The sequence below is a fragment of the Streptococcus infantis SPAR10 genome (assembly GCF_000279535.1).
Taxonomy (GTDB): domain Bacteria; phylum Bacillota; class Bacilli; order Lactobacillales; family Streptococcaceae; genus Streptococcus; species Streptococcus infantis_I.
This window is the reverse complement of record NZ_ALCH01000004.1, coordinates 7,501-121,411: the sequence shown is the minus strand read 5'-3', so window position 1 is coordinate 121,411 and position 113,911 is coordinate 7,501. Positions and strand designations below refer to the sequence as shown.

Genomic DNA, 113,911 nt, shown 5'->3' with positions numbered 1-113,911 from the left:
CTTGCCATCCTGCTCTACTAGATTTGCTAATTCTTCTAAACTATTAGGAGAAATCATAAGACTTCCTCCTCGTAGATGAGATCTTCATCTTCATAGACAAAGGTATAGTGACGACCATCTTCAAAAATGACACCACCAACAAGACGTTCTAGGCTACTTTCGTATACTTGGACATAGAGAGTCCCAATCTCACCCATTTCTGAGAAATAGTCACGCACAATATCCGTTAACTCTTCCTGTGTCTTCATGAGTTTATGATCATCAGCTACTTTCTTAGCACCAAAGGCAAGTGCTCCAAGCCCTGCCACGACTAAACCTGTTTTAATAATATTTTTCGTTTTCATGCTAACATTGTAACACAAAAAGGCTCAAGGAACAATGAAAAAGAGAGTGGGACAGAAATCGGTAATTCGATAGAATTCGATTTCGTTGTCCCACCTCCGCACAGTTGAGTAGGGCTGTAAAAGCTGATGAAATCAGCGTAGTAGAGCCCACTCAACCACTGCGTCTTGCTCGACAATCCAAAGACAATTGAGAGGCTAGGACTTTTGTCCCAGCCTCCTTTCTAATTTCTAAAAATTAATAATTTCTCTCACCAAACAAACCTTCTGGTAAATCATGGAATCCCTTGCCTGCCTTGAAGTTTTCAAATTTACCTAGTAAGAACTGGTAGGCATCCAAGCGACTCTCGTAGCGAATCATGGCATCTTTAGCGCGCTCATCTTGATCTTCTTCATAAACCTTTTGACTTTCCTTAAGAGCCATATCATTGATCATAATCTGGGTATTAACCCAGGCTTCAAATTCCTTCATAAATTCTTGCTCGTAACTCATTTTTTCTCCTTATTCTAATCCACGGAAAAAGTCTGTATCAATCTCACGGTAGGGTTGGATGTCCTGAACATACTCCAACACACCTTGAAATTCCCCGTTTTCATCATGTACTGCAGCGTAGGTGACATGGACAAACTTTCCACGTGATTCTGACTTGAACCACATCTCGTACTTGTCTTTTTTCCCTTCACGAAGACCTTGCATAATGGCTTTGACCTTCTCCAAATATTTTGGTGGATGACATAGTTCGACATTACGTCCAACTTGAGACGGTGTCCGCTTGAAAATCATTTCATCCGCTGGAGTATTGTCATTATAATACTGGAAAATATCATCCTTATTAACAAAGGTAATCTCCATCGGCAAATGATTAAGGATAAGATTCGCCTGTTCAACTGAGAGATAGCCATTGCCAAAAGCCTGCTGGCTATTGCGATCTAGCACCGTTTCCTTTTCCTTTGGTGTAAAGGTGATAGTAAACTGACCTTCTGGTGTATCGATCACTTGCTGAACTTGTCCATCTACAGTTTCTGGCTGAGTTGGTTCTTCTACACTTTTTTCCTCAACAAAACTTTGACGTTCAGGAACCCATTTCTCAGACGGACGGATAATAGCATATCCATAGGCATCACTTTCCTCAGCAATCTGAATCCAGTCATCCTGGGTAAAGGATTCAAGCAGAATCATGAGAAGGATTGATTCCTCCTTAAAAATCATACTTTCAAACTCTGTCGCAAAAGCTTCAAAAACTTCCTTTACAGCGGAAATTGTCACTTCTGGGAGCGACTTAGTTGCTACTAAGGCTGTTTGAAAGAGATCCCTAATCTGATCATCCACTCCCCACATGACTTTGGGAGGTGAATCATGGCCATAACGTTCCATGATAGGAAAGAAGAGCTCTTCCTTGCGCTGGTAGTGGATATCAAATTGACCAACAAGCCCCATCTGACGTACCAAGCCTTTGCGCATTTCTACCAGCATCTCCTCATCGTCCACAGATTCATAAGTCGAGAGCAATCTACGGACCCGAATCAAAGCAGCTCGGAGGGCTAAATTTTCATCCTTAAAGACACGCACAGGGTGACCAGGATGCTCGGTATCCTCAACTTCTACGCCTTTAACAGCATTTTTAAAGAGATTAGCATGCACATCACATAGCTCCATGACATCTTCAAAGGTAACGCCTGAGTCAGAGTTCATCAACTCATGCTCCATAAGAGAAATCTCGATAGCTGATACACCAGTAAAGGTCGTATCAAAGCGTTCCTGAACGGACTCTGGAGAGGCTCCATTATGCAATTCTAATAAAATATCCCGCAGGATATGAATACGTTCATCTGTCATTAGTCTAACCCGATCACTTCGTAACCATTTGCTTCAAGCGTACGCACAATCTTATCCATAGGAGTCCCTTCAAGCTTGGAACCTTGTTTGAGCGAAACTTTTCGCCCTACAGTATTACGCATCAAGGGATTTGCAAGAGGTTTAAAACCAAGCTCAACCAAAATATCTAAAACTTCTGGATGTTTATCCACCACTTCCGCAACAGGAATAGATACGTCAATAATATTATCCATCACAACCTCCATTTTTTCTCACTGGATTTTCTTTTTTTATTATACCACAAGGGCTAGGATAAAAAAACTAGCAGTACAAGCCTACTAGTTTCTTCCTATTACTCTGCTTCTATGATTTCTGCTTCTTTTTGGATTGTTTCCACATCTCTTTGATACTGAGCTTCACTATAATTGACTAGTTTGGATAATTCTCTTTGCAAACTTTTACCCATAGGTTTCATAGTCGTATAGGTTAAACCACCTGAAACGACACCTCCTAGGATTGGGATAAATTTGCCCATTCCTTTTGCAAAGCCTCCCTTTGTCAGATTCACCCCAAAAATTTTCAAAACTTTTTCTAAAATGGGATACCACAAAGTCTTAGCCAAAGCCTTCTGGGGAACTGTCTTCATGACATGTTTAGCAACTGATACTCCCCCAGCTCGAAGGAGGGCTCCAGCACTATTGACCCCAAGCATGACCCCGAGATAGAGCAAGAGCGTATTTTTGGCTTCTTCACTCAATTCATTTCGTGAAGCCCAAAGATCATCATAGCCATAAATATATCCCAATTCTTGCGCTAGTTTTAAGGAGAAAGCATAAAACTGAGCAACATCAGTTGGAATGGTGATTGCAAGGGCTAGACCACCAGGAATACCTGCAAGAACAGAAGTTCCACTCGCCAATAGAACATTATCCTTAATACAAGAATCGGCAACTTTATCTAAAATATCCTGGGATAACAAGGCTGTTGGTCCCTCTTCTAGTAATCGAGGAATATCTTTTGGGTCTAATAGTTTGGAAAATTTATCTACTAAAAATTTTGAACGATCAACTTTAACAACAGGGAGTTTCACGACTTGTTGCAATACTTGCATAGCTAAATCTTGTTTAGACATCTAGTTTCTTCTCTTTTTCTTTCAATTTGAACTATATCATATCATATTTGCTCCATAAAAGAAATTTTAAGAACTTATTTTTTCTTTCTGATTAGCCTTTAAGTCTAGAATACCCTCCTTCTTCTAAACAAAAAAGAGGGTTACCCCTCTTTCTTATTTTTTATCCAGATTGCGTAACATTTCGTCAATCTTGTTTCCATACTCGATGGATTCGTCTTTGACGAAGGTCAAGTCTGGAATTTTATACAATTTCAAATTGTGACCAAGCTCACGTTTGATAGTTCCGGTTGCTTTTTCAAGGCCAATTTGGGCCTTTTGATTATCTGAAGCAAGATTACTCAAAATGGTGTAGTAAACCTTAGCTACAGACAAGTCACCTAGCATCTGAACATCTGTGATGGTCACTCCTTGGACACGAGGATCACGGACTTTCTTTTGCAAAATCTCATTGACTTCGCGTTTGATTTCCATGCCTACACGATCCGTACGGAAATGATTTCCCATGCTATTCCTTCCTCTCTATTGAATCAAAAGCTAGGCCAGCAGACCTAGCTATTTTTAAACTTATTGATTTTCAATTCAAATTGAAACGAAGTTCAATTTGAAATCATCTGCTTCTTTCGCCGTGGTGAAAGTGATTGGGCTGATCATTTAGTTCAATCACTGGGGATTTTTGAGACTCTAGGCTCAAAAATAAGCAATGAAACCATCGGTTTGCTTGCGTCCCACATCACCTAAGGAAGGAGCAAGAATCTTAGCGTTTGATTTCTTCCATGACATATGCTTCAATCACATCATCCATCTTGATATCATTGTAGCCATCAATCATGAGACCACCTTCACGGCTGTTTGTAACTTCTTTGACGTCATCTTTATAGTGTTTCAAGCTTGCAAGTTCACCATCGTAAATAACGACACCGTCACGAATAACGCGGACTTTAGAGTCACGGGTAACTTTACCGCTAGTAACCATAAATCCACCGATTGTTCCGACTTTAGACACTTTGAAGGTTTCACGGATAATTGCTTCACCGATAACTTTTTCTTCAAATTCTGGATCAAGCATACCTTTCATGGCTTCTTCCATCTCTTCGATAACCTTGTAGATAATGCTGTGGAGACGGATTTCTACATCATCTGCTTCTGCTTGTTGGCGGGCTTGTGGTGTAGGACGTACGTTGAAACCAACGATAAAGGCATTTGAAGCTTCAGCAAGAGTCACGTCAGATTCGTTGATAGCACCAACTGCTGAGTGGACGATGGTAACTTTTACACCTTCCACGTCAATCTTTTGTAGTGAGGCAGAAAGGGCTTCAACTGAACCTTGTACGTCGGCTTTGATGATGACGTTAACAGACTTAAGTTCACCAGCTTTAAGAGTGTCAAAGAGGTTTTCTAGGCTGACACGTTGAGTTGCTTGACGTTGTTTCATTAGAGCACGTTTGGCACGTTCTTCACCAGCTGCACGAGCAGATTTTTCATCTTCGTAAACAGCAAAGTGGTCACCTGCCATCGGTGCTTCGTTTAGACCTGTAATGGATACTGGTGTTGATGGTCCTGCAACCTTAACACGACGTCCAAGGTCATTGGTCATGGCACGGACACGTCCGAAAGTATTACCAACAACGATTGGGTCTTGAACGTTCAAGGTACCTTGTTGAACAAGGAGAGTTGCAACCGCACCTTTACCCTTATCCAAACGAGCTTCGATAACAGTACCGATGGCACGAACGGTTGGGTCTGCTTTGAGCTCTTGAATTTCAGCTACAAGAAGAACCGTTTCCAAGAGTTCATCGATATTCTGGTTGAACTTAGCTGAGATTTCTACAAACTCAGAATCTCCACCCCAAGCTGTTGACATAACACCGTGTTCAGCCAATTCGCCGATAACGCGTTCTGGGTTTGCACCTGGCTTATCAATCTTGTTAATAGCAACGATGATTGGAACATTAGCTGCTTTTGAGTGGTTGATGGCTTCGATAGTTTGAGGCATAACCCCGTCATCTGCCGCTACGACCAAGATCGTAATATCGGTAACAGAGGCACCACGTGCACGCATAGAAGTAAAGGCCGCGTGTCCTGGTGTATCAAGGAAGGTAATCTTCTTACCATTTTCCTCAATCTGGTAGGCACCAATATGCTGAGTGATCCCACCTGCTTCTCCTGTAGCGACACGAGAATTACGTAGGGTATCCAAAAGGGTTGTTTTACCATGGTCAACGTGTCCCATGATAGTTACAACTGGTGGACGTTCAACCAACTTGTCTTCATTTAGATATCCATCTTCTACGAAGAAACGTTCGATATCCGCATTGTCCACTTCTACCTTTTGTTTAGCTTCAATTCCATAATCAACCATGAGGAGTTCGATTGTTTCTCCATCCAAAGATTGGTTTTGAGTGGCCATAACGCCCATCATAAATAGTTTCTTAACAATCTCAGCTGGTTCACGTTTGATACGTTTTGCGATTTCCGCAACAGTCATACCATCTGTATATTCAAATTCTGTTGGCAATTCATGGAATTTACGCTCTGTAATAGGTTTTGGAGCCTGATTACGGTTATTTTGTTTATTGCCTTTTTTATTTTTCTTATTGTTATTCCAGTTACTATTTCTTTGATTTCTCACTTGATTCTGACTACTTCGATTCTTTTGTTGTTTTCTAGGACCATCTTCCTCGTGATCGTAATCATCACGATCTTTGTCTGGTCGAGCTTGCTTTTTACGACGTGTATCCACTACAGCCTCTTTGGCTACAGGAGCTACTTCAACTACAGGCTGAGTTTGTTCAGCTAGTTTAGCAGCTTCCTCAAAGATTTCCTCTGGCTCCTTACGTTTATTAGCTTGAGCCAAGGCTTCTTTGGCAACTTGAGACTGCTTGAAGCGTTCCTCGCTTGAGCGTGCGTATTCTGCATTTTGCTCAGCCTTCAGAGCTGCTGCTCGGGCTTTAAAGTCAATACGAGGACCAGCTTGGTTGGGACGATTATCAGCTTGTTGGCGATAATCATTGCCACGATTTCCTTGGCCTTGTGGTTTCTTCCCTTGGTCGTTAAAACGACGATTGTCACGGTTCCCTTGACCAGGTTTCCCACCATTACGGTTATCGTTCTTTTGACGGTTACCGTTTTGTTGTTGATCGCGGTTGTTACCCTTGTTTTGCTTGCGTCTTTCCGCTTGCTCTTTGGCACGCGCTTCACGTTCCGCCTTAAAGTTTCGACTCTGCGGTCTTGCAGCTACAACTTTTTCTTCCTTAGAAGCTGCAGGTGTAGCTGGTTTGCTTTCTTCCTTAGCGACAACTGGTTTAGCTGATGCAGGCTTTTCAACTTTCTTTTCTACACTTGCTTTTGCCTCTGCCTTAGGAGCAGCAGGCTTAAAGCTAGCTATAATTTTTTCAGCAGCATCTGCTTCAACGCTTGACGAGTGGCTCTTTACTTCCAAGCCCAACTCTTTTGCACGCGCGACAACTTCCTTACTTTCTTTTCCAAGTTCTTTTGCGATTTCGTACAATCTTTTCTTAGACAAATCATGTCCTCCTCTTCTATTCCATAAGAGACCTCATTTTCTTTGTAAATCCAGCATCTGTTACAGCCAGAACCTTTCTCGATTTTCCGACTGCTATGCTTAATTCCAGTGTTGAAAACACGGTAATAACTTCTACTTGATAATAGTGGCTTTTATCCTGAATCTTCTTGGTTAGATTTGGGCTAGCATCATGAGCTAGAAATACCAATTTAACTTTCCGGTCTTGAATGGCTTTGACAACCATTTCCTCACCCGAGATGATTTTCCCCGCTCGCTGAGCCAATCCCAAGAGATTACTTACTTTTTGCTTATTCAAGTCCTAACTCTCTTCTTTTTACTTTGTGATCAACATAGGCGATCAACTCGTCATAAAAGCTTTCTTCAACTTCCATATTAAAGCTACGGTTAAAGACTTTTTTCTTTTTAGCCTCTAGGGCTTCTGCATTGTCTAGCTTGATATAAGCGCCCCGGCCATTAGCCTTGCCTGTCGGGTCGATAAAGACCTCACCTTCTTTGTTCTTGACAATACGAAGTAAATCTCGCTTGTCAATCACATCGTTGGAAACAACAGACTTGCGCAAAGGGATTTTTCTTGTTTTCATCTTTCCCTCCTCTAGCAGATCTTATTCTTCAGTCAATTCGTCTGTTTCAGCGTAATCCACTTGACCTGCTTCTTCCATAGCTTCAAATTCACTTGCAGACTTGATATCAATACGGTAACCAGTCAAATGTGCTGCTAAACGAACATTTTGTCCACGACGACCGATTGCAAGAGATAGCTTGTTATCTGGAACAACCACCAAGGCACGTTTGCTATCATTTTCATCAAAGATAACTTGGTCAACTTCGGCAGGAGCAATGGCATTGTAGATAAACTCAGCTGGATCTGCTACCCATTCGATAACGTCGATGTTTTCTTCTACCGGAATCATGCGGTCGCTCTTAGCATCGTAGCGAGCTGGGTGGAATTTGCTAGTGATTTTCTTGATGTTTGCACCACCACGTCCAACGATTGTTCCGATAGCATCCACGTTAGGATTGTGGCTACGAACAGCAACTTTCGTACGATCACCTGCTTCACGGGCTACGCTCATGATTTCAACAGTTCCATCATATACTTCAGGAATCTCTTGTTCCATCAAACGTTTGATCATCTCTGGGTGGCTACGGCTGACAAAAACGTTAACTCCACGAGGGTTGTCTTCCACTTTGTAGACATAAACTTCGATACGATCGTGGGAAGCAAACACTTCTCCAGGAATTTGGTCTTGTTTTGACAATTGGGCTTCAATGCTGCCAAGATTGACATAAATGAAGCGGTTATCAAAACGTTCAACTGTACCTGACATGATTTCTTGTTCATGCTCTTTGTAAGTATTATAGGTAATGGCACGTGTTTGCTTACGCATTTTTTCCATGATTGTTTGTTTAGCAGATTGGGCTGCTACACGACCAAACTCTCCTGGTGCTTCTTCAAATTTGATTTTGTCACCAAGCTCATAGGCTGAATTAATAGCAAGGGCATCTTTTAAACTGATTTCCAAACGGCTATCAAATACTTCATCAACAACTTCACGGACAGTATAGACAGTAAAGTCCCCTGTCTTTTCGTTAAAATCAATAGCTACACTATCAGATTGACCATAGCGTCTACGGTAAGCAGAACGAAGTGATTCTACTACTGCGTCGATGATATCTTCTTTCTTGATTCCCTTGTCTTCTTCCAAAATGCGGAAGGCCTCTAGCATTTCTTTACTCATGTTCTTTTTACTTTTGAATTCTCAAAAGCTATCCTTTCTTTCTATAATTTTACTGCTAAACGTGCTTTTGATACCAAGTTATATGGAATTTGGACTGTTTTCTTGCGAGTTTTATCCATATATTCCATAGTCAACTCATCCTCTTCAAAGGACAACAAGGTTCCTTCAAAAACCTTTTGCTTATCGATGGCTTGATAGAGCCCGACATGGATGTATTTCCCAACCGCTCCAGCGACTGCTTCCTTGGTTTTCAAAGGACGCTCCAATCCTGGACTTGTAATTTCTAGGAAATATTGTTCTGGGAAGGGATCCGGCTTGATAGTATCTAGGACCGGACTGATAATTTCAGTCAAGTCTGCCGTATCATTCAAGGTGATTCCTTCAGGCTTGTCTACAAAAATACTAAGAATCATGTCACTGCCAATCTTTCCGTACTCGATATCTACGAGTTCAAAAGGAGCTTCAATAACAGGTTCTACGACTTCTCTGACTAATTCAACGATAGTTGCGATTGCGTCCACCTCCTCATAAGCAAGAGGCGAAGATATCTCCCCGCCTCTCTTTCTTATATTCTTATTATTAAGTATAGCACTTTTTAGTAATAATGTAAAGCATAAGCACTCAAATAGCCTGACTTCAAGCTTTTTCTTAAAATTCTGCTTCAACTCGGTAGATGACTTGACCCTTGCTTGAGAACTTTTGCTCATACTCAGTCATGACATTTCCCTCAAAGCCACTGGCATGTAAATCTAACCAAACACCATTGAGTTTCATGCCATATTGTGAAAAGCTCACCAAGCTATATTCAAACAAGCCACGATTATCTGTCTTGAAATGAATTTCACCATGTTCAGGCAAGATTCGTTTGAAAGTATCCAAGAAGCTCTTATAAGTCAAACGACGCTTCGCATGGCGTTTTTTAGGCCATGGATCCGAGAAATTCAAATACAAGCGATCAATTTCACCATCTTCAAAATAATTGGTCAATTCTGAACCATCAACCCATAGAAGTTTGATGTTGGGAACTCCAACTTCTAATACCTTGTCCAAAGCATAGCTTAATACAGATTTCTGAATATCAATCCCGATATAGTTGATGCCAGGGTTTTGTTTGGCCATTCCTGTTACGAAAGCACCTTTGCCACTACCAACCTCTACATGGATTGGATTGTCATTGCCAAACAAATCTCGCCACTTACCTTTAGCTTCTGCGGGGTTTAAGACAACATACTGCGGATTAGCCTCTAACAGTTCTGTTGCCCCTTTACGATTTCTAACTCTCATTTTTTCTTTCCATACTTATCTCGGAAGCTACGCAAAGCATAGATTTCCCGATTTACATTATCCAAATCTTGATTTTCATAGTATTTGGTAATGAGGCTCAAAAATGACAGTTGAGCATACCAATATAACTTATTCAAGACAGTTTGATTATACTTATAGCCATAATTAGTTAGCCATTCTTGCCACTGATACTCTGGAATATAGTGACAGAGCAGATAGGCCACATCAAACATACGATCAGTCAAGCGAACAGAATCCCAATCTACTAAATAAATCAAGCCACTCTCTGTCTCAAACCAGTTGCTATGACGAACATCTCCATGGACTATGGTTGCATAGTCTTCCCTAAAGCTAGGAAGATTCTCACGCAAATCACCTAAAACCATACGTAGATACTGGTTGTTTTTTAAAGCATCCGGAGCCTTGTTTACCCATGACTGAAGTAAATCCGAAGGTGTTTCCATTGCATATCCCAATCGTGTCAACTGGGTCATTAAGGGACGTGAACAGTGTAAACGTGTCAAAATATCGATAATTTGTTTACGGTTCATATCGCTTGGCGTCAAAATTTTTCCTGTCAACCATTCCTGAGCGGACATATCACGGCCGTCTGGTAAACGACGACTCCAGAGCAATTGTGGTGCAATTTGCTCTCTAGCTAAACCAGGCAGGATTGGAGAAGTATTCATTTTTATAAAAACACGTTTTCCATCAGGATAACTTCCCATATAAGCTTTTCCGCTCTTCCCAGATATCGGGGTTAGCGTTAGCTCAATATCACCCAAGTCCATTTCTTTCCTCCGAATAAAGTTTCCTTATTATTCTACTAATTTTTATGCTATTCGTCAACCAATCTTCTCAGTTGATACGGCAAATAAAGAAATTGCAAGACAAGACTTGCTCCCACAAGTGCTAGAACAAGAATTTTGTCCTTAAAAACAAGCAATCCTATAAGACTTTCCAAGATTAATACAAAGAACCCAATCGCTCTCAAAATTTCCTTCAAGCCTTTCTCTTTTTGCCCCTTACCTACTGGGAATAATTGCGTCAAATATTGATAGTCGAAGGCATGATAGAGGGCTAGAAGCTGGAATAACAAAAGATAATTGAATAAAATTACAATTGCGACTGCAATCCAAGATTGCTCAATGAAGACGAGAGCGGTCAAAGATAGGATTATGAGTCGCATACTAAGGGCGAATAAATCTCCATTTCTCAGGTAGGAGCGGAGATAAAGATTCTGCCAGATTTTTCCTGGTACTTTCTGAACTCCCTTGAGAATAAAGTCCAGATAAGCTCGGCGCTTAACACTATTTGAAATCCCCTTGACCTGTGTAAAGAGGGCAAAGAATCGAAGCAAGAACTGCTTACGTTTGCTTTCCTGTGCAATGACATAATCCCAGTCTAGTCCATTTCCAAGGAAAAAGTTGCTAGACTTTTGGCGAAAAATCACATATTTTACTATCCCCAAGACAAGGAGATAGACTCCAAAAATCGGCAAACCAAGACCCATGGCTAAGAATAAAGGCGCAAACAGGAGCAAAAAGAGAGTCTGTACACTGACCCAAAAGATGAAAGAAATCATACTTTGCTTCTGTATGTGTTCTCTCACTTCTTCTTCAGCAACTAAAAGAAATAGTTTGTCAGGCGCTTCTAGATAGGTCGCAATACCACCCCAAAGCAAAAGCAAAATAGACATCATCCCAATCAAAATTAGGATTGGGAAATGATTCTCAGGAAAGTGTTGGAGCAACTGGTTGTACTGGTAGGCCAAAAATCCTAACAACACCAACAAAAATAAGACAAAATGATCATTGAGCACATAACGGAGATAGCCCAAGCATTCCTTGCGAAATTCCTGCTTTCGTTTTAAAAACAAGTCCTTCATAGTTCCTCCTCTTTGGTCAGAGCCAAATAGATATCATTGAGGCTTGCTTCTGGCATATCAAAGGCTTCTCGGAGTTGTTGGAGATTTCCTTTGGCTCTTACTTGACCTTTGTGAAGAATGACAAAAGAGTTACACATCTTTTCAGCAGAATCAAGAACGTGGGTACTCATAAGGATAGACTTTCCTTTTTTCTTTTCCGCTTCTAGAAGTTGAATCAAATCTGAAATCGCTAAAGGATCAAGACCAAGGAAAGGTTCATCTACGATAAAGAGACTAGGATCCACGACAAAGGCACAGATAATCATAACCTTTTGCTTCATCCCTTTGGAAAAATGAACTGGAAACCAATCCAATTTTTGATCCAAACGGAACATTTTTAAAAGCGGCTCTACACGTTCAAAAGCTAGATTTTGCTCGATACCATAGGCCATAGCAACTGTCTCAATATGTTCTCTGAGAGTCAATTCCTCGTACAAGCTAGGAGTTTCAGGGATATAACCAATTTTCTTGCGATAGCTCGTAGCATCCTCTCCTAAAGTCAATCCGTCAATCTTGATCTCCCCACTATATGGCGTCAAAAGACCAATAATTTCATTGATAGTCGTTGATTTTCCTGCACCATTCAAACCAATCAAACCAACTAACTGTCCGCTTTCAACTGTAAAGGAAACATCTTTCAAGACAGGGACATGAACATAGCCTCCTGTCAGGTTTTTAATTTCTAACATATTTTCTCCGAATCTGGTATAATGTAGCTATATTATATCAAAATTCAATACACTAGAGGTGGTTTTTATGTCAGATTGTATTTTTTGTAAGATTTTAGCAGGAGAAATCCCTGCAGCCAAGGTTTATGAGGATGAGCAAGTTCTTGCCTTTCTTGATATTTCTCAAGTAACACCTGGTCATACTTTGGTCGTACCAAAAGAACACTATCGCAATCTTTTAGAAATGGATGCTGCGAGCGCTAGCCAACTCTTTGCTAAGGTTCCAGTCATTTCTCAAAAGGTTATGAAAGCTACCCAAGCTGAAGGTATGAATATCATCGCCAACTGCGAAGAGGTAGCTGGACAAACCGTTTTCCATACCCATGTCCACCTCGTTCCTCGTTATGGTGCAGATGATGACCTAAAAATTGACTTTGTTGCCCATGAACCTGACTTTGACAAACTTGCCCAAGTCGCTGAAACGATCAAAAACGCTTAAGGAGTTCCTATGAAACTATCAAATTTACTACTTTTTGCTGGATCAGCAGTCGGATCTTACCTCCTCGTTAAAAATCGTGAAGTTATCACTGAAGAAGTTTTAGATACAACTGATCGCGTTGAAGCAATCAAAGGTGATTTAGATGTTATCCAAAATAGCTTACAAATTATCAATCAACAAAAAGAAGTCATCAAAGAGTATCAAGAAGACCTCACTTACAAATTTAAAGTCTTAGAGAAAGACCTCCAAGCAAGACTTGCTGTCATAAAAGAACTACGAGAAACTGAAGAAAACTAAAAAAGAAAGCATCCAACTTTCCTTAAATCCATTTTGGGTTACTAGATTCGAACAGAAAAGGGAGGGACTAAACATGAAACAGTTTTTAAAAGTCATCTTGATTATTTCCGGTTGCTTCTGTCTTTTTGTAACCCTAGCATTTCTACTAGTGGCCAATCTTTTCAAGGCTTCACCGAGTGACATCCGAGAGGGGAAGGAAGCCTTAAAACAAATCTTTATCTCCATTGACCTCCCTCCTGAAAAAGTAGAATCAAATGGTAGCTATCAATTCGAAGGGGGAGGATTGGATTTTTATGTGACTTTCTCAGATGAGGTCATCAATAGCCACCCTGTCCTTAAAGAAAGTCCAAACCTCACTAAAAATCGACTCAAAGTCTATGTCCTACAGACAGGAGATATTTCTTACTATAAAGTAGGGGATAACTTGTTCAATCACGGTTTATTGCAATTTTTAGAGAAAGAAAGTAGGAATTATTTACAAGAAATCGGAAAGAAACCAAATCCTAATTACTCAATTTTATATTGGAAGGATCAGGAGAGCCTAAAAAAGGGTGTCGCATTCTATGAAAAAGCGTTAATCTTGGTAGATATTCAGGATAATTCGGCGATTAAGCATATTGATACTGTCACCGTGAAACCTGGTAAAGAAGCGGAAATCAAGCAACTCATTCAGGAAATGGATGAAGCCGGCTTGCTCACTCAAAAGTATAAATAGTAGACTAACTGGAAAATGATTTTCTGAAGCTAAATTTTTCAAGACAACACAAAAAGAGCCAATCGGCTCTTTTTGTTTTATTCACCCTCAAAGGCATCTTTTATATGGTCAAAGAAGCCTTTTTTCTTTGGATTGACTTTCAAGTCACCTGCAGCTGCAAATTCTTTCAAGGCTGCTTTTTGGCGATCGTTCAAGCCTGTAGGCGTCACGACATTAACAGTGACATATTGGTCACCAACAGCACCGCCACGTAGACTTGGAGCTCCCTTACCACGTAGACGGAATCGTTTACCGGTTTGAGTTCCCTCTGGAATCACCAATTCAACATCACCGTGAACGGTTGGAATATCGACAGTATCACCAAGAGTTGCTTGGACGATATTGAGGTTTAACTTGTAGAAAATAGTTGTTCCTTCACGTTCAAATTTATCGCTTGCTTCTACAGAAACGACTACATACAAATCTCCATAAGGACCACCGTTAAAGCCTGCCTCCCCTTGACCAGCTAGACGAATTTGTTGACCAGTTTCGACACCTGCTGGAATTTTCACATGGACACTGTGGGCTTGTTTTTCATGACCTGTTCCATGACATGTTGTACATGGATCTTTGATTTCTTTTCCGCGACCATGACAGACATCACAGGTTACTTGGCGACGCATCATACCAAGCGGTGTTTGAGTATCGACGTTGATAACACCAGAACCGTGACAGCGTCCACAAGTAACTGGACTTGTTCCAGGCTTAGCACCTGATCCGTTACAAGTACGACAGCTTGATTCACGATTGTATTTGACTTCTTTTTCAGTACCAAAGATGGCTTCTTCAAAAGTCAAATTGACGCGATACTGGAGGTCATCACCTTGACGAGGAGCGTTTGGATTGCGAGAAGAACCGCCTCCGCCGAAAAAACTTGAGAAGATATCTTCAAATCCACCAAAACCGCCTGCACCATCGAAGCCACCGAAACCGCCTGCACCACCAAAGCCACCGTTGGCTCCAGCCGCACCATATTGGTCATAAGCTGCCCGCTTTTGTTCGTCACTTAAAGTCTCATAGGCTTCTTGAACTTCCTTGTACTTTTCCTCAGCACCAGGTTCTTTGTTGATATCTGGGTGATATTTTTTAGATAATTTCCGATAGGCTTTCTTGATCTCATCTTGAGATGCATTCTTTGAAACGCCCAAACGGTCATAAAATTCAGTATTGTTCATTTAAGATACCAAGACCGAAAAATTCGACTGAAAAATAGGAAATCTGACGCAGGAGCGATGCTCCTAGACAGATTTATCTTTTTTCCGAGAATATCGGTCGGGTTCAGTTCCTTTCTTTCATATTGAGTAAGAAACTTAAGAGTTCGAGTTCAATTTCTCGAACACTCTTTGTTCCTTTCTATTGATATTGTGAATCAAACCACGATTTAGGTCGGGTTCAATTCCTTTCTTTTATATTCCCAAATAAATGAGATTCAGTCCCCTTTTACCGAAAAACAGAGGCTGGGTTGCAACCTCTGGATTTCTTCTTATCATTACGACATTCTAAAGCAAAGTCGATTATACTTTGTTTTTGAACTAGTAAGGCTGAATTGAGTTTCGGCTAAAAACTTCGGAAAAAAGATAAGCCATCTTTTGTGCATCGCACAAGGCGATGGCTTCCTATTTTTCTTTCGTTTTCTTAACGCCTCAACATCTTACTTTTCAGTAAACTCTCCGTCTACGACGTCATCGCCTGCGTTTCCTGTTGCTTGTGCGCCTTCTGCTCCTGCTTGAGCTTGTTGCGCTGCTGCGGCTTGTTCGTAGAGTTTAACAGCAAGTCCTTGAGCTTTTTCGTTCAATGCTTCAAGTTTTGCTTTCATTTCGTCCAAGTTGTTGTCTTCTTGAGCTTTCTTAAGATCATCAAGGGCAGCTTGTGCAGCATCACGTTCTGCATCGAAGCCTTTGCCTTCAGTTTCCTTGATTGTCTTTTCAGTCGCAAAGATAGCTTGGTCTACTTCGTTACGAAGGTCAACTTCTTCTTTACGTTTCTTATCTGCTTCAGCGTTTGCTTCTGCATCTTTCATCATGCGGTCGATTTCTTCGTCTGTCAAACCTGAGTTAGATTGGATAACGATTGTTTGTTCTTTTTGAGTTCCAAGGTCTTTGGCCTTAACAGATACGATACCGTTCTTATCGATGTCAAATGTTACTTCGATTTGAGGGATACCACGAGGTGCAGCTGGGATATCTGTCAATTGGAAACGTCCAAGAGTCTTGTTATCTGCTGCCATTGGGCGTTCCCCTTGAAGAACGTGGATATCAACAGCTGGTTGGTTGTCTGCTGCAGTTGAGAAGACTTGTGATTTAGAAGTTGGAATTGTAGTGTTGCGGTCGATGAGTTTTGTGAAGACTCCACCCATTGTTTCAATACCAAGTGACAATGGCGTTACGTCAAGAAGGACAACGTCTTTCACATCACCAGTGATGACACCACCTTGGATGGCAGCTCCCATAGCAACTACTTCATCAGGGTTCACTGATTTGTTTGGTTCTTTACCAGTTTCAGCTTTAACAGCTTCAACAACGGCAGGAATACGAGTTGAACCACCGACAAGGATGACTTCGTCGATTTCTGACAAGCTCAAACCTGCATCTGAAAGGGCTTGACGAACTGGAACTTTTGTACGTTCTACAAGGTCACGAGTCAAATCGTCGAATTTAGCACGAGTCAAAGTCATTTCCAAGTGAAGAGGTCCAGCCTCACCAGCAGTAATAAATGGCAAGCTGATTTGAGTTGAAGTCACTCCAGAAAGGTCTTTCTTAGCTTTTTCTGCTGCATCTTTCAAACGTTGAAGAGCCATCTTGTCGTTTGACAAGTCGATACCATTTTCTTTCTTGAATTCTGCTACTAAGTAGTCGATGATTTTTTGGTCAAAGTCATCACCACCGAGTTTGTTATCCCCCGCAGTTGCCAATACATCAAAGACACCATCACCGAGTTCGAGGATAGATACGTCAAATGTACCACCACCAAGGTCGAATACCAAGATTTTTTCTTCTTTGTCAGTCTTGTCCAAACCGTAAGCAAGAGCTGCTGCAGTTGGTTCGTTGACGATACGTTCTACTTCAAGGCCAGCGATTTTACCAGCGTCTTTAGTTGCTTGACGTTGAGCATCGTTAAAGTAAGCTGGAACTGTGATAACAGCCTTGGTTACTTTTTCACCAAGGTATTCTTCCGCATAACCTTTCAAATATTGAAGGATCATCGCTGAGATTTCTTGTGGAGTGTATTCTTTGCCGTTAGCAGAAACTTTTTCAGAAGTACCCATCTTAGATTTGATAGAGATAACTGTATCTGGGTTTGTAACTGCTTGACGTTTTGCAGCGTCACCAACGATGATTTCACCGTTTTTGAATGACACTACAGATGGAGTTGTACGGTTTCCTTCTGGGTTTGCGATGATTTTTGATTCAGTTCCTTCAAGAACTGCCACTGCTGAGTTTGTTGTACCTAAGTCAATACCAATAATTTTAGACATATGTTTTTCTCCTTAAATTTTATATTCTATTTTTCTTTTTGATACTCTCCTTAGGTGGCGGCGCCGTCAGAGCTTAACTTCGTTAATCTCTTTGACTAAACTTTGAGCCTAAGGTCTCAAAGTTTGCGCAAATAGCGCCACGGCGAAGAGTACCGCCTTTGGTTCGCTTCGCTCACTATTGGTAAAGCTGAACCATTGTTTATCTTTCTTTCATAGTTTAGTGTCGTTTCGGACAAGTTTTCTATTATGTAAATTGCGACACGAGAAGTCGAAATCGATTTTATTTCGACGACGAGTTAGTAAGGAGGCTAGGCAAACGCCATAGCGATTGCCGTTTTCTGACGAGTTGCTTTAGCTACCGTCAGAATTACCTAGTTATAGACAACTACCATAGCCGGTCTTAGGATGCGGTCATGGAGTTTGTAGCCTTTTTGAAAGACTTGTGCGATGGTGTCAGCTGGATGCTCATCATCAGCTGGGACTGTTTGAATAGCCATATGGTAGTTATGGTCAAACTCTCCATCAGCTGCGATTTCCTCGATTCCTTCTTCTTTCAGAGCATGAATCAAACTTTCTTGGACCATTTCCAAGCCCTTCTTCACATCATCTGTCAAGCCTTCAACGGCAAGAGCGCGTTCAAGGTTATCAAGCGATGGCAAAATTGCTTTTGCCAAATCTTGGCTGCGATAGCGTTGCAAGAGTTGACGCTCTTCATTGGCACGACGCTGAATGTTTTGCATTTCTGCGTGGGCACGAAGATATTTGTTTTCAAACTCCTCGGCACGTTCATTAGCCAAGTCCAATTCCAACTTCTCGGGAGTTGTTTCTTCAGCTGTTTCCACAACTTCCTCTTCTTTTACTTCTTTATTTTTTATATCTTGGGCCATTTTCGCCTCCTTTAATGATTTCAATCTTAATTCACTTCATAGTGATTGCTACTGAGATAGCGGTAAAAATCCGTCAACTTCATGGTCAAAACTCGATTGACAACGTTGAGTTGATTAACCAATTGTTGATAATCCAGATTGACCGGACCTATAATCGCAAGAATTCCAAACCCACGATAGGGAATCAGGAACTTACTGCTAATCACTGCTAAGTCAGCAAGACAAGATTCTTGGCTATCCGCAACTCGGACATTTTGCATCTGGTCGCCAATCAGATTTTCTCGAATTTCCAAAGCAACCTTTTGTGGTTGATCAAAGAATTGATAGGCAGCTAGATTAGCGAAATTCAGAAGATTAACTTTCCCAGAAACCACGATATTTTCATTGAACATTTCTTTGAAGATATGTTCAACGAGGTCCATAACATTGTCCGTTGTTGTGAAGTAACGTTGGATAATCTGCGGAATCTCTGTCCGAATCTTATAGTGAATATCCAAAACAGTCTGATCCAGGAAACGTTCTTGAATCATGGTCTTGAGGCGGTTCAAATCCTCCTGCAAGAAATTTCTCGGAATCAAAAACTGACTGGTAACTGTTCTAGACTCATCAAGCGTAAAAACAGCAAGAGCTATATGTTGCCCGAGGACAACAATATCAAAAGCTGTCAGCTTCTGCCTACTTGGTTCAACATCCAGCGCTACAACCGTACAACCACTCAAGTCTGACAAAATTTTCGTTGCCTCTTGAAGAACATCCTCAAGGTTGAAGAATTCTTGATCAAAGGCTTTTACAATCTCATAAACTTGATTTTCAGCTAAACGGTCAAAGGATAGGGAGTGTTTGACATAGTATTGAAAACCAGCTACACTTGGCATCCGACCACTGGAAGTATGTGCCTTTTCAAGCAAACCTTGCTTTTCTAAAGCTGCCATGTCATTTCGAATGGTAGCACTACTAGAGTTGATAGACTCTTGCAAGGCTTTGGATCCAACAGGTTCGTGCGTTTTGGTAAAGATGTCAATAATCAGATTTAAAATATTCTGCTGACGTTCTGTAACCATCTCGCTACTCCTCTCTGATAGATCTTTTTAGCACTCGACGCACCCAAGTGCTAACTTATGATTCTATTATACACCCTTAGAAAAGAATGTCAAGACAAAAACTCAAAAAATTAGCACTCTTTTACTAAGAGTGCTAAAAATCAGTCTGAGGACCTAGAAAATCATCTTACATTCACAAGATATTTCTTTTTAAGTCTATAAAAACTATAGATTAGATAGGAAATCATGAGGGCATAAAGGGCAAAAATAAGGAAGAAAGACTGAGATAGACTTTCGCGAAACAAGCTCATACAAACAACTAGACCGCCAGAGATAGAAACTGTAGATGTACGAAGTCTAGATTTCACATCAGCCCATCGAAGACGATCGTCCATGAAAGATTGATCATTTGAATCTACATCACAAGTTGCTTTTCTAAAAACAGTATAAGAACAATTTCCCACAAATTCCCATCCTCTATCCTTAATACTTTGTAAACCTACCTCATTTTTTCTAAGGTAGCTAGTATTCCACACACGGTAAATCACATCATCTGGTCGGCATGGTTCAAAATAGAAAAAGCCAAAACGATTCGATTTAAATTTCCAACCTTTCAAATGCATCTCATGCAAATAATCTTCTACCTTATCCAAATCAAAAATGGTAAACATTCGAAATTGTACTTTGCTATTCATTGTCTAACCTCCAAAATGGTTTTATTTATCAGATAATTCTCTCCACTTTTGAAACAATCTCAAAAAAATATAAGAAATCTGAATCGTGAAAACTATCAATAAAGTACAGTCTATGATAACAATCAAAAACATTCCCCAACTGAAAGAACTACCTCCACTGACAAACTTTGAGAAAACCGGTAGTAGCGCTAAAAAGAGAAGCAAAATAGGAAGCATCCGCATTGTTAAAATCTTCTTGACCATTGCTAACTTCCCTGCTGCGTCATTATAAATTTCAAACTCGGCATCCGACTCAACTCCAGAATAAAGCTTTCTAAAGTAGGAAAAACCATTAAAGTCTGTAATATGCTCCCACCCACAATCTTTAAATAGTTGTAAATAGGAAGCTCTCTCTGACCTTTTCATAGGATAAAAGTCCAACTGATAAACCACCTGCTCCGGTTGGCACTTTTCAAAAGTATACTTAACCGCAACTACTAAGATAGAGTAGCTTACTTCCTTAAGTTTCCAGCCCTGAGCATGCATTTCTCCGAGATAGAGAGCCTCTCTATCATAATCCGCAATGGTAGCAATTCTATAAACAACTTTCTTTTCCATCAGAGTTCCTCCCGACTGTTTCTATAAAGCCGTTCAATACGTTTCAACTCAATCTCTAAAACTTTTCGGCCCAAGTCTGTTATCTGGTAGATTTTACGTTTCTCCTCTTCTCGGACAAAGGAAACCAAACCATCCTTTTCCATCTTCGATAGGGTTCCATACATAGTTCCAGGACTAATGGAAACCTGTGAATCTGTCATCTCTTTGACCTTTTGTGTAATACCATAGCCATGATTCTCCTTTTGCAGACAGAATAGAATATAAAAACCCGTTTCAGTCATGGGAAGGTAGACACGCCTAATCTTATCTGTTAATTCCATTTAATCAGACCTCCTATTTAGTTCGATGTATCGCACCTCGTTATATAAAATATATCACACCTCGATATAAAATGCAAGAAAAAAAGATCGTCCTAACGGACAATCTTTCTGATTTATCATTAGTATAGATCTAGGTAGTTATCAATTTCCCATTGTGAAACGAAGGTTGCATAGCTTGCCCACTCAATTCGTTTGGCTTCAAGGAAGCTAGTGTAGATGTGTTCACCTAGAGCTGCTTTAACCACTTCGTCTTCTGTCATAGCCTTCAAAGCGTTGTGAAGAGTTGACGGAAGGTCTGTGATACCAGCCTCTTTACGCTCTTCTGCAGTCATGATATAGATGTTTTCTTCGATTGGCGCTGGTGCTTCGATTTTGTTTTCAATACCGTGCAAACCAACTTCCAAAAGAACAGCCATTGCGATATATGGATTTGCCATTGGGTCTACTGAGCGCAATTCCAAACGTGTTCCCATCCCACGAGTAGCAGGAACGCGCACCAACGGTGAACGGTTACGACCAGCCCAAGCGATGTAAACAGGTGCTTCATACCCTGGAACCAAACGTTTGTATGAGTTAACGGTCGGGTTCATGATAGCTGTGTAGTTGTAGGCATGCTTGATCAAACCACCAAGGAAATGATAGGCTGTTTCTGACAATTGCATTCCTTTTGGATCATTTGGATCAAAGAAAGCGTTGTTCCCTTCATCATCAAACAAGGACATATTGCAGTGCATTCCTGAACCAGCGATACCAAATTTAGGTTTAGCCATAAAGGTTGCATACAAACCATGTTTACGCGCAATTGTCTTTACAACAAGTTTAAAGATTTGAATCTTGTCACAAGCACGAAGAACTTCATCATACTTAAAGTCAATCTCATGTTGACCTACGGCAACTTCGTGGTGACTAGCCTCTACCTCAAATCCCATTTTAGTCAGGACATTTACAATCTCACGACGGGTATTATCGGCAAGGTCTGTAGGCGCCAAATCAAAGTAACCACCCTTGTCATTCACCTCAAGAGTTGGGTCTCCATTTTCATCAAGCTTGAATAGGAAGAATTCTGGTTCCGGACCAAGGTTGAATGATTTGAATCCAACTTTCTCCATGTGATGAAGAGCTCGTTTAAGGTTGCTTCGAGGATCTCCAGCAAATGGCTCTCCTTCTGTTGTATAGACATCACAAATCAATCCTGCGACACTACCGTTCTCATCTCCCCAAGGGAAGACAGTCCATGTGTCCAGGTCAGGGTACAAGTACATATCTGATTCATTGATACGAACAAACCCTTCAATAGAAGATCCATCAAACATAGCCTTGTTTGACAAGACCTTGTCTAGTTGTTCATCTGTAGCAGGAATTTCGACGTTTTTCATGGTTCCCAAAATATCTGAAAACATGAGACGGATAAAGGTTACATTTTTTTCCTTAACTTCACGACGAATATCTGCAGCTGTGATTGGCATGGTTTTTCTCCTTATATATGACGACTAGCGGTTGCCTAACCGCGACCAAAAGGTGATTGTTGAGAAGCGAAGCGACTTTGTTGAAGAACTTCATTCCGAAGGGCACGACGAACCTCAGTTTGACTAACTGGTTTCTTGGCTTTCGCCTCACGTTCGGCATATTTTTTCTTGATAGCAGCAATGTTCAGACCTTCAGAGATATAGTCCTTAATCTCAAGCAACCGATCCATGTCATTTAAAGAATACATCCGGCGATTACCTTCGTTTCGATCAGGTTTTATCAACTCTTGATCTTCGTAATAACGAATTTGACGCGCCGAAAGATCGGTCAGCTTCATAACACTACCAATGGGGAAAACTGCCATATTGCGACGAAATTCTTTTTCCTTCATGTGCACTTCCTCTTCTTTCTGTCTATTATAGTCTAAAAAAAATCAATCGTCAATTGTTAATGTCATATCTTGTGACATTATTTTATTTTTTCTGTATGAGACTCCGCAAGCGATCAATATCATAATTTACTAGAATTGCTACAAAAACTCCCATAAAAGTCTCAAAAACTCGAGCAAACACGTACAAAACAGTCTCTCCGCTCGGAATTGATAGGGTAATAATCAGCATGGCTGCAACTCCGCCTATGACACCTGCCTTATTGTTCATGGCAACATTTGTCATGATGGTTAACATGGTACATATCGGAACCACAAGGAGAGTTACCCAAAAGTCTCCATGAAAAAAGTTGTTCAAGAGAAAGAAAATCAGCGCATAAAAACCACCGATACTATTCCCTAAGATACGAGATGTCCCAAAATGGACACTCTTATCAAAGTCTTCTCTCAAGCTAAAAACGGCTGTAAGAGCTCCAATCTGAAGTCCCTTCCATCCAAAAAAACCAAAAATCATGAGGACCAAAAAAACAGCGATTCCTGTTTTAAAGGTGCGCATCCCCAACTTAAACTTAGATTTATCAAATCTATACTTTTTAAAATAACTCATCATTTCATCTTTCTTTTTTTCCATTTTATCATAATTTTACTTTTTTGAGAAAAGGATTCCTCAACTGAAGAAAATAGGAACTAAAAAGAGAAGGGTATAAATCCTTCTCTTTTATATTCCAATATTCTATTTTAGAATAAATACATGAAAGCCAAGGTGACGAGACTAGCAAGCAAGCCCACTCCCCAGAAGAAGAAATCGACCTTCCACTCACTCCAGGATTGACCTTTACCTGAAAATCCACCCAACTCAAAATGGTGATGAACTGGTGTCATCCGGAAGATACGTTTTCCGCCACTCAACTTAAAGTAGGTAACTTGCATCATGACAGATGTTGTTTCAAAAACATACACTATACCAATCAGGAGTAGCGTCCATTCTTGGTGCAACGCCATAGAAATAGCGGCCAACATCCCTCCAAGAGCAAGACTTCCGACATCTCCCATAAAAACTTTAGCAGGCTTATGGTTAAAGACAAAGAAACCAAGAAGACCACCAATCATGGCAAGAATCACTAGGAGAATATCCAATTGGTTTTGTACATAAGCAATGACTCCATAGGCAGATAGGCTAATCACTACTGAGATACTTGCCAAGCCATCAATTCCGTCAGTCAAGTTAACAGCATTCGAAAAACCAACCAACCAGAAGAGAGCAAAGAAAATGTAAAGAACGCCTAAGTGCAATGGATAACCAAATACATTTAAGACATCCCCTCCTCTTTCATAAAAGAGATAGAAGATAACTCCTCCTACTAATTGAAGCAAGAGCTTTTGTTTAGGATTGAGCCCTTCATTGATTTTACGAAAAACCTTGAGGAAATCATCTAAGAAGCCAACCAAACCATACAAAACGAGAATAAAGAGGATCATTCCGACATTGTTGGTTAGTTGATTAGTCAAAAGTGCAAGAACTAAACTAACTAAAACACTTGTTACGAGGAAGACTATTCCTCCCATTGTTGGCGTCCCAGCTTTTGCTTGGTGCTGTTTAACATCCTCATGCATCTGTTGACCAGTAATTTGTGCTTTACGGTAAAAACGGATAAAAGCTGGAATTCCTACCACTGTAAGAACAAAAGTAAGGATCCCAGGAAAGATAGAAACTAGCATTCTAATCTCCTAATGTTATTTTTATTTTCTGTAAATCTTTTAAAGCTGTATTAGAACGAACACTTTGTTTTTTAACAATTTCTCCTGTACCTTCAAATTCAACTTCAAGATTCAACCATTTGGCAAAGGTTTCAACATTTTTCTTAGACCAGCCATATAAGTCAGGCATCTCTTCTACCTTGTCTGAAAGGAGTAAGATTTGCTCATTAGCGTCTAGATTTGTTCCTTCTGCCACTGAACTGTCCTTGATTTTTGTTCCTGAACCGATAACGATTGGTTGAACAAGATTGCGTCTCAGTTCCTCTGCCATATCTCCCGGACTATAGTCCTTGGTCGCTGGCATTGCATAACTAGTTGTTGTTGTAACTTGATCCAGATTTTTAGCTGTAGACTGAAGATTAAGAGATTCTTTCATGGCAGAAGCTCGTTCAAGAATAGGATTAGCAAACTCTCCAAACCAAGGGTTAGAAAAGTGTTCTGGTTGTTGAACTGTCACGTAAAGAATAAAATCAGGATTTTCAGAAGGATGCATGGTTACTACAGAAAAGATATAATTGGTTTTCCCAACTAAATATCCTCCGTTTTGCTCATCGGCAATTTGAGCTGTTCCAGATTTGACAGAAACATTCTGACCAGGAACAGTAATTACTGGTTTATTATCATTACGATTATACATGGTCCCATAAATAGGGTCTGTACCAACCAAAATCATGTTTTCCCTAGTCAAACTAGCCGCTTCTTTAGAAACAGGATTACCCACAACTTCTTTTTGCGACTTCCGAACTGACTGATCATTTGGATCATAAAGGGCGCTAATAAACTTTGGTTCTAACATAACTCCGTCATTCGCAATGGCTGTAAAAGCACGTAGCATCTGGGTCTGCGTTACAGAAATCCCCTGACCAAAAGCACTCATGGCAATATCGACAATATTATCTGCAGGCAGTTGTCCAGCATACTCATCAGGCATACCAAAACGGGTTGGAACTCCAAACTTGAATCGATTAAGGTATTCTAACCAAGTAGCATCCCCCATCTTTTGTTGGAGCAAGGTCATACCCACATTACTTGAGTGAGCAAACCCTTGTAAGTAAGTCATGATACTTCCAGCTGATAAGCCATCATTAACATCCCAGTCTTTAATAGTGGCGTCCGCAATTTTTAATTCACTACTATTAAAGTATTCTCCTCCAGGGAAGGTATTGTTATCAATGGCTGCCGCCAAAGTCATCACCTTCATGGTCGAACCTGGTTCATAGTTACTTTGGTAAAGGATATCACGCCAGACAAAGTCCTCTGTAATCCCTTCTTTGGTATCAGCATCAAAGGTTGGTCTTTGAGTTGTAGCGAGAATCTCTCCTGTCTTGGCACTAACCAAGGTCGCAGTCATATACTTGCCTTTTAGTTTTTCTTGGAAGGCATCCATTTGACTTTCCATAAAGGACTGCAAAGGACTAGATAGGGTCGTATAGACGTCTTTCCCGTTTACGGTCTGTTGGGTGACTTGTTCTGTACCAGGAACAATATTACCTAGACGGTCTTTTTCATAAGTAATAATACCATCTGTCCCTGCCAATAAACTATTTAAGGAACTCTCGATACCCGATGTCCCAATTAGACTTTTCGTGCCATCTTCATTTTCATGTAACTGTGCTAAACCAATAAAGGATGAGGCAAATTTTCCATTTGGATAACTTCGATTTGGACTAGTCGTAAAATTAATACCCTCAACCTTAGCAGATTCTAAGTCCTGTTTAATGGACATCATATTAGCATAGGTAATCCCATTCCCTTTAGCACCAAAAGAAACCTGTTTGAGATTTGGTTGAGAGAGTTGATTTTTGACGTAAGTCTCCTCCATATCTAAGTATTTATGAAAAATTTCTGCCACTTTGTTGTACTGAGATTCTTCTACATAAAGAACATCACCATTAGCGGACTTATATTCTTTATCTATTACAGCATAAACATTATAAGAGGTCGCATCTTCTGCTATGGGAGTTCCATTACGATCATAAATAGTTCCTCGTTTTGCAGGAACAGTCAGAGTCGTTTGATGAACTTTATTTGCTTCTTTAACCAGATTGACCCCAAATTTTGTGCCTGTACCAATAATCACCGCAAAATTAACCAAAAAAACAGCAAAGAGAAAGACGGCCAAGAGGCTCAGACTCTTCCCCACTCGTCTGCGGTTTTCCATTGGAGATTTACGATTCTTAATGGCAAAGCGTATGATTCTTTCTTTCATAGTTTTCATCTACTACTCCGCCGATCGAATATTTTCATTATTCAATTGCAAGTCTTGTGAATTTGCAATTTCGGTCAAACGTTCTGATCGGATCAATTCATTAACTTCTTGTTTAGCATCATCCAGCTCTGTCTTTTTTTCCTCGATTTGTGCATTGACTCTTGTCAAATCACTCTGAACCTGAAAAAGTTTTGTCTGCATATAGACTACACTGGTCGCTAAGACAAGGGCTGTGATGGCAATTGAAAGGTAAAAGGCCTTTTCAACACGTGAAAATTTTTTTATACGAGCTTGTAGCAATTGGCTCGTTGTTCCTCTGTTTTCTACCATGGTTTCCTCTTACTTGTGAATTTTTCTTGCCACTCGAAGTTTGGCCGAGTGGGAACGATTATTGGCTTCCAATTCTTCTTTGCTTGGTAAAATCGGTTTTCGAGATACTAATTCCATCTTTGGCTTGAGATCGTCTGGGATGAAAGGCAAACCTTTAGGAACTTCAACTGTGGAAGCTTCCTTAAATAACTGTTTGGTCAAACGGTCTTCAAGTGAATGGAAAGTGATAACTGAGATTCTCCCATCCACTGCTAGTAATTCCATAGCTTGTTGGATGGACTCATCTGCAGCACCCAACTCATCATTGACCTCAATACGAATGGCTTGGAAAATTTGTTTGGCTGGGTGACCTTTTTTCTTGAGCTCCTTAGCCGGTTTGGCAGATTTGATAATCTCTGCCAACTCGGTCGTTGTCTCGATTGGTTTAAGCTCACGCGCCTGTTCAATTTTTCGAGCAATCTGTTTGGAAAACTTGTCTTCTCCATATTTGAAAAAGATTCTTACCAAATCATGATAGTCGTAGTGATTAACCACCTCATAAGCAGTCAAGCTAGCTTCTTGATTCATTCGCATATCAAGTGGGGCATCTTTTTTATAAGAAAAACCACGTTCACGTTGATCTAACTGCGGACTTGACACACCTAAGTCATAACAAATTCCATCAATTTCAGTCACACCTAAGTCATGTAAGCGGTCCTTCAAATGACGGAAATTATCCTTGATGAAGGTGACCATGCCCTTTTCGATATAGGGAGCCAAGCGTTTTTGTGCATTATCAATAGCGTTTTGGTCTTGGTCAAAGGCATAGAGATGCCCTTTCTCGCTTAACTTACTTAATAAATACTCGCTGTGCCCTGCTCCTCCCAAGGTCGCATCAACGTAAATACCATCAGGTTTCACATCTAGCATATCAATAGTCTCATGGAGCATGACCGTTACATGATGAAATTCTTTTGTCATATCTTATCTATTTTACCACAAATCTGACTAGCTTGCACCCACTAAAGCTAAAACATTCCTCTGCTGGTTTATTCCTTATATTCAACTGGCTTCTCAGCTACTTGAGCTAACGCTGAGTCTACTTCTGGATTCAGGTGATGATGAACTGCCTCTGCCACTGCTCTTGGGATACCAACTGCGACAATCTCATCTATGCTGGCTTCCTTAATTTTTGCCAGAGATTTGAAATATTTCATCAAATTCTGCTTGCGTTTTGGACCCAAGCCCTCAATCCCATCTAATTGAGAGGAGAAGGAATTTTTAGAACGTAGTTGACGGTGGAAGGTGATTGCAAAGCGGTGGACTTCATCCTGAATGCGTTGCAGGAGGAAAAATTCCTGTGAGGTCCGTGAGAGTTCGATGACTTGGAGAGGATCGCCAAAGAGCAATTCATGGGTTTGGTGCTTGTCATTCTTTTGCAGGCCTGCGATCGGAATATCTAACCCCAACTCTTCTTGAATGACCTGTTTAGCGATATTGACCTGACCCTGACCACCATCGATGACGATTAAATCTGGTGGTGTCAAACCGTCACGCTGGACTCGTCCATAACGTCTACGAATAACCTCTCGCATACTTGCATAGTCATCTGGTCCGACCACAGTCTTGATTTTATACTTACGGTAATCCTTCTTGCTCGGTTTTCCGTTAACAAAAACAACCATGGCAGAGACTGGACTAGTCCCCATAATATTAGAGTTATCAAAAGACTCGATACGGACTGGGGTTGGAATTTGTAGAAGTCGTCCAAGATTTTCAATAGCTCCTTGAGTCTTTTCAACTGATTTCTCTAACAGATTAAACTTCTGCTCTAAACTAACACGAGCGTTTTTGATAGCCAGATTAACCAGTTGCTTCTTCTCCCCTCGTTGGGGCTTGAGAACCTTTGTATCCACCAAAGCCTTGATAGCTTCTTCGTCAATATCTTGAGGGATCAGGATTTCATTGGGTATCAGGTGAGATTTCTCCTGGTAAAACTGCCCTACATAGGTCAGGAAATCCTCGTCTGGATCATTGTAGTAAGGGAAGAGATTGACGTCACGTTCAATCAGTTTACCTTGACGGACAAAGAAAACCTGAACACACATCCAACCCTTATCCACGTAGTAACCAAAGACATCACGGTTTTGGAGGTCTTTAGCCATGACTCGTTGCTTAGTCCGAAGGGTGCCAATAGCCTGAATCAAATCACGGTATTCCGCGGCACGTTCAAACTCCATACTTTGGGCTGCCACAGCCATCTTCTCCTTGAGGTCATCAATGATTTTATCGTCTTGTCCCTTGAGAAAATCAGAGACTTCTTGGGACTTAGCTTTAAAATAAGCTTCATCCTTGCGACAAACCGTATGAGCCATACACTGGCCGATATGGTAATAAAAACAAACCTTTGATGGTGGATTGGTACACTTGCGAAAAGGGAAAATCCGATCCAATAGCCGTTTGATTTCATTGGCTGCACCCACATCCGGATAGGGACCAAAGTAGAGACCTCCGTCTTTTTTAACCTGACGGGTGATAATCAAGCGAGGATAGCGCTCATTTGTGATTTTGATAAAGGGATAAGACTTATCATCCTTGAGCATAATATTGTACTTGGGCTTGTTCTCCTTGATGAGGTTGATTTCAAGAAGCAAGGCTTCAATATTAGACTCCGTAACAATAAACTCAAAATCTACAATCTCAGATACCAGAGCTTCTGTCTTGGTATCATGGCTCCCACGGAAGTAGGAGCGCACCCGATTGCGCAGATTTTTAGCCTTTCCTACATAAATGATAGTGCCGTTTTTATCTTTGTGAATGTAACAACCAGGGCTAGTAGGCAAGAGCTCCAGTTTTGATTTAATCAAGTTATTCATAGTTCCATTATAGCAAAAAGCCCCCTGTATTGCTTAAATCAGAGAGCTCCAGTTTCCTTAGAAAATCACTTATTCCCCAGACTCATATAGTTCTTGAACTTCTTTTACATCTTGAGCTTGGATTCCATAATAAGAGCCTGCTGGTTGCATAACCGAAACTTCATTGGTGTGTTCCAAACCAATCGCATGACCTAGTTCATGCTCTGCTGTATGCATGATACGATCATCGGTATATCCATAGTTTGGATTGGATAGATAATAATGATTCAAGCGAACGGTCACTGAAATGAATTGTTTGGTTAGGATATTTGTCTGACTCTCCGCCTCACCTGCTACAGCTGTCGAACCATCATTCATTTCGGTAGCGAAAATATCGGCCTGATCCGCTTCTGTTACAAGCTCAAAGTTAAATGCCCCTGTCTGGTTCCAGTTAGCAATTGCTTCACGGTAGGCCTTTTGGAAAGTGGCATCCATTTGAGGATCAATATAGATAGTTGCTTGCGCCTTTGACCATTTTGCTCCTGAATCTTGATGATGATCTGTCTGAGACAAACCTTGCAGCTTGCCAGTTTCTTGCCATTGATCCCAACCTGCTTGGCCGACTTGGACCACTTTGCTAACTTGATTTAAAGTAGCAGATAAATTACCTGTCACATACCAGAGAATCCCAAAAGTGATGAGAATGAAGAAGATAAGCGTCCATACAAGGCGCCAAAACATACGCAAAATCCCTAGTAAAAACCGACATAACACACGAATAATCCAGCCCATAATTGCCCACCTTTCTAAAAAATAAGAACCCATCTTTAAGCCATGGATTCCCATTCTAAAGATAGATTCTTAATTCTACTAAAACAAACTGAAAGAAAGCTAAAATTAAGACAAGCGTTCTTCCAACACAAAATCGATTGGCAAGGTAGTTAAAAAACGTTCCAATTGCTTTTCCCAATAATACCACTCATGAGTTCCTGCACTATGGCTATAGGTCACATCGAAACCAAGTTTCTTAAGATTTTTAACTGCTAGATTATTGGCAGAATAGAGATAATCTTGTTCGCCACACCAAACCCAGAGTTTGGTCTCCTTGTCTGACTTTTTGGCAAGGGTCTCAAGCGAGTAAGGGCTATTCACCCAATCATTAACTTTGCCAAAAACACCTCGCCAGTAGGCACGCGTTCCTAAATCTTGACTCTCAGGAGAAAACTCCTCGAAGCTAAGCGCCCCAGAAAAGCTAGCGGCATGGGAGAAACGGTCAGTTGACAGTGCTAACTTAAAGGAACCGTAGCCACCCATTGATAAACCAGCAATGAAGGTTTTATCTCGCTCGTTGGTCATATTGGGGAAGAAGCGTTTGAGCACCTTAGGCAATTCTTCTGCTAGAGCTGTGTAATAGTTATAGCCATATTGAGTATCTGTATACCAGCCATTGTTTGTATTTGGCATGACAACAATCAGATTAGTCCCTCGCAACAAGCGCTCTACATTGGTCCGCTTGAGCCAACTGTTGTGGTTCCCTGACATTCCATGAAGGAGATAGAGAACTGGAATATCTTTACTGTTTGGATCTGTCACCCGAGATGCATCAGGATAGAGAACATTTACTCCCCACTCCATATCTAAAACTTCTGAGTAATACTCAATCTTCATTACTGCCATAACTTGCTCCTTATTCGTTTGAGATAAGAAAAAGCCGAAACTCGACTTTCTCTCTTGCTATTTAATCCTTATTTTGCTTCCATGACTACTGGTAAAATGGCTGGACGACGTTTCGTTTGTTCAAAAAGGAATTTAGCTAAATTGTCACGAACCTTACCTTTTAGATCAGCCCAGTCAAAGTCCTCCCCTTGGAGATAGTCTTCAACTGTTTGGTTCACCAACTCTGTACTTTCGCGCAGAATATCTCGACTCTTCTTGAGGTAGACAAAGCCACGTGTATGCACTCGTGCTTTGGCAATGATTTTCTTCTCGCGACGGTTAACAGTGATAGCCACGATGAAAATACCATCTTCTGACAAGACCTTACGGTCACGAAGAACAACATTTCCAACATCCCCAATAGCATTTCCGTCAATCAAGACATCACCTGCAGCAACTGCACCAGACGGGACAAAGTCCCCATGTTCATAAGACATGGTTGTGCCCTTTTTCGGGATAAAAATGCGTTCTGGCAACAACCCAACAGCCATAGCAGCCTTGGCATGAGCGTCCAACTCACGGTATTCACCCTGGATTGGGAAGAGATACTGAGGTTGCAAGAGATTGATCATCAATTGAAGATCACGCGCATTCCCATGTCCTGATACACGCAAGCTTTGAGTGATCGGTTTAACGACACCACCTGCTTGGTAGACCATATTTTCTACACGTGCCATAACAGCTTCTTTAGCGATTGATGGCGTTGTAACGATATAAACCAAGTCTCCATCCTTGATTTCAACATAGCGGTGACGACCGATTGACATTTTACGGAGTCCATTAATTGGTTCACCCATACGACCGGTTTCAAGGATAATTAACTCGTGGTCTTCAAAACGAGACATATCTTTAGGTTTAATCAAGAGACTTTCGTTAGCCAATGACAATTTTTTCAAGCGAATAGCTGTACGAACGATATTTTCAATATCAAATCCAGTCAAAACAACGCGACGTCCTGTCTCTGCAGCAGCATCAAAGACTTGCTGAATGCGAGAAAGGTTACTTGCAACAGCAGCTACAATGATACGTCCATCCCAGTCAGAAATGGTTTGCGTAATTTCATCACCAACTTCACTTTCGCTGGCTACTTGAATATTACTGTCTGCGTTTGCTGAGTCGCTTAGAAGAGCTAAAACTCCTTCGCGACCAATTTCTGCTAAACGACCAAAGTCAGTCGCATATGATTCGCTAGCCGTTTGGTCAAATTTGAAGTCCCCTGTATAAACGATACTTCCTTCAGATGTTTTCAAAACGACACCCAGACTCTCTGGGATAGAGTGAGTTGTGCGGAAGAAGGAAACCTCCGTACCGCCAAAGTCGATTTCTGTATTTTCATCAATAACATGGAAATCATCGAATTTTTTAGCACTATCATTTCCTTTAACAAAAAGCTTAGCAAGTTCAATTGTCAACTCTGAACCAAAAACAGGAACTTTCACTTCTGACAAAAGATAAGGAAGAGCTCCAATCGCATCCGCATGTCCGTGCGTTAAAAAGACACCTGCAATACGGTCGCTATTTTCAAACAGATATTCCATATTTGGAATAACGACATCGACACCCAACTGCTCATTTTCAGGATATTTCAAGCCTGCGTCTAAAACGAAGATAGAGTCGTTAATTTCTGCGATGTACATGTTCTTCCCGTTTTCACGAACACCGCCCAAAGTTGTTAATTTAATATTGGTCATTTTCCCTCCGAAGCATTACTATAACGTGTTTGTAGAGTCTTCACAACTCTCTTTTTTTAAAAGTTCAATTTACTTTTATCCGAATCTTTTCCTCTCATTATACCATTTTTTTACTAATTTTCAAAATGAAGATAGGATTTTAGCTAGAGTTCATTCACCACTGATAAAGGAAGTTACTCAGAAATAAAAAAAGATTTAGAAATTCTAAATCTTTTTTATTTTTAGTTTGGATAAATGTATCTTACAGTACCTTTTGAAGCTGTTGGATTAAACCATCCACGGTAATTTCCGATTGGTTGAGTACCACTACCATCATAGTTTGCTTCCAATACCTGGATAGAATTTTCACTTTGTACATCTGTCACATAAGCAACGTGTCCATATTCACCACCGTCCCAAACGGCGATTGCGCCTACTACAGGCACAGTTCCTGTCCTAAAACCTTGTGCACTAGCATAGATTGCCCAAGTGTTGGCATTTCCCCACCAGTTGCTAGCCCAAGGAGCCATTTCTTTCACGCCCCATGTACACTGACCAACAGGATATGAGTTTCCGTAGTTTGTAGGAGTATTTACGACAACATCAGCAGTTGCTACCCCATTCACAGTACTAGTTGCTTCATAAGCCGGAGCATTGTATGAATAGCTAGCTTGAGTTAGACCACTCACTTCTAGCACATCACCTGGGTGGATGGTGTCAAAAATGCTTTTTCCATTATTTGCCGCCAACACATAAGGATCCATACCACTTGCAGCAGCAATACCAAAAAATGAATCACCATCTCGAACAACGTAAGAGTCTGCGCTAACAGTCTGAGCACCAACTGTAGCCAAAATAGCTGTAGATGTTAAACCAAGAGTCAGTTTAGCAACTGTTTTTTTCATAACAATTTTCTCCTAAAATTTTATTGATAATTTTTAATTTTTATGTTGATAAGAGAATCATACCTGATTTACATGTCAGTTGTTTTAGATTTATGTTGTAGTCATGTTACAAATCTGTATACTTTTACTACATAAAGTTAAAAATCACTTACAAAAAGAGACTGAAATAGGTTACTTCAGCCTCTTTGTATTTATTTTTTCATCAAGAAATCATATATTTCCTGTACTGTTCCAAGTGCCATCATTTCTTGATCTTTAACAGTTAGTTTGAGATTTTGATAAATCTGACTTTCAGCGATGTCCCGTTTAGCCGCATCTTTATTAACCCTCATCACACCATTTTCAATGGTGACAAAACCAAGTTCTTCAAAAATCTGAATCATTTTGACTAGCAAGATCTGTTCTATCTTCAAATAAGCTGATAAGTCCTTGAGCTTATAACGAATATCAAATTCTGGGAACTGGTAGATTGTCTTGTAAAGCTTAGCGAATTGCTCTCTTGTACCATAACCTGTCAAATAGTATGCTTTAGCGATATCATTTTTAAAGTAAATAGCAGAGAAATCCTGTTCTTGCAACACTTGTTTGAGAAGACTGAGATCCTCGGGAATATTTTTTACAACGATTGCTGGGCTAGAAAGCATTTCTGGTAAATCACTGGTAAAATCTAGGACAGGCACTCCCTCTGGTAGCTCTACACTCTTACTACGGATGTTAAAAAGTTGAACACCGTCCACACGGGCATCTACCATCATCAACTGGAGGGTTGTTTGCCCATTCCATTGGTTAACAGAAAGGGTAACTGCCAATTCCAGTTGTTTTACCTGAGAAAACTCTGTAGCCTTTGATCCTTGACCAAAAGCTACTACCTCAAAGCTCGCGATCCCTTTGGAAATCTTCAATTTCAGATGACTGTCTCCCGCTCCCATAGAACGAGCAATTTCAACTTGAAAATCTCGAATATAAAAAACAGGTTTTTGGTTATCCATTCCAAAAGGAGCTAATCGTTCAAAGCTTTTAACCGTCTCTAAACTTAGGCTTTCCAAATCTAATTCTTCATCTAGATATAATGTATTCTTGCCCTTGGCATCTATCCCTTTGTCTTTTACATAGGTTTCTAAAATTTCCGATAAGGCGTCTAGCTGTTCCGCTTCAAGTGTCATACCTGCAGCGCCTGCATGCCCACCAAAGGCGATAAAAAGTTCCCGATGCGGATTCAAGGCTTCAAAGATATCGACTGCTTCAATACTTCGAGCACTTCCCTTGGCACGGCCATCTTCAATATTCAGAACAATAACTGTCTGCCCTAATTCTTCCAACAAGCGCCCAGCTACAATCCCAAGCACTCCTGGATTCCAACCTTCTTTGGCTAAAACTTGAACACTTTTGTTAGGGTCTACCAAGCTTTTAGCTTCTTCATAAATGGCTTGAACGATTTCCTTACGTTCTTCATTTTTATCTTGAATCATGAGGGCAATCTCACGCACCTCTTCATCATCAAAGCCAGTTAGTAACTCAATAGCTGGATTGGGATCATCCAAGCGTCCTAGCGCATTCAAACGAGGAGCTAGTTGAAAACCAACTGTCTCTTCTGTAAGGTCACTACTAGAAATCCCTGCAATTTCAAATAGTTCTTGAAGCCCTATTCGTTGGGTGTTGCGTAAAACTTCTAGACCATATTGAACCATGATACGATTTTCATCTGTCAAGCTGACCATATCAGCAATTGTCCCAATAGCAACCAAGTCTAGTAATTCAACCTGCACTTCCTCCAAGAGTGCACAAGCTAGTTTAAAAGCGACTCCACAACCCGCCAAATGTTTAAAAGGATAGTCTGATTCAGGATGCTCCGGATGAACGATTGCATGAGCATCTGGTAAGACCTCTGGTAGAGAATGGTGATCCGTTACAATAACATCTACTCCCATAGATTGAGCCAAGTCAATAGCTTCATGCCCTGCAACTCCATTATCTACGGTTACAATCAAGGATATCCCTTGTTGCTCAATGAAGTACTTGTAGACACTGGCATTAGGACCATAACCATCTGTAAAACGATTAGGAAGATAGACTAAACACTCGGCTCCTAATTGTTCTAATGTTTCTTTAAGGATAGAAGCTGATGTCATCCCATCTGCATCGTAGTCTCCATAAACAAGAATAAATTCACCCCGCTCTATAGCACGACGAATACGATTCACTGCCTTGTCCATATCGTGGAGAAGATAGGGATCGTGTAAATCATCTAGACTTGGTGCCAAAAAACGAGACAAACTATCTTCATCCTTAATACCACGGCTAAATAATAGACGAGCAGCTTCAGGCCCTAGCCCAGCTTTCTTGGCGATTTTTGTAAAATCTGCATCCTCAACTTGAGGTGCAAATTGCCAATTATAAGTCGGAATAATCAAAATTCATCCACTCTTTCTTACGATTCTATTCATTTATTATAACACGATTTTTAGTTTTTCTCTTGCTAATCTAACCACATTCCTGGCTAAATTCTCAGGCTACTTCAGCTAACACCCAGCATATTTAATTACGAAAAAAGCACCTAAACAACCAAGCTTTTCAGCTTAGCAATTCAGGTGTACCTTATTTTAAAATTTATTCTTTTATTCTTGCTTCTGCATCCGCCACTACTCGGGCCAGACTAGTTTGGCTTAATTCTTCTTCCATGGCTTCTTGAATTTTATCTAACTTTTCATCTAAAACCCCATGGATATTGGCTCCTACTGGACAGTCAGGATTAGGATTATCATGGAAACTAAAGAGTTGTCCAGTCTTTCCAAGGCATTCCACCGCTTGATAAATATCCAAAAGACTAATATCCTCAAGATTTTTGATAATCTCTGCCCCTCCAGTTCCACGCGCGACGGAAATCAATTCTGCTTTTTTCAGTTGGGACAAGGTTTTACGGATAATAACTGGATTGACTCCAACACTACTAGCTAGAAAATCACTAGTCACCTTGCTCTCCTTCCCTTTTAGGGCAATGATTACCAACATATGTGTCGCAATGGTAAATCGGCTTGAAATTTGCATGCAGTCCTCCTTTGTTATCAACAATGCTCATTCTTCTCTTATATTTATTATATCTCCTAGAGTTGTAATGTCAAAGGTTACTACTAAGCCAGTCATCCAATTCAACATCATGTCCTTGACTCTGAGCGATTTCGTGCAACAAGTCCTGATTATGGGTATGGTGAATTCCATTGACTAAGCTTTCATAGTATACCTCATAGTAGGGCAATTTCAAATCTCTAGCCAATTGTAATTCTGACTCAACATCGTAATCAACACGACGAAAATCTATATCCTTCAAACCTTTGTTATCAAAATCCAAAATCATATATTGCGCCCGCAAATCCTCACGTAGACTTGCAGATAAAAAGAAGGGTTGTCCAATTGAGCCTGGATTTAAAATGAGTTGTCCCTCGCTCCCATAGCGAAGAAATTGCTGGTGAATATGCCCATAAATCGCAATATCACAGTCAGGATTGGTTACCAAACGGTCAAAATCCTCCTGCTTGCCAAGATGGATCAGTTCTCTTCCCCAATTTTTATCCGGCAAATGATGGCTTATCCCTAACTTCAGATTTCCAAACTGGCGGTGTGTGTGCAGGGGAAATGCCTGTAGAGCTTCAATATCATCTAGACTGATTTCTTCCATAATATACTGACATTGGCGCAAGAGGTAACGATGGCTAGGTCTACTTGTATCTAATTTTCGATGAGCAGCTCGCCATAAACTCTCTTCCCAATTTCCCAGAACTCGAACCGTAATCGGCAAGTCCTCTAATCGTCTGAGAATATTTTTTCGTCCTGTCCCAGGCATGAGAATATCTCCCAAAAGCCAATATTCCTCAGCATCTGCCTTCTTTGCATCTGCTAAAACAGCTTCCAGCGCTCTTGTATTTCCATGGATATCTGAAAGTACCGCAATTTTTGTCATATGATCCCCTCTTGTTTCTCACATTTAATTATAACACTCTCAAAACCAAAGTCAAAAAGTCTCTTTTTTTGCTATCATGTTTTACTTTACTTTTTTAGTGAAAAGGATTACAATGAAGGTGATAAGAAATGAGGAGGTTTTTGCTATGACACAACGTTACGAAAACATCATGGTAGCAGTCGACGGTTCTAAAGAAGCTGATTTGGCTTTTGTCAAAGGAGTTCAATCAGCAGTGCGTAACCAGGCTAAATTAACCATTGCGCATGTCATTGACACTCGTGCTCTTCAAAGCATTTCAACTTTCGATGCTGAAGTTTATGAAGAGTTACAAGTTGAAGCCCAAGACTTGATGGCAGAATATGAAAAACGTGCACGAGATGCTGGTCTTACAGATATTCAAGTTGTCATCGAAATGGGAAATCCTAAAACTCTTTTGGCCAAAACAATTCCTGAACAAGAACATGTTGATTTGATTTTGGTTGGTGCAACAGGGCTTAACGCCTTCGAACGTTTGCTTGTCGGATCTTCATCAGAATATATCCTACGCCATACAAGCGTTGACCTTCTCGTCGTTCGAGACAAGGATAAAACTTTATAAACCAAAAATAAAAGGAGCATCTGCTCCTTTTATTTTTGGTTTTCTCTTTCCTTATGACGTTCATAAGCCTTGATTTGGCGCTCTATTTCCTTTTTTATTGCAGGCTCTGGAGCGTACTTTTCTTTCCAGTTATCTGGTTTCAAGATTTTGTGGGTTACTGGATCAAAATGAGCCTTACCATCTGGGAAGATTTTACCCATGTTTGCTTGATGGACAATCTCAAAGATTCTCTCTGGGTCTACCCCCATTAAAACGAAACTTCCATAAGTAAAGTAGAGCGTGTCAATCAAAGCATCCACTTGACCAACGAGGGTTTTCTCAGCTGGTGTTGACTGAGATACTTTTTCGGCAGCTATATCAAGTGCTTGGTGTAAATCATGCACAGCTTGTTGGAATTCCTCTTCAGAAGTGCTTGCAGCACGGACAAATTCAACTAACTCTTCAATCTTAAAGCCAGCACGGTGGGTCGCCCCTTCTAAATCCCAAGCTATAGGTTCTTCTTGAGTTCGCTCATCCATCATACGATGGAAGGTCTTAACCTTGTTGAAATGATAGTCACGACTGACAAAGACTTTTTCAGAAGCCAAGACTCCAAAATATTCCAAAGCCTTGTGAATCCCATCATTTTGGTTGCTGGCAGTAATATGCTTAGCAACTTCTTTTACACTGCTACTACCATTTCCCATGGCAACAGACATACCAACACCAGCCAACATTTCCAAGTCATTATCCGAGTCCCCAAAGGCCATGACTTGATTGAGTTCAAAACCATACTCTTTCCCGACACGACGGATACCCTCTAACTTAGAATTTTCTTGATTGATAATATCGGCCGCAAATGGATTACTTCTGGTAAATTTCAAATGATTTAACGCTTCAGCAGCATGGTTTGTCTCCTCAGGCGTCATCAACATAAGCACCTGATAGATTGGTTGGTTGATTAAGTCCAACAAATCATCTTCCTTCTGAGGAAGGGCCTTACTGACCATACGATTAAAGGAATGACTAACAGTACGAGTCAAAAATTTAGGTACAAATCGACTAACTAGCTGTGAAAGAGGACTGAGCCCAAAAGACATAATCCGAGAACCGACAACGTCTTGTCGCGTTCCCATGGCAATCTCTTTTCGATTTTTCTTAGCATAAGAGATGATTTGTCTGAGGCTTCTCTTATCAATAGGGCTTGCAAAAAGAACACGATCTTTGTTAAAGATATATTGGCCATTGTAGGTCACTGCAAAATCCAGGTCCAAATCATCCATCAAATCCTTAACAAAAAAAGGTCCTCGCCCTGTTGCTACCCCAACAAGCACCCCTTGTTCTTTCACAATCTTGATAGCTTCCTTTGTGGACTTCAAAACACTCTTACTGTCATTTACAAGCGTTCCATCAATATCAAAAAACACAGCTTTGACTTCCATTCTATCTCATTCCTTTCTTTTATGATACAATGATTATACCACATTTCAGAAAAAGTGAGTGAATCATGACTAAGAAAATCCTTGTTTTACATACTGGTGGCACTATCTCCATGCAGGCAGATGAATCTGGAGCTGTAAGGACTAGTGCTGATAACCCTATGAATCATATCTCTAATCCTCTCGAAGGTATCGAAGTCCATTCCTTGGATTTTTTAAATTTGCCCAGCCCATACATCAAGCCTAAGCATATGTTGGCTCTCTACAAAAAGATTAAACAAGAGGCATCGTCCTATGATGGTGTTGTCATTACACATGGGACAGATACACTAGAAGAAACGGCTTATTTCCTCGACACCATGGAAGTACCTCATATACCCATCGTCCTGACAGGTGCCATGAGAAGCTCCAATGAACTGGGAAGCGATGGCGTCTACAACTATCTTAGCGCCTTACGCGTTGCGAGTGATGACAAGGCTGCAGATAAGGGTGTGTTGGTCGTTATGAACGATGAAATTCACGCCGCCAAATATGTCACAAAAACGCATACTACTAACGTTAGTACCTTTCAAACACCAACTCATGGACCACTCGGGCTCATTATGAAGCAGGAAATTCTCTACTTCAAAACGGCAGAACCTCGTGTTCGTTTTGACCTTGAGAGCATTCAAGGGTTGGTCCCTATTATCCCTGTTTATGCGGGCATGACCGATGAACTTCTCGATTTACTTCCTGTTGACCAACTAGATGGATTAATTATTCAGGCTTTTGGCGCTGGAAATGTACCAAAGGAAACAGCTGAAAAATTAAAGTCTCTCAGTCAAGCAGGACTTCCTATTGCACTAGTCTCACGTTGTTTCAATGGGATTGCAGAACCTGTTTACGCCTACGAAGGCGGTGGTGTTTGTCTTCAGAATGATGGTGTATATTTTGTTAAAGAACTAAACGCTCAAAAAGCACGACTGAAGCTTCTTATCGCAATCAATGCTGGACTTAAGGGCGAACAACTCCAAACATATATGGAAGGATAATAAAAAACCAGGAAATCAGCTAGATTCCTGGTTTTTTTATTACTTTTTGCGAGTTGATTTGCGCTCTGTCAAACCATGAGGTAGGAGGACTTCACGTTCTTCTAATTCCTCTTTATGCATAATTTTAGTCAACATACGCATACTAATCGCACCTAAGTCATACAAGGGTTGTGCGATAGTTGTAAGGCTTGGTCGAGTAAAGCGTGCGATTTGAGAATCATCACTCGTAATGATTTCAAAGTCTTCTGGTACTGAAACTCCATGATCAGCCAAGCCGTTCAAGAGACCAGCTGCCAATTCATCACCAGTCACAATCGCTGCAGTTGCTTTTGAAGAAACTAAGCGCTCTGCCAGAGCATAACCATCATCATAGCGATATTTAGATTCAAATACAAGTCCTTCACTATAGTTGACTCCTGCTGCTTTCAAAGCTTCTTTGTAGCCAACCAAGCGAATTTTACCGTTAATATCATCTACCAACGGGCCACTCACAAAGGCAATTTTTTTGTTACGCTTCAACAAATGGCGAACAGCATCCGCAGTAGCATTCTTATAGTCAATATTAACACTTGGAAGCTGGTGTTCTACATCCACTGTTCCTGCAAGAACTACAGGGGTACGTGAACGTGAAAACTCTGAGCGAATTTTCTCTGTTAAGTGATAGCCCATAAAGATAATACCATCAACTTGTTTTGAAAAGAGTGTATTTACAACTGCCACTTCTTTTTCATCATCCTCATCACTATTGGCAAGGACGATGTTATATTTGTACATCTCTGCAATATCATCAATTCCTTTTGCTAGCGCAGCAAAATACGTGTTAGTGATATCTGGGATGACAACCCCAACAGTTGTTGTTCGTTTGCTTGCCAAGCCACGAGCTACTGCATTTGGACGATAGTCTAGGCGATCAATCACCTCTAGAACTTTCTTACGAGTGTTTTCTTTGACATTCTTGTTGCCATTGACTACACGACTGACAGTTGCCATTGAAACTCCTGCTTCTCGGGCAACGTCATAAATTGTTACTGTATCATCTGTGTTCATACCGTTTCCTTTCTAATGTTGAAAATTTTGTTTTCATGTTTACACCACTACTAGTTTACCACTAATTGTAAGCATTTTCAAGGGATATATAAACTTTCTTTGAAAAAAATGTATCAAAAATCATATTTTCTGAAATCAGTTTACTTTTCTTGATTTTTAGGCCAGTTTGCAGTATGATAATAAAAAATTAAGTAGGAGGCATGGATGGCTTTTACGGATTCTCATAGACGTTGTGCCAGCTTTGGTGTGGTAACCAATCTCCCAGACGATGTGATTGACTCAATCTGGTACATTATTGATCATTTCTTAAAGCATGTTTTTGAATTAGAAGATGAGTTGGAATTTCAGCTCTTAAACAGTAACGGTTCCATCACCTTCCGTTTTTCAAGTGAGCACCTACCGACTACGATTGACTTCGATTTTAATCATCCCTTTGACCCCTTGTACCCACCGAAAGTACTTGTTATGGATATGGACGGTAAGGAAACCATCCTCCTACCTGAAGAAAATGACCTATTTTAAAAACTCTAGCCTTCTGACTAGAGTTTTCTTTTTTTAATAAATAGAACGACTGACCACGATACCACTCGGTTTTTTAAATTCTAAATCAAGATAGTCCTGATAAGTCCCAGGGACGATAAAACCTTGGGGACTAAGGATATCAGTTCCAGCCTCTCCAACAATAGAGTCGGCCAATAGAACACAGTTTGTACTGAGAACAAAGTAGGTTTTAAATTTAGATGATGTGAACTTATAGAGGGATGCATCAGCCTCGTGTTTCAGCTGATAAGAGTAGGTATGTTTGACCTCTCCTTCCCTTCTTTTCAACAGTTGTGAACTTGGTTCCCAAGGTATCAAGAGACTTTCTATCTCTCTCAATCGTTCTTCGATGGCCTTTTTCTGTTGTTGAGACAGGCTTAAACCATAGGCGAATAAGGTTTTCTGGCTTTCTCTCTTACAAAGTTCAATATATTTTTCACGATTGGCCTTAAATAAAACCCCGTCGCCAATTGTACCAAACAAGCGTTCTGAATGAGGGTCATAAGAGCCGTAGGAAATAACCTGACCTTGATAGCAGATATCTTCATGACCCATGGCCAAGAAGAAAGATGATTCTGAAGTATGGATGAAAATTTCTAAATCAACAGATTTTTCATTTTTTCTCTCCAAATGCACTTCATTCTCTTCTACTTGATGACTAGATAACCTTTCATTCCATCGTCGTAAGGTGCCGATGGGAATCAAGGCTGTCATGAATATAGGCAGGGTCATTCTCATTCTACGCTTGAGCTTAGGATTGCTTTTCCCTTTTTCAAAAAAGAATCCATCTCTGAGGCTGCTTGCCCCCAACATAATCAAGTAAAAACCAAGTAAGAGTAATTCAAAATTTGTCGCATCATGAAAAGGGGAAATACTATAGAGACCAAATCCCATCATCCATACAGCATCAAATAAGTAATTAATCCTTGGATGAATATGATTTTTTCGGTATAGCAACCAGGTAATCAGACTGATTAGGCCTGTAAAAAGCTGATAACTTCCAATGATAATAACCAAGAGATAGAGAGCGATGTCCTGCAAGATGACTGAATCAAATAGGATGACTGCAAGAAAGAGTTTGGCTAGAGTTACAAATATATTTTCTCTACGGGACTTTTCTTGAAACCATCGCGTCAATAGTTGCCAAACTGCCGACAAGAAAAAGTAGGCCATCAGGAGTTGGTAACCCAGTATCGGAACTACCTGCCCAAAACAAATCAAGAGGAGGCCTAAGACAATAGCTACAAGACCTTCCCCTATACTTTTCCATTTACTATAAGTTTCAGAAACCTTGCCCATTTTCTTTCTCCAATTGACGATATAAGTGACGAATCGGTTGTCCTAGGACTGGATGGATGAAATGAGGCGCAATTTCCTGCAGAGACTCTAAGACAAAGAGTCGCTCAGCAAGATAAGGATGCGGCAAGATGAGGTCATCTGTATAAATAACTTGATCCTCCATAAAAAGCAAGTCCAAATCAATCAAACGAGGTCCCCAATGCACTTCTCTAACCCGACCCATTTCTGCCTCAATGCTTAACAAGGTATCTAACAATATTGGAGCCGGCAGCCAAGTTTCTACTTCAACCACCTGATTGGCGAAACTTTCTTGTTCTACACCACCCCATGGCTCAGTTGTAATCACACTAGATTCTTTAAGAATACGAATCCCTCGAGTACGCATCTTGTCAAGAGCTAGTTCGAGATTAGCCGTCTTATCCCCCATATTGCTACCTAGAGCAATAAAGGCTCTTTGTTTGCGGCGATGGATGGTTACTGAACAGGTGTCCAGTGGTAGATGAATAGGCGCCCATGGTTTTTTGAGTTCCAGTTTAATTTCTTGAACTTTTGGATAGGTTTCAAAAGTGCGCTCTACTAGTTTGTAGGCAACTGTTTCAACCAAGTCTTCAGTGGTTTCCTGAAACCAAGTCGTCCATTGCTGACAGAGCTCGCCATAATGGACAGAAGCTTCTAAATCTAGGTCCGTAGCAGCCTTGGTCATATCATAGGATAAGCTTGCATCAATGATAAATTTTTGGCCCAGTTCCTTCTCACTCGGGAAAAGACCATGATAGGCAAAAATTTCCAAATCCTTAATGCGCAATTGATCCATAACTAGTCCTTTCTAGAAAAATCGTTTGAATCGATTTTTATAATCCCATAAGACGGTATGCTTGATCTCGAAGATCTTTATCCGTTTCAAACACTCCACGAGCTACTGTTGTCAAGGTTGCAGTTCCTGGTTTTCGAACACCACGCATGCTCATACACATATGCTCTGCTTCAATAACAACGAAAGCACCTTTGGCACCTAGATAGTCCATCAAAGCATCTGCCACTTCGATATTCAAGCGTTCTTGAATCTGTGGCTTTTTAGAGTAGACTTCCACCGTACGAGCTAACTTTGATAAGCCTGCTACACGGCCATCTGGAATGTAGGCAATATGAGCTCGACCATAAAATGGTAAAAAGTGGTGTTCACACATGGTATGGAAAAAGATATCCTTTTCCACTACCATATTATCGTCAATAATTTCAAAGGATTTTGACAAATGCTCCTCCGCAGTTTGACCAAGTCCTGAAAAAATCTCCTGGTACATGCGAGCTACACGTGCAGGAGTTTCCTGCAAGCCTTCGCGGTTAACATCTTCACCGACCGCTTCTATAATCATTTTTACAGCCGTCTCAATTTTTTGTGTATCCATTTTCTAGTTTTTCCTCTCCATTAGATAGGCTCTCACCTGGCTCAAGAAATACAAGGAGCCCGTTACTATCCTAACTGTTTTTTTCTCTTCATTTTCTGTCATTTTTTGGTCTAGAAATTCCTGCCAACTTTGATAGTTGAGATTTCTAGAATAAGCTACTTTTTTTAGTACTTTTTCGTCTGTCGCTCGACCATCATCAAAGTGAGTCAATGTCAGCTCAGTATCTGGCAAAGTTCCTAACAAGTCTAACATATCCTCCAAGGCCTTGGTTTTGATACATGTAAAAAGTATTTCCTTGTGATAATCAGCAAATCGTTCTTGCAAGGTTGCTACTAAAGCCTTTATGGCATGAGGATTGTGGGCCCCATCCAAGATCATTAAGGGTTCTCTACAAACAACTTCAAAGCGTCCTGGCCAACTTGTTTCTTCTAAGGCTTGAGCCACTATGTTATTACTAGCTAATTCTCGACCATCTTCTTTACAAAAAGTATCAAGTAAAGCTATGGCCATCCCAGCATTCTCTATCTGGTGCAAACCCAGCAATCCTGTCTGAAAGCGACCTTGTCTAAGCGGGCTTGAATAATCAAAGATTTCACCCGTCTCCACACTCTCATGATGGCTAACTTGATAATCTTCCCCATAAACAAGCCTAGGAGCCTCTTTCGCTTTCGCGATTTGGTTGATAACTGCTAAGCCTTCTGGGACAATATTCCCCGTTACCAGGGGAACTCCTTGTTTGATAATTCCAGCTTTCTGCTCCGCGATAGCTTCCAAGCTATCCCCTAGTAAAGCTACGTGATCCAGGCCAATGGTCGTAATACCTGTTAAGATAGGCTGACAAACATTGGTACTATCCAAAAGTCCACCCATACCTACTTCCATAATGGCCACATCGACTTGCTCAGAAGCAAAATAGTCATAGGCTATAGCAGTGATAATCTCAAACTCTGTCGTCCCCTGCAAATCATGAGCATGCTCCCCTTCAAGTAGTGAGCGATAGTCTACCATCAAGGCCTCTAATCTTGCTTCTGGGATAGATTCCTCATTAATGGCAATCTGATCGGTATAATGAATCAGATAGGGTGAGCTAAAGACTCCAACTCTTAGCCCCATCTTTCCCAATATATTCTTCAAAAAGGCTATAGTAGACCCCTTACCATTGGTTCCTCCGATATGGATAACCTTGAGTTTCAGATGGGGATTGCCACGTAGGGCTAATAGCTCCACCATCCTCTCCAAACCAAAATGCGGTTGGTCTGTCCGATAGTTAGCTATCCACTGATTCGTTTCGTTTTTATTCATCTTATTTATATTGTTTCAAGTTTAAATTTTCCGCATCATCTGCCAGACGAATAGCAGACGCGATCTCGACTGCCATCTTGTGGCTGGCTACATCGTGTACACGCACCACTTCTACACCCTGTCTAGCAGCGATACTGGTCACATGAGCTGAAGCAGTATCACGATTTCGGAAGCCTGCTTCAGTTTCTGGGTTTACTTCAAAACCATTTTCTTCCAGAATATTGATGACAAAGCGCTTGCGAGAGACTCCTAAAAAGATAGGATAGCCCATCTCGTGTAATTTATCAAGGTCACGTAGAAGTATGAGATTTTCCTTTTTGGTCAAGCCAAAGCCAATCCCAGAATCTAGCATGATCTTTTCTTTCGAAATTCCTGCTTTTTCCGCTCTTGCCAGTGCACGATCAAAGAAAACTGTCATCAATTCTTCTACTGATAGTTGTTCAAACTCTTCTAAGTCTTCCTTTGTAAAAGGCTCTCCAAAGCCAAAATGAGGGAAGATAAGTGAACTAGGGTGCTGAGGGCGTGCCATTACTGGATTAAACATGATGACTACCTGAGCTCCAGCTTTGGCAACCACTTCCGCCATCTTCTCATCCCCCATAAGACCTGTAATGTCATTGACTATATGGGCCCCAGCCTTTAGAGCTGCTTCTGCAACTTGACTTTTCCAAGTGTCTACCGAAATCAGAACATCACTTTCTTGACGGATAGCTTTAATCACTGGAACGACACGTTGGATTTCCTCTTCTATCTCAACATAGCCATAGCTACTTCCAGGCCGAGTAGACTCTCCACCGATATCTAAAATAGTGGCACCTTCAGCAATCAATTTTCGAGCTTGTTTTAAGGCTTCTTCAATAGCAAAAAATTGACCCCCGTCAGAGAAAGAATCTGGGGTGACATTGATAATACCGCAAATAGCTGTTTTTGTATGATTGTCTTTTTTTTCCACGATTATCACTCAAATTTCATTTAGATTGGTATTCCTCTATTTTACTATTTTTTTGGATTCTGTCCAATTATCCCTCGCTACTCTCAAACTTTAAAAGAGCGCAAAAAAGAGAGTGGGACAGAAATCGGTAATTCGTTAGAATTCGATTTCATCGTCCCACCTCCGCACAGTTGAGTAGGGTTGTAAAAGCTGATGAAATCAGCGTAGTAGAGCCCACTCAACTACTGCGTCCTGCTCGACAACCCAAAGACAATTGAGAGGCTAGAACTTTTGTCCCAGCCTCTTTTTTATATTCTTATTTTTCAGTCAAAGCTGCAAGACCTGGAAGTTCTTTACCTTCGAGGAGTTCCATTGAAGCACCACCACCAGTAGAGATCCATGAGAATTTGTCTGCACGTCCAAGGTTGATCGCTGCAGCAGCTGAGTCACCACCACCGATGATTGATTTAACGCCTGGTTGTTTCACGATAGCGTCCATCACACCGATTGTACCAGCTTGGAAGTCAGGGTTTTCAAATACACCCATTGGTCCGTTCCATACAACTGTTTTCGCACCAGTCAATTCTTGGTCGAATTTAGCGATTGATTTAGGACCGATATCAAGACCAAGGAATCCTGGGTCTACTGCTTCACCTTCAGTATCTTTCACTTCAGTGTAGTCAGCAAATGCGTTCGCTTCTTTTGAGTCAACTGGCAAGATCAATTTACCATTTGATTTTTCAAGAAGAGATTTAGCAACATCCAATTTGTCTTCTTCTACAAGTGAGTTCCCGATTTCGATACCTTGTGCTTTGTAGAATGTGTAAGTCATCCCACCACCGATAAGAACTTTATCAGCTTTTTCAAGCAAGTTTTCGATAACACCGATCTTGTCAGATACTTTAGATCCACCAAGGATAGCTACGAATGGACGTTCTGGAGCTTCAACTGCTTCTTTGATGTAAGCAATTTCGTTTTCAAGAAGGAAACCAGCAACAGCTTTATCAACGTTTGCTGAGATACCAACGTTCGATGCGTGTGCACGGTGAGCTGTACCGAATGCATCGTTTACGAAGATACCATCTCCAAGTGATGCCCAGTATTTACCAAGTTCAGGATCGTTTTTAGATTCTTTCTTGCCGTCAACATCTTCGTAACGAGTGTTTTCAACCAAGAGAACTTGTCCATCTTCAAGAGCGTTAACAGCTGCTTCCAATTCAGCACCACGAGTAACACCTGGGATAAATTTAACTTCTTGACCCAATTTAGCAGCCAAGTCAGCCGCTACAGGAGCAAGTGATTTACCTTCTTTATCTGCTTCTTCTTTTACACGTCCAAGGTGAGAGAAGAGGATTGCACGTCCACCTTGTTCAAGGATGTACTTGATAGTTGGAAGAGCTGCAGTGATACGGTTATCGTTAGTGATCACGCCATCTTTTACAGGTACGTTGAAGTCAACACGAACGAGAACTTTTTTCCCTTTCAAGTCAACGTCTTTAACAGTCAATTTTGCCATTAGATATGACTCCTTCTTTTTTTTACGTGTTAATTATATCACAAAATCAATAAAAGAGATAGCAAAACCTTAAACTTTTCTCTTTCTCGATTAGTCTGTTACTTTAAAAATAAGAGTATAAAACTAGTGATTATTAGATAATCGGAACTCTCACTAATTTTAAATTTTCATCCAAAAAATCATTAAATGCTTACTAGTTGGAATAATGATATCCCAACTAAATGATACTTTTTAATAAAAGATTCATTACATTTTTATTAAAATTTACTATTTACTACTTGTTAGATTGCTTAGAATCCTTTAAAATAGAATGGGAGAAATTCCGCGATTAGTTTTCGGAGGGAAAATAAAATGTCCATTAATTGGCAGGAAATTGCATTTCACTTTTTAGGTGGCCTGGGACTATTCTTATATAGTATCAAAACCATGGGGGACGGTTTGCAACAAGCAGCTGGAGATCGTCTTCGATATTACATTGACAAATATACTAGCAATCCTTTCTTTGGAATTTTAGTTGGAATTGGGATGACTGCCCTGATTCAATCGAGTTCAGGTGTTACGGTTATTACAGTTGGTCTGGTTAGCGCTGGACTATTGACCTTACGTCAGGCCATTGGGATTGTTATGGGAGCCAATATTGGAACAACTGTCACATCCTTTATCATTGGTTTTAAATTGGGAGACTACGCATTACCTATGCTCTTTCTCGGAGCAGTCTGTCTCTTCTTCACAAAAAATAGAACCATCAATAACATCGGACGGATTGTCTTTGGTGTCGGTGGTATCTTCTTTGCCCTCAATCTTATGAGTGGCGCCATGGAACCCCTTAAGGATTTACAAGTCTTTAAAGACTACATGGTAGAACTTAGTAAAAATCCAATCTTGGGTGTTCTTGTCGGAACAGGTTTAACCCTTCTGATTCAAGCCTCCTCAGCGACCATCGGGATTCTACAGAATCTATACGCTAGCAATCTGATTGACCTTCAGGGTGCCCTACCAGTTCTCTTTGGAGATAACATTGGAACAACCATCACTGCTATTATCGCTTCCTTGGGTGCTAATATTGCTGCCAAACGTGTGGCGGCAGCCCATGTGGCCTTTAACGTTATCGGGACTGTTATCTGTATTATCTTCCTCGTTCCATTTACAGGCTTAATCCAATGGTTTGAGAGCTTCTTAAATCTAGCTCCAGAAATGACCATTGCCTTCGCCCACGGAACCTTCAACATTACCAATACAATCATTCAGTTTCCATTCATCGGAGCTCTTGCCTTCTTGGTAACCAAACTTATCCCTGGAGAAGACGAAGTTGTCAAATACGAGCCACTTTACCTTGATGAGCAACTGATCAAACAAGCTCCATCTATCGCTCTTGGAAATGCTAAAAAAGAACTTCTACACTTGGGTAATTATGCTGCGAAAGCCTTTGACCTCTCTTACGACTATATCATCAATTCTAATGAAAAAGTTGCAGAAAAGGGACATAAGACTGAAGAAGCTATCAATACCATTGATGAAAAATTGACTCGTTACCTCATTAGTTTATCTGGTGAAGCTTTGAGCCAAAAAGAGAGTGAAGTCTTAACAAATATCCTTGACTCTTCACGAGACTTGGAACGTATCGGAGACCACGCAGAAGCCCTGCTCAATCTTAACGATTATTTGCAACGCAAGAATGTTCAATTCTCTGAGGCTGCCTTAGAAGAACTAGCAGAGATTTATCTTAAAACTAGTGATTTCGTCAAAGATGCTCTTGAGAGTGTGGAAAACAACGACCTCGAGAAAGCTCAAGCTCTTATCGAGCGACACGAAGACATCAACAACATGGAACGTGTCCTTCGTAAGACTCACATCAAACGTCTAAATAACGGAGAATGTTCTACCCAAGCAGGTGTCAACTTTATCGATATTATTTCACATTACACTCGTGTATCAGACCACGCTATGAACCTTGCTGAAAAGGTTTTGGCAGAACAAATTTAAAACGAAAAAAATGCTTTGATTCTTTCGAATCAAAGCATTTTAAATAGCTCTCCAATCATAATGGAAGATGCGGCTGCGCCCTTGTACCTAGCTTCTTCCTTTTTGATAAAGCGGGCCAGATTGACTAACTCAGGTGAAGGTGTTCTAGGATTCTTGAGTAGTTCAAGTGTGACTAGCCCTGAAAGTCGGACTGCTAGCAATCGCTCATTGGTACTGGGTAATTTCTTAGCAGTCTCTACCAGTGCAAGCACTAGATCTTCACTCAGGTTTTGACGGGCATGATTGTAAAGATCCCGTATCAAGGTTTCTAGGTTTGGTTCTTCCATACCTATCACCTCCATCTTTTATGTTTAATAATTTTTGATTAAATCTACTGTAGAACGATCCAATTTTTTAACCAAGGCTTGTAAGAAAGCTTGAGCTTCAAGGAAATCGTCCATAGCATAAAGGGTTTGGTGAGAGTGGATATAACGGGCACAAACACCGATTGTTGTTGATGGGACACCACCATTTTTCAGATGAGCTGCACCTGCGTCAGTTCCACCTTTTCCACAATAGTATTGGTATTTGATACCAGCTTCTTCGGCAGTTGTCAAAAGAAAATCTTTCATGCCTGGGAGGAGCAAGTGACCTGGATCGTAGAAACGAATCAAGGTTCCATCACCAATTTTACCCTGACCACCATAAACATCACCAGCAGGTGAACAGTCAACTGCCAAAAATACTTCTGGATCAAATTTGGTTGTTGAGGTATGAGCACCACGAAGTCCAACTTCTTCTTGGACATTAGCCCCAAGATAAAGTTCATTGCCTAGTTTTTGGCCTGACAAGTTTTCTGCCAATTCACTCACCATGAGAACTCCGTAGCGGTTGTCCCAAGCTTTGGAGATGATATTTTTTTCGTTAGCTGTTAGGATTGCGCTACTATCTGGAACGATTGTGTCTCCAGGGCGGATACCAAAACTTTCGGCCTCAGCCTTATCCGCAAAACCACCATCAAAGACGATATCTGAAATAGCTGGCATGGTTGGCCCGCCTGTCCCACGAGTCAAATGTGGAGGTACTGAACCTGAGATGACTGGAATTTCACGTCCTTGGCGCGTAAAGAGTTTAAATCGTTGGCTGCTGACAACCATCGGGTTCCAACCACCGATTTCAACTACTCGGAAGGTTCCATCTGGTTTGATTTCACTCACCATAAAACCAACTTCATCCATGTGAGATGCTACCAAAACACGAGGTGCATCGACTGCTTCTGAGTGTTTGATACCAAAAATACCACCTAGGCCATCAGTCACTACTTCATCCACGTGAGGAGTTATCTTCTCACGAAGATAAGCGCGTACAGGTGCTTCATGACCTGAGATAGCAGAAAGTTCTGTTACTTCTTTGATTTTAGAAAATAATGTTGTCATTTCTATCCCTTCTTTCTTTCAACCATTTTACCACTTTTTATAGGAGAAGTGTAGTGAAAATCATCAATCTATAGATCTATCTACACCAAAAAAGAATCACGACTGTGATTCTTTTTATTTTGAATTTCTCTTTAAAGAAAAGTGATCTGGTACGGGGTCTTTACCTATTTCAGACCAAGGATGACATCGTAAAATCCGTGCCAATCCCATCAGAACCCCCTTAAATCCATGCTTTTCAATAGCCTGAATCATGTAATTTGAACAAGTAGGCTCAAATCTACAAGAAGGTGGGAATGCAGGGGATATAAAGCGTTGGTAAAAGCGCACAGGCGCAATTAAAATTCGTTTCATTATTTATTAGTTGTTACAGCCATGGTGTGTAGTTGGCTGATTTCTTTTTTGTTAAGACGACGGGATTCTCCTGGACGGAGACCTGTCAAGTCTAAGTGTCCAAAACGTGTCCGAGACAACTTATCCACTTGAAGCCCAACTGCTTCAAACATCTTTTTAACCTGGTGGTTACGTCCTTCATGGATGGTCAACTGTACAACAGAACGGTTTTTAACAGGATCTACTTTGAGAATTTCGTAGACGGCCGGCTTAGTCTTCTTACCATCAATCTCAAGACCACGGGTCAAGGGGCGGAGATTTTCTTTGTTAGCAATTCCTTTCACACGCGCCACATAGACCTTGTCAATCTCATTTCGAGGGTGAATCATCTCGTCTGTAAAGTCACCATCATTGGTCAAAATCAAGACACCTGATGTATCCCAGTCCAAACGTCCTACAGGATAGATACGCTCTTTCACATTAGGCAAAAGATCAACAACCGTCTTACGTCCCTTATCATCTGTTACACTTGAAATCACACCGCGTGGTTTGTTAAGTAGATAGTAGACTTTTTCTTCGTTATAGATGGGTTGGCCTTCAACTTCGACCTTATCACCAGACTTGATAGTTGTCGCAAGTTCACGTACTACCTGACCGTTAACAGTCACCAAGCCTTGCTTGATCAACTCTTCTGCTTTTCTCCTACTGGCCACACCTGCGTGGGCAATATATTTATTGATTCTCATCTTCTTCTATCCTTTCACCAAATAATTGGCTTTCTTGTGCTTGAATTTCAAGCTCGTCAATCACAGGCAATTCTTCCAAATGGTTAATACCCATGTAATCTAGGAAATAATCCGTCGTTACATAGAGATTAGGACGACCAAGAACTTCTTTCTTTCCATCTTCTCGTATCAAGTCAAAGGCCTGTAACTTTGCCAAAGCTCCACTCGAATTAACCCCACGAATAGCATCGATTTCTATACGTGTGATAGGTTGCTTATAAGCAATAATGGACAAGGTTTCAAGGGCAGCTCGAGATAGACTCTGGTTAATGGGCGCCTTAGAATATTCCTTCAAAACATCAGCAAATTGAGGCTTGGTTACCAATTTGTAAGCCCCTCCTGTCTCAATCAGTGCTAAACTGGAATCCTGGTCTTTTTCATACTTGTGGGTTAACTTTTCTAAGCTTTGCTGGATCCCAGTCGGTGGAAGCGATAGGACCTCAGCTAGCTGACGGACTCTAATGCCATCCTCCCCCGCTACAAACAGGAGTGCTTCTATTTCTGCTAAAGTACTCATATTTCCTCTCTATCAAGCTTGACTCTGCTCTACTTGATTTTCTTCATTCTTTTTCATGAGATAAATATCTCCAAAACTCTCTTTTTGAATCAAGAGAATTTCTTGGGTTTTAATCAACTCCAAGGTTGCTAAAAAGAGTGTAATGACCTCGTGTAAATCCTTGGTTTCTTTAAACAAATCCTGCAAGCATAATTGTTGACCTTCAACCAAGGCTTCTCGAACGATGACCATCATATCTTCAATCTTATACTCATCTCGTAAGATTGTTGTGTGACTTTTCGAGAATTCTTCCTTTTTCTTGGTCAGTAAGGTTGAAAAGGCTAAGAAAAGATCAATCGTCGTCTTATCATGCACAAGTTCTGCATCTTCGTAAATTAACTCTGTAGGTGCTTTTGAGTAATATTGAGCTCGTTCCTGGTGCTTCACTTCCAACTGCTCTCCCAGAAGTTTAAATTTACGGTATTCCTCAATCTGAGAAAGGAGATCCTGCTCTAGGTCATCCTCTAAATCCGTCACTTCTGCAACCTTTGGCAAGAGCTTGCGACTCTTAATCAGCATCAGTTGGCTAGCCATCACCATATATTCACCTGCCACTTCTAAACGCATGGCTTGTAAGGTTGATATGTAGGCTAGATACTGCTCAATAACTTCTGTAATCGGTACATCATAGATATCCATCTGATACTTTGAAACCAAGTGTAAGAGCAAGTCCAAAGGCCCTTCAAAATCTTTTAATTTAATATCCATTATCTATATTTTTCTAAGGTCATGACTGTTTTTAATCCCAATTTTTTGGCGATTTCATATAAGTCAACCTTCTCTTCAATTTGTCTCAGTATAAACTGTTCTCTCAATCCTTGAGCCGATAAATCTGCAAAACCTTTTTCCTTTAGAAAGGCTTCTAACTGACGAAAGGCCCATTGACGAGAGTATGACCTACCAGCTTTTTCAAAGAGGTAGGTCTGTCCCATCAAGGGTTCTAACTCTGCAAGTAATTTTGTGGGAAGACTCAAGATTCTTTTTTGAGAAGCTTTATTGATTCTCAACACTTGAAAATCTAGATTCACATCACTTATTTTTATGGCTAGAATTTCACTAGGCAAGAGGCCCAATTCAACTATCAATAAGGCTATTAAACGCCCTTCTGGATAGGTACTTTCTTGCCAGAAAGAACTCAAGTCTAAAAGCTCTGACTTGACTTGTTTTTTCTCAGCCTGTTTCGGCAATTCCAAACGATAAAAGGCGCCAATCTTTCCTTTCTGGTATAAAAAGTAAAGAAATTGATTGCAGGCAGAAACTTTACGCTTTTGGGCACTGATTTTAAAATTTGATAGCTGGGCTTGGTAAATTTTTAAACTTGTCTCAGAAATTCGTTCTCCAATAAGATCTAAAAACTGCTCCAAGTCATATTTATAAGACTGTTTAGAATTACTAGATAGATTTTGCTTTTCTTCTAAAAATGTTAAAATCCATTCTCTCATTTGCTTCGAATCTCATATTCCTTACTAAAGTCATGCAGGAGGGCATTGACAGCCTTGAGAATTGACTTCCGCGTGATAATCCCTTGGAAAAGGCCATCCTTACCAACGACTGGCAGGAAAGACTCATCCACTAGCTTATGTAAAACATCCGTCAATGTATAGTCTGGATTAACTACCGCGACATCCTTCTTTGTCATGTGAACAATATCCATATCCGCCATGACTTCCTGACTCAAACCCTGCTCCATTTGATATGCAAAGATATCTCTAAGCCCTATGGTCCCAACAAATTTTTTCTCAGCAGTCACTACTGGAACTCGTGTATAAGTCATCTGGCTAAGGAGGAGAATTGCATGATCTGCATTGTGAGTATCAATGAGCACAGCCAAATTTTCAGCAGGAGTCAAAAAGGTTTCCTCTTGCTCCAGCAAAAAGAGTTCAAATTCTTTGGCAATCATCGAGCAAACTCCTTGGATAAGCCAGGATAAACCTCATGATTACGTGTCAAAAAGTCCACTTTGAAATAGCTGTCATCAATCTCTACACGAGCGTAAAGACATTCTCTGATGGTTCCACGTGGTTGGCTGATAGAACCTGGATTTAGAAAGAGGGTCTTCCCTTCCATCCAAGCATTTGGCACATGCAAGTGACCATAGAGACAGATATCAGCATCTTCCTCTTGGGCCCAGAAATCTAGTTTTTGGAAATTGAAGTTAATGTCAAATAAGTGTCCGTGAGTCTGGATAATCTTGGTAGGACCCAGTTGAGTCACTAAGCGTTCTGGATAATCTGAATAGAAATCCATGTTTCCTCTAACTACCTGAATTCCTTCCCAGAGTGGTGAATCTGGGCGAAGCTCCGAGTCACCATCGTGAAAAATGGCATCAACTTTCCCAAGATAGCGATCACGTATTTCTTCTACAATCAAGCTATCTCCATGGGAGTCGCTCATTACAATGATGGTTTGCTTTGCCATGATGGAAATACCTCCAAAAGTTTCTTAACGGCTAAGGCACGGTGAGATTGACTATTTTTTTCTTCAAGAGTTAATTCAGCTGATGACTTGCCTGTTTCTCCTACTAGGAAAAGAGGGTCATAGCCAAAACCATTTTCACCCTTAGGTTCAAAGTTAATGTAGCCTGGCCAATCGGCTTCGACCACCAAGCTTTCCTTACCTGGGCTAGCCACAACCAAAGTGGTGTGGAATTGTGCCGAACGGTCCTTGAGTTCAAAGACCATGGCTAATTCGTGCAAGAGTTTAGCATTGTTTTCCTGGTCAGTGGCTCCCACTCCTGCAAATCGAGCTGACCAAACGCCTGGCAATCCACCGAGGACATCGACTTTAAGACCTGAATCATCTGCTAGAACCATCTTGCCTGTCAATTTGGAGATGGTTTCAGCCTTAAGGCGAGCATTTTCTTCAAAGGTCATACCAGTTTCAGCAACTTCAGGCAGATCTGGGTAATCATTGAGATTCTCCACATCATATCCAAGTTTATCAAATATAGCACGAAATTCCTTGGTCTTCCCTTCATTACGAGTCGCTATCAACAAGGTTTCTCTGACTTTGCTAGTTTCAAAGAAGGCTTCAACATCTACTCCTTCTTTAGGTAATTCCACATGCAAGAGTTGTCCATTTTCAACTAAGAGCAAGGCACCTTGGCGTTGAATGACTTCCAAGTTTCGACCGGCTTCTGCATTTAAAATCTCAACGATAAAAGAGAGTAAACGGAAGTTGGAAGACCAACGCATTACCGTAATCGTGATTGGAAAACCATTTTCCTCATCACTGAAAATGCGAGCCAAATCCATAAAATCGAGATCAAGAGGATCTTTTATGAGGCTATAGATTCCACCGTAGACGTCCCAGACACCTACATACCAGTCCTGGTCATCCTTGTATTCATAAATTTTGTTTGTCATAATGTTACATGCTCCACATGAATCTCTTTTTCTAGCCATTCCGCTCCAATCTGAGCAAAACTATGGCTATTTGCAGTCGTATAAAAACGGTGTTGTAGAGGGCCGGCATCCCGGCTACGATTAATCTCGAAATAATTAAGTAATACAGAAATATCCCGTACACACTCTGCTCCACTATCAATCAGTTTTACCTCTGGTCCCATCACATTTTGGATAATGGGTCTGAGTAGCGGATAGTGGGTACAGCCCAAAATCAAGCTGTCTACCTTGCCGACCAAAGGACGCAAGGTTTCATAAACTACTTTCTTGGTCACACTGGTTGAAAGGGCCCCAGACTCAACCAAGGGAGCAAACTTAGGGCAGGCCAAACTTTCAACTTGCAAATTTGGATCTAGGTCATGAATTTTTTGACGATAGATATCTGATTGCACTGTCATCGGTGTTCCAATCACACCGATTCTCCCACCCTGACTTGCTTTGATAGCAGCTGAAGCGCCCGGTAAAATCACTCCAAGAACAGGAATATCGAGTTTGGATTTAATTTCTTCCCAAACAACTGCTGTTGCAGTATTACAAGCGATGACAATCATCTTGACATCCTTAGTCAAAAGAAAGTTGACCAGTTGCCAAGTGTATTCACGAATTTGCTCAGCAGGACGAGGACCATAGGGTGCCCGTGCCGAATCTCCAATATAGACGATTTCTTCATGAGGAAGCTGGCGCATGAGCTCACGTACAACGGTCAAACCTCCAACGCCCGAATCCAAAAAACCAATTGGTCGATTATCCATACAGTCTTCTTTCTAGTCTTATTTTTCTGATTAATAGTTCATTATCATTACATTTCTCGCTGAAATTTCTGACAGACTGGTAAACTCCAGACTATCTCCCTCTTAATCATAATCAAATATCAATAGAATGCAAGGAAAAAGTCTTATCCTTAAATATCAGTTGAACATAGTGAGAAGTCTGGAATTTTCATCCCAGACTTTTCCTATTTATTTCTTTTTATTGTTAGCAAGGGCTGCTTTTTGTTGGCGAATGATTTGGTGGTAAACTTGTTGTACCTTAGCTTCGCTTGGCTTTTGACCATTTGCACTCAACAGAGTACGAACTGCTTCTGCATTCAAACGTGGGTTATCAGCAAATTCTTTTTCAATTTGCTTGCGCACCAAGTACATTCCTCCAAGAGCTCCACCAAGAAAAGCTAAAACAATCAAGACAATTGCTAAAATAAGGTCCATAATATTTCTCCTGTTTCTTTTTGAATCTTCTATATTATACCATAAAGTCCCACGCCTGACTAGTTTGATTTACGCTTTCAAAAGGGTAGGGCATTACTCAGATTCTTTTTCTGCTCTAATCTTTTTTAATTCAATAAAATTAAAAAAAGAACTAAAATTTGGTAAAATAATTCAGTTTTTCCTAAAAAAACTTGCATTGGATTGATTTATTTGCTATATTAAGATTATACAAAACAAAGGAAACATCTTTCTGCAAGGCTTATTTTTTTTACAAAAAATGTATGCGCTTACAGAATCGAGAAAGGAGTTTTTATGGAGAAGAGCTATTGGGAAAATCCTGTAAGTATAGCATCCGAAAATTGACCGTTGGAACTGCTTCTGTTTTTATAGCGACACAGAATGTAGCTTCCGATGGCATCGAAGTGAAAGAAAATCAAGCAAGTGTCAGTGAGACTACGGTTCAAGTGAATACAAAAGTAGAGGAACCCACTCAAGAGGATAAGGAAAATCAACCAAGCACAGAAAATCAAACTTCTACTGAATTAGCTGCCAAAGAGGTAAAACCTGAAAAAGAAACACCTCAAATACATCATCAATCAGAGACTAACGCTGTAGTTGAACCTTCTGAAAATAAGGAGAGTGAAAAACCAGAACTTCCTATGACTAAGCAAGAAAACTATCAACTTCATTACGACCAACCAACTGCCCCTTCTTATGACGGCTGGGAAAAACAAGCCCTGCCAGTCGGAAATGGAGAAATGGGGGCAAAAGTTTTTGGGCTCATCGGTGAAGAAAGAATCCAATACAATGAAAAAACTCTCTGGTCTGGTGGACCGCAACCGGATAGCACCGATTACAATGGAGGAAACTATCAAGACCGCTATAAGGTCTTATCAGAAATTCGTAAGGCATTAGAAGAAGGAAACCGTCAAAAGGCAAAGCAATTAGCGGAGCGCAACCTAGTCGGACCAAACAATGCTCAGTATGGTCGTTACTTATCTTTTGGTGATATCTTTATGGTCTTTAACAACCAAAAGAAAGGTTTGGAGAATGTTACCGACTATCATCGTGGCTTAGATATTTCTGAGGCCATCTCGACCACTTCTTATACCCAAGACGGTACAAACTTTAAACGCGAAACCTTCTCTAGCTATCCTGACGATGTTACTGTGACCCACTTGAGTAAAAAAGGTGATAAGACTCTTGATTTTACACTTTGGAATAGCTTGACTGAAGATTTGATTGCGAATGGCGACTACTCCTGGGAATATTCGAATTATAAACAAGGAGCAGTTACGACTGATTCTAATGGTATTTTGCTCAAAGGAACTGTCAAAGACAATGGTCTGAAATTTGCTTCCTATCTTGGAATCAAGACAGACGGACAAGTTACTGCCCAAGATGGCTACTTGACTGTCACTGGAGCCAGCTATGCAACTCTTTTACTGAGTGCCAAGACCAATTTTGCTCAAAATCCAAAAACCAACTATCGTAAGGATATTGATCTAGAAAAAACTGTCAAATCGATTGTCGAAGCTTCTAAGGCAAAAGATTATGAAACTCTAAAAAATAATCACATCAAGGATTACCAAAGTCTCTTTAATCGTGTTCAACTAAATCTTGGCGGTAGCAGGTCTAATCAAACCACAAAAGAAGCGCTACATACCTATAACCCAGAAAAAGGGCAAAAACTAGAAGAGCTCTTCTTCCAATACGGACGTTATCTACTCATCAGTTCTTCTCGTGACCGGACAGATGCCCTTCCTGCCAACTTGCAAGGAGTCTGGAATGCTGTAGACAATCCAACTTGGAACTCAGACTACCACCTCAATGTCAATCTACAAATGAACTACTGGCCTGCCTACATGAACAATCTTGCAGAAACGGCTAAGCCAATGATCAATTATATCGATGACATGCGCTACTATGGTCGTATCGCTGCTAAAGAATATGCAGGTATCGAGTCCAAAGAAGGCCAAGAAAACGGTTGGCTGGTTCATACCCAGGCGACACCATTTGGCTGGACTACTCCTGGTTGGAACTACTATTGGGGCTGGTCTCCGGCTGCCAATGCTTGGATGATGCAGAACGTCTATGACTACTACAAATTCACCAAGGATGAAACTTATCTTAAAGAAAAGATTTATCCAATGCTCAAGGAAACAGCCAAGTTCTGGAATTCCTTCTTGCACTACGACAAGGCTAGTGACCGTTGGGTTTCTTCTCCATCTTACTCGCCAGAGCATGGAACCATCACGATTGGGAACACCTTTGACCAATCTCTAGTTTGGCAACTCTTCCATGACTATATGGAAGCAGCTAATCATCTCAATGTCGACCAAGACTTGGTAACCGAAGTAAAGGCTAAATTTGACAAGCTCAAACCACTTCATATCAACCAAGATGGCCGAATCAAGGAATGGTACGAAGAAGACAGTCCTCAATTCACTAATGAAGGAATTGAAAACTATCACCGTCACGTTTCCCATCTAGTTGGGCTCTTCCCAGGAACTCTATTTAGCAAGGATCATCCGGAATACCTGGAGGCTGCACGCGCAACCTTAAACCATCGTGGAGATGGGGGGACTGGTTGGTCCAAGGCCAATAAAATCAACCTCTGGGCTCGTCTCCTAGATGGAAATCGTGCCCATCGTTTGTTGGCTGAACAGCTTAAATCTTCAACTCTAGAAAACCTCTGGGATACACACGCGCCTTTCCAAATCGATGGGAACTTTGGTGCCACTAGCGGGATGGCAGAAATGCTCCTTCAATCTCACACAGGCTACATTGCTCCATTACCAGCTCTTCCGGATGCCTGGAAAGATGGGCAAATTTCAGGTCTAGTCGCTCGTGGCAACTTCGAAGTCAGCATGAAATGGAAAGAAAAAAATCTTGAGTCATTAGCTTTCCTTTCCCATGCTGGGGGAGATTTAGTGGTCGATTATCCAGACATCGAATCGAGTATTGTCAAGATTAATGGCAAGGAAGTTCAAGCTAGTCGCCTCAAAGATAACCGTATCCAGCTTGCTACTCAAAAGGGAGATGTCATTACCTTTGAGAACTTTCCTGTGCCTATACCGTCTGAATTTGATTAGACTAAATCTAATCTATATCATAGACTCTCTACGAATCTATTATTTGCATCAGCTTTTTAAAACTTCGCCTTAATCTTATTGCTATAAACAAAAAAGATGGAATATCTTCCATCTTTTTTGTGATAATAAAGTTATATATGAGTATATATATGTACGTACTTCCAATTTCTAGTCTCTAAAATAAACTAAAAAGCCAGTTATAAATCCAGTTAAAAATCGAATATAACAAATTCAAAAGGAATTCATAAAAAAATAAACAAATGTGATACCAAATAAATTCTACAATCGTAATCAGTGGCTTGACTAGGATATAAAATAAAATATCCCAAATAAATTTCATTTTTTATCTTCCTTTCTAGGAAGTCCCGCAATCCAAGGCAGAGCAGATAACATTTTATAAGCCGCAAGAAATTTAGCAACCTCTAGGGCTTTTGGCTCAGATTCCTTCTTCTCAGTCAGTACTCCCATTCCTCTTACCCAGAGGCATGTTCCAATAATTCTAGCCATTCCTGTAAAAAAATTTGGTTGGTTGTCCATATGATTCTCCCGTAGTTCATATCATTTCTAACAGATTAGTTCTTATTGTATTCAGTATATCAAATTTATATAGTTTATCAAGTTTTTATCTGCAAAATAAAAAAGTTTCATAACCTTTCTAGAATAATACTAGGAAGATTATAAAACTTTTCATTAGTTCATATCTTTTTTATAGCGTTCCAATTCTGCTTGGTTAGCCCAAACATAATGTCCTGGACGAATTTCAACCATAGACGGTTTATCAGTTTCGTAGTCGTGTTGGTCTGGATCATAGACTTTCAAAACTTTCTTACGTTCCAAGATTGGATCTGGAATCGGTACAGCTGATAAAAGTGCTTGTGTATATGGATGAACTGGATTGTTAAACAATTCTTCAGTTTCAGCCACTTCAACAATGACACCCTTATAAATTACCGCGATACGATCAGAGATAAAACGAACTACTGACAAATCGTGGGCGATAAAGAGATAGGTCAAGCCCAATTCTTTTTGGAATTTCTTGAGCAAGTTCAAAACTTGGGCACGAACAGAAACGTCCAAGGCTGAAATTGGCTCATCCGCGATAACGAAATCAGGTTCCATAACCAAAGCGCGGGCAATCCCGATACGTTGACGTTGTCCACCTGAAAACTCATGAGGATAACGCGTCAAATGCTCAGACAAAAGTCCAACTTCACTGATAATCTTTTTAACTTTTTCTTGTCTTTCTTCCTCATCCTTAAATAGGTGATAGTTATAAAGACCTTCAGAAATAATATAGTCAACTGTTGCACGTTCATTCAAACTAGCAGCAGGGTCTTGGAAAATCATTTGGATTCGGCGGACTAATTCTGACGCTTGAGTACGTGATTTTTTACCATTAATTTTTTGACCATCAAAGATGATATCACCTTTGCTGGTATTATTCAAACCGATAATTGCACGACCAATTGTTGTTTTACCACTACCTGATTCTCCAACAAGTGAGAATGTTTCACCTTTGTTGATAAAGAAGTTAGCATTTTTAACAGCTACAAACTTTTTACTTCCTTCACCGAAGGAAATCTCTAAGTCTTTAATTTCTACTAATTTTTCAGACATTTCCTTCCTCCTAGTTTTCCAGATGAACAAGACCCATTCTCTCACGAATCTTGTCATGTAAATTTGCAATTACTGCTGGTTTTGCAACTTTTGGTGCTTGCTCATGAAGTAACCATGTTTTAGCCCAATGAGTATCTGAAACAGCAAATTGGGGTGCTTTTTCTTCGAAATCAATTTTCATTGCGTAATCTGAACGAAGAGCAAAAGCATCTCCCTTCAATTCTGTATAAAGTGATGGAGGTGTTCCCGGAATTGAATACAATTCCCCTTTATCGTCAGCCAACTGTGGCAAACTTGATAAGAGGCTCCATGTGTATGGGTGACGTGGATCGTAGAAGATTTCCTCAACTGTACCATACTCAACGATTTCACCAGCATACATAACCGCAACTTTGTCAGCAATACTTGCTACCACACCAAGGTCGTGTGTGATAAAGATTGTTGTAAAGTGGTATTCATTTTGTAGAGACTTCAACAAGTCAATAATCTGAGCCTGAATCGTCACATCAAGGGCAGTTGTTGGCTCATCACAGATAAGAACATCTGGACGACACGCAAGAGCAATAGCGATAACGATACGTTGACGCATCCCTCCAGAATATTGGAATGGATACTCCTCAAAACGCTTTTCAGCATCAGGAATACCAACCTTATTCATGTAGTCGATAGCCATTTCTTTTGCTTCTTTTGCTGTTTTACCTTGGTGTTTAATGATAACTTCAGTAATTTGGCTTCCGATTGTTTTGATTGGGTCCAAACTAGTCATAGGATCTTGGAAGATAGTTGCAATCTTGGCCCCACGAATTTGTTCCCAATCTTTGTGAGACGAAAGTGCTGTTAGGTCTTGTCCACGGTAATCGATGCTCCCCTGAGCAATACGCCCGTTTTCTTCTAACATTCCTGTAAAAGTTTTTGTCAAAACTGATTTACCCGAACCAGATTCTCCAACCAAGGCAAGAACTTCTCCTTCAATCAACTCAAGAGAAACTCCGCGGATAGCGGTCAAAACTTTGTCACGAACATCAAATTCCACGACAATATCTTGAGCAGATAAAATTACATTTTTATTATTTGTCATTTCTACTCCTATCTGTGTGTACGTGGATCACTAGCATCGGCTAAATTTTGTCCAACAATGAAAAGTGATAAGGAAACCAAAACCAAAGTTGTCAATGGAATCCAGAAGAGGTAGGCATTTGTAGTTACGTTCTGAGAATAATCTGAGATCAAACGTCCCAAACTTGGAACTGTAATCGGCAATCCGAGTCCAAAGAATGAAAGGAAAGCTTCATATGAGATAAAGGCTGGAAGCATTTGCGTCAAAGTCGTTACGATAACAGATACCAACTGAGGCATAATATTTTTTACTATAATTTTATATGTCGGTGTCCCCAGTGTCTGAGAAGCAAGGTTATATTCCAAATCACGATAACGCATGATTTGAATACGGATAGAATAAGCAATACCAATCCATGTAGTTACACTCATGGCGAAAATCAAGTTCCAGAAACCTGCACCGATAGAGTAAGTCAAAACGATAACGATCAATAACGATGGAATATTGTTGATAACGTTGTAGACTTCCATCATGATACGGTCTACTGATTTTGAAATACCCCAAATTCCACCTACAATCACACCGATAACAAGGTTTATAAAGGTCGCAATTACAGAAATCAAGATAGAGTTACGAGCTCCAAACCAGACACCATCAAAGAGAGATTTCCCGTTACTATCTGTACCAAACCAATGTTCACCATTCGGTTTGATATAGCGAGCACTAAAATCATTTACCTTACTTACATCGTTAAAGTCAAAATCTGAGAACATTGGATAGATGAAACTCATCAAAACGATGGCAATCAAGATACCGAGCATGATGACTGTTGATTTTTTCTTCAAAAACTGTCTAAAGACAGAACCCCAGTATGAATAGGCAGGAGTATCAATTGCTTCAGAGGCATAATCATCACGTTTTACAAATTGAAATTTATCATTACTAATTGTAGACATTATTTGCCTCCTTTCTCTGTCAATTTAATACGTGGGTCAATCATAGTCATCCAAATATCCCCTACAAATAATGAGAAGATAGAGATACATGTAAAGATAAAGACAAGACCAACAACCATATTGTTGTTTGATGCTTTTACAGAGTCAATCAGCATTTTACCCATACCAGGGAAAGCGAAGACTGTTTCTGTAAGAGTTGCTCCACCGATAACACCAATAATAGAACCTGGAATACCTGAAACGAGCGGTACCATAGCGTTCTTAAAGATGTGTTTATTTGAAATTTCTTTCTCAGATAGACCTTTTGCACGTGCAAAACGAACAAAGTCTTGAGATTGTAAGTCAATCATGTAACGACGAATCCAAATTGCCATACCAGGTGCACCCAACAAGCCCAAAATCACTGCAGGAAGGACATAAGAACGCCAATCTCCAGCACCCAAAATTGGGAATGAATCAGGAAATCCGATAGATGAACCAATCAAACGAATGATATAAACCAAGGCAATGGTTGGAAGGGCAAGCAAGAAAGTCAAAATTCCTGTAGAGAAACTATCAATCCAAGTATTTTTGTAACGAGCCATTGCAGAACCAAGTGGAATTGCAATCGCGTATGAAATAGCAAGACCAATCAAACCTGTGATAGCAGAACTTGCAATCATTGATGGATACTGATAGTTACTTTCAGTAGCTGTGTATGGATCATCCTTACCATAGTTTGCTACTTCACGTGCATCTGCTTGACTTGGAGATTTATAAGTTCTTGAGTAGATATTGACTGATGATGTTTTCTTACCAGTTGGGAATTGAACTTCAGAAGTCTTGGTTTGTCCTTGTCCTTGTGTGATAACTTGAAGCACAGGAGTATTGGCATAAGTTGGATAAGAATCTCCTAAGTTTAAGTTCACAAAGTTTTGATGAACAAATGGGAATTGACTGTTGAAGTACAAGAGGTATTTATGTTTAGTCCCTGAACCTACCAAAGACCATCCAATAGCTGGATCGTTTTCAAATCGCAAATAACGCTCTAAATTAGGATTTTCTGGATCTTGAATCTTGTTTGTATGGTCAATATCAAGCAAGTTTGCATAGAATTTGAACACACGCTCAAAAATAGGAATTTCACGAGTCGCATAGAATTGTCCGCTCTCTGTGAATACACCCAAAGTCCAACCGTTACCAAGTTGTTGGATATATTTTTCGTAGATAGCTTTATTTGTATCGTTTGCATCAACGGTTACAGAAGGGTCAATGCTACTAGCTTTTTCCTGCAACTCTTTCGTATCGTAATATTCGATATAACCCATACGCTCAAAAACGGTATTTTCATAGTTATCACGTTTATCAGCTGTTGTTGCAATTTTATTGTAGTTAGTATCTTGTTTGAAGATCAACTTCCGTGGAACCATCGTATAGATGATTGTGTAAATCAAGGTCGTTACTAAAAAGATAGAAACTAACGACCGCAAGATACGCATAAAAACATATTTTTTCATATTATTTCCTTTAAAATCCCAAAAGAACCTTCTCCTTTTGGAGAGAAAGTTCTGATGAGCATTATTTATTTCACGTGGCTCGCTAATTCTTTTTGAGCTTTTTCATTTGATTCAGCTTTTTCTTTGAGCCATTTTTCACGAGCTTTTTGGTATTCTTCTTTTGTAATAGGTTTTTCACCAACTTCAGTGTACTTCAAGTAACCTGAGGTTTCTCCTTTAAGACCCGCAACTGAGTATGAAGAAGTAAATGGAATAACTTTAGATACAAATGATACAGCAGTTTCTTTCGGACCTGCCATTACAGGAATTGTCAAACCGTTGTCTGTTAACCAAGCTTGTGCAAGGGCATATTTTTCATAACGTTTTTGAACGTCTTGATTTTCTTTGTTTGCTTCATCAAGTAATTTTTCATAGTCAGACAAACCAAGTTTTTGGATAACTGATGCATCAGTATCTTTATCGATACCCATAATCAAACGAGTATTACCACCTTTAATCGTGAACTGGTCTAAGAAAGTTGATGGATCTTGGTAATCAGGATTCCATCCAGTCAAGGTATGAATATCCCAGTCTTGTTCTTTAGCTGTTGGAGCACTAAATGAAAGTGGTAAAGCTTCTGCTTGGGTCATTTGTTGAAGATCGATGACAACATTGTCAGCTCCAAGTACGTTTTCAATAGACTGTTTAAGTGATTGAACACGGTTTACAACTGCTGTAGACTCTTGGATTGTTAGAGCATCCAAGTGAATTGGGAATTCTACCCCTTCTGCTTTCAAGCTTTCTTTTGCTTTAGCAAAGGCAGCTTTAGCTTTTTCTTCGTTGTAAAGACCATTTTGCGAATCAGCAAGCGATACGTTTGACCATGTGCTTGAGTTTGTCTTCGCAAGACTTTCTTCTACAAGTTTACCAAACTGTTTGTCTCCAACTTGAAGATTATATGGTGAGAATGTATTACGGATTGCAACTGCAGCACCATCTGTACCATTTGTCTGAGCTGAGTAAGAATTACGGTCTACCGCAAAGTTAAGGGCTTGACGGAATTCTTTGTTTAGCAAAGCTTTTCTTGTAGATTCTTTTTGGCTATCTGTTGTTTTTGAGGTATGGTTATAAGTTGTACGACCATAGTTCACACTTACAGTAGCGATAGCTGATCCTGGTTCGTTAAAGAAGATATTATCTTTGAACTCAGAAGCATATTTTTCATACGTTGAGCTAGTAGGATAGATCCGAGCTTTACTGTATTGTCCTTCTGAGAATCCTTTAGCAACGATATCTTGGTCTTTCCCATCCCAGTAAGTAAATTTGATGTTTTGAATTTTAACAGCGTCTTTATCCCAATAAGCATCGTTCTTAGCCATCTCAATCGAAGACTTAGCAGTGATTGATTTCAAAACAAACGGTCCATTATACAAAATAGATGATGGATCTGTAGGTGCACCAAAGCCTTCCCCTTTTGATTTAAGGAAATCTTCGTTGATTGGCATCATCACGCCATTTGTTGTTTTGTCATTCCAGAAAGTCTCTGGCTGATTCAATGTATACTCAAGAGTGTTATCGTCAACTGCTTTTATACCAACAGTTGAAAAATCGTTTGTTTCACCGTTAATGTAAGCACTAAGTCCTTTGATTGAAGAACTAATAACTGACAAACCTTTTGATTTGCCTTCTACCGCGTGTTTCAAACCTGTCACAAAGTCTTGGGCTTTAACTGGAGCATATTCTTCTCCTTCAGCAGTAACCCACTTAGCATCCTTACGGATTTTATAAGTATAAGTCAAACCGTCTTGTGAAACTGTCCATGATTCAGCAATCGATGGTACAAGGTTTCCATATTTATCGTTAGCAAGCAAACCATCTACCGCATTTGTCGTCACAAAAGAAGTAGAATCAACGTTGTTAACAACGTAATCCAATGTTTCAGGATCAACTGAATAAACGTATTTATAATCTGATGCTAATTTTGTATTGCTTGAGCCTGCATTTGAATTTGAATTTGAACATGCAGCAAGTACTCCGACTGCAAGCAAGGATACTCCCGCTACCGCAAGAATCCGACTTTTTTTCATTTTTTAAACTCCTCGTTTTAAATAGTGGATATTGAAGATTATACCACAGTTTTTTTAAAAAGTAAACGAATTTTCAGAATATTTTGTCGCATGTTTTTTTACACATTTGAATCTTATGTTTTCAGAAAAGAAAACTATTGACGAGAAACAATTTTCAAGGTATAATAATAAAAGTTAAGGCGGTATAGCCAAGTGGTAAGGCACGGCTCTGCAAAAGCTTGATCGTCGGTTCAAATCCGTCTACCGCCTTTTTTATACTATTTTATAGGAATTTATCCGAAAAGAAAGCCCGATTTTACGGGCTTTTTTGTTTTTCTTTTAGGATAAAAAAGGATAACTTTAAAAATTATTTGGGGTGAGTTTGGGGCGAGGGTATTTTTTAGAGCTTGGATTTTAAATCCAAGCTTTCAGGGTAAACAAAAAAGACCGCTCAAAAAAGCTTTATCAGTTTTCTCTGATAAAGCTTTTGTTTTATTCAGTTTCTTCTTCTGATTCAAGTTCTTGGATTTGAACCTTAAGCTTGGTTACACGTCCGTTTTTCACTTTGTCATTTGTTAGTGTGATATGCTTGTTGCCACTTTCCACCTCGTAACTAAGCTTCTCTGAGGTTGGAATAGTTCCCACACCAGTCAAATAATAACCCGCAATGGTATCTACATCATCACTTTCAAGCTCGACATCAAAATAATCATTGAAATCGTTCAAATTCATTGTCCCTTGGACAATATGAGTGTCCTCGCCGATAGTATGAACATATACTTCAGCACGGTCAGTTTCATCATCAATCTCACCAACAATCTCTTCAAGGAGATCCTCAAGTGTTACCAAACCAGCCATTCCTCCGTATTCATCAAGAAGAATAGCCATCTGTCTTTGTGAATTTCTCAATTCTTTTAACAGATCATCCACAAAAATAGTTTCAGGTACAAAGAGGGGTTCCTGTAATATCTTTCTCAACACGATGTTGTCAAAACCATCAGTAAATCCTACTTTTAGCAGACTCTTGGTGTGGATCAAACCAATCACGTTGTCCTTGTCATCATCATAGACAGGGATTCGAGAAAAGTTTTGTTTTAAGATACTTTCGATAATCGTCTGAGTGTCATCTTGAATATCTACCATAAAGGCATCGGTCCGAGGAACCATGACTTCACGAGCCATGAGCTCATCTAGCGAGAATATTCCTTGCAACATTTCGATTTCATCTGCATCCAAGGTTTCTTCACTATTGGTAAGCATATACTCAATCTCATCACGAGTCATTTTTTCATCTGCATCGTCAAATGTCATCGGCGTCAAACGACTCAAGAGATTGGTTGATGCTGATAGCAACCAAACAAAGGGACTCACAATCTTACCGATAGCAATAATAAATGGTACAGTTCGGATTGCCAAAGCATCCTTAAGATTTAGAGCAATGCGTTTAGGATAAAGTTCACCAAAAACGATAGAGATATAGGTCAAGAAAGCAAGTGACAGGAAGCTTGCGATTGCGTGCGCAGTTTCGCTATTTCCCATCCATGAGGCTATCAATTGTCCTAGAGAGTCTGCTAGTTTAGCCCCTGACAAGATTGTAATTAAAGTAATACCAACTTGAATGGTTGATAAAAAGTGATTTGGATTTTCAAGTACCTTTAGCAAACGGATATAGCGTTTATCACCCTCTTCAGCCTTTTGTTCAACGCGTGAGCGACTAAGAGAAACCATAGCCATCTCTGTTGCTGAGAAAAAAGCATTTAAAAAGGTCAAAACAACTAATAATACAAATTGCAGTAACAAATCCTGACTGCTCGGGTCTTCCATTTTCCTTCTCCTAAAAAGTATAATTGTGACTATTATACCATATTTTTCAACTTCTACACATTAAATTGTGATTTCTATAGTAAATCCCCTACCGAAACAATAAGGGACCGACTATCTATTAGTTCTTTGTAACAGTTACTTTTCCTGTTCGGTAATCTAACTGAATTCCCTTTTGAACGTTAGGAACTACGACGTTAAACTCCAATTCACCATCAGATGATTTGGCTTCAATCTGAGATGCAGAAGGAACCAAATCTTCTTCTGTAGCGTAGAGCAATGTGACACGGTAACGCACGCGCTTATTTTGATCCAGAGCCTTTCGAACTAAACTTTCATAGTAGTTTTGTCCAGTCGAATCTTCTGCGCGTGCTTGGTTGGCCCAGGCTGTTTGTACAGCGATATTTTTGGGATTGCTAGTAGATGCATCAAAACCATCTAAACCACCAATCAAGGCATAGCCTAATAAATGCCCTCTATCTACTGCGTGATTATAAGTCCCTTTTAGGTTTTTGACTTGATGCCATCCTGCTGGGGTCCAAGAAGTCGAACCATTCCCGGTTTCTTCACGGTCTTTGTACTGTCTTGTTGCTTTTGACATGAGGGCGTTAGCCACAGTTGGAACCGTCTCCCCACCTACAGTTTTTGTCTTGTTATCAGCATAGGGTTTACTTGAAACCTTTGCATCTAAGTTCGTTTTGTTTCCATTTACGATAAAGGCACCTGCTCCATTCCACTCAAGAGTACCCTTTATTTGTTTTTTTACCGAATCAGTCAGTACACTCTCGGCCAATTTTTGACTTGGAGTATCAAGCGACTGGGATTTCTGGTTGACCTGTGTTTGCGGTGTAGCATTGGAAGCCTGCATTTCTTTTATGTAGTAACTTCCTGCCGACAAAAGTAGGAAAAGCAGAAGACCTATGAGTGCCTGCCTTGTTTTTTTGTTCATCTTTTCTCCTTAGTTTTGTTCTTAGAAAAAGGCTGGTCTCCCAGCCTATTTCCCTGTAAATTTCGAAATTAACTCATGCCACTTTTCTGGAGCTAAAATCGCCCATGGATCTTGGCCCTTGCCTAAGATACCGTAGCCAATCATCAAGCCAATTCCAAGTGCTAAGACCCCTAGAAGCAGGACAATAATAACTAGTAGGAATCTACGTAATACATAAGAGGTTTGTTTATTCATCTTCATCAGCTTCCACACTTACCCGTTCAATATTAGCCCCTAACTGAGCTAACTTTTCATGAAAACGATAATAACCTCTATCCAAATGGACAAGTTTCCCAACAACAGTCTCACCTTCAGCTATTAAACCTGTCAGGATCAAGGCTGCACTGGCACGGAGATCCGTAGACAGCACTTCTGCCCCTTGGAGAGGTTGCCCGCCAACGATACGAGCTGTATCACGGATAATCTCAGAATGCAAGCCCATGCGACGCATTTCCTCTAGATGTTGGAAACGATTCTCAAAGACTGTCTCAACCATAGTTGATTCTCCTTGAGCAACCGTCATAAGAGCAGTAAACTGCGCCTGCATGTCCGTAGGAAACCCTGGATGTGGTAAGGTCTTGACATGAACTGCTTTTAGTTTGTCTCGTTGAGAACGGATGCGGATTCCTTCATCTTCGTCGATGACTTCAACACCCATTTCCTGTAATTTCGCCAACAAGGGACGGTTGTGTTCCCAGATAGCATCTTGAATCAGGACATCTCCACCTGTCATTGCAGCAGCAACCATGAATGTCCCTGCTTCGATGCGGTCTTGAACAACGTTATGAGTTGCACCATGCAAGTTTTCAACACCAGTGATGGTAATGCTCTCTGTTCCCGCACCTTTGACTTTAGCTCCCATTTTATTCAAGAGGACAGCCAAGTCTACAATTTCAGGTTCACGCGCAGCATTTTCGATAACAGTTACGCCATCAGCTAGCGTTGCAGCCATCATCAAGTTTTGGGTTGCCCCTACACTAGGAAAGTCCATATAGATATGGGCTCCATGCAAGCGTTCTGCCTTAGCTTCGATATAGCCAGCTGTTTGGGTAATCTTAGCCCCCATTGCTTCCAAACCTTTAAGGTGAAGGTCAATCGGACGACTACCAATTGTACAACCACCTGGCATCGAAACTTTAGCGTGACCAACCCTAGCCAGGATTGGACCCAAGACTACAATAGAAGCACGCATCTTGCTGACATACTTATAGGGAGCTTCTTCTGTGATATCATCTGTTGCATCCACTTCAACAATGTGTGCATCTTGATCAAAATTAACTTTCGCATTTAATCCACGAACTACTTGGTTCATGGTAAAGACATCCGATAGGATAGGAACATTTTTTAAAACTGTTTTTCCTTCGCTTGCTAAAATTGTCGCTGCAAGTAGTGGCAAAACTGCATTTTTCGCGCCCTCAATGGTAACACTTCCGACAAGGCGATTATCGCCACCTCGAACTACAATTTTTTCCATAAATATTTTCCTTTACTTTCGAGTTTAGAATAATGTCCGTACAGCTTCTTGCCATAATTGGTAGAGATTTAGGAAAAAAGAACTGATTAGATATCCTAAACCGATACTACACAATACTACCAAAAGTCGTACCTTCCTCGCATTGTCCTTGGTCACCTTCAAAATTTGATCCCATTTGACTAAATCTTTCAAAAGTTGAAAAACTAGGTAGACAAAAAACATATGACTACTGAGAGTAAAAAACAATTGAATCATCTGCCTATTATACCATCTTCTTTTTTTCTACGCTAGTCTATGGACTTGCACTATATTCTATGGGTTGTTTTTCAAGTAATCAATTGCATCCTGAAGTGTTTTTACAGGAACAATCTTCATGTCTGTTTTAATCATTTCAGCCGCTTCTACAGCCGTGTCATAATTACTTTTAGCATTAGGATTGGCCTTTTTAGCTTCTTCAGTTACTGGATTGTTAGGAGCAAAGAATACAGTAGCTCCTTTTTTTGCAGCAGCAACAACTTTTTTGTCAATTCCACCAATATCACCAACATTTCCATCTCTGTCGATACTTCCTGTACCAGCAATGATACGTCCATTTCGAAGAGTTGGATCTGCAATTTGCGTATAGATGGATAAACTAAACATCATTCCAGCACTCGGACCACCAATGCCAGCAGTTGAAAACTTGATTGGCACGTCACTTGACACTTCTGTGCGGTCAATCAAACCGATTCCAATACCGTTTTTCCCATTTTCCAGAGTAATGATTTTTCCTTCAGCGGTTTTGACTTTCCCGTCTTCTTGGTAAGTAACCTTAACCTTGTCACCTAGCGTTTGAGAATTAACGTAGTCGACCATCTCCTTAGAACTCTCAAAAGTCTTATCATTGACAGCCGTTACTGTGTCAGCGATATTGAGAATACCCTTGAAGGTTGAGTTATCTGTTACGGTCAAAACATAGACTCCCAGGTATTTGAGTTCTATCTCCTTGCCCGCTGCCTTCAGACCTTGATATTTGGCCATGTTCTGCGAAGTTTCCATGTAAAACTGGTTGATTCGCATAAATTCCGCATCTGACGAACCACCAGTCATCTCTTTAGCACTATGTATGTCCGTAAAAGGTGTTAGCCAAGCATAAACCAAGTCAACCAGTCTAGCGTGCTTAACTCCAACTGTTACAAATTGGTAGGAACCTTCTTCTTGGTCAGATTGGTTATTTACTTGTAAAACCTTTCGAATATCTTCTGAAGTCCCTGGCACCTCAATGTAATAAGGAAGTGGTACCGTAAAAGATATAAAAGTGATAATGAGCCCGATGATTAAATATATGGGCCATCTAGTTTTTTTCTTCATTCTTTAACTCCTCTAAGACAGCATTTGGTACATACTTGCTAATATCTTGACCAAACTTCAATAGTTCTCTCACAGCTGAAGAGCTGATGTAAACATGCTCTGGGCGACTATGGAGATAGACTGTCTCAATCTCTCCTGCTAATTGATGGTTGTAAAAATCAAAACTGGCTTCATACTGAAGATCCGCAGCGTTACGCAAACCACGAACAAGAACATGGACACCCAGTTTTCTAGCAACATCAACGACTAATTCATCATGAGAGGCAATGACTTGGACATTTTTAAGGTGTCCCACCGCTTTTTCAACCGTCTCTAGCCGACTTTCTATCGGTAAAAATCCATTTTTGTGTGGATTATAAAAAATTCCCACATACAATCTATCAAAGAGCTTACTTGCGCGTTCAATAAGGTCCAAATGACCATTGGTAATTGGATCAAACGAACCTGTAAATAGCCCAATTTTATCTGACATAAACCGTCACCTTACTAATCCCATATATTTTTTCCTTCCAGATGCCTAAACAGGCGATTTCTTCTGGAAGCTCTACTGATTTATCGGTCTCGCAGACCACCATGACATCTTCTGAAAAAAGATTTCTCTCAGCCATTTTTTCAATATCAGACACGATTTGTTCCTTTGCATAGGGAGGGTCCAAAAAGATGAGATCAAAAACGCCATCCACCTGCTCCAACGCACGACTGGACTCCATTTTCAATAATTGAAACTTTGAGGTTTCCTTGGTCATCCGGATATTTTCTGCCACAATATTCTGGGCCCGTCTATCCCTCTCGACCAGAACAGCACTTGACATTCCCCTTGAAACTGCTTCGATGGATAAACCACCACTGCCAGCATAGAGATCTAGTACACGTCCTCCTTCAAAGTAGGGACCAATCATATTGAAAATAGCCCCTCGGACCTTGTCCGATGTCGGCCTCGTTGTTTTCCCGTCCAAGGTCTTTAAAGGACGTCCTCCGTAGATTCCTGATACGATTTTCATAAGGTATATTATACCAAATTCTGATGAAATAAGAAAATCGAACCTCTCGGTTCGATTGATTAAAGAATATTCTCGTAAGTATCTCTAACTTCTTGTGGCCAAACACTGGTTTGAACTTCACCGATGTGCTTCTTACGAAGTAAGAACATGGCCATACGAGACTGTCCAATTCCTCCACCAATTGTCAATGGGAAGAGTCCATTCAAGAGAGCCTTATGCCATTCAAGAGATAAGCGGTCTTCATCTCCTGTAATAGCTACCTGACGACGAAGAGTGTCTTCATCGACACGAATCCCCATTGAAGACAACTCAAAGGCTGCACCAAGATTCTCATTCCAAACTAGAATGTCCCCGTTCAGACCCTTATAGCCATTTTCAGATTCTGTTGTCCAGTCATCATAGTCCGGTGCACGTCCGTCATGAGGTTTTCCATCTGACAATACACCACCGATACCAATCAAGAAGACTGCACCGAATTCCTTACAGATAGCATTTTCACGTTCTTTAGGTGTTAAGTCTGGATAGCGTTCAACCAACTCTTCAGTATGGATAAAGGTAATTTGCTTCGGCAAGATTGACTCAATATCATAGCGGGCTTCGACTGCCAACTCTGTCAAACGAATGGCCTTATAAATCTTTTCAACTGTCTCTTTAAGATATGCAAGATTGCGATGTCCGTTTGGAATGACCTTTTCCCAGTCCCACTGGTCAACATAAACTGAGTGAGTCGCATCTAGTGAGTCTTCATCTGGACGAAGAGCCTTCATGTGAACGAAGAGACCTTCTCCCTCACCAAAACCAAAACGAGCCAAGGTATGGCGTTTCCACTTAGCAAGTGAATGCACCACTTCATAGGTCTCATTAGGAATCTGCAAAACCTTAACTGAAACTGGATGTTCAATACCTGAAAGGTTGTCCTGCATTCCATCACCAACCTTACTCAAGATTGGTCCTTGCACTTCTACTACTTCTAACTTATCTTTTAAATATTGGGTAAAGGTATTTTTTACAAAGGAAATCTCTTCTTGCTGATGGATAAAACTTTTCTTCATACGTTCCTCCTTTTGAATAATAAAAAGATTATACCTTTTTGTTATTAAAAATGAAAGTAAAAATTAAAAAAGAGCTCATTTGAGCTCTAAAAGTATTAATCGTCACGTCCAAAGATTCGTAGGAAGCTAAGGAAGAGGTTGATAAAGTCGAGGTAGAGGCTAAGTGCTAAAGAAATTGCCCAACCTGTAGCGACCTGACCATCTGACTCTTCGTAAACATAACGAATTTTTTGATTATCCCAAGCAATGAGACCTGCAAAAACAAGCACCATAACAATACTAATAATGTAATCCATTAGGTCACTATTTAAGAAGATATTGACAACCATAGCTAGTATCAAACCAAATAGGGCTGCAATCAAAGCACGACCGATTCCACTCAAATCCTTTTTAATGACTACTCCTATGATAGCCATCACGAAGAAGAGGGCTGCACTGGAGATAAAGGCTGTCAAAACTGTCCCAGGAAGATAGAGCGACACAATGAAGCTTAGTGAAAAACCATTGACCGCTGAATAGAGCAGGAATATTGGAAAGGTTGCTGGACTATTCTTTATCGCTAAACCACTCGCAAAAATCACTAGAGCTACTTCTACAATTCCTGTGACAATTAACCATATGCGGGCGTTAAGCATTAACTGAACCAGAAGATCTTGGAAGGTTGTTAACATCAAGGCTGAAACGATTGCAGATAAAGCAATCCCGATCCCTACAAAAGCATATACTTTTGCATAAAATTGATTCAGACCAGAACGTTCTTGAATAATTGTTTGATTCATATCTTTTTCTCCTTATGAAATCTTTTTACTGATTATAACAAAAATAAACTATTTTAACTCAAATAAAACATGAGTATGCCTGCAGCAATGGCAACGTTGAGACTTTCCGCTTGCCCTTTCATGGTAATATGAACCAGTTGGTCTGCCTGGTCTGTCATGAATTGACTGATTCCTTGACCTTCATTTCCCATGACCAAGGCGAAATCTTCTAGCTGAGCAAGCTCACGATAATCTTTAGAGTTTTGGGACAAAGTAGTTGCCAGAATTGGTAAATTGCTCTTTTTAGCCTCTTCAACAAAAGTTTCAACAGGCATCCGATAAATCGGCAAATGAAAATGGCTGCCCTGCATGGATCGGAGAGTCTTCAAGCTATAAATATCTGCTGACTTGCTTGAAACAATGACTCCAGAAAAACCTGCCGCATCTGCCGTTCGGATCATTGTGCCAACATTTCCAGGATCCTGCACGTCTTCCAAGAAAAGATATTTTCCAGAGGTGAAATCCGGCAACTGCTCTTCTTCCTTTTGAACAATGGCTACAATGCCCTGAGGAGTTTGTGAATCTGCTAAATCAAGCAAGATTTCTTCGGCCACAAAGACGGTCTGAGGATAGTCCGTTAATTTTTCACCATACTCTGACAGGGCAAATATTTTCTCTATAATTGCACCTGCTTGAACAGCCTCTTCAAACAAATGCCATCCTTCAATTAAATAAGAAGATTTTCGATATTTTTTTTGATGCAATTTCTTGGCATTTTTTACCACAGAATTGGCTTTAGAGGTTATAATAGTCATAGGAGTATTATAACACAATCAAGGAGGTTTGGTATGCAAAAGGTCAAAATGATCGCACAGGGTCGCGTTCAAGGCGTTGGTTTCCGCTGGGGCGTCTATACCCTTGCCCTCGAAATAGGTGGAATCACTGGTCGTGTCTGGAACAACGATGACGGAACCGTTGAAATTCTTGCCCAAGCAGAGTCTTCAGCTATCATGGCTAAGTTCATCCAAGAAATCCGAAAAGGACCTACTCCCTTCTCAAAAGTAACTTATCTAGATGTTCAATTGAGCAACTTCCCATCCTATTCAGATTTCAAAGTAGCAAATTAGGTCTCTAGAACTATTGTATATTTTCAAAAAAAAAGTAGAATAGAAAGGTATAATTTTTAAAGAAGGAATAAAAACAGTGAAATCAATTAAACGAATCGCCCTCTCTATCATGGGAGTGGCTATGCTATTAGTCTTGACAGGCTGTGTCCAGGTTGATAAAGCAACTGGACAACCAACAGGATTTATTTGGAATACAATTGGAGCACCTATGGCTGAAGCTATCAAGTACTTTGCTACTGATAAAGGGCTAGGCTTCGGGGTCGCTATTATTATCGTAACCATTATCGTCCGCTTGATTATTTTGCCACTTGGTATCTACCAATCATGGAAGGCAACGCTTCATTCTGAAAAGATGAACGCCCTCAAGCATGTTCTTGAGCCACATCAAACTCGTCTGAAAGAAGCAACGACTCAAGAAGAAAAACTTGAAGCCCAACAAGCTCTCTTTGCTGCTCAAAAAGAGCACGGTATCAGCATGTTTGGCGGAGTAGGATGTTTCCCTCTCCTCATCCAAATGCCTTTCTTCTCAGCGATCTACTTTGCTGCTCAACATACAGAAGGTGTTTCTGAAGCTAGCTTCTTAGGAATCGCACTTGGTTCTCCAAGTTGGATTCTTATCGCCTGTGCAGGTGTTCTCTACTACGTCCAATCGCTCCTTTCACTACACGGAGTTGAAGACGAGACTCAAAGAGAACAACTTAAGAAGATGATTTACATGAGTCCAATGATGATTGTCATGTTCTCAATTTTCTCACCAGCCAGCGTTACGCTTTACTGGGTTGTCGGTGGTTTCATGATGATCCTTCAACAATTCATCGTCAACTACATCATTCGTCCAAAACTTCGTAAAAAAGTACGCGAAGAATATGCCAAGAACCCACCACAAGCAAGCAAAACTTCAGCTACTCGTAAAGATGTAACTCCTGAATCAGCTGCAGTTATCTCAACTTCTGCTAAGAAGAAAAATAAAAAACGCAATTCTGGAAAACAACATTCTAGATAAAGCTACGTGTGCTATCCAATAATTAAAAAAACGAATGAATGACAATTAGTTTTCATGAACTAGGTATCATTCATTCGTTTTTATTATCTACTTTCACATCTTAATTTATTTAAATCCTATGACAACAAATTAGTAAGTAAATCACTTTGATTTAATACAATTAAGAGCCATTAAAACTTCTGCTCCCTCGTCTCTATTTCTAAGCTCAACTCGGCCTTTGTGCAGTTTTGCAACTCTACATACAAAACTAAGTCCAATACCAAAATGTTGCTCTTTAACCGTTCTAGCTTTATCCATACGATAAAAGAGCTTCCCAAAATTAGTTAAAACTTCATCTGGAAATTCAGAGCCATTATTCCATATCCCTATTTTCAATTCCTTCCCCTCTTGCTCTACCCTAATTTTAATTTTAGGATTCTGTTTATCTGCATACTCCAAAGCATTTGTTAAAATATTTTGTATTGCACGAATCAGAAGAGATGGATTTATATAATAGCTTTCAGTTCCTTTCAAATTTTGTTCAAAAGAAAACTTCATCTGATTTTTTATCAAAAAAGAGACTTCTTTCTCTAATTCATTGATAAAATCTGAAGAAGAATACTCCGTCCAACCTGTCTCATCATCATAGTAAGTTTTAGAATAATGAATCAACTGATTAAAATAATCAAGCAAGCGTTGACTAGCATGAACTATATCCGCTAAACATTCTTTAGACTGCTCATCTTTAGTGGAAATGTGCAAAAATTCTGCATTCCCTTTGATGATAGTTAGAGGTGTCTTTAAATCATGAGAAGCTGCTGAAACCTGAAACATCAAATCTTCTTTCTGTTGCTTCTCATCATCTAATAGCTGTCGAATACGATTTTGCATCACAATAATGCGATTACCAGTCTCACGAAACTCCTTAACCGTTAATCTTTCTGTACATTCGCTTTCAAGCCACATACTATTTTCATAAATCAAATTCATTTCATAACTTAGTTTTTTCAACAATTTACCAATGTGATAACTTATTAGAATAATCAATAAAACACAAATATATATCCATGATGACACATTAAAAAAATTGATTGAACATCATTATTTTTAAGAGGCTTCCCATCTTCATTTATTTGTATAGATACTGAAGCTAAGGGAATAAGATAGGCCATTAGTAAGCCAAGACTAAACTGCCAAATAATTCTCCAGCAGGTTTCTCGAATTAATTGTCTAAAACTTTTGATTCTACCCATTGATATCCTCCACCGTACAAGGTTTTAATTGGATTTAATTGATAAGGTTTCAGCTTTTGACGAATTTGATAAATGTACTCTGAAACCGAACGTAAAAGAGCTTCTGAACTTTGTGGATATAAATAATTATAGATTTCCTCTATAGAATATATTTTACTTGGGTTACTTGCTAAAAGATTCACTATATCAAATTCCCTCCTTGTCAAGGCAATCTTATCTTCGTTTACAAATAGTTCCTTACTATCCGTATATAGTATAAGCTTCCCAATCTTTATTTGATGAACATTTCCTTTAGTCCGTTCTTCACGACGTAAGTGCATTTTAACACGTGCTAAAAGCTCTGGCATACTAAAGGGCTTGATAATATAATCATCAGCTCCTGCATTGATTCCAGCCACCAAATCTTCATCCATATCCTTAGCAGTTATAAAACAGATAGGAACAGATATCTGCTCGCGAATCATCTGACAGACTTCTAAACCACTAACAGGCATCATAATATCTAATAAAATCAAGTCAAATCCTGTAAAATCACAAAGATCAATCTCTTCTATGTTATCTCGTATGACTACTTCATACTTTTCATACTCTAGTACCTTCTTTATTAGGCGAAGAATAGCAAGATCATCATCTACAACTAAAATTTTATAAGCCATAACTCACGCTCCTAAGTTATATTATATCATTAACTGAGAAAAAGACAGGATAGCCCCTGTCTTTAGCGTACATTTCTTCCTATAAGTATCAGTGTAGCAACTACAAAAACAATTAATAACCAAACTATTTGTATCCCCAGACCTTGCCAAACTGGGTAATAAAGTGATAAAGGATGGATATAGTAACAGTTCATACTAGCTAGTAATGGTAAATTTCTAAAAAAAGAACTGAATTGTAGTAGCATTTGTCCCAAGCCCAATAAAAGAGATAAACTTATTCCCAAAATTAAGGTAAAAGATCGGAAAATAAATACAAAAATACCACTTAAAAGAGAGAAGGTTAAAATAGAAATACAAACTGGAAATAGGATTGTTAGAACATTTTTAATATTGCTCAAAAGATTGATATTGTAGTATCCTTGGGCAATTAGTATACATACTGATATTAAAGCTAGCAATAATACAATTTCCACACATAACACAATAGCTAGTTTACATATTATAAATTTTAAACGATTTGGACATGTAAGAAAACTTGTACGAAGGCTAGAACCTGTAAATTCTTGACCTATAAATAGTATAGCTAGACTAATAAAACCTGCCTGTCCTAAATAGAGACTTTGCAGTAGCTGTTCCAAAACAAAGTGTAGGGTCAACTGATCTGGTTTACTATTTAAAAAAATAACCATCGGCGGAACACAAAGTAATAGAGCACCTATAATCAACCAATGCCAAGGATTCATAATAAACTTGAGATACTCACTTTTAAATTGCTCTTTCAACTCATTCCCCTCCTCCAACATCTGACTTAAGTAACCGGTAAATTGCCAAAACCAAGAATGACAAATTCCAACAAAGTAAAAGCAAAATATTTTGTAAACTATTCTGTTCTAACATTTGAGGAGATGTAGCAATCAGTCCATAGCTCAATGAAACTGGAAGAAATTTCGCAATTGATATATGATCGGCTAAGAATGTTCCTAAATTGTAGACTTGAGGAAGCAAAAACAATAGGGGAACAAGGGCTTTTTTAAATGTTAAAGCCAGAATATAGGCTAAAAGCCCCAACAACGTCCAAGCTATACTGTCCAAAAACATATAGAACCAAACTGTCCCATTTAGTGAAAAAAGTAATAAACCATCTTGTCCTAAAACATAATGTGTCATGTTAATCGTCAGAAATATTGATAGGAAGGAAATGACAAAAGAAAATACCAGCCAAACTAATGTTTTTGAAACTAGGAAAGTACTTCTACTCGTATTAGAAAGGAGGCTTGTGCGAATAGCAGAGCCTTTATACTCTTCAGCTCCGTAGATTGAGCCTAAGATAATCATAAAAAAAACGCCAACTAAAGTAACATCAAAACCTAAAAATTCAATAGGGGGAATAGCTTCTACTAACTCTGGGGTTGTCTCTGGGGTAGCATGGATACCAACTGAAACAATTTGAGATGCACCAATATTTGCTAAAAACGTTTGAAATACTAGTATCAAGAATAGTACAACATGAGTAGCTCTCTTATAAAGTAATTTCAATATTTCAGAATGAAGAGAGTAAATAAGTGCCATGTCACTTTCCTCCCTCTGTTAATCTAAAGAAGACTTCCTCCAGTGAAGAAAGATTTTTCATCACTTCTTGTAAAGTCCCTTTTATAAGAACTTTGCCTTTATTTATGATGACCACATCATCTGTCACTGCTTCCACTTCCGATAATATATGAGATGATAGCAAGACGGTCTTTCCTTCTTGAGCTTGTTTTTTTATAAACTCTCTAAACCACCGAATTCCTCTTGGATCCAACCCATTTGTCGGTTCATCCAATATCAAATACTGAGGATCCCCTAATAGAGCTGTTGCAATTCCCAAGCGTTGTCCTTCTCCTAATGATAATTTTCCTATTTTAGATTTTTTCTTATGGCTAATATCCACCATATCCAAGACTTGCTCAATTCGCTGGCTGGATATTCCATTACTAGCAGCAACAATTTTCAAATGTTGATAAACAGTCCGATCATCAGGAGCTCCGACACTGTCAAATGAAGCTCCTACAGTCTTTAGAGGAAATTTTAATTCCTTATAAGTTTGATTTCCAATTTTGGTAAGACCAGATGTTGCTTTGTCTAATCCTAATAAGATACGTAAGGTTGAACTTTTACCAGCTCCATTTGGACCAAGGAAAGCAGTCACTCTACCTGCTTTTGCTTCAAAAGAAATATCTTTTAAAATTTGAGTGTGACCATATGACTTACATAGATTTTTAATGGTAATACTTTGTTCCATAGATGTCTCCTGTTCAATTTTTTGTTTTATCGTTTTAAACAAGTATATATTAACCAATAATTTTCGGATTTTTTTCAGAATTTTAAATCTTTATAAAATCTGTATTGTCATATAAATCATAAAAATTTTGTTTAATTTAATCTTATTTGTATTTATTTGTGTAAACTTAAAAGCCCGATGTTTCCATCAGGCTTCTTTTTATCCATGTACACGTTTCATGTAATCTTGATAGCTTTCTGTATCCATCAATTCCTTAGCGTTCTTCACACGATCTGCTGTTGGAGGTTTAACCCCTTCAAGTGAATACGGAATCCCAAGTTCACGCCATTTGAATTCTCCCATAGTGTGGTAGGGTAGGATTTCAAACTTATCAACGTTTTTAAGAGTTTTTACGAACTTCCCAAGTTCAATCAAATCTTCATCACGGTCTGTCAATCCAGGCACAAGAACGTGACGAATCCAAACAGGTTTCCCAATATCTGACAAGTACTGAGCACAAGCCAAGATGTTTTTATTGGTTTGACTGGTTACAATCTTGTGTTGTGCTTCGTTGATTTCCTTGATATCAAGAAGAACCAAGTCTGTCACGGCCATTAGTTTGTTGAATTTCTCTAAATAACGTGGTTTATTACGGAATGGAAGGGCACAAGTATCCAAGGTACAGTGGATTCCTTTTTCTTTTGCTTTTGTAAAGAGAGCAATCAAGAAATCAATCTGCAAGAGAGCTTCTCCTCCACTGACTGTGATACCTCCCTTGTCTCCCCAGAAACCACGATAACGAAGCGCTTCTTCTAGAACATCATCTACTGTTCGTACACGAGATTTATTGGTTTCCATCGCCCATGTGTCAGGGTTATGGCAATACTGGCAACGCATCTGACAGCCCTGCAAAAAGACAATGAAACGAATTCCAGGGCCATCTACCGCCCCAAAACTCTCTGTCGAATGCACCATTCCTGTCACTTGTCCATAGTCAATTGTTTCTTCAGACATCACGTCACCTTCCTTGAAACCGTTTTATAGCTTTATTATATCATGCCTGAAAAGAAAAACCACAGATTTTGTCTATTTTTTAGAAAACAAACTGTTTTTCACTTTCAACTTTCATGATTTTCAAAAATTCTTCTAATCCTTGTCAAAGTCGAATCCATAGAGAGTCGCAAAATAGTCCTCAGGTCGCTCTGCTCTGCGGATTAGTCGTGCACCACCGTCCTCTGTGTAGAGAATCTCTGCTGAACGAAGTTTCGCATTGTACTGGTAACCCATAGAGAATCCATGCGCACCTGTATCATGAATGACTAACAGATCACCAATTTCTGTTTGAGGTAGTTCACGATTAACTGCAAACTTGTCGTTGTTTTCACAAAGTGAACCAACAACATCAACGACTTCCGTCTGACCGTCAGGATTCATCATATTGGTGATGTGGTGATAGGCTCCATACATAGCCGGTCTCATAAGATTGACAGCTGATGCATCTACTCCGAGATAAGTTCGGTAGGTTTTCTTTTTATGGGTTACTTTAGTCACTAGAATTCCATGAGGCGCTAACATAAAGCGACCTAGTTCTGTAAAAATCTTAACTTGACCGAGACTTGCTGGCGTAAGAACTTCTTCATAAACCTGACGAACCCCCTCACCAATTAAAGCAATATCATTTGGCTCCTGGTCCGGACGATAGTTGACCCCGATTCCTCCCGAAAGATTGATGAAGTCCAGCGAAATACCTAACTTTTCCTTGATTTCTACAGCCAGTTCAAAAAGCTGGCGCGCCAATTCTGGATAATAGAGATGAGTCACAGTATTAGAAGCTAGGAAGGAATGAATCCCAAAAGTTTTTGCTCCCTTTTCTTTCAAGATAGCAAAGGCTTCAAAGAGCTGTTCCTTAGTCATCCCGAACTTAGCTTCACCAGGATTATCCATAATATCCGTTCCGAGTTCAAATACGCCACCGGGATTGTAACGGCAAGAGATGATCTCAGGAATCCCCGCAGCGCGCTCTAAATGGTCGATATCTTCAAAGGCATCCAAGTTGATAGTCGCCCCTAATTCACGGGCATAAGCGTACTCCTGGTCTGGTGTATTGTTAGATGAAAACATCATCTCCGCCCCTGTAAACCCAAGCTTATGACTCATCAAGAGTTCTACATAACTAGAACAATCCACTCCACATCCTTCTTCTTGCAAAATCTTCAAGATAGCTGGAGTTGGGGTTGCCTTAACTGCGAAGTATTCTTTAAAGCCTTTATTCCAAGAGAAAGCCTCATTAACTGCGCGTGCTTTCTCGCGAATACCTTTTTCATCGTAGAGATGGAATGGAGTTGGAAACTCTTCAACAATCTTTTCTAAGTCTTCACGTTTAATAAATGGCGTCTTCATAGGGCTCCTTCATATTCATTATCAAAGAAAGGCTGGGACGAAAGTTCCAACCTTTAAGCATCTTATTCTCTCTTATTTTTCTGTTTCGAAGATGTTCCCAACTTCAACTTCAATTTGTTGGTTCTTCACATCAATATTGGTAACTTTTAAGAGCGATTTATAGTCGAACTGCTGTTCACGATCTTCCTGCGCATTATCAGCAAAGACAGCTACACCAGCTAGCTCAGAATCAAACTCTGTTAAAAGGCTAATCATACCGTTAATCGTTCCTCCGCCTTTCAAGAAGTCATCAACAATCAAGACACGACTTCCTGCTTTAAGGCTACGTTTTGAAAGGAACATTTTTTCAATACGGTCACTAGAACCTGAGACGTAGTTAACACTCACAGTTGAACCTTCTGTGATTTTCAAGTCACGACGGACAATGACAAAAGGTACGTTGAGAACATTTGCTACTGCATTTGCAAGTGGAACCCCTTTGGTCGCTACCGTCATAACAGCATCAATCTTTTGGTCCATAAAGCTCTTAGCAATAATACGTCCAATATTTTTCAAAATAGCTGGAGTGCTAAGGAGATCAGACAAATAAATGTAGCCTCCTGGCAGAATGCGGTCGCTCTCTGAAAGTTTATCGCGAAGCTCTTGGATGATTGTTTTAGATTCAAGGGTAGAGATAGAAGGTGTGAAAATAACCCCACCACCAGCACCTGTCACCGTTTGAATATGGCCGATTTCAATTTCTTCAAAGGCGCGCTTAATAATGACAATATCTTCTGAAATAGAAGATTTGGCAGATTCATACTTTTCCGCAAAGGTATTGAGACTGGTTAATTTGTATGGATTGTTAATCAAATAATTGGAAATAACAACCATCCGATCACTTCTTCTTAATTTCATTAGTTATTCACCATTCTTTTTAATTAGTCTTTTTCTCATTATAACACACTAAAGCAAAAAAACGAACTTTATTGTCTAAATAAAGCTCATTTTTTTAGTTTCTAGTCTAATTTTGGCTTGTAGAAGGAACGATTGTCCATAGCAAAGACTTTATTGGTCATTTCACCCTCATCAACAAGAGCCAGAGCTGTTGACATCATCATCATACTCGCATCCAAATTATCAATCATATGAATAATTTCAGCTTCCATCACACGAGGACGAACAGGACTACCATACTCGAGTAATCCATGGTGGCTGAGAATCACATGGCGCAGAAGCACCACTTCTTCTCGAGTATCATCAATGCCAAGTTCCATAACCGCTTTGGTAATCTCGCTATCAATCAAGGCGATATGTCCGATAAGATTCCCTCTCACTGTATACTCTGTCTGATCCGGACCTGTTAACTCAATAACCTTAGCCAGGTCATGAAGCATAATTCCTGCATAGAGCAAGCTCTTATTGAGTTGTGGGTAGACATCTGCAATTGCCTCTGCTAAACGAACCATAGTCGCTGTATGATAAGCAAGCCCTGTTTCAAAGGCATGGTGGTTGGTTTTTGCAGCTGGATAAGAATAAAATTCTTTATCATATTTGGTATAGAGGGCCCGAACGATTCGTTGCCAGATGGGATTTTCAATCTTGAAAATCATCTGTGCCATGTACTCACGGATTTCTTTAACATCCACTGGTGATTTGACCTTGAAGTCTGCTGGGTCATTGGGTTCGCCAGGCTGAGGTAAGCGAAGGGTAATTTGATTTACCTGTGGAGTGTTGTTGTAAACTTCACGACGCCCTTGCATGTGGACAACCTTTCCTACAGTAAAGGCCTCAACGTTATGAGGTTGGGCATCCCAGAGCTTTCCTTCGATTTCCCCACTATCATCTTGGAAGGTGAAAGCTAGGTAGTTTTTCCCAGCACGCGTCTGTCTCAGATCGGCTGATTTGATTAGGTAAAAGCCTTCGAACAGTTCATCTTTTTTCATGTGACTAATCTTCATATTCTTCCTCATCTTCTTGGAACTGGAGCAAATCAAGCATAGGCTCACCTTCTGACAATTCAATATGTCGGAGAGTTCGCTCAATAGCTGAAGTACGTCGGTTTAACAATTCATCAATATTACCAGTGGCATGTTGGAGGTGTTTTTGCGCTTTAACCAAAATGCCACCAAACTTGCCAAATTCGGTTTTGACGTTGGCTAGAGTTTGGCTAATATGGTCAGCACTCTTTTGGATATTCAGAGTCTTGAAGCCGACCGATAGGGAGTTCAGAAGGGCTGACAAGGTACTTGGTCCCGCAACGATAATCTGCTCCTCCCGTCTCAAACCATCAAAGAAAATCGGATTTCTAACGATTTCTGAGTAAAGACCTTCTGTCGGAACAAACAGAACTCCAAAATTGGTCGTCCTTGGCGGTGCTATGTACTTGCTCTTGATATCTTTGGCAAAACGCTTAAAGCTTGTTTGGAGGGATTTGCGACAACTTTCGATTTCATCCTTATCACCTGCTTCATAGGCTTCTTCCAGACGGTAATAATCTGCCAGTGGAAACTTAGAATCAATCGGTAGATAGACATATTCCTGGTCACCTTGTCCAGGTAACTTGATGGCGTATTCCACACGTTCACTAGAGTTTTCAACCGTTGCAAATTCTCGTTCATACTGGGCAGGTGTCATGATATCTTCAATAATCTGTCCCAGTTGTAATTCTCCTAGAATTCCTCGAGTTTTTGTACCAGATAAGACCTTATTAAGAGCGCCGACATCACGGGCAACCGTCTGCATTTCTCCAAGGCCGCGATTGACAGATTCCAGTTGTTTTGAAACTGTCTCGAAAGACGCTTGCAAGCGTGTCTGCAAGGTCTTTTCTAACTTTTCCTCGACCGTTTGGCGCATCTGCTCTAAACGTTGCTCATTTGACTCCTGCAAGGCCTGTAGTCTTTGGTCAGTCTTATCTCTGGTTTGGAGGAGGTTTTCATTCATCTCCTGTCGAACCTGAGTCAGACCTTGGTGCAACTCGATTCGCACCTCCTGCAAACGGTCGCTAACAACCACTTCAAGATTTTTTTGGTCAAGCTGACTAGACTGTCTGGCTTGCTCAAATCTATAATCTAACTGATCTGAAAGGTTATCTGCCTGGTCTTCTAAACTTTTGGTCAGGTATTTCTCCTGCCTATCCTGCCTTTGCCAAATAAGAAAGAGGCCGGCTAGGTTAGCAATTAGTAACAGTAGTAATATAATCTCCATCCTATCTCCTGTCCTTGCTATGCAGTACAACCACATAGCCATCTGGGCAAGTCACCGAAACTCCCCTATCTATATATTCGTTAGAAGCGTAAACTTTCTTAAAGAAAAAATTCGCCTCCGTCAGTTCATACTTGGCTCCGATAATAGTCAACTGACTATCCCGAACCGGCATAAAGGCCAGATAATCGTAGTCCGAACGTGGCTCTAGTTGACTGGTCCCTTCTGGGCAATAGCTAATCAAGTTTTGCCCATCCTCAATCTCTATTTGGCGCATATAGGGCGCCAATTTGGGATTGCTGGGTAGAAAGACATTAGCCAGCATATGATCGATGCGACCACCTAGGGCACCAAAAATGGTCACCTGAGCCTGAGGATTTTTTTCAAAAATCGTTAAAAGTGCTAGTTCCAGATCGGTATCATCCTTCTCTGGCTGAGCTTGGACAAAGTGCTGGGCACGTTCTTGAATCAACTGACCTTCTTCTACAGTCACAGAATCAAAATCCCCAACTGCTAAAGCAAGAGGAAGTTCTTCTTCCAATACCCAGAGTGAGCCTCGATCCACACCGACAAAACAGTCAAAATCTGTCCGGTAGTGACCGCGGTCTCCCCCTGCAAAAACTGCAGCTTTAGTCCAGTTGATTTCTGAGAGCTTGCACTCGTTCATTGACATCTCCCTTAAAAACATAGGATCCTGCTACAAAGACTGTAGCACCAGCTTCTTTGGCTTGAGCAATCGTTTTATCATCAATCCCGCCATCCACTTCAATCTCAAAGTTCAGTCCTTTTTCTTCACGAAGGGCAACTAACTCACGAATCTTATCCATGGTTTCAGGTAGAAAGGCTTGACCACCAAAACCAGGGTTAACCGTCATGACCAAAACTTGATCAACTAAGTGAAGAACGTACTTGATAGCCTCAACGGGCGTTCCAGGATTAATGACAACCGAAGGTTTAACACCGAGAGAACGAATCTTTTGAAGAGCGCCATGAATATGAGGTGTCGCTTCAACATGGATGCTGATGATGTCAGCTCCTGCACGCGCAAAATCCTCTAAATGATGTTCTGGGTTAGAGACCATCAAGTGACAGTCAAAGACCATCTTACTATGAGGTCGAAGACTTTCGACTACACCTGCACCAAAGCTGATCTGAGGTACAAAGTGACCATCCATGATATCGATATGGGCGTATTCTGCCCCAGTTGCTTCAAGGCGTTTAATTTCACGTTCAAAGTTGGCATAATCTGCTGCCAGAATTGACGGAGCAATCTTGTATTGAGACATAGGTTTCTCCTTATTTTGGAATTTTTTTGCTGACTTTTTTATAGGTTTCTCTGCGATTTTCAATCTCACTGAGGAATTGTAGATAGTTGTCGAAACGGAAGTTTGCAATGATGCCCTCTTCTACTGCTGGTTTCACTGCACAAGATGGTTCATGAGTATGCGTACAAGTACGGAACTTACAGTCGCGACTGACACTAGCAATCTCTGGAAAGGCCTGGTTCAGCTCTTCAGCACTTGATACTTCATAATCTAGCGACGAAAAACCTGGTGTATCTGCGATTTTGCCTCCATTTAGGTTGTAAAAACTAACAGCTCGAGTGGTATGACGACCACGGCCTAGACTATCAGAGATTTCTCCCGTCTCTAGATTGAGGTCAGGAGCAATTTTATTAAGCAGGGTTGACTTCCCAACACCTGTCTGCCCCATAAAGACTGTCACTTTGTCTGTCAACAAGGGTAAAAGTTCTTCTTTACTCGTCACAAAATCGTAACCAATAGCACGATAGGTTTTCTCGTAGAAATCCAGTTCTCTCCTATCCTCTAGTAAGTCCATTTTGGAAATATAGACGATAGGATGAATGTCCTTGTGCTCTAAAAGAACCAAAAAACGATCCAACAAGTTGCTATTAAAGTCAGGTTCTTTAACGGACATAATGACAACGGCTTGGTCAATATTGACAATGGGTGGACGAACCAGACTATTTTTTCGTTCATGAATCTTGAGAATATAACCTTCAGAATTTTCCTCCGCAGAAAAATCTACCCAATCTCCAACATAGGGTGTGTGGCCTTTTTTACGAAAATTCCCACGCGCGCGTGTTTGATAAACCTGACCATCACTTTCCACATAGTAGAAACCCGCTAAGGCTTTAATGATTTGTCCCTGCATCTTAGAGCCCTTGTCCTTTAAGCGCATCTGCTAGACTAGCAAATTCTGCCAAGCTGAGAGCTTCACCACGTACAGATGGTGACAAGCCTGCTTGGTCCAAAGCCTTGGTCAATTTATCCTTGACTTCTTCAGACTTCCCAAAGTAACCTGTCAAGTTGTTCCACAAGGTCTTACGACGATGAGTAAAACTAGCCTTGGAAACTTTAAAGAAGAAGTTCTCATCTTTTACTGCTACAGCAGGTTCTGGACGGCGTACCATTTTTAAGATAGCTGAATCTACGTTGGGCGCTGGCACAAATACTGTACGAGGCACGATAAAGGCAACCTTGGCCGTCATGTAATACTGAACTGCAATTGACAAGCTACCGTATGCCTTGGTATTTGGCTTAGCAGAGATACGATCTGCCACTTCTTTTTGCATCATGACCACAAACTCACTAAAAGGAATACCACTTTCAATCAAGTGCATGAGAATAGGCGTCGTGATATAGTAAGGCAAGTTGGCTACTACCTTAATAGGCAGGTCAGGATTTTTAAAATTTTGGATATGTTGCGCTAGGTCAACTTTTAGAATGTCCTCGTTGACTACGGTCACATTATCAAAATCACGCAGAGTATCCGCTAGAATTGGCACCAAACGGTGGTCAATCTCAAAGGCCATGACTTGAGCTGCACGCTCAGCTAAAAATTCCGTCAAAGCACCAATCCCTGGACCGATCTCGATGACATTGACCTGGTCATCAATTTCAGCCGTATCCACAATTTTTTGAAGGATATTGGTATCGGTCAAGAAATTTTGTCCGAAGGATTTTTTAAAGGTAAAACCGTGACGCTCCAGCACTGCCTTGGTCACGCTATAATCTGCAATTCTCATTTATTCTCTTTTCTAATATTAAAGAACTTTCTAATCTTGAGCTCTTCCTTCTTGTTCCTCACTAAGCTTTTGCATGTCTCTAAAAGCTGTTAGGCTAACATAGGCACCCGCTTCATAGTATTCCGTTGGGTTAATGGCATAGTCAAAAACTTCAATCATGCCTCCTGCTTCTTCTATCATGCCATTCCACTTTTCATCAAAGACCATTCTCAGACGTTTCCAATCAGTAAATACTGGAACAGAATTTCTGCCATTTTTTCCTTCTTTGACTGGAATGTTAAAACTGGAATCTTTTTCCAAGACAAAGGAGTTTCCTTCCTGACTCTCTCCCTTAAATTCCGAAGCTGCATCTAAAGGCAATAGGAATTTTGCTTTAGGCATAGCTTCTGAGAAGAACTTATAATAGAGTTTATAAAGTAATTCTTGCTCTTCCGTAATCGGATAATCTAGTTGCCCCATCAACAGCATCCATCTTACCAGGTCAGGATTCATGACAGGCACTTGTATTTCTGGTAAATCAGAAAAATCTGGTTTTTGAACCAAGGCAGAGGCACTGATGCTGACTTCCTTGGAATTAAAGATTGCTCCCAAGGCACCATTTAGGTAAAAGGCTGTCCCTAGGAAATTTTCAATCCCTTTTTTATCTTCCGTATTTTCAATCAGTTTTACGACTGAATTTGGTCGACTATCAATGGTTTCCTTGAATTGGCGATACCAAGATGGGGTCAAAAGCATGATCATGGGATCAGTACACAGATAACCTTCCTCACCTCTGTCATAAGTAGTTGAAAAGAGATAAGGTTCGCCTGTTTTTTCAGAATAAACTGCATAAATAGAATCTGCTACTAACAACTTGTCTTTGACGATTTCCGCGAGACGTTCCAACTTGCGAGTGTTGGCTTGATAGCTTTCTTCACTTTCAGTTTCCTGATTTTGACGGCATTTCCATAAAAAGAGACGTAAAATCTCTACACTGTCATCAAGGCTAGCTGCCAAATAGTCTTCATTTGTTAACTGACCCTCTTGGATGGCTACAAAAGCACGATAAAGAGCATCTGAATAAGCAGACAAGCGAGTCTCTTCATCCACACCTGGGCTATAAAGTACACTTCCTTTTTTCAATTTATCCAAAGAAGGATTCCTATCAACCACTAGATGGGCAAGAACTTCATCAGTTAGACTATCTGCATCTTTGTTTTGACTGCTGAGTTTTTTAACCTCTACAGTACCAAGACTTTCCATTCCTTGGTCGGGATTGCAAAACTGCAACTGATCTCCAACCTTGATACTACCTTCTAGACTCCCAACAATCAATAATTGGTTCGTTTCCTTCATCGGGAACAGATCTAGAACACCCACGCAAGCATTGCCTTTCGCCTCTTCTACTTCCTTATTGGATTCATTTGTTTCAGTAGGTTTTGTTGCTTCTGTCTTTTTTAAAAAATCAAAGATTCCCATAACTTTTCCTCATCATCTCCACTTAACTCAATTCCTATGGAGTCACTTTTCTAATGCTTGCTACCAAGCCTGATTAAACCGTATATGATTACTTCTATTGTATCACATTCCCTCCACATTTTGGGGGAGTTTCTCAATTATCATAATATTTCATGGCCTCTTCAATTTCTGCCAAACTGATACCAAATAACTCTAAACGTTTAAGAAGTTGTTTCCCATTGGAATAACCGATGCGAAGATTCTCTCCTAAATATTCTCTGCGTTTTCGGCTATCTGCTCCAGCTAGAAAACCAAGGCGAATCAAGTCACTACGGCTAATATCAAAGTCGCTTTCTACTTCAAACTGCTCAGTTACTTGTTCCAGCGCTGTTCTCAAGTCTTCGTAGCTAGCATGCTCAATTCCTAGAGAACGTCCCTTGGTCTTAGATTTTGGCACTGCCTCATCACGTTTGAGAAAGGCGTGCTGAACTGTCGGAATGGCCGTCATAATCATCCGACGAATGCGTTCCCCGTTAAAATCAGGATCCGTAAAGACAATCACCCCATAACGTTGGTGTAGACGTTGGATTCGTTCAAGGTCCTGTTCATTGATAGCCGAGCCACGAGTCTCATAGGTCTCCACATCAAAATAACGTTTGAGATTGGCCGTATCATCGCGTCCTTCTACCACGATGACTTGGGAAATTTTCTCTTTCATGATTCACGTTCCAATCCAAAGATGCCTTCTGCATTAGCACTTGTCACTTCTGCCAATTCTTCTGTCGTCATACCACGCAAGTCTGCAATAAAGTCTACTACATAGCGCGTGTAAGCTGTCTTGTTTTCACGACCACGCTTGGGTACTGGGGCTAAATAAGGGGCATCTGTCTCTACCAAAATCTTATCCAAAGGTAAACCTTTAGCTGCCTCCTGTATGTCAGTCGCTTTTTTAAAGGTTACTACTCCAGAAAAGGAAATGGTCATGCCAAGCTCCACAAACTTCTCCGCCCAATCCAAAGAACCTGAAAAGGAGTGCATAATCCCACCACGTGGACCGACTCCCTCACTCTTAATAATTTCATAGGTATCTTCGAGCGCATCACGGGTGTGAACCACAAAAGGTAAATCTAATTCCTTAGATAGCTGAATCTGACGACGAAAAACCTTTTCTTGAACTTCCTTAGATGCCGTCATCCAGTGGTAGTCCAAACCAATCTCGCCCAAGGCAACAACTTTTGGATGTTTTAGTTTTTCTAGCAAGTAATTCTCAACATCCGTTGTATAGGTTCCTGCTTCCGTTGGATGCCAGCCAATCGTCGCATAGAGTTGGCCATACTTATCCACTAGTTCAAGAGCACGCTCAATAGTCGGTTTGTCAAAACCAACAATATTCATCCGAGTTACGCCCATTTCAGCCGCTAAGGCAAGTTCTTCTTCTTCGCGTCCCAAAAATTCTTCCACATTCAAGTGGGTATGAGTATCAAAAATCATTTATATTTCCTCGTTTTTTCTACCTTCTATTATACCAAAAAAACTAGCCTCATCCTTATAGGAAAAAATATTTTGAAATCATTCATTTTTTCTTGACGACTTTTTTTCATAGCAGTATAATAACTCTTGTTGAAATTTTCAGAAAAGGAAAGAAAATGTTTACAAAACTAAAATATACCTTTATCGGTCGTCCCCTTAAATCCTTAACTGAAGGCGAGGGAGGACTACTTGGAAAAACGCAGGCACTCGCAATGCTATCAAGTGATGCCCTATCTTCTATCGCTTATGGACCTGAACAGGTCGTTCTCGTATTGGCTAGTCTTTCTCCGCTTGCTATCTGGTGGAGTCTCCCTATTGGCATTTTTGTCCTCTTACTATTAGCTAGCCTGACCATTTCTTATAGACAAATCATCCATGCCTACCCTCAAGGTGGAGGTGCCTATATGGTTACTCGAGAAAACCTCTCTCCTGAGTTAGGTTTGATTGCTGGGGGAAGTCTGCTTGTCGACTATATGCTAACAGTAGCCGTATCAGTGGCTGCAGGTGCGGATGCAATCACTGCTGCACTTCCCGCACTCCATCCTTACAACCTCCACATCTCCATTTTTCTGGTCTGTTTGCTCATGCTTTTGAATCTGCGAGGCTTGAGGGAATCTGCTAGTTCTCTGATGATTCCGGTCTACCTCTTTATCTTTAGCACAGTCTTCCTCTTATTGTTTGGTATCTTCCAACTATTGACAGGTTCTCTAAGCTATCATGCAACTTCTGCAATTGGTCAAACTGTCCCAAGTCTCTCAATTGTCCTGATTTTAAGAGCCTTTACCAGCGGTTCAGCTTCATTAACTGGGGTTGAAGCCATCTCAAATGCTGTTCCATTTTTCAAGACCCCTAAAGAAAAGAACGCAGCTCAGACACTGACCATCATGTCTCTGATTCTTGGATTTCTCTTTGCAGGAATTACTTTCCTAAACTACTGGATGGGGATTACACCTCAACACGGAGAAACAATCCTCTCACAAATGGCTAAAGGAATTTTAGGGGATTCAGCTCTCGGTCAGGTTGTTTATTATCTCTTCCAATTTTCAACAGCTCTCATCCTTGCCGTAGCTGCAAATACTGGTTTTTCTGCCTTTCCGATGTTGGCTTACAATATGGCTAAAAACAAGTACATGCCCCATCTCTTTATGGAGAAGGGAGATCGCCTAGGTTACTCAAACGGTATCTTAACACTAGCCTTTGGCGCTATGATTCTTCTGCTCATTTTTAACGGAAATACGGAACGCTTGATTCCTCTCTATACTATCGGAGTTTTCGTTCCTTTTGCACTTTCTCAAACAGGGATGATTCGCCATTGGAAAAAAGAAAAAGGCTCTCATTTCTTAAAATCTGCCTTTGCAAATATCCTCGGTGCCATCATTTGTTACGCTATCGTTCTTATTCTACTCCTCTTCAGACTTGGAGATATCTGGCCATTCTTCCCAATTATCCTGGTCCTAACCTTCCTATTTCTGTCCATCCACAGTCATTACCAAAAAGTGGCCAAGCAACTTCGACTTTATGAAGGGATTCAAAAACAAAGCTACGATGGCAATGTCGTCCTTGTCTTAGTAGGAAATGTTACTCGAGTCAGTGTTGGAGCGATTAATTACGCTCAAAGCATAGGAGATGAAGTTTTGGCTATGCACATTTCCACCAAGGAAACTGAGGAAAAAGACCAAGAAATCCTCCAAGAATTTGCCGACTACTTCCCAAATATTACTCTTAAAAACATTAATACCAGCTATCGCGATATTATCACACCTACAGTTCGATATGTTCGAAAGATTTCTCAAGAAGCCAAGAAAAAGAACTACACGGTTACAGTTCTTGTACCCCAATTTATCCCTAACAAACCTTGGCAAAATATCCTCCACAATCAAATGAGCCTTAAATTAAAATATGCTCTCAGATGGCACGAAGATGTCGTCGTTGCTAGCTACTCTTATCATTTGAAAGAATAAAGAAAAGCTCAAAATCAGAGAAATTATCTTCTGATCTTGAGCTTTTTCTATATGTGATTTTTTCAAGACGTCTTCTAAAATGTTTATTCTCAATCAATAACTTTAGAAAACAATCTTTTTAAATAAAAGAAAAATCAGTAGGCTCGAGTTCCTACTGACTTCTTTGTTTCATTTGTTTGGATTATGCAGCCAAAACTTTGCGTCCTTTACGACGACGAGCTGCCAATACGCGACGACCGTTTTTAGTTGACATACGGTTACGGAATCCGTGTTTGCGCGCACGACGAAGTTTACTTGGTTGATAAGTACGTTTCACGATGAATACCTCCTCATAGATTTTGTATTCGTTTAGCCGGCTATAAAGTGATCAGTTACTAAACATACTTTACTATTCTATCTGATTCTTACGTATTTGTCAATAGCTCTGACAAATGTTTCCAGCTTTTTTGCTATGAAAGCCTTATCTACGATACTGCTTCAAGAAGCGAGTCATCTTTTCCTGTATTTGGGCCAACTCATCGACACGTGGTAGATAAACGATACGGAAGTGATCTGGTTCTTTCCAGTTAAAGCCACGTCCATGTACCAAAAGCACTTTTTCTTGTTTCAAGAAATTAAGGACAAATTGTTCATCGTCATCGATACGGTACATATTGCGGTCGATTTTAGGGAAGATATAAAGACCTGCTTTTGGCTTAACAGCTGATAAACCAGGGATATCTTGAATGGCATTATAAATAAAGTTTCTTTGCTCATAGATACGACCACCAGGAAGAAGCAACTCATCCACTGACTGGTGACCACCTAGTGACGTTTGAACCACCTGTTGAGCAAGGACGTTCGAACAGAGACGCATGTTTGAGAGCATGTTGAGACCTTCAATGTAGCCCTTTACATGATGTTTAGGTCCAGACAAGACCATCCAACCAACACGGAAACCAGCGATACGGTGAGATTTAGACAAACCATTCATGCTGACACAGAAAAGGTCTGGAGCCAAACTAGCGACTGGTGTGTGGACATTGCCATCCATCACCATACGGTCGTAAATTTCATCCGCAAAGATAATCAAGTCATTTTGACGAGCAATCTCGATGATATCTAGTAAGAGTTCTTTAGGATAGAGAGCCCCCGTTGGGTTATTCGGATTGATCAAAACAATGGCCTTGGTATTTGAACTAATCTTAGACTTGATATCATCTAGGTCTGGATACCATTCCGCTTCTTCATCACAGACGTAGTGAACGGCATTTCCCCCAGCCAAGCTGACAGCAGCAGTCCAAAGAGGATAGTCAGGCATAGGAACCAAGACCTCATCGCCATTATCCAAAAGCCCTTGCATAGACATAACGATTAGCTCACTAACCCCATTTCCAAGGTAGATATCATCAATATCCACATTGGGGAATTTCTTCAGTTGACAATACTGCATGATGGCCTTGCGAGCTGAGAAAATCCCTTTGGAGTCAGAATATCCCTCACTATCACGCGCATTCATAATCAAGTCGTGGATAACCTCATCTGGAGCCGTAAAGCCAAACTCAGCTGGGTTTCCTGTATTTAGACGCAAAATCTTTTCACCATTTGCGCGCATGCGCATCGCTTCTTCCAAAACTGGACCACGGATATCATAAGCCACATGCTCTAATTTTATTGATTTGTTAAATTCTTTCATTTGAGTTCCTCTATTCATCAGGATAGTTAATATTATACCACTCCAAAAAGAAATCGTAAATCTCCCAGTACTATTCCACAAAAAAACCTTGCTTAACGCAAGGTAACAGGACAAATCCGATTTCTTTCTATTTTTGGAGAAGAAAGAGTAGATATACTTCTCTAAAAAGCTGGACAAATTGGACCAAAATCTTTGTAGAGAAACTCTGGTGATCGAAAACAAAGTCATTGTAAGGGATGGTAATTGCATGAACAAAAGAATTTCTACTTCTATCCAGCAAAACGCAAAGAAAAAATAAGTAGACTAACCAACATTAGGAATAATGTTAGACTATGCCGAGTCTAGCTGTAAAAATACCATCTCACTAACTTATTTCCTTGCCCTGTCAATTCATATTATACACTAAAATCTTTGCATTTTCAAACAAGTATACATATAAAAAGAACTCAATATTTGAGCTCTTTTTGTATGCTATTTTGCAATTTCTGCCAACATTTTCTCAATGTGTTGGATTGATTTTTCACGTCCAAGCAAGTAGATGGTATCTGGCAATTCAGGACCATGCATTTCACCTGAAACGGCGATACGGATTGGCATGAAGAGATTTTTCCCTTTGATACCAGTTTCCTTTTGGACTGCTTTGATTTGTGGGAAGATATTTTCTACCACAAACTCATCGTCTGACATGGCTTCGAGTTTGGCTTTAAAGGCTTCAAGTACAGTCGGAACGGTTTCACCAGCCATGACTTCTTTCTCTGCTTCTGTCAATTCTGGGAAATCTGAGAAGAAAAGGTCTGTCAATGGAACAATTTCGTCCACTGACTTCATTTGTGGTTTGTAGAGTTCCACCAATTTCTCAGCCTTGTCTGTCAAACGTCCTGCTTCTTCAAGGAATGGTTTTGCCATTTCAAAGATAGTCTCAAGATCCGCATTCTTAATGTACTCATTGCTCATCCAGTCCATTTTCTTCTGATCGAAGGCTGCTGGAGACTTGCTGAGACGGTTTTCATCAAAGAGGTTAATGAGTTCTTGACGAGAGAAGATTTCATCTTCCCCACCAGGATTCCAGCCAAGAAGAGCGATGAAGTTAAAGACTGCTTCTGGAAGGTACCCTTTCTTACGGTAATCTTCGATAAACTGAAGGGTGTTCGTATCACGTTTAGATAACTTCTTACCAGTTTCAGAGTTGATAATCAAGGTCATGTGACCAAATTCAGGTGCATCCCAACCAAGCGCTTCATAGACCATGAGTTGTTTTGGTGTATTGGCAATGTGGTCATCTCCACGGATGACGTGAGAAATTTGCATATCATGGTCATCAATGACAACGGCAAAGTTGTATGTTGGGTAACCATCTTTCTTTTGGATAACCCAGTCCCCACCGATATTGCCACCTTCAAATTCGATATCGCCTTTAACCATATCATGCCACTTGTAAATACCAGACTCATTCACTGCCAAACGAACCGTCGGGATAATCCCCGCTGCTTCACGTTCTGCAACGTAAACTGCTTTTTCTTCTTGGCTCATACCAAGGTATTCGTTAATGTAGCGAGGTGTTTCACCTGCTGCTTCTTGACGTTCACGTTCTGCTGCTAGTTCTTCTTCTGTAACGTAAGATTTGTAGGCTTTTCCTTCAGCTAAGAGTTGGTCGATATATTTTTGATAGAGTTCCAAACGCTCAGACTGGCGGTAGTTTTCATGAGTCTCTGGACTTTCATCCCAGTCCATGCCTAACCAACGAAGGTTTTCAAGCTGTGAACGTTCTCCGTCTTCGACATGACGTTTGCGGTCAGTATCTTCGATACGGATGATAAAAGTTCCACCATGGTGGCGTGCATACAAATAGTTAAACAATGCTGTACGGGCATTACCGATGTGTAATAGTCCTGTTGGACTTGGTGCGTAACGCACACGAATATCTTTTGACATATCTTCTCCTATAAAGTCTCTAGGCGTCTGCCTTTTTGCTCTCTATATTATATCACAAGTCTCGCCAGAGTCCAATTTCTCTTTTCGAGAAAAAGCAAAAAGAGTGGTAAAACCACTCTTTTTTATTCTATTATAGACGAGCGTTAAGTTCTTTGCTCAATTCTTCAAATCCTGGTTTACCAAGAAGGGCAAACATGTTACGTTTGTAAGCTTCAACACCTGGTTGGTCAAATGGGTTGATGGCATTCAAGTAACCTGAAAGGGCGATGGCCAATTCGAAGAAGTAGATCGTGTAACCAAGAGTGAAGGCATCTTGCTCAGGAAGAGTCACGTACATGTTTGGTACGTCACCGTCAGTGTGGGCAAGAAGAACACCGTCAGTTGCTTTTTTGTTTACAAAGTCAACGTCTTTCCCTTGAAGGTAGCCAAGTCCGTCAAGGTCTTCTTCCAAAGTAGGGATGATCACGTTCTTACGAGGTTTGTCAACACGGACAACTGTTTCAAACATGATACGAGTTCCTTCTTGGATAAATTGACCCAATGAGTGCAAGTCTGTTGAGAAGTTAGCTGAAGTTGGGTAAATCCCTTTTTGGTCTTTCCCTTCTGACTCACCAGCCAATTGTTTCCACCATTCTGAGAAGTATTGAAGGGATGGCTCGTAGTTTACCAAGATTTCAGTTGCATAACCTTTACGGTAAAGGATGTTACGAACAGCTGCATATTGGTAAGCTTCGTTTTCAGAGATTTTATCTGAAGTATAGTCTTTACGAGCTGCGTTAGCACCTTCCATAAGGGCTTTGATGTCTGCACCTGACGCAGCGATTGGAAGCAATCCAACTGCTGTCAATACTGAGAAGCGTCCACCGATATCATCTGGAACAACAAATGTTTCCCAACCGTTAGCATCTGCTTCAACCTTAACAGCACCTTTTTGGCGGTCAGTTGTTGCGTAGATACGTTTGTTAGCTTCTTCTTGTCCGTATTTCTTAACCAAAAGTTCTTTGAAGACACGGAAAGCAATCGCTGGTTCAGTTGTTGTACCTGATTTAGAAATCACGTTTACTGAGAAATCTTTATCTGAAACGTACTCTACCAAGTCAGCAAGGTAAGTAGATGAGATTGAGTTCCCAGCGTAAAGGATTTGTGGTGCTTTACGTTCTTCTTTTGTTTGCAAGTTTGCAAAGTGGTGGTTCAAGAAGTCAATGGCAGCTTTCGCTCCAAGGTAAGATCCACCGATACCGATAACCACCAAAACATCGCTGTCTGCTTTGATTTGCTCAGCAGCTTTCAAGATGCGGTCAAATTCTTCGCGGTCATAGTTTTCAGGAAGGTCCAACCAACCCAAGAAGTCGCTACCAGCACCAGTTCCTTTACGGATCAATTCGTCTGCTGCTGTAACTTGTGCTTGCATGTATTCCACTTCATGTGGTGCAACAAATTTGTCTAATACTTTTGAATAATCAAATTTAATATGTGACATAGTATTCCTCCAAAATTTCTTCTTTTCTATCATAACGCTTACTAACAATTTTTTCAAGTTTTTATACTAAAAATTTCCAATTTTTATCACAATTCAAACGTTTGCGTAAAAACACGATTCTATAAAGATTCGTAAATAATGAATAAAAAAACGACTAAGATTCTAGTCGTTATAATTCATTCAATAAATACTCAAATAATTCTAAGTTGCCATCTTCTTCATTGACCAAGAATTCTGGATGCCACTGGAGACCAATAATACGGTGTTCGTCGATAGATTCGATTGCTTCAACAGTTTGATCACGTGGATCCACAGCCGTCACACGGAAATTGGGTGCCAGATCTTTAATGCTCTGACGATGCACTGAATTAACCTGACTTTCTTTGCCAAACAATTTAGATACAACACTGCCATCCACTGTCTCAATAGAATGTGAAGTCCCAAAAGGTAGGCCTTGCCAATGACCTTCAATATCCTGATTGAGTGTCCCACCAAAGGCAACGTTGACAAGCTGAACACCACGGCAAATGGCTAAGATTGGCTTGTTCTGACGCAAGGCTTCTTGTAGAAGAGCTAGCTCAAACTCGTCGCGAGTTAGGTTATAGTCGTCGCTATCAATTGTTTTTTCCTCACCATAAAACTGAGGATGAACATTTTGTCCCCCAGTCAAGATGAGTTTATCAATCATTTCTACATAGTCATGGACCACCGACTCATCACCAACCGGAATGACCAAAGGAAGTCCGCCAACCTGACGAATACTCTCAGCAAATTTACAAGAGACTGATGAATGAATATTTTTTCCTTCTGCGTCCACAGGACATAGGTTTGCCGCCACTCCAACAACTGTTCTTGCCATCACTGATTTCCTTTCCTTGTCCATTGATAATCTTATCTTATCATCCTTCCCCACTCCTGTCTAATATGTATTTTTTAAGTCCGTGATAAAATTTTTTTATCAGAAAAAGTTGCCCAAAATTAGGACAACTTTTTTGCTTATACTCAATGAAAATCAAAGAGCAAACTAGGAAGCTAGCCGCAGGTTGCTCAAAACACAGTTTTGAGGTTGTGGATAGAACTGACGAAGTCAGTAACACATATACGGCAAGGGGACGCTGACGTGGTTTGAAGAGATTTTCAAAGAGTATTATTCAAAAACAAATTGATTATGGTACAGTTCGGAGTAAAAGCCTCCAAGCTTGAGTAATTCATGGTGATTTCCTTGTTCGATAACCTCACCATCCTTAAGGACAATAATCTGATCGGCATTAAGAATGGTTTTCAAGCGATGGGCAATCACAAAACTAGTTCTTCCTGCTACAATCGCCTCCATAGCATTTTGAATCTTGCTCTCTGTTACAGTATCCACGTTTGATGTTGCCTCATCCAAAATTAAGACCTGGGGATCTGTCATCAGGGTTCGAGCAATGGAAATCAACTGCTTCTGACCGGTTGAGAATACGCTCTGGTCATCATTAATCAAAGTATCATACTTATCTGGCAGGCTTTCGATGTAGTCATGGATGTGTGTAGCCTTAGCTGCCGCTTCTACCATTTCTTGACTAGCATCAGGGACACCAAATCGAATATTGTCCCGAATAGTTCCACTGAACAAAACAGAATCCTGTAGGACAATTCCTACCTTACTTCGTAAACTGTCTAAATCAAACTCGCGAATATCTGTTCCATCAAAGCTGATACTACCTACATCCACATCATAAAAACGATTGATTAAGTTCATGATGGTTGTTTTCCCCGACCCTGTCGGACCAACAACCGCAATCATTTTCCCTTTTGGAGCTGAAATGCTAACATCTTTTAGAATCGGTTTCCCTGGCAGGTAGGAGAAGTCCACGTTACGAATCTCCACACCTTCTTTTAATTCGTTAAAGACTGGAGCATTTTGAGGACGAATTTCTTCTTCTGCATCAAACATTTCTTGGATACGTTCTGCACCTGTAAAGGCCAATTGCAAACTTCCCCAGCTCGCCGCCAATTGGATAATGGGTTGGTAATATTGCTGAGAAAACTGGGTAAACATGACAATCAAACCCAGAGCTGTCGCTGTCTCGATATTCTGATCATTCAGTAAAACAGCTGAACCGACAAAAATAACAATAGCTGTATTGACCAAGCTCATTCCGTTCATGACAGGAAAGAGAATTCCTGAAAACATTCTGCCCTTAAAGGTTGCTTTACGGACACGCTCGTTTTGCTCAACAAAACCTGCAATCACATCATCTTGAATACCTTGAACAATAACGGCTTTCTGACCCGAAATACTCTCATCCATATAAGCATTGAGCTTCCCAACTTCCTTTTGTTGGAGGTTGGTGTATTTTCTTGCCAATTTCAAAATGACAATCAACATGATGACAGCTATCGGAGTGCTAGCAATCGTAATCAAGGCCAAGGTCACATTTTTTGCGAACATGACAATCAGCAAGCCAATATAAAGGGCAATATTGGTCATAACAGACACCAGACTTTCGTTGAAAGCCTGTAGGATGTTATCCAAATCACTGGTAAAACGTGACAGGATATCACCATCTTGATGGCGGTCAAAGAAGGAAACAGTCAAGCGAGAAAGCTTGCCAAAAAGTCCCTTACGCATCTCATTTGTCGATTCGGCAATAATACGGCTCATCAAAACCATATAGATAAGACTCGACACCACGAGCACAATCAAAATATAAGCAAGATTAATCAAGAGTCCTAATAGACTTTGCCAAACTATATCAGGATTTCCATTTTGATAAGCTATAACTAAATTAGCTAGTTCCGTGACTGTTTGACCTGCAAATACTGGAAAGAGGGCTTGTGCAATCGTTGCAATGATAATCATAGCAATAACAACGACAAAGGATATCTTATAAACTCTAAAATAGTTCCAAAAGAATTCAAATGTCTTCATCCTACTCCTCCTTTCCTTTTTGCGTCTCGTAAATTTCACGATAGACCGGGTTTGATGCAACCAAGTCAGTGTGTTTGCCTTGACCAATCAAGCGACCTTGGTCAAGCACTAAAATTTTATCAGCATGCACAACAGAGCTAATCTTTTGTGCGATGATAATCGTAGTCGTCCCCTTCAAATCCTTGTTGAGAGCTTCTTGAACCAAACGTTCCGATTTGGCATCAAGGGCAGAGGTTGAATCATCAAAAATCAAGATACGAGGATTGCTTACAATCCCACGCGCAATAGACATTCTTTGTTTTTGTCCACCAGAAAAGTTAGTCCCACGTTCCTCAACTGGACTTTCAAAGGCCAAGTCCATACGACTAATAAATTCACTGGCCTGGGCGATGCGAGCCGCGCGTTCCATTTCTGAAACTGTCGCATCTCCCTTACCTTGTCTGAGATTATCTGCAATGGTTCCACTAAAGAGAATGGCTCTTTGTAGGACGATAGAAACTGTCTTACGAAGCGTCCCTTCACTAACTGTCCGAATGTCCTTTCCACCAATCTTGATCGAACCTTGCTGAGGATCAAATAATCGTGGAATCAATTGAGCCAAGGTTGACTTCCCTGCACCAGTTGCTCCGACAACCCCAACCATTTCACCAGCTGCGATATCGAAGGATACATCTTTTAGGATAGGTTCTTCATCATTTGGATAGGTAAAGGTAACATTTTCAAAACTGAGACTTCCTTCCAATTCTTCATCTTCCACATCATTGAAAGTCATAGCTGGTTCTGTATCAAGGATTTCACGAATACGACGAAGGGAGATCATGGCACGAGTAACTGAGTTCCCCAAAAATCCAACCATGACGATGGTAAAGATAATCTGACTCAGGTAGTTTACAAAGGAAGCAATGGAACCAACTACTGACGGATCTGACTCTGCCATACCTGCTACAAGCCAGATTGAAAGAAAGACAGCACCGTATGAAATCATCATCATTACAGGTTGAACGATAGAAAAGGCGTAGCCGATATAAAGGTTTTCTCCCAACAATTCATCTGACACCTGCGTAAATTTATCAAACTGATCTTTTTCTCGGACAAAAGACTTAACCACGCGCACACCACGCAAATTTTCTTTAGCAATGGCATTGATACGCTCTAGTAAGGTCTGGAATTTTGCAAAGCGTGGTCCCACAACTCCCATCATAAAACCCATTATGGCAACAATCAGAATGACCATAAGAACTAGCACCCACCACAGTGAAGGTAGGGTGACAACTGCTAGAATAAAGGAACCGATAAACAAAAGTGGTAGTCGAAAGAGGATTTGGAAGGTCATCATAACGACGTTTTGAATCTGGTTGATATCGTTGGTCATACGAACGACAAGGTTCCCTGCATTAAACTTCTCAATATTGGCGTATGAAAAAGTTTGAATCTTACGAAAGGCATCTTCACGTAAGTCAGACGAAACTCCTTGAGCAATGTAAGCTGCTAACACTACATTGATCCCACCTGCAACCAAACCAATCAAGGCAACAAGAATTAACCAAAAACCGATAGTATAAATAGCTTCATTATCACCTGTTAGTAGGGCCTCTAAAACCTCCTGCAAATAACGTGGTTGCAAGAGTGAACTCGTTACCATTAGACCTGTCATAACCAAGGAAGTCAGGGCCTGCCATTTATAGGCTTTTATTTTCTGAAACAGCATATTTCCCCCTTATAAGATAGACAAAAGGGGACGACAGTTCTGTCAGTCCCTTCTTATGCTTTCATGTTGATACTATTCTAACAAAAAAGAATGCTATTGTCAAAGCACTCAGCTCTCAGAAGCTTGTGCAAGCACGACATTAGCATTCTATCAATCCTTTAAAAATTCTTCTAAATTTAGTGCTGAATTTTATTGTTCTGAACTAGCTTGCTCGTCTAGCTTAATTCGTCCAATTTCACGGTAGCTACAGTCCCCAACAATCTGGACTGAGAACTGACCATCTTCGTACTCTAGAATCGTCACACTTCCGTTATCAAGACCATGTGGATGCATGCCGTTAATGAGGTAAACAATAGTTCCAATAGTCATTCCATGACTGACAACGAGAGCATTTCCTCCACCATTGGTTTCCATTTCCTTGGCAATGGCTTCAAAGCCTTCCCAGATACGACCACTTAGTTTTTCCCATCCTTCAGCCCAGCCTGCTGTATCCACTTCTACCAAACCTTCAGCTAGCTCCGCATAGGACAAACGATGCACATGATCGACATTAAAGATACGAGGAATGATGCCCATAAATAGGTCTCCATCATAAGCACCATCAAAGCTACCAAAGCACCACTCACGGATTCTCTTATCCATACGATAAGGAATTTGACCTGTCAAACCAAGCTCCTCAAGGATAATTCCCATAGTCTGGATGGTACGTCCTGAGTCACTTGAATAAGCACGCTCGAAGGTTAAGCCTGACTCACGCAAACCAATTCCCAATTCGTGAATACCTCGCTCACCTTCAGCTGTTAAAGGAGTATCACTCCAACCTTGAGCACGCCCAATCGTATTAAACATTGTTTTCCCATGACGCACTAGATACAATTTTACACTTGACATATTCTGTCCTCCATATGTATCTATTATAGCATGATTTCAGGTAAAAACCTCGTCCAAACTACTCTGTGCCCTTCTTTGAAGGTGCTCATTTGGAAGACCTAGCAGTCTCTTTTTTGCGCCCTTCTTCTTTTTTCTCCTCATTTCCTTCTTTGGGCTTGTTTTCTGTTTTCTTAGACTTTTGGTCAGGTTTTTTCAAATATGGAAAGTGAAATTCAAATTGATTTTTTCCAGTATTGACAGTTGTTGTAAAGCCCTTTTCGTCACTACGATAAGTTGACTTTCCTACATTAAATGACTGCTGGCCACTCTCAGAACTAGCTTTCTCATAGGTTCTCTTTGCCATCGCATAAGCCACCAATTTTTCTTTATTTAAGGCATAATCCTGATGATGTGCTACTTGCCGATTTAGATAAAACTGCAACAAAAGACTAAAAATTCCAGCAATAGTGATAGCGTATAGGAGAACTCCTGCTCTAACTTTTTTCTTTTTCAACACGATAGATAAATTCCCTCTCTAGTCCCTTTTCAAACTGAAAATGAAAGTGCAGCTCCTGCCCTTTTTCTTGAATTCGAGCTGATTTTAGACCGTAGACCATGGGTTGATAACCACGTCCACTAGCATCTGTTTTCCGGAAATCATTTGACTTTGATTTACCCATGGAAATGGGCTTCCCTTCCTGTTTGAGGTAAAGTCTATCATTCTCCACTTTTTCAAATTGGGCTCGATTCAACTCTGCTTCCAGCTGATCCACAAATAGTAGCCATTCCTTCTGCTCACTTTTCTGCTGGTAGCGAACTTCTGAAACCAAGAGTCGGCTCATAGATTGAAAAAGAAGCAAGCTACCACTAATAACGATGAGGGCAACCAAGGATTCTAAAAGTGTAAAAGCTCTGACCCTACTTGTCTTGAATCGCCAGTAATTTCTCCGTTCCATGGTATACCTCCAAACCTCGCTCATTCGAGACAACATGAACCGTAAGGCCATTGACAGTTAACTCCTTTTGTCCAGACTGCAACGCCATACGAGCCACTCGCAAAACTTCTTCCTGTTTTAGAAGTTCTACTTCTCTTTTTCTACTTTCTTGAATTTGTCCCAGCAAGAGGGTTGCAATACTTGCAAAAATGGCTAGCGAAATCACTGCTTCCAGTAAAATAACCGCCTTAATTTTTTGCTTCTTGAATACGTTTAATCTTTCCATTTCCTAGATATAGTTGGTAGCGAACCACTTCTTTCCTTGTTTGAAATCTCACGCTAGCTAGAGACGAATTCCCTCCTGCCTTATCAAAGGTAATTGACTGATTAGACTGCAATTGAATACCTTTAGGGATGGCTAATTTCTGGTAGCCATTCCCAATACTTGTCTCTTCTAGCATTAAGTTCATCTTCTGCTGACTAGCCAGACTTCGCTTCTGGGTTTCTCGATAAAGTTCCTCAAACTCCATAAAGAAAATCTGTTCTTCCACAGCTGCAAAAGTTGATTGAACTGAACTTGACAAACCCAAGGCTAACAGGCTGACTATTCCTAAGACCAATAAACTTTCTAGCATAGTAAAAGCCCTAATCTGAAACTGTTTGACTTGTCTTTTGTTTTGCATGATATTCCTTATAGGCTTTTGCTTGCTCAGCAGTGATACGCCCATCTGCCTGTAATTTACCTAGACTAGCATCTTCATTTTTATCCAGACTATAGAGTTCTGCTTGGCTTTCTACCACCTTGACGACAGCTGCTTTCCCCTTATCATTGACTGCATCCTTTTGCTTAGTAAGATTTGGCACAAAAAGCAAAAGTAGGACGCTAATGATAAGCAACACCACCAACATTTCTACCAGTGTAAAAGCTTTTACCTTCGTTTCTTTTAATTTCATCATCATTTTTTTCATCTAAAAATTTACCTCCATATTTTGATACATTGGCAGCAACATAGCTGCATACAATAAAACGATTAGCAGGGCTACAAAAATAAAGACCAGTGGTTGAACAAGGTTCATGGTCCGATTGACTCGAGTAAAGAAGGATTCCCAAGTTTTTTCCGCATAGATTTCCAATTCGCTTCCCAACTTGGATTTAACCTCTCCATATTCAATGATTAATCCCAACTCCTTTCTAAAGAAGGGATAGGTCTGAACAACCTTAGAAAATTCCTGCCCATTTTGCAAAGATTGATCTAAATCGTATCCAATTTCCTTAAAAAGAGGATTCCCTTGCTCCTGCATCATCTGAAAAATCTGTGCCAACTCTAAACCTTGTCCAATCATATTTCCCCATTCCCGAGCATAATAGGCAGTTAGATAATACTGAACAAACACACCTAAAAAGGGGATTCTAGCTAGAAAAGAAAAGACTTGTATCTTCTTAGATTTCCTGTAGAAAATCAGCCCTGTTAAAGATGCAAAACTTAGTGCCAGAGTAAGCCCAAGAAAAATCTGTGGCAGGTTACTAATCACTAAGGTAGCTATGTTACTACTATCCAGTTGGGGCAAGAGATAATTTCGCAACCCCAACATTATGAGCAGTAAGAAAGCTAGCAAAATAAGTGGGTAGGTCGCAACTTCAATTAACTTCTTCTTGACCTTAGCAAGATTATCCAAATATTCTTCAATTTTCCCCAAACTCAAATGGAGATTTCCATGAACTTCAGCCAATGAAAGTTGAGTGACAATCGCACTCGAAAAACCTAAATTCCCCATCATTTCCGAGAAAGATTTTCCTTTCGATAGTCCTAGGCGCATCTGTGAAACATATTCCTTCTCCAACAAAAGACTTCTATCAAGAAAGGAAATGATTTCTACCAAGTGAAAACCACTAGAAAACAAATTGTTAAAGAGAGTGATAATTTTCTTCTGCTTACTGGTAGCTAATTTTCTCCGTTTCAGCTTGAAGGGCAGTGATATGTCCGTCTTTAAGAAGCTGATCAATGTGCTCATTCCACTTTTCTGCCTGGTGTTCTGAATATTTTTGGTTTGCAAAATCAATAATTCCTCCTCCCCCGATTAGTCTCTGGTAGCAAACACCTTGTAAAACAACTGCGAGTTCATCTTCACTGACACCCAGTTCTAAAAGACGCTCATAGACCCCACGAATACTCTTTGCATGTATGGTCGAAAACACTGTAGCTCCCGTTAAGCTAGCTCTTACAACAGCACGGGCTGTTTCGCTATCTCGAATTTCCCCAATGATTAAAAGATCTGGGCGGTGCCGCAAAGAAAGTTTTATCAAGTTTTCATAACTCAGTCCAATAGCTTCATTGAGTTGTAATTGCAGCATCTCTTCTTGCTTAATCTCGACTGGGTCCTCAATGGACATGACTTGTTGTCCCTTAAACAATGACTTAGCTAATTCATGCATTAAGGTAGTTTTACCACTTCCTACAGGTCCTGCAAATAGATAAAGGCCGCGTTGCCTAAAGCCCTTTTCCAGTTCCTTAAGGTCTTGAAACCAGAAGTGCAACTCTTGTTCTTCATCGTGCAAAAGGCGAATAACTAAACTCTCATGACCACGATAATCTCCTACCGTCGATAAGCGTAGTGAAGAAACCTTGCCATCATGCTGATAATCACAGGAACCCAGTTGACTACGACGCTTTTCTCCAACATTCATCCCCGCAATAAATTTAAAGTGACTAATCACTGCGCCCAACTTTTCAAAGTCATAGCTATTAATCAAACGCCTTTCATCACCTATTCGCATATGCAACTCATAACCCTTGTCCTTGGGAATAAAATAGATATCCTGAGCTCCATCCTTTTTTGCGAGACTAATCAATTCTTGTGCAAGTGCTTGTACCATATTCCCTCCTCAGTTAATTATTCGAAGAAAATACAAAAAAAAGAACAACTTTATTAAAAAGTTGTTCCATCATTTTTGATGCGACACGTCCGGTGGATTTCTAAACCAGTTTGTTTTTCATAACCCGGTCTGAATTTTTCATCTGGTATAACTTGACCATCTTCCAGTAAAGCCAAGGAATGATATTGCTGCAGAAATTCATCACATTCCTCACACCAACGCTTATCCTCCGGATTCCAAAATATGGTCATTAAGTCTCCTCGACTTTTATATAGTGGAATTTTCTTTTCCAGTTCAAACCAGCAAGATTTATAATACTTCAAGGCATCATAGTAATTTTCAAATTTCTTACTACTAATGACGTCTTCTTCCCATCCTTCTATGAACCACCAAGGTTCAAAATCCCCGTACATTTCTATAACTCGATACATAGTTTCATTTCCTTTGTATCGTATATTATAGCGAAATTTTAAGAACAATGAAAGAAATTTGCTTGCTTTCACGAATTATCTAATATTTTCAAAAAATCCAGCTATTCTAAAAAGAATAACTGGATTCAAAATTCGATTAACCTTCTGAAATATCGTTTTCAATGATAACCTTAATCGCATGATGATCTGCAGCCTTACCAAATACTTCATAGGCCTTTTCAATTTCACTTAGTTTGAAGTAATGAGTTACCAATTTTTCTGGTTCAATTTTATGACTTTCTAAAGCTTTCAAAAGCTGAGGAGTTGTGTTGGTAGAAACCAAGCCGGTAGTTACGTTAATGTTACGAATCCATAGAGTATCCAAATCAAACTGAACTGGTTTACCATGCACACCACAGTTGGCTACTGTTCCATCTACACCGATAATCTTTTGGCAGAGATCAAACGTTTCAGGAATACCAACAGCTTCTATAGCAACATCCACACCTCTACCATCTGTTAAATCATAAATTTCTTGAATTGCTTTTTCAGGGTCTGAAGAATTAATCTTATGAGTAGCACCGAAAGAAACTGCAGTATCCAAACGGTTATCGTCTAGGTCTACCATGATCAATTTAGCAGGTGAATAGAATTGAGCAGTCAATAGAGCTGCTAAGCCTACTGGACCTGAACCAACGATTGCCACACTACAACCAGGCTCTACTTTCCCTTTTAAGACACCAATTTCATAACCAGTTGGTAGGATATCAGATAACATAACCAAGGCTTCATCAGACAAATCAGCTGGAGTGTGATAGAGAGTATTATCAGCATGAGGAACACGAAGATATTCGGCTTGCATACCGTCGATCAAATGTCCAAAAATCCAACCGCCTTCGTCTTCACAGTGGGCATAGATACCCTTTTTACAGTAGTAGCATTTACCACAGGCACAAACACAAGAAATCAAAACCTTATCGCCTTTTTTGAAGTTTGAAACGCCTGCTCCAACTTCCTCTACAATCCCGATTCCTTCATGGCCAAGGATAGTTCCACTCTTACATGCAGGGACATCTCCTTTGATAATATGAAGATCTGTTCCACAAATAGTAGTTTTTACAATACGCACAATAGCGTCAGTTGGCTTGCGAATAACTGGTTTGTCAACATCAACAAATGAAGCAAGTCCTGGTTTAACATAAGTATAGGCTTTCATAAAGCTTACCTCCGTTTTTTTATTTGTATTGTTTATATCATAATTGTAAGCCTTTCCATAAAGAAAATCAAGTAATATGTGAAGAAATTAACAAACTAAATTAAAAAAAGTAGAAACTAAACTAGTTTCTACTTTAGAGATTATGCTTGATAACGTTTTTCACCATCAAGGTAAGTTGCTACCAATTCCAAATCCTTATCAAGAACGATAAAGTCAGCATCGTAGCCTTCACGGATTTGTCCACAAACGTCATCAATATGAACTGATTTTGCTGGGTTGAGACTGGCCATCATAACTGCTTCATGTGGATTTGCAATGCCCCATTCAACAACATT

General features: G+C 40.3%; 120 protein-coding genes, 1 tRNA gene and 1 pseudogene (2 of these 122 running past the window's edge). 12 read left to right on the top strand and 110 right to left on the bottom strand.

What is annotated here, in order from left to right; translation table 11 throughout:
- The 16 genes from SPAR10_RS05875 to SPAR10_RS05800 form a co-directional block, all read right to left on the bottom strand.
- Positions 1-57 carry the 5' portion of a thioredoxin family protein gene (locus tag SPAR10_RS05875; RefSeq protein WP_004251835.1) on the bottom strand. It extends 261 nt beyond the left edge of the window, so 57 of the gene's 318 nt are visible here — the first part of the coding sequence; it begins with the start codon at positions 55-57; its stop codon lies beyond the left edge, outside the window.
- A complete protein-coding gene (locus tag SPAR10_RS05870; protein WP_004251832.1) occupies positions 54-344 on the bottom strand; it encodes a DUF4651 domain-containing protein in 291 nt (96 codons plus the stop codon). The genes SPAR10_RS05875 and SPAR10_RS05870 overlap by 4 nt, the downstream gene beginning before the upstream one ends.
- Positions 345-579: 235 nt before the next feature.
- Complete coding sequence (locus SPAR10_RS05865; protein WP_004251830.1) at positions 580-834, bottom strand: DUF1912 family protein; 255 nt, start codon at positions 832-834, stop codon at positions 580-582.
- A gap of 9 nt (positions 835-843) precedes the next feature.
- Positions 844-2,178, bottom strand: a complete 1,335-nt coding sequence (locus SPAR10_RS05860; RefSeq protein ID WP_004251829.1) for a DUF438 domain-containing protein — start codon at positions 2,176-2,178, stop codon at positions 844-846.
- Positions 2,178-2,411, bottom strand: coding sequence for a DUF1858 domain-containing protein (locus SPAR10_RS05855; RefSeq protein WP_000368732.1), 234 nt, complete (start codon positions 2,409-2,411; stop codon positions 2,178-2,180). Before SPAR10_RS05855 ends, SPAR10_RS05860 begins: the two co-directional genes overlap by 1 nt.
- Positions 2,412-2,509: 98 nt before the next feature.
- A complete protein-coding gene (locus tag SPAR10_RS05850; protein ID WP_004251824.1) occupies positions 2,510-3,289 on the bottom strand; it encodes a hypothetical protein in 780 nt (259 codons plus the stop codon).
- A gap of 153 nt (positions 3,290-3,442) precedes the next feature.
- Positions 3,443-3,793: a 30S ribosome-binding factor RbfA gene (gene rbfA, locus SPAR10_RS05845; RefSeq protein ID WP_004251823.1), complete on the bottom strand. Its 351-nt coding sequence runs from the start codon at positions 3,791-3,793 to the stop codon at positions 3,443-3,445.
- Between the two features lie 250 nt (positions 3,794-4,043).
- Positions 4,044-6,812, bottom strand: a complete 2,769-nt coding sequence (gene infB, locus SPAR10_RS05840; RefSeq protein WP_004251821.1) for a translation initiation factor IF-2 — start codon at positions 6,810-6,812, stop codon at positions 4,044-4,046.
- Positions 6,813-6,828: 16 nt separating this feature from the next.
- Positions 6,829-7,128 carry a YlxQ-related RNA-binding protein gene (locus SPAR10_RS05835; RefSeq protein ID WP_004251819.1) on the bottom strand — a complete coding sequence of 100 codons (300 nt, stop codon included), beginning with the start codon at positions 7,126-7,128 and terminating at the stop codon, positions 6,829-6,831.
- The gene (gene rnpM / locus SPAR10_RS05830; protein WP_004251817.1) at positions 7,121-7,414 is read right to left on the bottom strand and encodes an RNase P modulator RnpM; all 294 of its coding nucleotides are present in this window, start codon (positions 7,412-7,414) and stop codon (positions 7,121-7,123) included. Before rnpM ends, SPAR10_RS05835 begins: the two co-directional genes overlap by 8 nt.
- 21 nt (positions 7,415-7,435) lie before the next feature.
- Positions 7,436-8,572: a transcription termination factor NusA gene (nusA, locus tag SPAR10_RS05825; protein WP_004251816.1), complete on the bottom strand. Its 1,137-nt coding sequence runs from the start codon at positions 8,570-8,572 to the stop codon at positions 7,436-7,438.
- Positions 8,573-8,613: 41 nt separating this feature from the next.
- Complete coding sequence (gene rimP / locus SPAR10_RS05820; RefSeq protein ID WP_004251813.1) at positions 8,614-9,093, bottom strand: ribosome maturation factor RimP; 480 nt, start codon at positions 9,091-9,093, stop codon at positions 8,614-8,616.
- A gap of 127 nt (positions 9,094-9,220) precedes the next feature.
- Positions 9,221-9,856, bottom strand: coding sequence for a tRNA (guanosine(46)-N7)-methyltransferase TrmB (trmB, locus tag SPAR10_RS05815; protein WP_004251811.1), 636 nt, complete (start codon positions 9,854-9,856; stop codon positions 9,221-9,223).
- On the bottom strand, positions 9,853-10,647 hold the full coding sequence (ccrZ, locus tag SPAR10_RS05810; RefSeq protein WP_004251808.1) for a cell cycle regulator CcrZ: 795 nt from the start codon (positions 10,645-10,647) through the stop codon (positions 9,853-9,855). Before ccrZ ends, trmB begins: the two co-directional genes overlap by 4 nt.
- Positions 10,648-10,694: 47 nt before the next feature.
- On the bottom strand, positions 10,695-11,744 hold the full coding sequence (locus SPAR10_RS05805; protein WP_004251805.1) for an ABC transporter permease: 1,050 nt from the start codon (positions 11,742-11,744) through the stop codon (positions 10,695-10,697).
- On the bottom strand, positions 11,741-12,472 hold the full coding sequence (locus tag SPAR10_RS05800; RefSeq protein ID WP_004251802.1) for an ABC transporter ATP-binding protein: 732 nt from the start codon (positions 12,470-12,472) through the stop codon (positions 11,741-11,743). The genes SPAR10_RS05805 and SPAR10_RS05800 overlap by 4 nt, the downstream gene beginning before the upstream one ends.
- 67 nt (positions 12,473-12,539) lie before the next feature.
- Between SPAR10_RS05800 and SPAR10_RS05795 the strand changes: the two genes are divergently transcribed.
- The 3 genes from SPAR10_RS05795 (at position 12,540) to SPAR10_RS05785 (ending at position 13,962) form a co-directional block, all read left to right on the top strand.
- Complete coding sequence (locus tag SPAR10_RS05795; protein ID WP_004251801.1) at positions 12,540-12,950, top strand: HIT family protein; 411 nt, start codon at positions 12,540-12,542, stop codon at positions 12,948-12,950.
- Between the two features lie 9 nt (positions 12,951-12,959).
- On the top strand, positions 12,960-13,247 hold the full coding sequence (locus SPAR10_RS05790) for a hypothetical protein (RefSeq protein WP_004251799.1): 288 nt from the start codon (positions 12,960-12,962) through the stop codon (positions 13,245-13,247).
- A gap of 73 nt (positions 13,248-13,320) precedes the next feature.
- Positions 13,321-13,962 (top strand): hypothetical protein, encoded by a 642-nt coding sequence (locus SPAR10_RS05785; RefSeq protein WP_004251798.1) that lies wholly within the window; start codon positions 13,321-13,323, stop codon positions 13,960-13,962.
- A gap of 77 nt (positions 13,963-14,039) precedes the next feature.
- Here SPAR10_RS05785 and dnaJ read toward each other — a convergent pair whose 3' ends face one another.
- From dnaJ to SPAR10_RS05675, 22 genes are all read right to left on the bottom strand, one after another.
- On the bottom strand, positions 14,040-15,176 hold the full coding sequence (dnaJ, locus tag SPAR10_RS05780; RefSeq protein WP_004251795.1) for a molecular chaperone DnaJ: 1,137 nt from the start codon (positions 15,174-15,176) through the stop codon (positions 14,040-14,042).
- 476 nt (positions 15,177-15,652) lie between these two features.
- The gene (gene dnaK / locus SPAR10_RS05775) at positions 15,653-17,476 is read right to left on the bottom strand and encodes a molecular chaperone DnaK (protein WP_004251794.1); all 1,824 of its coding nucleotides are present in this window, start codon (positions 17,474-17,476) and stop codon (positions 15,653-15,655) included.
- 371 nt (positions 17,477-17,847) lie between these two features.
- A complete protein-coding gene (gene grpE, locus SPAR10_RS05770; protein ID WP_004251792.1) occupies positions 17,848-18,363 on the bottom strand; it encodes a nucleotide exchange factor GrpE in 516 nt (171 codons plus the stop codon).
- 26 nt (positions 18,364-18,389) lie between these two features.
- Positions 18,390-19,424, bottom strand: a complete 1,035-nt coding sequence (hrcA, locus tag SPAR10_RS05765) for a heat-inducible transcriptional repressor HrcA (protein ID WP_004251789.1) — start codon at positions 19,422-19,424, stop codon at positions 18,390-18,392.
- 161 nt (positions 19,425-19,585) lie between these two features.
- Positions 19,586-20,098, bottom strand: a complete 513-nt coding sequence (locus SPAR10_RS05760) for a DUF2812 domain-containing protein (RefSeq protein WP_004251787.1) — start codon at positions 20,096-20,098, stop codon at positions 19,586-19,588.
- Positions 20,099-20,119: 21 nt separating this feature from the next.
- Complete coding sequence (locus SPAR10_RS11340) at positions 20,120-20,695, bottom strand: DUF2812 domain-containing protein (protein ID WP_004251785.1); 576 nt, start codon at positions 20,693-20,695, stop codon at positions 20,120-20,122.
- Positions 20,695-21,015: a PadR family transcriptional regulator gene (locus SPAR10_RS05750; RefSeq protein WP_000423982.1), complete on the bottom strand. Its 321-nt coding sequence runs from the start codon at positions 21,013-21,015 to the stop codon at positions 20,695-20,697. The genes SPAR10_RS11340 and SPAR10_RS05750 overlap by 1 nt, the downstream gene beginning before the upstream one ends.
- A 119-nt stretch (positions 21,016-21,134) precedes the next feature.
- Positions 21,135-22,481 carry a type I glutamate--ammonia ligase gene (gene glnA / locus SPAR10_RS05745; protein WP_004251784.1) on the bottom strand — a complete coding sequence of 449 codons (1,347 nt, stop codon included), beginning with the start codon at positions 22,479-22,481 and terminating at the stop codon, positions 21,135-21,137.
- A 35-nt stretch (positions 22,482-22,516) separates the two neighbouring features.
- On the bottom strand, positions 22,517-22,873 hold the full coding sequence (gene glnR / locus SPAR10_RS05740) for a transcriptional repressor GlnR (protein WP_000659542.1): 357 nt from the start codon (positions 22,871-22,873) through the stop codon (positions 22,517-22,519).
- Positions 22,874-22,955: 82 nt separating this feature from the next.
- Complete coding sequence (locus tag SPAR10_RS05735; RefSeq protein ID WP_004251782.1) at positions 22,956-23,477, bottom strand: FUSC family protein; 522 nt, start codon at positions 23,475-23,477, stop codon at positions 22,956-22,958.
- Between the two features lie 131 nt (positions 23,478-23,608).
- Entirely contained in the window at positions 23,609-24,589 is a 981-nt protein-coding gene (gene mraY, locus SPAR10_RS05730) for a phospho-N-acetylmuramoyl-pentapeptide-transferase (RefSeq protein ID WP_004251780.1), read from the bottom strand.
- Between the two features lies 1 nt (position 24,590).
- The gene (gene pbp2x, locus SPAR10_RS05725) at positions 24,591-26,846 is read right to left on the bottom strand and encodes a penicillin-binding protein PBP2X (RefSeq protein ID WP_004251779.1); all 2,256 of its coding nucleotides are present in this window, start codon (positions 26,844-26,846) and stop codon (positions 24,591-24,593) included.
- A gap of 3 nt (positions 26,847-26,849) precedes the next feature.
- The gene (ftsL, locus tag SPAR10_RS05720; RefSeq protein ID WP_004251775.1) at positions 26,850-27,167 is read right to left on the bottom strand and encodes a cell division protein FtsL; all 318 of its coding nucleotides are present in this window, start codon (positions 27,165-27,167) and stop codon (positions 26,850-26,852) included.
- Positions 27,168-27,176: 9 nt separating this feature from the next.
- Entirely contained in the window at positions 27,177-28,127 is a 951-nt protein-coding gene (rsmH, locus tag SPAR10_RS05715) for a 16S rRNA (cytosine(1402)-N(4))-methyltransferase RsmH (RefSeq protein ID WP_004251773.1), read from the bottom strand.
- A 68-nt stretch (positions 28,128-28,195) separates the two neighbouring features.
- Positions 28,196-30,022: an excinuclease ABC subunit UvrC gene (uvrC, locus tag SPAR10_RS05710; RefSeq protein ID WP_004251772.1), complete on the bottom strand. Its 1,827-nt coding sequence runs from the start codon at positions 30,020-30,022 to the stop codon at positions 28,196-28,198.
- A 69-nt stretch (positions 30,023-30,091) separates the two neighbouring features.
- Complete coding sequence (locus SPAR10_RS05705) at positions 30,092-30,793, bottom strand: M57 family metalloprotease (RefSeq protein ID WP_004251770.1); 702 nt, start codon at positions 30,791-30,793, stop codon at positions 30,092-30,094.
- A gap of 105 nt (positions 30,794-30,898) precedes the next feature.
- Complete coding sequence (locus SPAR10_RS05700) at positions 30,899-31,678, bottom strand: alpha/beta hydrolase (protein WP_004251768.1); 780 nt, start codon at positions 31,676-31,678, stop codon at positions 30,899-30,901.
- Between the two features lie 68 nt (positions 31,679-31,746).
- A complete protein-coding gene (locus SPAR10_RS05695) occupies positions 31,747-33,408 on the bottom strand; it encodes a ribonuclease J (RefSeq protein WP_004251767.1) in 1,662 nt (553 codons plus the stop codon).
- Between the two features lie 221 nt (positions 33,409-33,629).
- Positions 33,630-34,292: a COG3942 and LysM peptidoglycan-binding domain-containing protein gene (locus tag SPAR10_RS05690; protein WP_004251765.1), complete on the bottom strand. Its 663-nt coding sequence runs from the start codon at positions 34,290-34,292 to the stop codon at positions 33,630-33,632.
- A gap of 191 nt (positions 34,293-34,483) precedes the next feature.
- On the bottom strand, positions 34,484-36,703 hold the full coding sequence (gene recJ, locus SPAR10_RS05685; RefSeq protein WP_004251763.1) for a single-stranded-DNA-specific exonuclease RecJ: 2,220 nt from the start codon (positions 36,701-36,703) through the stop codon (positions 34,484-34,486).
- Positions 36,704-36,899: 196 nt separating this feature from the next.
- Positions 36,900-37,337 (bottom strand): Rrf2 family transcriptional regulator, encoded by a 438-nt coding sequence (locus tag SPAR10_RS05680; RefSeq protein WP_004251762.1) that lies wholly within the window; start codon positions 37,335-37,337, stop codon positions 36,900-36,902.
- 70 nt (positions 37,338-37,407) lie between these two features.
- Complete coding sequence (locus SPAR10_RS05675) at positions 37,408-38,247, bottom strand: metallophosphoesterase family protein (RefSeq protein WP_004251759.1); 840 nt, start codon at positions 38,245-38,247, stop codon at positions 37,408-37,410.
- Between the two features lie 145 nt (positions 38,248-38,392).
- Here SPAR10_RS05675 and SPAR10_RS05670 point away from each other — a divergent pair, with 145 nt between their 5' ends.
- Positions 38,393-38,845: a universal stress protein gene (locus tag SPAR10_RS05670; RefSeq protein WP_004251758.1), complete on the top strand. Its 453-nt coding sequence runs from the start codon at positions 38,393-38,395 to the stop codon at positions 38,843-38,845.
- Between the two features lie 29 nt (positions 38,846-38,874).
- Here the strand turns inward: SPAR10_RS05670 and SPAR10_RS05665 are convergent, their stop codons facing one another.
- Positions 38,875-40,266, bottom strand: a complete 1,392-nt coding sequence (locus tag SPAR10_RS05665) for a Cof-type HAD-IIB family hydrolase (RefSeq protein ID WP_004251757.1) — start codon at positions 40,264-40,266, stop codon at positions 38,875-38,877.
- Positions 40,267-40,331: 65 nt separating this feature from the next.
- Between SPAR10_RS05665 and SPAR10_RS05660 the strand changes: the two genes are divergently transcribed.
- A complete protein-coding gene (locus SPAR10_RS05660) occupies positions 40,332-41,294 on the top strand; it encodes an asparaginase (RefSeq protein ID WP_004251756.1) in 963 nt (320 codons plus the stop codon).
- A 39-nt stretch (positions 41,295-41,333) separates the two neighbouring features.
- Here the strand turns inward: SPAR10_RS05660 and ccpA are convergent, their stop codons facing one another.
- Entirely contained in the window at positions 41,334-42,341 is a 1,008-nt protein-coding gene (gene ccpA, locus SPAR10_RS05655; RefSeq protein WP_004251755.1) for a catabolite control protein A, read from the bottom strand.
- A 204-nt stretch (positions 42,342-42,545) separates the two neighbouring features.
- Between ccpA and SPAR10_RS05650 the strand changes: the two genes are divergently transcribed.
- Positions 42,546-42,863 (top strand): DUF960 domain-containing protein, encoded by a 318-nt coding sequence (locus tag SPAR10_RS05650; RefSeq protein WP_004251754.1) that lies wholly within the window; start codon positions 42,546-42,548, stop codon positions 42,861-42,863.
- 33 nt (positions 42,864-42,896) lie between these two features.
- On the opposite strand, the gene SPAR10_RS05645 is transcribed toward SPAR10_RS05650, so the two are convergent.
- From SPAR10_RS05645 to SPAR10_RS05620, 6 genes are all read right to left on the bottom strand, one after another.
- Complete coding sequence (locus SPAR10_RS05645; RefSeq protein WP_004251751.1) at positions 42,897-44,180, bottom strand: DUF308 domain-containing protein; 1,284 nt, start codon at positions 44,178-44,180, stop codon at positions 42,897-42,899.
- A complete protein-coding gene (gene folB / locus SPAR10_RS05640; RefSeq protein WP_004251747.1) occupies positions 44,164-44,994 on the bottom strand; it encodes a dihydroneopterin aldolase in 831 nt (276 codons plus the stop codon). The genes SPAR10_RS05645 and folB overlap by 17 nt, the downstream gene beginning before the upstream one ends.
- A 37-nt stretch (positions 44,995-45,031) precedes the next feature.
- Entirely contained in the window at positions 45,032-45,586 is a 555-nt protein-coding gene (gene folE, locus SPAR10_RS05635) for a GTP cyclohydrolase I FolE (protein ID WP_004251744.1), read from the bottom strand.
- A 3-nt stretch (positions 45,587-45,589) separates the two neighbouring features.
- Positions 45,590-46,888: a bifunctional folylpolyglutamate synthase/dihydrofolate synthase gene (locus SPAR10_RS05630; protein WP_025170543.1), complete on the bottom strand. Its 1,299-nt coding sequence runs from the start codon at positions 46,886-46,888 to the stop codon at positions 45,590-45,592.
- 1 nt (position 46,889) lies between these two features.
- Positions 46,890-47,840 carry a dihydropteroate synthase gene (gene folP, locus SPAR10_RS05625; RefSeq protein WP_004251739.1) on the bottom strand — a complete coding sequence of 317 codons (951 nt, stop codon included), beginning with the start codon at positions 47,838-47,840 and terminating at the stop codon, positions 46,890-46,892.
- 295 nt (positions 47,841-48,135) lie between these two features.
- A complete protein-coding gene (locus SPAR10_RS05620) occupies positions 48,136-49,335 on the bottom strand; it encodes a phosphoglycerate kinase (protein ID WP_004251735.1) in 1,200 nt (399 codons plus the stop codon).
- Positions 49,336-49,686: 351 nt separating this feature from the next.
- Here SPAR10_RS05620 and SPAR10_RS05615 point away from each other — a divergent pair, with 351 nt between their 5' ends.
- Positions 49,687-51,318 carry a Na/Pi cotransporter family protein gene (locus SPAR10_RS05615; protein WP_004251733.1) on the top strand — a complete coding sequence of 544 codons (1,632 nt, stop codon included), beginning with the start codon at positions 49,687-49,689 and terminating at the stop codon, positions 51,316-51,318.
- Between the two features lie 29 nt (positions 51,319-51,347).
- On the opposite strand, the gene SPAR10_RS05610 is transcribed toward SPAR10_RS05615, so the two are convergent.
- The 12 genes from SPAR10_RS05610 to SPAR10_RS05560 all read right to left on the bottom strand — a co-directional run bounded on the left by SPAR10_RS05610 (position 51,348) and on the right by SPAR10_RS05560 (position 59,013).
- Positions 51,348-51,644 (bottom strand): hypothetical protein, encoded by a 297-nt coding sequence (locus SPAR10_RS05610; protein ID WP_004251730.1) that lies wholly within the window; start codon positions 51,642-51,644, stop codon positions 51,348-51,350.
- A 24-nt stretch (positions 51,645-51,668) separates the two neighbouring features.
- Positions 51,669-52,733 (bottom strand): glutamyl aminopeptidase, encoded by a 1,065-nt coding sequence (gene pepA / locus SPAR10_RS05605; RefSeq protein WP_004251727.1) that lies wholly within the window; start codon positions 52,731-52,733, stop codon positions 51,669-51,671.
- 114 nt (positions 52,734-52,847) lie between these two features.
- Positions 52,848-53,084 (bottom strand): membrane protein insertion efficiency factor YidD, encoded by a 237-nt coding sequence (gene yidD, locus SPAR10_RS10800; protein ID WP_025170542.1) that lies wholly within the window; start codon positions 53,082-53,084, stop codon positions 52,848-52,850.
- On the bottom strand, positions 53,084-53,809 hold the full coding sequence (locus tag SPAR10_RS05600; RefSeq protein WP_004251725.1) for a pseudouridine synthase: 726 nt from the start codon (positions 53,807-53,809) through the stop codon (positions 53,084-53,086). The genes yidD and SPAR10_RS05600 overlap by 1 nt, the downstream gene beginning before the upstream one ends.
- Positions 53,796-54,365 (bottom strand): SMC-Scp complex subunit ScpB, encoded by a 570-nt coding sequence (gene scpB / locus SPAR10_RS05595; RefSeq protein ID WP_004251723.1) that lies wholly within the window; start codon positions 54,363-54,365, stop codon positions 53,796-53,798. Before scpB ends, SPAR10_RS05600 begins: the two co-directional genes overlap by 14 nt.
- Positions 54,366-54,377: 12 nt before the next feature.
- Positions 54,378-55,112 (bottom strand): segregation/condensation protein A, encoded by a 735-nt coding sequence (locus SPAR10_RS05590; RefSeq protein ID WP_004251721.1) that lies wholly within the window; start codon positions 55,110-55,112, stop codon positions 54,378-54,380.
- A complete protein-coding gene (gene xerD / locus SPAR10_RS05585) occupies positions 55,112-55,846 on the bottom strand; it encodes a site-specific tyrosine recombinase XerD (protein WP_004251716.1) in 735 nt (244 codons plus the stop codon). The genes SPAR10_RS05590 and xerD overlap by 1 nt, the downstream gene beginning before the upstream one ends.
- Positions 55,843-56,304, bottom strand: a complete 462-nt coding sequence (gene cbpB, locus SPAR10_RS05580; protein WP_004251714.1) for a cyclic-di-AMP-binding protein CbpB — start codon at positions 56,302-56,304, stop codon at positions 55,843-55,845. Before cbpB ends, xerD begins: the two co-directional genes overlap by 4 nt.
- The gene (locus tag SPAR10_RS05575) at positions 56,301-56,822 is read right to left on the bottom strand and encodes a metallophosphoesterase (RefSeq protein ID WP_004251713.1); all 522 of its coding nucleotides are present in this window, start codon (positions 56,820-56,822) and stop codon (positions 56,301-56,303) included. The genes cbpB and SPAR10_RS05575 overlap by 4 nt, the downstream gene beginning before the upstream one ends.
- Entirely contained in the window at positions 56,798-57,769 is a 972-nt protein-coding gene (locus SPAR10_RS05570; RefSeq protein WP_004251712.1) for a nucleoside-triphosphate diphosphatase, read from the bottom strand. Before SPAR10_RS05570 ends, SPAR10_RS05575 begins: the two co-directional genes overlap by 25 nt.
- Positions 57,766-58,560 carry a glutamate racemase gene (gene racE, locus SPAR10_RS05565; RefSeq protein WP_004251710.1) on the bottom strand — a complete coding sequence of 265 codons (795 nt, stop codon included), beginning with the start codon at positions 58,558-58,560 and terminating at the stop codon, positions 57,766-57,768. Before racE ends, SPAR10_RS05570 begins: the two co-directional genes overlap by 4 nt.
- Positions 58,561-58,767: 207 nt before the next feature.
- Complete coding sequence (locus SPAR10_RS05560; RefSeq protein WP_004251708.1) at positions 58,768-59,013, bottom strand: YneF family protein; 246 nt, start codon at positions 59,011-59,013, stop codon at positions 58,768-58,770.
- A 312-nt stretch (positions 59,014-59,325) separates the two neighbouring features.
- Between SPAR10_RS05560 and SPAR10_RS05555 the strand changes: the two are divergent.
- Positions 59,326-62,081, top strand: a pseudogene (locus SPAR10_RS05555) (glycoside hydrolase family 95 protein); the annotation flags it as partial.
- Positions 62,082-62,444: 363 nt separating this feature from the next.
- Here SPAR10_RS05555 and SPAR10_RS05550 read toward each other — a convergent pair.
- The 6 genes from SPAR10_RS05550 to SPAR10_RS05525 form a co-directional block, all read right to left on the bottom strand.
- A complete protein-coding gene (locus tag SPAR10_RS05550; RefSeq protein WP_004251701.1) occupies positions 62,445-62,645 on the bottom strand; it encodes a hypothetical protein in 201 nt (66 codons plus the stop codon).
- Between the two features lie 153 nt (positions 62,646-62,798).
- The gene (locus tag SPAR10_RS05545) at positions 62,799-63,725 is read right to left on the bottom strand and encodes an ATP-binding cassette domain-containing protein (protein ID WP_004251696.1); all 927 of its coding nucleotides are present in this window, start codon (positions 63,723-63,725) and stop codon (positions 62,799-62,801) included.
- 10 nt (positions 63,726-63,735) lie between these two features.
- Positions 63,736-64,803: an ABC transporter ATP-binding protein gene (locus SPAR10_RS05540; RefSeq protein WP_004251684.1), complete on the bottom strand. Its 1,068-nt coding sequence runs from the start codon at positions 64,801-64,803 to the stop codon at positions 63,736-63,738.
- 8 nt (positions 64,804-64,811) lie between these two features.
- A complete protein-coding gene (gene oppC / locus SPAR10_RS05535) occupies positions 64,812-65,738 on the bottom strand; it encodes an oligopeptide ABC transporter permease OppC (RefSeq protein ID WP_004251681.1) in 927 nt (308 codons plus the stop codon).
- Positions 65,738-67,234, bottom strand: coding sequence for an ABC transporter permease (locus SPAR10_RS05530; protein ID WP_004251679.1), 1,497 nt, complete (start codon positions 67,232-67,234; stop codon positions 65,738-65,740). The genes oppC and SPAR10_RS05530 overlap by 1 nt, the downstream gene beginning before the upstream one ends.
- Before the next feature lie 65 nt (positions 67,235-67,299).
- The gene (locus SPAR10_RS05525; RefSeq protein WP_004251676.1) at positions 67,300-69,300 is read right to left on the bottom strand and encodes a peptide ABC transporter substrate-binding protein; all 2,001 of its coding nucleotides are present in this window, start codon (positions 69,298-69,300) and stop codon (positions 67,300-67,302) included.
- Positions 69,301-69,478: 178 nt separating this feature from the next.
- On the opposite strand from SPAR10_RS05525, the gene SPAR10_RS05520 reads away from it, so the two are divergent.
- Positions 69,479-69,549: transfer RNA gene (locus SPAR10_RS05520), tRNA-Cys, on the top strand.
- Between the two features lie 222 nt (positions 69,550-69,771).
- Here SPAR10_RS05520 and SPAR10_RS05515 read toward each other — a convergent pair.
- From SPAR10_RS05515 to SPAR10_RS05470, 11 genes are all read right to left on the bottom strand, one after another.
- Positions 69,772-71,103 (bottom strand): hemolysin family protein, encoded by a 1,332-nt coding sequence (locus SPAR10_RS05515; protein WP_004251673.1) that lies wholly within the window; start codon positions 71,101-71,103, stop codon positions 69,772-69,774.
- A 118-nt stretch (positions 71,104-71,221) separates the two neighbouring features.
- Entirely contained in the window at positions 71,222-72,049 is an 828-nt protein-coding gene (locus SPAR10_RS05510) for a DNA/RNA non-specific endonuclease (protein WP_004251670.1), read from the bottom strand.
- A 45-nt stretch (positions 72,050-72,094) separates the two neighbouring features.
- Positions 72,095-72,289: a DNA-directed RNA polymerase subunit beta gene (locus tag SPAR10_RS05505; protein WP_080581396.1), complete on the bottom strand. Its 195-nt coding sequence runs from the start codon at positions 72,287-72,289 to the stop codon at positions 72,095-72,097.
- Entirely contained in the window at positions 72,276-73,562 is a 1,287-nt protein-coding gene (murA, locus tag SPAR10_RS05500; protein WP_004251665.1) for a UDP-N-acetylglucosamine 1-carboxyvinyltransferase, read from the bottom strand. Before murA ends, SPAR10_RS05505 begins: the two co-directional genes overlap by 14 nt.
- 24 nt (positions 73,563-73,586) lie before the next feature.
- A complete protein-coding gene (locus tag SPAR10_RS10795; protein ID WP_033587493.1) occupies positions 73,587-73,817 on the bottom strand; it encodes a DUF1146 family protein in 231 nt (76 codons plus the stop codon).
- Between the two features lie 57 nt (positions 73,818-73,874).
- The gene (locus SPAR10_RS05495; RefSeq protein ID WP_004251664.1) at positions 73,875-74,912 is read right to left on the bottom strand and encodes a SepM family pheromone-processing serine protease; all 1,038 of its coding nucleotides are present in this window, start codon (positions 74,910-74,912) and stop codon (positions 73,875-73,877) included.
- Entirely contained in the window at positions 74,896-75,384 is a 489-nt protein-coding gene (gene coaD, locus SPAR10_RS05490) for a pantetheine-phosphate adenylyltransferase (protein WP_004251661.1), read from the bottom strand. Before coaD ends, SPAR10_RS05495 begins: the two co-directional genes overlap by 17 nt.
- Positions 75,374-75,913 carry a 16S rRNA (guanine(966)-N(2))-methyltransferase RsmD gene (gene rsmD, locus SPAR10_RS05485; RefSeq protein WP_004251658.1) on the bottom strand — a complete coding sequence of 180 codons (540 nt, stop codon included), beginning with the start codon at positions 75,911-75,913 and terminating at the stop codon, positions 75,374-75,376. Before rsmD ends, coaD begins: the two co-directional genes overlap by 11 nt.
- A gap of 59 nt (positions 75,914-75,972) precedes the next feature.
- Positions 75,973-76,965 (bottom strand): aspartate--ammonia ligase, encoded by a 993-nt coding sequence (gene asnA / locus SPAR10_RS05480; RefSeq protein WP_004251655.1) that lies wholly within the window; start codon positions 76,963-76,965, stop codon positions 75,973-75,975.
- A gap of 95 nt (positions 76,966-77,060) precedes the next feature.
- Complete coding sequence (locus tag SPAR10_RS05475; protein ID WP_004251653.1) at positions 77,061-77,744, bottom strand: Bax inhibitor-1/YccA family protein; 684 nt, start codon at positions 77,742-77,744, stop codon at positions 77,061-77,063.
- Between the two features lie 53 nt (positions 77,745-77,797).
- Positions 77,798-78,538, bottom strand: coding sequence for a TrmH family RNA methyltransferase (locus SPAR10_RS05470; protein ID WP_004251643.1), 741 nt, complete (start codon positions 78,536-78,538; stop codon positions 77,798-77,800).
- Between the two features lie 33 nt (positions 78,539-78,571).
- On the opposite strand from SPAR10_RS05470, the gene SPAR10_RS05465 reads away from it, so the two are divergent.
- On the top strand, positions 78,572-78,850 hold the full coding sequence (locus tag SPAR10_RS05465) for an acylphosphatase (protein ID WP_004251635.1): 279 nt from the start codon (positions 78,572-78,574) through the stop codon (positions 78,848-78,850).
- A gap of 76 nt (positions 78,851-78,926) precedes the next feature.
- Positions 78,927-79,853, top strand: coding sequence for a membrane protein insertase YidC (yidC, locus tag SPAR10_RS05460; RefSeq protein WP_004251633.1), 927 nt, complete (start codon positions 78,927-78,929; stop codon positions 79,851-79,853).
- 141 nt (positions 79,854-79,994) lie between these two features.
- Here yidC and SPAR10_RS05455 read toward each other — a convergent pair whose 3' ends face one another.
- The 17 genes from SPAR10_RS05455 to SPAR10_RS05375 form a co-directional block, all read right to left on the bottom strand.
- On the bottom strand, positions 79,995-80,843 hold the full coding sequence (locus SPAR10_RS05455; RefSeq protein WP_232672990.1) for a sensor histidine kinase: 849 nt from the start codon (positions 80,841-80,843) through the stop codon (positions 79,995-79,997).
- Between the two features lie 211 nt (positions 80,844-81,054).
- Entirely contained in the window at positions 81,055-81,741 is a 687-nt protein-coding gene (locus SPAR10_RS05450; protein ID WP_004251628.1) for a response regulator transcription factor, read from the bottom strand.
- Positions 81,742-81,803: 62 nt separating this feature from the next.
- Positions 81,804-82,523 carry an ABC transporter permease gene (locus SPAR10_RS05445; RefSeq protein WP_004251626.1) on the bottom strand — a complete coding sequence of 240 codons (720 nt, stop codon included), beginning with the start codon at positions 82,521-82,523 and terminating at the stop codon, positions 81,804-81,806.
- Position 82,524: 1 nt separating this feature from the next.
- A complete protein-coding gene (locus SPAR10_RS05440) occupies positions 82,525-83,310 on the bottom strand; it encodes an ABC transporter permease (protein WP_004251625.1) in 786 nt (261 codons plus the stop codon).
- Position 83,311: 1 nt separating this feature from the next.
- A complete protein-coding gene (locus tag SPAR10_RS05435) occupies positions 83,312-84,022 on the bottom strand; it encodes an ABC transporter ATP-binding protein (protein WP_004251622.1) in 711 nt (236 codons plus the stop codon).
- 198 nt (positions 84,023-84,220) lie between these two features.
- Positions 84,221-85,015 carry a pyruvate formate-lyase-activating protein gene (gene pflA, locus SPAR10_RS05430; RefSeq protein ID WP_004251620.1) on the bottom strand — a complete coding sequence of 265 codons (795 nt, stop codon included), beginning with the start codon at positions 85,013-85,015 and terminating at the stop codon, positions 84,221-84,223.
- A gap of 132 nt (positions 85,016-85,147) precedes the next feature.
- Positions 85,148-86,401: a diaminopimelate decarboxylase gene (locus SPAR10_RS05425; RefSeq protein ID WP_004251617.1), complete on the bottom strand. Its 1,254-nt coding sequence runs from the start codon at positions 86,399-86,401 to the stop codon at positions 85,148-85,150.
- 72 nt (positions 86,402-86,473) lie between these two features.
- The gene (purR, locus tag SPAR10_RS05420) at positions 86,474-87,298 is read right to left on the bottom strand and encodes a pur operon repressor (RefSeq protein WP_006147832.1); all 825 of its coding nucleotides are present in this window, start codon (positions 87,296-87,298) and stop codon (positions 86,474-86,476) included.
- Positions 87,299-87,399: 101 nt separating this feature from the next.
- Positions 87,400-88,341: a 3'-5' exoribonuclease YhaM family protein gene (locus SPAR10_RS05415; RefSeq protein WP_004251613.1), complete on the bottom strand. Its 942-nt coding sequence runs from the start codon at positions 88,339-88,341 to the stop codon at positions 87,400-87,402.
- Positions 88,331-89,587 (bottom strand): DNA recombination protein RmuC, encoded by a 1,257-nt coding sequence (locus SPAR10_RS05410; RefSeq protein ID WP_004251610.1) that lies wholly within the window; start codon positions 89,585-89,587, stop codon positions 88,331-88,333. The genes SPAR10_RS05415 and SPAR10_RS05410 overlap by 11 nt, the downstream gene beginning before the upstream one ends.
- Position 89,588: 1 nt before the next feature.
- On the bottom strand, positions 89,589-90,251 hold the full coding sequence (locus SPAR10_RS05405) for a thiamine diphosphokinase (RefSeq protein WP_004251607.1): 663 nt from the start codon (positions 90,249-90,251) through the stop codon (positions 89,589-89,591).
- Entirely contained in the window at positions 90,214-90,870 is a 657-nt protein-coding gene (rpe, locus tag SPAR10_RS05400) for a ribulose-phosphate 3-epimerase (RefSeq protein WP_004251604.1), read from the bottom strand. Before rpe ends, SPAR10_RS05405 begins: the two co-directional genes overlap by 38 nt.
- A 10-nt stretch (positions 90,871-90,880) precedes the next feature.
- Complete coding sequence (gene rsgA, locus SPAR10_RS05395; protein ID WP_004251602.1) at positions 90,881-91,759, bottom strand: ribosome small subunit-dependent GTPase A; 879 nt, start codon at positions 91,757-91,759, stop codon at positions 90,881-90,883.
- 1 nt (position 91,760) lies between these two features.
- Complete coding sequence (gene rsmA, locus SPAR10_RS05390; RefSeq protein WP_004251598.1) at positions 91,761-92,633, bottom strand: 16S rRNA (adenine(1518)-N(6)/adenine(1519)-N(6))-dimethyltransferase RsmA; 873 nt, start codon at positions 92,631-92,633, stop codon at positions 91,761-91,763.
- A gap of 30 nt (positions 92,634-92,663) precedes the next feature.
- Positions 92,664-94,091, bottom strand: a complete 1,428-nt coding sequence (locus SPAR10_RS05385) for an SseB family protein (RefSeq protein ID WP_004251595.1) — start codon at positions 94,089-94,091, stop codon at positions 92,664-92,666.
- Between the two features lie 133 nt (positions 94,092-94,224).
- Positions 94,225-94,788 (bottom strand): ribonuclease M5, encoded by a 564-nt coding sequence (rnmV, locus tag SPAR10_RS05380; RefSeq protein ID WP_004251592.1) that lies wholly within the window; start codon positions 94,786-94,788, stop codon positions 94,225-94,227.
- Entirely contained in the window at positions 94,785-95,561 is a 777-nt protein-coding gene (locus SPAR10_RS05375) for a TatD family hydrolase (RefSeq protein ID WP_004251591.1), read from the bottom strand. Before SPAR10_RS05375 ends, rnmV begins: the two co-directional genes overlap by 4 nt.
- A gap of 155 nt (positions 95,562-95,716) precedes the next feature.
- Between SPAR10_RS05375 and SPAR10_RS05370 the strand changes: the two genes are divergently transcribed.
- Positions 95,717-97,561 (top strand): APC family permease, encoded by a 1,845-nt coding sequence (locus SPAR10_RS05370; RefSeq protein WP_004251587.1) that lies wholly within the window; start codon positions 95,717-95,719, stop codon positions 97,559-97,561.
- A 181-nt stretch (positions 97,562-97,742) separates the two neighbouring features.
- On the opposite strand, the gene rpmH is transcribed toward SPAR10_RS05370, so the two are convergent.
- The 18 genes from rpmH to nagA form a co-directional block, all read right to left on the bottom strand.
- Positions 97,743-97,877: a 50S ribosomal protein L34 gene (gene rpmH, locus SPAR10_RS05365; RefSeq protein WP_000831905.1), complete on the bottom strand. Its 135-nt coding sequence runs from the start codon at positions 97,875-97,877 to the stop codon at positions 97,743-97,745.
- Positions 97,878-98,021: 144 nt separating this feature from the next.
- Complete coding sequence (locus tag SPAR10_RS05360) at positions 98,022-99,236, bottom strand: pyridoxal phosphate-dependent aminotransferase (protein ID WP_004251584.1); 1,215 nt, start codon at positions 99,234-99,236, stop codon at positions 98,022-98,024.
- Between the two features lie 471 nt (positions 99,237-99,707).
- Positions 99,708-101,168, bottom strand: a complete 1,461-nt coding sequence (gene gltX / locus SPAR10_RS05355) for a glutamate--tRNA ligase (RefSeq protein WP_004251581.1) — start codon at positions 101,166-101,168, stop codon at positions 99,708-99,710.
- A gap of 130 nt (positions 101,169-101,298) precedes the next feature.
- Positions 101,299-102,648 carry a glucose-6-phosphate isomerase gene (locus SPAR10_RS05350; protein WP_004251578.1) on the bottom strand — a complete coding sequence of 450 codons (1,350 nt, stop codon included), beginning with the start codon at positions 102,646-102,648 and terminating at the stop codon, positions 101,299-101,301.
- A 169-nt stretch (positions 102,649-102,817) separates the two neighbouring features.
- A complete protein-coding gene (locus SPAR10_RS05345) occupies positions 102,818-103,507 on the bottom strand; it encodes a gamma-glutamyl-gamma-aminobutyrate hydrolase family protein (protein WP_004251575.1) in 690 nt (229 codons plus the stop codon).
- 288 nt (positions 103,508-103,795) lie between these two features.
- Positions 103,796-105,562 carry an ABC transporter ATP-binding protein gene (locus SPAR10_RS05340; protein ID WP_004251573.1) on the bottom strand — a complete coding sequence of 589 codons (1,767 nt, stop codon included), beginning with the start codon at positions 105,560-105,562 and terminating at the stop codon, positions 103,796-103,798.
- A gap of 1 nt (position 105,563) precedes the next feature.
- The gene (locus SPAR10_RS05335) at positions 105,564-107,270 is read right to left on the bottom strand and encodes an ABC transporter ATP-binding protein (RefSeq protein ID WP_004251570.1); all 1,707 of its coding nucleotides are present in this window, start codon (positions 107,268-107,270) and stop codon (positions 105,564-105,566) included.
- Positions 107,271-107,459: 189 nt separating this feature from the next.
- Positions 107,460-108,161, bottom strand: a complete 702-nt coding sequence (locus tag SPAR10_RS05330) for a histidine phosphatase family protein (RefSeq protein WP_004251567.1) — start codon at positions 108,159-108,161, stop codon at positions 107,460-107,462.
- A gap of 85 nt (positions 108,162-108,246) precedes the next feature.
- Positions 108,247-108,657, bottom strand: a complete 411-nt coding sequence (gene comGG, locus SPAR10_RS05325; RefSeq protein WP_004251565.1) for a competence type IV pilus minor pilin ComGG — start codon at positions 108,655-108,657, stop codon at positions 108,247-108,249.
- Positions 108,635-109,096 carry a competence type IV pilus minor pilin ComGF gene (gene comGF / locus SPAR10_RS05320; RefSeq protein ID WP_004251561.1) on the bottom strand — a complete coding sequence of 154 codons (462 nt, stop codon included), beginning with the start codon at positions 109,094-109,096 and terminating at the stop codon, positions 108,635-108,637. The genes comGG and comGF overlap by 23 nt, the downstream gene beginning before the upstream one ends.
- Positions 109,059-109,361, bottom strand: coding sequence for a competence type IV pilus minor pilin ComGE (gene comGE, locus SPAR10_RS05315; RefSeq protein WP_025170541.1), 303 nt, complete (start codon positions 109,359-109,361; stop codon positions 109,059-109,061). Before comGE ends, comGF begins: the two co-directional genes overlap by 38 nt.
- Entirely contained in the window at positions 109,324-109,758 is a 435-nt protein-coding gene (gene comGD, locus SPAR10_RS05310) for a competence type IV pilus minor pilin ComGD (protein ID WP_029747277.1), read from the bottom strand. Before comGD ends, comGE begins: the two co-directional genes overlap by 38 nt.
- Complete coding sequence (gene comGC / locus SPAR10_RS05305) at positions 109,721-110,044, bottom strand: competence type IV pilus major pilin ComGC (RefSeq protein ID WP_004251553.1); 324 nt, start codon at positions 110,042-110,044, stop codon at positions 109,721-109,723. The genes comGD and comGC overlap by 38 nt, the downstream gene beginning before the upstream one ends.
- Positions 110,045-111,088 (bottom strand): competence type IV pilus assembly protein ComGB, encoded by a 1,044-nt coding sequence (gene comGB / locus SPAR10_RS05300; protein ID WP_033685980.1) that lies wholly within the window; start codon positions 111,086-111,088, stop codon positions 110,045-110,047.
- On the bottom strand, positions 111,009-111,950 hold the full coding sequence (comGA, locus tag SPAR10_RS05295) for a competence type IV pilus ATPase ComGA (RefSeq protein ID WP_004251547.1): 942 nt from the start codon (positions 111,948-111,950) through the stop codon (positions 111,009-111,011). Before comGA ends, comGB begins: the two co-directional genes overlap by 80 nt.
- Before the next feature lie 53 nt (positions 111,951-112,003).
- Positions 112,004-112,381 (bottom strand): DUF1033 family protein, encoded by a 378-nt coding sequence (locus SPAR10_RS05290; RefSeq protein ID WP_004251545.1) that lies wholly within the window; start codon positions 112,379-112,381, stop codon positions 112,004-112,006.
- Between the two features lie 136 nt (positions 112,382-112,517).
- Positions 112,518-113,576 carry a zinc-dependent alcohol dehydrogenase family protein gene (locus SPAR10_RS05285; protein ID WP_004251543.1) on the bottom strand — a complete coding sequence of 353 codons (1,059 nt, stop codon included), beginning with the start codon at positions 113,574-113,576 and terminating at the stop codon, positions 112,518-112,520.
- Between the two features lie 140 nt (positions 113,577-113,716).
- Positions 113,717-113,911 carry the 3' end of an N-acetylglucosamine-6-phosphate deacetylase gene (gene nagA, locus SPAR10_RS05280; RefSeq protein WP_004251541.1) on the bottom strand. It continues 957 nt past the right edge of the window, so only the last 195 of its 1,152 coding nucleotides appear in the window; its start codon lies off the right edge, out of view; its stop codon occupies positions 113,717-113,719.

What these genes read in the sequence shown, in the direction of transcription:
- SPAR10_RS05870 (WP_004251832.1), bottom strand. Translation starts at nt 344, where the DNA reads ATGAAAACGAAAAATATTATTAAAACAGGTTTAGTCGTGGCAGGGCTT.
- SPAR10_RS05865 (WP_004251830.1), bottom strand. Translation starts at nt 834, where the DNA reads ATGAGTTACGAGCAAGAATTTATGAAGGAATTTGAAGCCTGGGTTAAT.
- SPAR10_RS05860 (WP_004251829.1), bottom strand. Translation starts at nt 2,178, where the DNA reads ATGACAGATGAACGTATTCATATCCTGCGGGATATTTTATTAGAATTG.
- SPAR10_RS05855 (WP_000368732.1), bottom strand. Translation starts at nt 2,411, where the DNA reads ATGGATAATATTATTGACGTATCTATTCCTGTTGCGGAAGTGGTGGAT.
- SPAR10_RS05850 (WP_004251824.1), bottom strand. Translation starts at nt 3,289, where the DNA reads ATGTCTAAACAAGATTTAGCTATGCAAGTATTGCAACAAGTCGTGAAA.
- rbfA (WP_004251823.1), bottom strand. Translation starts at nt 3,793, where the DNA reads ATGGGAAATCATTTCCGTACGGATCGTGTAGGCATGGAAATCAAACGC.
- rnpM (WP_004251817.1), bottom strand. Translation starts at nt 7,414, where the DNA reads ATGAAAACAAGAAAAATCCCTTTGCGCAAGTCTGTTGTTTCCAACGAT.
- nusA (WP_004251816.1), bottom strand. Translation starts at nt 8,572, where the DNA reads ATGAGTAAAGAAATGCTAGAGGCCTTCCGCATTTTGGAAGAAGACAAG.
- trmB (WP_004251811.1), bottom strand. Translation starts at nt 9,856, where the DNA reads ATGAGAGTTAGAAATCGTAAAGGGGCAACAGAACTGTTAGAGGCTAAT.
- ccrZ (WP_004251808.1), bottom strand. Translation starts at nt 10,647, where the DNA reads ATGGACTTGGGTGATATTGAGCTAACGCTAACCCCGATATCTGGGAAG.
- SPAR10_RS05805 (WP_004251805.1), bottom strand. Translation starts at nt 11,744, where the DNA reads ATGAAGGACTTGTTTTTAAAACGAAAGCAGGAATTTCGCAAGGAATGC.
- SPAR10_RS05800 (WP_004251802.1), bottom strand. Translation starts at nt 12,472, where the DNA reads ATGTTAGAAATTAAAAACCTGACAGGAGGCTATGTTCATGTCCCTGTC.
- SPAR10_RS05795 (WP_004251801.1), top strand. Translation starts at nt 12,540, where the DNA reads ATGTCAGATTGTATTTTTTGTAAGATTTTAGCAGGAGAAATCCCTGCA.
- SPAR10_RS05790 (WP_004251799.1), top strand. Translation starts at nt 12,960, where the DNA reads ATGAAACTATCAAATTTACTACTTTTTGCTGGATCAGCAGTCGGATCT.
- SPAR10_RS05785 (WP_004251798.1), top strand. Translation starts at nt 13,321, where the DNA reads ATGAAACAGTTTTTAAAAGTCATCTTGATTATTTCCGGTTGCTTCTGT.
- dnaJ (WP_004251795.1), bottom strand. Translation starts at nt 15,176, where the DNA reads ATGAACAATACTGAATTTTATGACCGTTTGGGCGTTTCAAAGAATGCA.
- dnaK (WP_004251794.1), bottom strand. Translation starts at nt 17,476, where the DNA reads ATGTCTAAAATTATTGGTATTGACTTAGGTACAACAAACTCAGCAGTG.
- grpE (WP_004251792.1), bottom strand. Translation starts at nt 18,363, where the DNA reads ATGGCCCAAGATATAAAAAATAAAGAAGTAAAAGAAGAGGAAGTTGTG.
- hrcA (WP_004251789.1), bottom strand. Translation starts at nt 19,424, where the DNA reads ATGGTTACAGAACGTCAGCAGAATATTTTAAATCTGATTATTGACATC.
- SPAR10_RS05760 (WP_004251787.1), bottom strand. Translation starts at nt 20,098, where the DNA reads ATGAATAGCAAAGTACAATTTCGAATGTTTACCATTTTTGATTTGGAT.
- SPAR10_RS11340 (WP_004251785.1), bottom strand. Translation starts at nt 20,695, where the DNA reads ATGGAAAAGAAAGTTGTTTATAGAATTGCTACCATTGCGGATTATGAT.
- SPAR10_RS05750 (WP_000423982.1), bottom strand. Translation starts at nt 21,015, where the DNA reads ATGGAATTAACAGATAAGATTAGGCGTGTCTACCTTCCCATGACTGAA.
- glnA (WP_004251784.1), bottom strand. Translation starts at nt 22,481, where the DNA reads ATGCCAATCACAGCTGCAGATATTCGTCGTGAAGTTAAGGAAAAAAAT.
- glnR (WP_000659542.1), bottom strand. Translation starts at nt 22,873, where the DNA reads ATGAAGGAAAAAGAATTTCGTCGCAATATGGCAGTTTTCCCCATTGGT.
- SPAR10_RS05735 (WP_004251782.1), bottom strand. Translation starts at nt 23,477, where the DNA reads ATGAGTTATTTTAAAAAGTATAGATTTGATAAATCTAAGTTTAAGTTG.
- mraY (WP_004251780.1), bottom strand. Translation starts at nt 24,589, where the DNA reads ATGCTAGTTTCTATCTTTCCTGGGATCCTTACTTTTGTTCTTACAGTG.
- pbp2x (WP_004251779.1), bottom strand. Translation starts at nt 26,846, where the DNA reads ATGAAAACTATGAAAGAAAGAATCATACGCTTTGCCATTAAGAATCGT.
- ftsL (WP_004251775.1), bottom strand. Translation starts at nt 27,167, where the DNA reads ATGGTAGAAAACAGAGGAACAACGAGCCAATTGCTACAAGCTCGTATA.
- rsmH (WP_004251773.1), bottom strand. Translation starts at nt 28,127, where the DNA reads ATGACAAAAGAATTTCATCATGTAACGGTCATGCTCCATGAGACTATT.
- uvrC (WP_004251772.1), bottom strand. Translation starts at nt 30,022, where the DNA reads ATGAATAACTTGATTAAATCAAAACTGGAGCTCTTGCCTACTAGCCCT.
- SPAR10_RS05705 (WP_004251770.1), bottom strand. Translation starts at nt 30,793, where the DNA reads ATGGGCTGGATTATTCGTGTGTTATGTCGGTTTTTACTAGGGATTTTG.
- SPAR10_RS05700 (WP_004251768.1), bottom strand. Translation starts at nt 31,678, where the DNA reads ATGGCAGTAATGAAGATTGAGTATTACTCAGAAGTTTTAGATATGGAG.
- SPAR10_RS05695 (WP_004251767.1), bottom strand. Translation starts at nt 33,408, where the DNA reads ATGACCAATATTAAATTAACAACTTTGGGCGGTGTTCGTGAAAACGGG.
- SPAR10_RS05690 (WP_004251765.1), bottom strand. Translation starts at nt 34,292, where the DNA reads ATGAAAAAAACAGTTGCTAAACTGACTCTTGGTTTAACATCTACAGCT.
- SPAR10_RS05680 (WP_004251762.1), bottom strand. Translation starts at nt 37,337, where the DNA reads ATGCAAATTTCAAGCCGATTTACCATTGCGACACATATGTTGGTAATC.
- SPAR10_RS05675 (WP_004251759.1), bottom strand. Translation starts at nt 38,247, where the DNA reads ATGACAAAAATTGCGGTACTTTCAGATATCCATGGAAATACAAGAGCG.
- SPAR10_RS05670 (WP_004251758.1), top strand. Translation starts at nt 38,393, where the DNA reads ATGACACAACGTTACGAAAACATCATGGTAGCAGTCGACGGTTCTAAA.
- SPAR10_RS05665 (WP_004251757.1), bottom strand. Translation starts at nt 40,266, where the DNA reads ATGGAAGTCAAAGCTGTGTTTTTTGATATTGATGGAACGCTTGTAAAT.
- SPAR10_RS05660 (WP_004251756.1), top strand. Translation starts at nt 40,332, where the DNA reads ATGACTAAGAAAATCCTTGTTTTACATACTGGTGGCACTATCTCCATG.
- ccpA (WP_004251755.1), bottom strand. Translation starts at nt 42,341, where the DNA reads ATGAACACAGATGATACAGTAACAATTTATGACGTTGCCCGAGAAGCA.
- SPAR10_RS05650 (WP_004251754.1), top strand. Translation starts at nt 42,546, where the DNA reads ATGGCTTTTACGGATTCTCATAGACGTTGTGCCAGCTTTGGTGTGGTA.
- SPAR10_RS05645 (WP_004251751.1), bottom strand. Translation starts at nt 44,180, where the DNA reads ATGGGCAAGGTTTCTGAAACTTATAGTAAATGGAAAAGTATAGGGGAA.
- folB (WP_004251747.1), bottom strand. Translation starts at nt 44,994, where the DNA reads ATGGATCAATTGCGCATTAAGGATTTGGAAATTTTTGCCTATCATGGT.
- folE (WP_004251744.1), bottom strand. Translation starts at nt 45,586, where the DNA reads ATGGATACACAAAAAATTGAGACGGCTGTAAAAATGATTATAGAAGCG.
- SPAR10_RS05630 (WP_025170543.1), bottom strand. Translation starts at nt 46,888, where the DNA reads ATGAATAAAAACGAAACGAATCAGTGGATAGCTAACTATCGGACAGAC.
- SPAR10_RS05620 (WP_004251735.1), bottom strand. Translation starts at nt 49,335, where the DNA reads ATGGCAAAATTGACTGTTAAAGACGTTGACTTGAAAGGGAAAAAAGTT.
- SPAR10_RS05615 (WP_004251733.1), top strand. Translation starts at nt 49,687, where the DNA reads ATGTCCATTAATTGGCAGGAAATTGCATTTCACTTTTTAGGTGGCCTG.
- SPAR10_RS05610 (WP_004251730.1), bottom strand. Translation starts at nt 51,644, where the DNA reads ATGGAAGAACCAAACCTAGAAACCTTGATACGGGATCTTTACAATCAT.
- pepA (WP_004251727.1), bottom strand. Translation starts at nt 52,733, where the DNA reads ATGACAACATTATTTTCTAAAATCAAAGAAGTAACAGAACTTTCTGCT.
- yidD (WP_025170542.1), bottom strand. Translation starts at nt 53,084, where the DNA reads ATGAAACGAATTTTAATTGCGCCTGTGCGCTTTTACCAACGCTTTATA.
- SPAR10_RS05600 (WP_004251725.1), bottom strand. Translation starts at nt 53,809, where the DNA reads ATGAGAATCAATAAATATATTGCCCACGCAGGTGTGGCCAGTAGGAGA.
- scpB (WP_004251723.1), bottom strand. Translation starts at nt 54,365, where the DNA reads ATGAGTACTTTAGCAGAAATAGAAGCACTCCTGTTTGTAGCGGGGGAG.
- SPAR10_RS05590 (WP_004251721.1), bottom strand. Translation starts at nt 55,112, where the DNA reads ATGGATATTAAATTAAAAGATTTTGAAGGGCCTTTGGACTTGCTCTTA.
- xerD (WP_004251716.1), bottom strand. Translation starts at nt 55,846, where the DNA reads ATGAGAGAATGGATTTTAACATTTTTAGAAGAAAAGCAAAATCTATCT.
- cbpB (WP_004251714.1), bottom strand. Translation starts at nt 56,304, where the DNA reads ATGATTGCCAAAGAATTTGAACTCTTTTTGCTGGAGCAAGAGGAAACC.
- SPAR10_RS05575 (WP_004251713.1), bottom strand. Translation starts at nt 56,822, where the DNA reads ATGGCAAAGCAAACCATCATTGTAATGAGCGACTCCCATGGAGATAGC.
- SPAR10_RS05570 (WP_004251712.1), bottom strand. Translation starts at nt 57,769, where the DNA reads ATGACAAACAAAATTTATGAATACAAGGATGACCAGGACTGGTATGTA.
- racE (WP_004251710.1), bottom strand. Translation starts at nt 58,560, where the DNA reads ATGGATAATCGACCAATTGGTTTTTTGGATTCGGGCGTTGGAGGTTTG.
- SPAR10_RS05560 (WP_004251708.1), bottom strand. Translation starts at nt 59,013, where the DNA reads ATGGACCTTATTTTAGCAATTGTCTTGATTGTTTTAGCTTTTCTTGGT.
- SPAR10_RS05550 (WP_004251701.1), bottom strand. Translation starts at nt 62,645, where the DNA reads ATGGACAACCAACCAAATTTTTTTACAGGAATGGCTAGAATTATTGGA.
- SPAR10_RS05545 (WP_004251696.1), bottom strand. Translation starts at nt 63,725, where the DNA reads ATGTCTGAAAAATTAGTAGAAATTAAAGACTTAGAGATTTCCTTCGGT.
- SPAR10_RS05540 (WP_004251684.1), bottom strand. Translation starts at nt 64,803, where the DNA reads ATGACAAATAATAAAAATGTAATTTTATCTGCTCAAGATATTGTCGTG.
- oppC (WP_004251681.1), bottom strand. Translation starts at nt 65,738, where the DNA reads ATGTCTACAATTAGTAATGATAAATTTCAATTTGTAAAACGTGATGAT.
- SPAR10_RS05530 (WP_004251679.1), bottom strand. Translation starts at nt 67,234, where the DNA reads ATGAAAAAATATGTTTTTATGCGTATCTTGCGGTCGTTAGTTTCTATC.
- SPAR10_RS05525 (WP_004251676.1), bottom strand. Translation starts at nt 69,300, where the DNA reads ATGAAAAAAAGTCGGATTCTTGCGGTAGCGGGAGTATCCTTGCTTGCA.
- SPAR10_RS05515 (WP_004251673.1), bottom strand. Translation starts at nt 71,103, where the DNA reads ATGGAAGACCCGAGCAGTCAGGATTTGTTACTGCAATTTGTATTATTA.
- SPAR10_RS05510 (WP_004251670.1), bottom strand. Translation starts at nt 72,049, where the DNA reads ATGAACAAAAAAACAAGGCAGGCACTCATAGGTCTTCTGCTTTTCCTA.
- SPAR10_RS05505 (WP_080581396.1), bottom strand. Translation starts at nt 72,289, where the DNA reads ATGAAGATGAATAAACAAACCTCTTATGTATTACGTAGATTCCTACTA.
- murA (WP_004251665.1), bottom strand. Translation starts at nt 73,562, where the DNA reads ATGGAAAAAATTGTAGTTCGAGGTGGCGATAATCGCCTTGTCGGAAGT.
- SPAR10_RS10795 (WP_033587493.1), bottom strand. Translation starts at nt 73,817, where the DNA reads ATGATTCAATTGTTTTTTACTCTCAGTAGTCATATGTTTTTTGTCTAC.
- SPAR10_RS05495 (WP_004251664.1), bottom strand. Translation starts at nt 74,912, where the DNA reads ATGAAGAAAAAAACTAGATGGCCCATATATTTAATCATCGGGCTCATT.
- coaD (WP_004251661.1), bottom strand. Translation starts at nt 75,384, where the DNA reads ATGTCAGATAAAATTGGGCTATTTACAGGTTCGTTTGATCCAATTACC.
- rsmD (WP_004251658.1), bottom strand. Translation starts at nt 75,913, where the DNA reads ATGAAAATCGTATCAGGAATCTACGGAGGACGTCCTTTAAAGACCTTG.
- asnA (WP_004251655.1), bottom strand. Translation starts at nt 76,965, where the DNA reads ATGAAGAAAAGTTTTATCCATCAGCAAGAAGAGATTTCCTTTGTAAAA.
- SPAR10_RS05475 (WP_004251653.1), bottom strand. Translation starts at nt 77,744, where the DNA reads ATGAATCAAACAATTATTCAAGAACGTTCTGGTCTGAATCAATTTTAT.
- SPAR10_RS05470 (WP_004251643.1), bottom strand. Translation starts at nt 78,538, where the DNA reads ATGACTATTATAACCTCTAAAGCCAATTCTGTGGTAAAAAATGCCAAG.
- SPAR10_RS05465 (WP_004251635.1), top strand. Translation starts at nt 78,572, where the DNA reads ATGCAAAAGGTCAAAATGATCGCACAGGGTCGCGTTCAAGGCGTTGGT.
- SPAR10_RS05450 (WP_004251628.1), bottom strand. Translation starts at nt 81,741, where the DNA reads ATGGCTTATAAAATTTTAGTTGTAGATGATGATCTTGCTATTCTTCGC.
- SPAR10_RS05440 (WP_004251625.1), bottom strand. Translation starts at nt 83,310, where the DNA reads ATGGCACTTATTTACTCTCTTCATTCTGAAATATTGAAATTACTTTAT.
- SPAR10_RS05435 (WP_004251622.1), bottom strand. Translation starts at nt 84,022, where the DNA reads ATGGAACAAAGTATTACCATTAAAAATCTATGTAAGTCATATGGTCAC.
- pflA (WP_004251620.1), bottom strand. Translation starts at nt 85,015, where the DNA reads ATGTCTGAAGAAACAATTGACTATGGACAAGTGACAGGAATGGTGCAT.
- SPAR10_RS05425 (WP_004251617.1), bottom strand. Translation starts at nt 86,401, where the DNA reads ATGAAGACGCCATTTATTAAACGTGAAGACTTAGAAAAGATTGTTGAA.
- purR (WP_006147832.1), bottom strand. Translation starts at nt 87,298, where the DNA reads ATGAAATTAAGAAGAAGTGATCGGATGGTTGTTATTTCCAATTATTTG.
- SPAR10_RS05415 (WP_004251613.1), bottom strand. Translation starts at nt 88,341, where the DNA reads ATGAAGATTAGTCACATGAAAAAAGATGAACTGTTCGAAGGCTTTTAC.
- SPAR10_RS05410 (WP_004251610.1), bottom strand. Translation starts at nt 89,587, where the DNA reads ATGGAGATTATATTACTACTGTTACTAATTGCTAACCTAGCCGGCCTC.
- SPAR10_RS05405 (WP_004251607.1), bottom strand. Translation starts at nt 90,251, where the DNA reads ATGAACGAGTGCAAGCTCTCAGAAATCAACTGGACTAAAGCTGCAGTT.
- rpe (WP_004251604.1), bottom strand. Translation starts at nt 90,870, where the DNA reads ATGTCTCAATACAAGATTGCTCCGTCAATTCTGGCAGCAGATTATGCC.
- rsgA (WP_004251602.1), bottom strand. Translation starts at nt 91,759, where the DNA reads ATGCAGGGACAAATCATTAAAGCCTTAGCGGGTTTCTACTATGTGGAA.
- rsmA (WP_004251598.1), bottom strand. Translation starts at nt 92,633, where the DNA reads ATGAGAATTGCAGATTATAGCGTGACCAAGGCAGTGCTGGAGCGTCAC.
- SPAR10_RS05385 (WP_004251595.1), bottom strand. Translation starts at nt 94,091, where the DNA reads ATGGGAATCTTTGATTTTTTAAAAAAGACAGAAGCAACAAAACCTACT.
- rnmV (WP_004251592.1), bottom strand. Translation starts at nt 94,788, where the DNA reads ATGAAAGAGAAAATTTCCCAAGTCATCGTGGTAGAAGGACGCGATGAT.
- SPAR10_RS05375 (WP_004251591.1), bottom strand. Translation starts at nt 95,561, where the DNA reads ATGATTTTTGATACTCATACCCACTTGAATGTGGAAGAATTTTTGGGA.
- SPAR10_RS05370 (WP_004251587.1), top strand. Translation starts at nt 95,717, where the DNA reads ATGTTTACAAAACTAAAATATACCTTTATCGGTCGTCCCCTTAAATCC.
- SPAR10_RS05360 (WP_004251584.1), bottom strand. Translation starts at nt 99,236, where the DNA reads ATGAAAGAATTTAACAAATCAATAAAATTAGAGCATGTGGCTTATGAT.
- gltX (WP_004251581.1), bottom strand. Translation starts at nt 101,168, where the DNA reads ATGTCAAAAGATATTCGTGTGCGTTACGCACCAAGTCCAACAGGACTA.
- SPAR10_RS05350 (WP_004251578.1), bottom strand. Translation starts at nt 102,648, where the DNA reads ATGTCACATATTAAATTTGATTATTCAAAAGTATTAGACAAATTTGTT.
- SPAR10_RS05345 (WP_004251575.1), bottom strand. Translation starts at nt 103,507, where the DNA reads ATGGCAAGAACAGTTGTTGGAGTGGCGGCAAACCTATGTCCTGTGGAC.
- SPAR10_RS05340 (WP_004251573.1), bottom strand. Translation starts at nt 105,562, where the DNA reads ATGAAGACATTTGAATTCTTTTGGAACTATTTTAGAGTTTATAAGATA.
- SPAR10_RS05335 (WP_004251570.1), bottom strand. Translation starts at nt 107,270, where the DNA reads ATGCTGTTTCAGAAAATAAAAGCCTATAAATGGCAGGCCCTGACTTCC.
- SPAR10_RS05330 (WP_004251567.1), bottom strand. Translation starts at nt 108,161, where the DNA reads ATGTCAAGTGTAAAATTGTATCTAGTGCGTCATGGGAAAACAATGTTT.
- comGF (WP_004251561.1), bottom strand. Translation starts at nt 109,096, where the DNA reads ATGGAACGGAGAAATTACTGGCGATTCAAGACAAGTAGGGTCAGAGCT.
- comGE (WP_025170541.1), bottom strand. Translation starts at nt 109,361, where the DNA reads ATGGAAAGATTAAACGTATTCAAGAAGCAAAAAATTAAGGCGGTTATT.
- comGD (WP_029747277.1), bottom strand. Translation starts at nt 109,758, where the DNA reads ATGCAAAACAAAAGACAAGTCAAACAGTTTCAGATTAGGGCTTTTACT.
- comGC (WP_004251553.1), bottom strand. Translation starts at nt 110,044, where the DNA reads ATGAAAAAAATGATGATGAAATTAAAAGAAACGAAGGTAAAAGCTTTT.
- comGB (WP_033685980.1), bottom strand. Translation starts at nt 111,088, where the DNA reads ATGAGCACATTGATCAGCTTCTTAAAGACGGACATATCACTGCCCTTC.
- comGA (WP_004251547.1), bottom strand. Translation starts at nt 111,950, where the DNA reads ATGGTACAAGCACTTGCACAAGAATTGATTAGTCTCGCAAAAAAGGAT.
- SPAR10_RS05290 (WP_004251545.1), bottom strand. Translation starts at nt 112,381, where the DNA reads ATGTATCGAGTTATAGAAATGTACGGGGATTTTGAACCTTGGTGGTTC.
- SPAR10_RS05285 (WP_004251543.1), bottom strand. Translation starts at nt 113,576, where the DNA reads ATGAAAGCCTATACTTATGTTAAACCAGGACTTGCTTCATTTGTTGAT.